Source organism: Stenotrophomonas nitritireducens (assembly GCF_001700965.1).
Lineage (GTDB): Bacteria > Pseudomonadota > Gammaproteobacteria > Xanthomonadales > Xanthomonadaceae > Stenotrophomonas > Stenotrophomonas nitritireducens_A.
Genome location: NZ_CP016756.1, coordinates 3,018,437 through 3,133,779 on the forward strand (window position 1 = coordinate 3,018,437; position 115,343 = coordinate 3,133,779).

At 64.8% G+C, this 115,343-nt stretch carries 84 protein-coding genes, 1 pseudogene and 1 riboswitch (2 of these 86 running past the window's edge); of the genes and pseudogenes, 60 read left to right on the forward strand and 25 right to left on the reverse strand.

Features of this window, described 5'->3' with window-relative positions; all coding sequences use genetic code 11:
• Positions 1–825: the 5' end (the start) of a rhamnan synthesis F family protein gene (locus BCV67_RS12730; protein ID WP_065868121.1), read on the reverse strand. Its footprint begins 2,001 nt before the window's first position; only the first 825 of its 2,826 coding nucleotides appear in the window; the start codon lies at positions 823–825; its stop codon lies off the left edge, out of view.
• 168 nt (positions 826–993) lie between these two features.
• On the opposite strand from BCV67_RS12730, the gene BCV67_RS12735 reads away from it, so the two are divergent.
• On the forward strand, positions 994–1,596 hold the full coding sequence (locus BCV67_RS12735; RefSeq protein ID WP_062169454.1) for an alpha-ketoglutarate-dependent dioxygenase AlkB family protein: 603 nt from the start codon (positions 994–996) through the stop codon (positions 1,594–1,596).
• On the opposite strand, the gene BCV67_RS12740 is transcribed toward BCV67_RS12735, so the two are convergent.
• The 4 genes from BCV67_RS12740 to BCV67_RS12755 are packed head-to-tail and all read right to left on the reverse strand — an operon-like array spanning position 1,550 to position 5,048.
• Positions 1,550–2,197, reverse strand: a complete 648-nt coding sequence (locus BCV67_RS12740) for an ABC-type transport auxiliary lipoprotein family protein (RefSeq protein ID WP_062169452.1) — start codon at positions 2,195–2,197, stop codon at positions 1,550–1,552. The two genes, BCV67_RS12735 and BCV67_RS12740, sit on opposite strands and share 47 nt — an antisense overlap.
• Positions 2,194–3,120: an MlaD family protein gene (locus BCV67_RS12745; protein WP_062169450.1), complete on the reverse strand. Its 927-nt coding sequence runs from the start codon at positions 3,118–3,120 to the stop codon at positions 2,194–2,196. Before BCV67_RS12745 ends, BCV67_RS12740 begins: the two co-directional genes overlap by 4 nt.
• 1 nt (position 3,121) lies before the next feature.
• On the reverse strand, positions 3,122–3,931 hold the full coding sequence (locus BCV67_RS12750; protein ID WP_062169448.1) for an ABC transporter ATP-binding protein: 810 nt from the start codon (positions 3,929–3,931) through the stop codon (positions 3,122–3,124).
• 4 nt (positions 3,932–3,935) lie between these two features.
• The gene (locus BCV67_RS12755) at positions 3,936–5,048 is read right to left on the reverse strand and encodes an ABC transporter permease (protein WP_062171794.1); all 1,113 of its coding nucleotides are present in this window, start codon (positions 5,046–5,048) and stop codon (positions 3,936–3,938) included.
• Positions 5,049–5,131: 83 nt separating this feature from the next.
• On the opposite strand from BCV67_RS12755, the gene BCV67_RS12760 reads away from it, so the two are divergent.
• Positions 5,132–6,403, forward strand: a complete 1,272-nt coding sequence (locus BCV67_RS12760) for a threonine/serine ThrE exporter family protein (protein ID WP_062169445.1) — start codon at positions 5,132–5,134, stop codon at positions 6,401–6,403.
• 339 nt (positions 6,404–6,742) lie between these two features.
• On the opposite strand, the pseudogene BCV67_RS12765 reads toward BCV67_RS12760, so the two are convergent.
• The 3 genes and pseudogenes from BCV67_RS12765 to BCV67_RS12775 form a co-directional block, all read right to left on the reverse strand.
• A pseudogene (locus tag BCV67_RS12765) lies at positions 6,743–7,120 on the reverse strand (H-NS family nucleoid-associated regulatory protein); the annotation flags it as partial.
• 162 nt (positions 7,121–7,282) lie between these two features.
• The gene (locus BCV67_RS12770) at positions 7,283–8,977 is read right to left on the reverse strand and encodes a proline--tRNA ligase (RefSeq protein ID WP_062169441.1); all 1,695 of its coding nucleotides are present in this window, start codon (positions 8,975–8,977) and stop codon (positions 7,283–7,285) included.
• 618 nt (positions 8,978–9,595) lie between these two features.
• A complete protein-coding gene (locus BCV67_RS12775; RefSeq protein ID WP_062169439.1) occupies positions 9,596–9,985 on the reverse strand; it encodes a DUF4124 domain-containing protein in 390 nt (129 codons plus the stop codon).
• Between the two features lie 82 nt (positions 9,986–10,067).
• Here BCV67_RS12775 and pssA point away from each other — a divergent pair, with 82 nt between their 5' ends.
• From pssA to rimI, 3 genes are read left to right on the forward strand one after another with little or no spacing between them, the layout of a single operon-like run.
• Positions 10,068–10,847 (forward strand): CDP-diacylglycerol--serine O-phosphatidyltransferase, encoded by a 780-nt coding sequence (pssA, locus tag BCV67_RS12780; RefSeq protein WP_062169437.1) that lies wholly within the window; start codon positions 10,068–10,070, stop codon positions 10,845–10,847.
• A 56-nt stretch (positions 10,848–10,903) separates the two neighbouring features.
• Positions 10,904–11,326 (forward strand): hypothetical protein, encoded by a 423-nt coding sequence (locus tag BCV67_RS12785; protein ID WP_062171791.1) that lies wholly within the window; start codon positions 10,904–10,906, stop codon positions 11,324–11,326.
• On the forward strand, positions 11,323–11,808 hold the full coding sequence (rimI, locus tag BCV67_RS12790; RefSeq protein WP_062169435.1) for a ribosomal protein S18-alanine N-acetyltransferase: 486 nt from the start codon (positions 11,323–11,325) through the stop codon (positions 11,806–11,808). Before BCV67_RS12785 ends, rimI begins: the two co-directional genes overlap by 4 nt.
• A 23-nt stretch (positions 11,809–11,831) precedes the next feature.
• On the opposite strand, the gene BCV67_RS12795 is transcribed toward rimI, so the two are convergent.
• The 5 genes from BCV67_RS12795 to BCV67_RS12815 form a co-directional block, all read right to left on the reverse strand.
• The gene (locus BCV67_RS12795) at positions 11,832–12,656 is read right to left on the reverse strand and encodes an EamA family transporter (RefSeq protein WP_062169433.1); all 825 of its coding nucleotides are present in this window, start codon (positions 12,654–12,656) and stop codon (positions 11,832–11,834) included.
• Between the two features lie 457 nt (positions 12,657–13,113).
• Positions 13,114–15,939 (reverse strand): valine--tRNA ligase, encoded by a 2,826-nt coding sequence (locus BCV67_RS12800; RefSeq protein WP_062169431.1) that lies wholly within the window; start codon positions 15,937–15,939, stop codon positions 13,114–13,116.
• A 30-nt stretch (positions 15,940–15,969) separates the two neighbouring features.
• Positions 15,970–16,158 carry a YqaE/Pmp3 family membrane protein gene (locus BCV67_RS12805; RefSeq protein WP_057627321.1) on the reverse strand — a complete coding sequence of 63 codons (189 nt, stop codon included), beginning with the start codon at positions 16,156–16,158 and terminating at the stop codon, positions 15,970–15,972.
• A 12-nt stretch (positions 16,159–16,170) separates the two neighbouring features.
• Complete coding sequence (locus BCV67_RS12810; RefSeq protein ID WP_062169429.1) at positions 16,171–16,596, reverse strand: DNA polymerase III subunit chi; 426 nt, start codon at positions 16,594–16,596, stop codon at positions 16,171–16,173.
• A 100-nt stretch (positions 16,597–16,696) separates the two neighbouring features.
• Entirely contained in the window at positions 16,697–18,169 is a 1,473-nt protein-coding gene (locus tag BCV67_RS12815) for a leucyl aminopeptidase (protein ID WP_062169427.1), read from the reverse strand.
• Positions 18,170–18,274: 105 nt separating this feature from the next.
• Between BCV67_RS12815 and lptF the strand changes: the two genes are divergently transcribed.
• Together lptF and lptG are read left to right on the forward strand one after the other, a co-directional pair.
• Complete coding sequence (lptF, locus tag BCV67_RS12820) at positions 18,275–19,360, forward strand: LPS export ABC transporter permease LptF (RefSeq protein WP_062169425.1); 1,086 nt, start codon at positions 18,275–18,277, stop codon at positions 19,358–19,360.
• Positions 19,357–20,463 carry an LPS export ABC transporter permease LptG gene (gene lptG / locus BCV67_RS12825; RefSeq protein ID WP_062169424.1) on the forward strand — a complete coding sequence of 369 codons (1,107 nt, stop codon included), beginning with the start codon at positions 19,357–19,359 and terminating at the stop codon, positions 20,461–20,463. Before lptF ends, lptG begins: the two co-directional genes overlap by 4 nt.
• Positions 20,464–20,658: 195 nt before the next feature.
• On the opposite strand, the gene BCV67_RS12830 is transcribed toward lptG, so the two are convergent.
• The gene (locus tag BCV67_RS12830) at positions 20,659–21,120 is read right to left on the reverse strand and encodes an RDD family protein (protein WP_062169421.1); all 462 of its coding nucleotides are present in this window, start codon (positions 21,118–21,120) and stop codon (positions 20,659–20,661) included.
• A gap of 71 nt (positions 21,121–21,191) precedes the next feature.
• Here BCV67_RS12830 and xerD point away from each other — a divergent pair, with 71 nt between their 5' ends.
• Both xerD and BCV67_RS12840 read left to right on the forward strand, forming a co-directional pair.
• Complete coding sequence (xerD, locus tag BCV67_RS12835; protein ID WP_062169419.1) at positions 21,192–22,169, forward strand: site-specific tyrosine recombinase XerD; 978 nt, start codon at positions 21,192–21,194, stop codon at positions 22,167–22,169.
• A gap of 290 nt (positions 22,170–22,459) precedes the next feature.
• On the forward strand, positions 22,460–23,239 hold the full coding sequence (locus BCV67_RS12840) for a DsbC family protein (RefSeq protein ID WP_062169418.1): 780 nt from the start codon (positions 22,460–22,462) through the stop codon (positions 23,237–23,239).
• A 76-nt stretch (positions 23,240–23,315) separates the two neighbouring features.
• Here the strand turns inward: BCV67_RS12840 and BCV67_RS20630 are convergent, their stop codons facing one another.
• Positions 23,316–25,508 carry a glycosyl hydrolase family 18 protein gene (locus BCV67_RS20630; RefSeq protein ID WP_082746618.1) on the reverse strand — a complete coding sequence of 731 codons (2,193 nt, stop codon included), beginning with the start codon at positions 25,506–25,508 and terminating at the stop codon, positions 23,316–23,318.
• A gap of 309 nt (positions 25,509–25,817) precedes the next feature.
• Here BCV67_RS20630 and purL point away from each other — a divergent pair, with 309 nt between their 5' ends.
• The 30 genes from purL to BCV67_RS12995 all read left to right on the forward strand — a co-directional run bounded on the left by purL (position 25,818) and on the right by BCV67_RS12995 (position 78,295).
• Positions 25,818–29,699, forward strand: a complete 3,882-nt coding sequence (purL, locus tag BCV67_RS12850; protein WP_062169414.1) for a phosphoribosylformylglycinamidine synthase — start codon at positions 25,818–25,820, stop codon at positions 29,697–29,699.
• A 437-nt stretch (positions 29,700–30,136) separates the two neighbouring features.
• Positions 30,137–37,768 carry an ESPR-type extended signal peptide-containing protein gene (locus tag BCV67_RS12855; RefSeq protein ID WP_062169411.1) on the forward strand — a complete coding sequence of 2,544 codons (7,632 nt, stop codon included), beginning with the start codon at positions 30,137–30,139 and terminating at the stop codon, positions 37,766–37,768.
• A gap of 131 nt (positions 37,769–37,899) precedes the next feature.
• Positions 37,900–39,777, forward strand: coding sequence for a S8 family serine peptidase (locus BCV67_RS12860; protein ID WP_065868122.1), 1,878 nt, complete (start codon positions 37,900–37,902; stop codon positions 39,775–39,777).
• A 764-nt stretch (positions 39,778–40,541) separates the two neighbouring features.
• Entirely contained in the window at positions 40,542–48,785 is an 8,244-nt protein-coding gene (locus BCV67_RS12865; RefSeq protein ID WP_062169405.1) for an ESPR-type extended signal peptide-containing protein, read from the forward strand.
• A gap of 156 nt (positions 48,786–48,941) precedes the next feature.
• The gene (locus BCV67_RS12870; RefSeq protein WP_062169403.1) at positions 48,942–50,825 is read left to right on the forward strand and encodes a S8 family serine peptidase; all 1,884 of its coding nucleotides are present in this window, start codon (positions 48,942–48,944) and stop codon (positions 50,823–50,825) included.
• 123 nt (positions 50,826–50,948) lie between these two features.
• Entirely contained in the window at positions 50,949–52,676 is a 1,728-nt protein-coding gene (gspE, locus tag BCV67_RS12875; protein ID WP_062169401.1) for a type II secretion system ATPase GspE, read from the forward strand.
• Positions 52,677–52,707: 31 nt separating this feature from the next.
• Entirely contained in the window at positions 52,708–53,925 is a 1,218-nt protein-coding gene (gene xpsF, locus BCV67_RS12880) for a type II secretion system protein XpsF (protein ID WP_062171788.1), read from the forward strand.
• A 32-nt stretch (positions 53,926–53,957) separates the two neighbouring features.
• Positions 53,958–54,386 (forward strand): type II secretion system major pseudopilin GspG, encoded by a 429-nt coding sequence (gene gspG / locus BCV67_RS12885; protein WP_062169399.1) that lies wholly within the window; start codon positions 53,958–53,960, stop codon positions 54,384–54,386.
• 5 nt (positions 54,387–54,391) lie between these two features.
• A complete protein-coding gene (gene xpsH, locus BCV67_RS12890) occupies positions 54,392–54,904 on the forward strand; it encodes a type II secretion system protein XpsH (RefSeq protein WP_062169397.1) in 513 nt (170 codons plus the stop codon).
• Positions 54,901–55,293 (forward strand): type II secretion system protein XpsI, encoded by a 393-nt coding sequence (gene xpsI, locus BCV67_RS12895; RefSeq protein WP_062169395.1) that lies wholly within the window; start codon positions 54,901–54,903, stop codon positions 55,291–55,293. Before xpsH ends, xpsI begins: the two co-directional genes overlap by 4 nt.
• A complete protein-coding gene (locus BCV67_RS12900; RefSeq protein WP_062169393.1) occupies positions 55,293–55,937 on the forward strand; it encodes a prepilin-type N-terminal cleavage/methylation domain-containing protein in 645 nt (214 codons plus the stop codon). The genes xpsI and BCV67_RS12900 overlap by 1 nt, the downstream gene beginning before the upstream one ends.
• Positions 55,934–56,788, forward strand: coding sequence for a general secretion pathway protein GspK (locus tag BCV67_RS12905; protein WP_062169391.1), 855 nt, complete (start codon positions 55,934–55,936; stop codon positions 56,786–56,788). Before BCV67_RS12900 ends, BCV67_RS12905 begins: the two co-directional genes overlap by 4 nt.
• Positions 56,785–57,912 carry a PilN domain-containing protein gene (locus BCV67_RS12910; RefSeq protein ID WP_062169389.1) on the forward strand — a complete coding sequence of 376 codons (1,128 nt, stop codon included), beginning with the start codon at positions 56,785–56,787 and terminating at the stop codon, positions 57,910–57,912. The genes BCV67_RS12905 and BCV67_RS12910 overlap by 4 nt, the downstream gene beginning before the upstream one ends.
• Positions 57,893–58,495: a type II secretion system protein GspM gene (gene gspM / locus BCV67_RS12915; RefSeq protein WP_428999519.1), complete on the forward strand. Its 603-nt coding sequence runs from the start codon at positions 57,893–57,895 to the stop codon at positions 58,493–58,495. The genes BCV67_RS12910 and gspM overlap by 20 nt, the downstream gene beginning before the upstream one ends.
• On the forward strand, positions 58,485–59,162 hold the full coding sequence (locus BCV67_RS12920; protein ID WP_062169385.1) for a hypothetical protein: 678 nt from the start codon (positions 58,485–58,487) through the stop codon (positions 59,160–59,162). Before gspM ends, BCV67_RS12920 begins: the two co-directional genes overlap by 11 nt.
• Positions 59,163–59,171: 9 nt before the next feature.
• Complete coding sequence (gene gspD, locus BCV67_RS12925) at positions 59,172–61,412, forward strand: type II secretion system secretin GspD (RefSeq protein ID WP_062169383.1); 2,241 nt, start codon at positions 59,172–59,174, stop codon at positions 61,410–61,412.
• A gap of 2 nt (positions 61,413–61,414) precedes the next feature.
• On the forward strand, positions 61,415–62,278 hold the full coding sequence (locus tag BCV67_RS12930) for a glycosyltransferase family 2 protein (RefSeq protein ID WP_062169381.1): 864 nt from the start codon (positions 61,415–61,417) through the stop codon (positions 62,276–62,278).
• Positions 62,275–63,108 carry a glycosyltransferase family 2 protein gene (locus tag BCV67_RS12935; protein ID WP_062169379.1) on the forward strand — a complete coding sequence of 278 codons (834 nt, stop codon included), beginning with the start codon at positions 62,275–62,277 and terminating at the stop codon, positions 63,106–63,108. Before BCV67_RS12930 ends, BCV67_RS12935 begins: the two co-directional genes overlap by 4 nt.
• Before the next feature lie 137 nt (positions 63,109–63,245).
• Positions 63,246–64,415, forward strand: coding sequence for a nicotinate phosphoribosyltransferase (gene pncB, locus BCV67_RS12940; RefSeq protein WP_062169377.1), 1,170 nt, complete (start codon positions 63,246–63,248; stop codon positions 64,413–64,415).
• Positions 64,416–64,771: 356 nt separating this feature from the next.
• Complete coding sequence (locus BCV67_RS12945) at positions 64,772–66,142, forward strand: undecaprenyl-phosphate glucose phosphotransferase (RefSeq protein WP_197430021.1); 1,371 nt, start codon at positions 64,772–64,774, stop codon at positions 66,140–66,142.
• Positions 66,142–67,068, forward strand: a complete 927-nt coding sequence (locus tag BCV67_RS12950; protein ID WP_062169373.1) for a glycosyltransferase family 2 protein — start codon at positions 66,142–66,144, stop codon at positions 67,066–67,068. Before BCV67_RS12945 ends, BCV67_RS12950 begins: the two co-directional genes overlap by 1 nt.
• Complete coding sequence (locus tag BCV67_RS12955; RefSeq protein WP_065868123.1) at positions 67,065–67,850, forward strand: polysaccharide biosynthesis/export family protein; 786 nt, start codon at positions 67,065–67,067, stop codon at positions 67,848–67,850. The genes BCV67_RS12950 and BCV67_RS12955 overlap by 4 nt, the downstream gene beginning before the upstream one ends.
• Positions 67,847–69,829: a GumC family protein gene (locus tag BCV67_RS12960; protein ID WP_062169369.1), complete on the forward strand. Its 1,983-nt coding sequence runs from the start codon at positions 67,847–67,849 to the stop codon at positions 69,827–69,829. Before BCV67_RS12955 ends, BCV67_RS12960 begins: the two co-directional genes overlap by 4 nt.
• Positions 69,830–70,996 (forward strand): glycosyltransferase, encoded by a 1,167-nt coding sequence (locus BCV67_RS12965; RefSeq protein ID WP_062169367.1) that lies wholly within the window; start codon positions 69,830–69,832, stop codon positions 70,994–70,996.
• Entirely contained in the window at positions 70,993–72,342 is a 1,350-nt protein-coding gene (locus tag BCV67_RS12970) for a cellulase family glycosylhydrolase (RefSeq protein WP_062169365.1), read from the forward strand. The genes BCV67_RS12965 and BCV67_RS12970 overlap by 4 nt, the downstream gene beginning before the upstream one ends.
• Positions 72,342–73,544: a glycosyltransferase family 4 protein gene (locus BCV67_RS12975; RefSeq protein WP_197430014.1), complete on the forward strand. Its 1,203-nt coding sequence runs from the start codon at positions 72,342–72,344 to the stop codon at positions 73,542–73,544. Before BCV67_RS12970 ends, BCV67_RS12975 begins: the two co-directional genes overlap by 1 nt.
• Positions 73,535–74,638 (forward strand): glycosyltransferase family 4 protein, encoded by a 1,104-nt coding sequence (locus BCV67_RS12980; RefSeq protein WP_062169363.1) that lies wholly within the window; start codon positions 73,535–73,537, stop codon positions 74,636–74,638. Before BCV67_RS12975 ends, BCV67_RS12980 begins: the two co-directional genes overlap by 10 nt.
• Positions 74,635–76,032 (forward strand): O-antigen ligase family protein, encoded by a 1,398-nt coding sequence (locus BCV67_RS12985; RefSeq protein WP_062171782.1) that lies wholly within the window; start codon positions 74,635–74,637, stop codon positions 76,030–76,032. Before BCV67_RS12980 ends, BCV67_RS12985 begins: the two co-directional genes overlap by 4 nt.
• 20 nt (positions 76,033–76,052) lie before the next feature.
• On the forward strand, positions 76,053–76,850 hold the full coding sequence (locus BCV67_RS12990; protein WP_231732395.1) for an acyltransferase: 798 nt from the start codon (positions 76,053–76,055) through the stop codon (positions 76,848–76,850).
• Positions 76,851–76,852: 2 nt separating this feature from the next.
• Positions 76,853–78,295 (forward strand): lipid II flippase MurJ, encoded by a 1,443-nt coding sequence (locus BCV67_RS12995; RefSeq protein WP_062169359.1) that lies wholly within the window; start codon positions 76,853–76,855, stop codon positions 78,293–78,295.
• Between the two features lie 160 nt (positions 78,296–78,455).
• Here BCV67_RS12995 and BCV67_RS13000 read toward each other — a convergent pair whose 3' ends face one another.
• Entirely contained in the window at positions 78,456–78,821 is a 366-nt protein-coding gene (locus BCV67_RS13000; protein ID WP_062169357.1) for a hypothetical protein, read from the reverse strand.
• A gap of 424 nt (positions 78,822–79,245) precedes the next feature.
• Between BCV67_RS13000 and BCV67_RS13005 the strand changes: the two genes are divergently transcribed.
• The 5 genes from BCV67_RS13005 (at position 79,246) to BCV67_RS13025 (ending at position 85,198) form a co-directional block, all read left to right on the forward strand.
• On the forward strand, positions 79,246–79,785 hold the full coding sequence (locus tag BCV67_RS13005) for a fimbrial protein (protein ID WP_062169355.1): 540 nt from the start codon (positions 79,246–79,248) through the stop codon (positions 79,783–79,785).
• A 66-nt stretch (positions 79,786–79,851) separates the two neighbouring features.
• Positions 79,852–80,571: a fimbrial biogenesis chaperone gene (locus BCV67_RS13010; RefSeq protein WP_065868124.1), complete on the forward strand. Its 720-nt coding sequence runs from the start codon at positions 79,852–79,854 to the stop codon at positions 80,569–80,571.
• A 67-nt stretch (positions 80,572–80,638) separates the two neighbouring features.
• Complete coding sequence (locus BCV67_RS13015; protein ID WP_231732394.1) at positions 80,639–83,260, forward strand: fimbria/pilus outer membrane usher protein; 2,622 nt, start codon at positions 80,639–80,641, stop codon at positions 83,258–83,260.
• Positions 83,251–84,282 (forward strand): fimbrial protein, encoded by a 1,032-nt coding sequence (locus tag BCV67_RS13020; RefSeq protein WP_062169351.1) that lies wholly within the window; start codon positions 83,251–83,253, stop codon positions 84,280–84,282. Before BCV67_RS13015 ends, BCV67_RS13020 begins: the two co-directional genes overlap by 10 nt.
• A 283-nt stretch (positions 84,283–84,565) precedes the next feature.
• Complete coding sequence (locus tag BCV67_RS13025) at positions 84,566–85,198, forward strand: DUF3667 domain-containing protein (protein WP_231732510.1); 633 nt, start codon at positions 84,566–84,568, stop codon at positions 85,196–85,198.
• Positions 85,199–85,220: 22 nt separating this feature from the next.
• Here the strand turns inward: BCV67_RS13025 and BCV67_RS13030 are convergent, their stop codons facing one another.
• Positions 85,221–86,537, reverse strand: a complete 1,317-nt coding sequence (locus BCV67_RS13030) for an NCS2 family permease (protein ID WP_062169347.1) — start codon at positions 86,535–86,537, stop codon at positions 85,221–85,223.
• Between the two features lie 427 nt (positions 86,538–86,964).
• A complete protein-coding gene (gene ettA, locus BCV67_RS13035; RefSeq protein WP_062169345.1) occupies positions 86,965–88,629 on the reverse strand; it encodes an energy-dependent translational throttle protein EttA in 1,665 nt (554 codons plus the stop codon).
• 219 nt (positions 88,630–88,848) lie between these two features.
• On the opposite strand from ettA, the gene BCV67_RS13040 reads away from it, so the two are divergent.
• Positions 88,849–89,322, forward strand: coding sequence for an RcnB family protein (locus tag BCV67_RS13040; protein ID WP_062169343.1), 474 nt, complete (start codon positions 88,849–88,851; stop codon positions 89,320–89,322).
• 72 nt (positions 89,323–89,394) lie between these two features.
• On the opposite strand, the gene BCV67_RS13045 is transcribed toward BCV67_RS13040, so the two are convergent.
• Positions 89,395–94,980, reverse strand: coding sequence for an MBG domain-containing protein (locus tag BCV67_RS13045; RefSeq protein WP_065868125.1), 5,586 nt, complete (start codon positions 94,978–94,980; stop codon positions 89,395–89,397).
• 11 nt (positions 94,981–94,991) lie between these two features.
• A complete protein-coding gene (locus tag BCV67_RS13050) occupies positions 94,992–96,680 on the reverse strand; it encodes a ShlB/FhaC/HecB family hemolysin secretion/activation protein (RefSeq protein WP_065868126.1) in 1,689 nt (562 codons plus the stop codon).
• A 242-nt stretch (positions 96,681–96,922) separates the two neighbouring features.
• On the opposite strand from BCV67_RS13050, the gene glyA reads away from it, so the two are divergent.
• The 5 genes from glyA (at position 96,923) to ribD (ending at position 101,564) form a co-directional block, all read left to right on the forward strand.
• On the forward strand, positions 96,923–98,176 hold the full coding sequence (gene glyA / locus BCV67_RS13055) for a serine hydroxymethyltransferase (RefSeq protein ID WP_062169336.1): 1,254 nt from the start codon (positions 96,923–96,925) through the stop codon (positions 98,174–98,176).
• Positions 98,177–98,331: 155 nt separating this feature from the next.
• On the forward strand, positions 98,332–98,865 hold the full coding sequence (gene nrdR / locus BCV67_RS13060; protein WP_062169334.1) for a transcriptional regulator NrdR: 534 nt from the start codon (positions 98,332–98,334) through the stop codon (positions 98,863–98,865).
• 78 nt (positions 98,866–98,943) lie between these two features.
• Complete coding sequence (locus BCV67_RS13065; RefSeq protein ID WP_156455871.1) at positions 98,944–99,843, forward strand: hypothetical protein; 900 nt, start codon at positions 98,944–98,946, stop codon at positions 99,841–99,843.
• 48 nt (positions 99,844–99,891) lie between these two features.
• Positions 99,892–100,359, forward strand: coding sequence for a GNAT family N-acetyltransferase (locus tag BCV67_RS13070; protein WP_062169329.1), 468 nt, complete (start codon positions 99,892–99,894; stop codon positions 100,357–100,359).
• Between the two features lie 95 nt (positions 100,360–100,454).
• Positions 100,455–101,564, forward strand: a complete 1,110-nt coding sequence (gene ribD, locus BCV67_RS13075) for a bifunctional diaminohydroxyphosphoribosylaminopyrimidine deaminase/5-amino-6-(5-phosphoribosylamino)uracil reductase RibD (RefSeq protein ID WP_062169328.1) — start codon at positions 100,455–100,457, stop codon at positions 101,562–101,564.
• Positions 101,565–101,889: 325 nt separating this feature from the next.
• On the opposite strand, the gene BCV67_RS13080 is transcribed toward ribD, so the two are convergent.
• Positions 101,890–102,513 (reverse strand): hypothetical protein, encoded by a 624-nt coding sequence (locus BCV67_RS13080; RefSeq protein ID WP_062169326.1) that lies wholly within the window; start codon positions 102,511–102,513, stop codon positions 101,890–101,892.
• Between the two features lie 555 nt (positions 102,514–103,068).
• Positions 103,069–103,253, forward strand: a riboswitch (FMN riboswitch).
• A 76-nt stretch (positions 103,254–103,329) separates the two neighbouring features.
• Between BCV67_RS13080 and BCV67_RS13085 the strand changes: the two genes are divergently transcribed.
• The 9 genes from BCV67_RS13085 (at position 103,330) to BCV67_RS13125 (ending at position 109,920) form a co-directional block, all read left to right on the forward strand.
• On the forward strand, positions 103,330–103,932 hold the full coding sequence (locus tag BCV67_RS13085) for a riboflavin synthase (RefSeq protein ID WP_062169323.1): 603 nt from the start codon (positions 103,330–103,332) through the stop codon (positions 103,930–103,932).
• Positions 103,929–105,074, forward strand: coding sequence for a 3,4-dihydroxy-2-butanone-4-phosphate synthase (ribB, locus tag BCV67_RS13090; protein ID WP_062169321.1), 1,146 nt, complete (start codon positions 103,929–103,931; stop codon positions 105,072–105,074). Before BCV67_RS13085 ends, ribB begins: the two co-directional genes overlap by 4 nt.
• 133 nt (positions 105,075–105,207) lie before the next feature.
• Positions 105,208–105,675: a 6,7-dimethyl-8-ribityllumazine synthase gene (gene ribH, locus BCV67_RS13095; RefSeq protein ID WP_057627425.1), complete on the forward strand. Its 468-nt coding sequence runs from the start codon at positions 105,208–105,210 to the stop codon at positions 105,673–105,675.
• Positions 105,672–106,151 carry a transcription antitermination factor NusB gene (gene nusB, locus BCV67_RS13100; RefSeq protein ID WP_057627427.1) on the forward strand — a complete coding sequence of 160 codons (480 nt, stop codon included), beginning with the start codon at positions 105,672–105,674 and terminating at the stop codon, positions 106,149–106,151. Before ribH ends, nusB begins: the two co-directional genes overlap by 4 nt.
• Positions 106,152–106,244: 93 nt before the next feature.
• Positions 106,245–107,237 carry a thiamine-phosphate kinase gene (gene thiL / locus BCV67_RS13105; RefSeq protein ID WP_062169320.1) on the forward strand — a complete coding sequence of 331 codons (993 nt, stop codon included), beginning with the start codon at positions 106,245–106,247 and terminating at the stop codon, positions 107,235–107,237.
• A gap of 158 nt (positions 107,238–107,395) precedes the next feature.
• Positions 107,396–107,815, forward strand: coding sequence for a roadblock/LC7 domain-containing protein (locus tag BCV67_RS13110; RefSeq protein WP_172837745.1), 420 nt, complete (start codon positions 107,396–107,398; stop codon positions 107,813–107,815).
• A gap of 157 nt (positions 107,816–107,972) precedes the next feature.
• Positions 107,973–108,335 (forward strand): hypothetical protein, encoded by a 363-nt coding sequence (locus tag BCV67_RS13115; protein ID WP_062169316.1) that lies wholly within the window; start codon positions 107,973–107,975, stop codon positions 108,333–108,335.
• A 38-nt stretch (positions 108,336–108,373) separates the two neighbouring features.
• Positions 108,374–109,369: a hypothetical protein gene (locus BCV67_RS13120; RefSeq protein ID WP_062169314.1), complete on the forward strand. Its 996-nt coding sequence runs from the start codon at positions 108,374–108,376 to the stop codon at positions 109,367–109,369.
• Positions 109,370–109,374: 5 nt separating this feature from the next.
• Positions 109,375–109,920, forward strand: a complete 546-nt coding sequence (locus tag BCV67_RS13125) for a GTPase (RefSeq protein ID WP_231732393.1) — start codon at positions 109,375–109,377, stop codon at positions 109,918–109,920.
• Between the two features lie 801 nt (positions 109,921–110,721).
• Here the strand turns inward: BCV67_RS13125 and BCV67_RS13130 are convergent.
• From BCV67_RS13130 to BCV67_RS13145, 4 genes are read right to left on the reverse strand one after another with little or no spacing between them, the layout of a single operon-like run.
• Positions 110,722–112,110: an FAD-binding oxidoreductase gene (locus tag BCV67_RS13130; RefSeq protein WP_062169310.1), complete on the reverse strand. Its 1,389-nt coding sequence runs from the start codon at positions 112,108–112,110 to the stop codon at positions 110,722–110,724.
• A complete protein-coding gene (locus BCV67_RS13135) occupies positions 112,107–112,649 on the reverse strand; it encodes a metal-dependent hydrolase (protein WP_062169308.1) in 543 nt (180 codons plus the stop codon). The genes BCV67_RS13130 and BCV67_RS13135 overlap by 4 nt, the downstream gene beginning before the upstream one ends.
• Positions 112,649–113,023 (reverse strand): YraN family protein, encoded by a 375-nt coding sequence (locus tag BCV67_RS13140; RefSeq protein ID WP_062169306.1) that lies wholly within the window; start codon positions 113,021–113,023, stop codon positions 112,649–112,651. Before BCV67_RS13140 ends, BCV67_RS13135 begins: the two co-directional genes overlap by 1 nt.
• A complete protein-coding gene (locus BCV67_RS13145; protein WP_062169304.1) occupies positions 113,013–114,737 on the reverse strand; it encodes a penicillin-binding protein activator in 1,725 nt (574 codons plus the stop codon). Before BCV67_RS13145 ends, BCV67_RS13140 begins: the two co-directional genes overlap by 11 nt.
• Positions 114,738–114,819: 82 nt before the next feature.
• Between BCV67_RS13145 and rsmI the strand changes: the two genes are divergently transcribed.
• A protein-coding gene (gene rsmI / locus BCV67_RS13150) for a 16S rRNA (cytidine(1402)-2'-O)-methyltransferase (RefSeq protein ID WP_062169302.1) crosses the window boundary here: on the forward strand, positions 114,820–115,343 show its 5' portion. The gene runs 313 nt beyond the window's last position; 524 of the gene's 837 nt are visible here — the first part of the coding sequence; its start codon is at positions 114,820–114,822; the stop codon falls past the right edge of the window.

The window sequence follows — 115,343 nt, forward strand, 5'->3', positions numbered from 1 at the left end:
GTCATGCGTTTGCAGGTGCAGATCGAACAAGGGACGCAGAGCGTCCACGCGCGCCCAGAACATCGAGCCGGCGGGATAATCAAGGTAGCGGCCGTGCTCCAAGGCGATCCCCAAACGTGCGGCAAGGGCATCGCATGCGGGGCCGTTGCTGAGGAACGTGTGCCCCCATAGCGGCATTTCTTCGTAGCTTTCTGGGTAAACAAGGCCAAGCGTTGGACTGGCCTGCAACGTTCCGAGTATCCAGGCGACCCGTTCGGTGGAGCCGAACAGTGAGTCCAGCAGGTAGCGGCGCCATCGGCTTTGCTCACCGCCGGTATAAAGCGACTTCTTGGTATGAACGTGACAGATAACATCCAGCGCGAGGACCTCGTCATGGAAGTCCACCAGTAGCGGTGCGATGTCGCGCCCTCGGTTTTCGACGATCTTGACGGAGAGCTGCTGCACGTTCGGCAGTTGCTTCATGCGGGCCTGCACTTGCTCGGCCGCGACAGCGTCGACGACGGACACCAGCAGGGTGAATGGGACAGGGATGTGCTGCAACGACTGCGCGAACTCATCAATGAGATCGGGATAGAAGATGTGTGCCATCACGCCCACACGCAGGTCCAACGCGGCCAGCGGGACCGGAGCGGGTAACGGGGTTTCGTCGAGCGTATCAGCGACCATCGTGCGCACCGCGCTGGCCGAATGCAGCCGATCGACCACGCCGCGGATTCCCATAGCAGCCGTGATCTTCATTGCCCTGCGGATCACCGAGAATAGCCCTCCGACGCCTCCGCCATGCTGTTGGATGGAGCGGCGTGCTGCCTGTAGGTAGCGATTCATGCGCACGATTGTCCGCTGTCCGCATAGGGAAACAAGCTCCGGTAGCGGACGTGGTTGGGTTGTGTGGGCATGTGTCTTCCGGGGAAATCAGGGCTGACGGACGACCATTTTCAGGATTCATGCTGCAACGGGCAAATGCGGAGCGCATTTGAGTGTTAGCGTGCGCCGATGCTGACACTTGCTCCGCCAGAGTTCGACATCCATCACCAATCCGCCTGGCTGCCCGCAGCACAGGCGGATGCCTTGTTGCTGGCCTTGCATACGCAGGTGTCTTGGGAGGTTCACCGCATCCGCATGTTCGGGCGCTGGCTGGATTCGCCGCGGCTGAGCTGCTGGATGGGGGATGCGGATGCGCATTACCGCTATTCGGGGGCGGACTTCATTCCGCACCCTTGGGCGCCGGCTGTGCAGGAAGTGCGTGAGTTGCTTCAGCAGGCCTGTGATACCCGCTTCAACAGCGTGCTGCTGAACCGCTACCGCGATGGCCGCGACAGCATGGGCTGGCATAGCGATGACGAGCCCGAACTGGGGCCGACGCCGCTGATCGCTTCACTGAGCCTGGGCGCTGAGCGCCGCTTTCTACTGCGTCGCCGCGATGATCCCGCACGCAAGCTCGAATACCGGCTCGGCCATGGCGATCTGTTGCTGATGCGCGGGGATTGCCAGCGCGATTACCAGCATGCGCTGCCCAAGACCGCGCGGGTGTCGGGCGAGCGCATCAACCTTACTTTCCGCCAGATCGCTGCTGTGCCGCGTCGCGCTGGCCGTTGAGCAGGGTCCAGCCAATCAGCACGGTGGTGGTCTTGCCCAGTGCCGTTTCAAAGGCGCTGGCGACGCTGCCGATCTCGGTGGAGGTGGCCGGCTCGGTGACGACGAAGGTGCGTGCGGCGACCACGCGCTGGTCCAAGCTGTGGATCAACTTGGCGTTCAGTTCGATGGTAGCCGCCGGCAGCTCGCCGCCGCGGTAGTCCGACTCGAAACGGCGCAGGTCGGTGGTCAGCTTGTAATCGGAGCGGATGCCGGTGGCGATGCGCGCAACCGCATCGATCCGCCCGGAATCCTCAAAGCCGCGCAGAAGAGTGTCTTCCAGGATATCGGTGGCCGGCTGCGACCAGGTGGCACCGCGGTAAACCTCCAGCTCCCCCGGCGTCGGCCGCACGTTGATGCGTGGGCTGTCGATCAGGCGCGCCGCGCTGGGTTTGGCGATGGCCAGCTGCCAGTTGACCTGCGGCCATGCCGGATCGGCCTGTACCCGTACCTGTGGCGCATAAATGGTGGTGGATTGGCGGTCGCCACCGGCCAGCACCGAACAGCCGGCCAGAGCCAGCAGGCAGGCGGGGGCAAGCAGTTTGATCAGGGGGATGCGCTTCATTTGGGTTCGAACTCCTTCGGGGCGTCGCGGCCGAGCAGGTAGCGCGCCGGGTTGTTCTCCAGCCGGTCACTGACCCGGCGCAGGTCGCGGATGAGACCGCGCAGTTCGGTCAGGGTCGGGCCGAGCTGGGCCAGGCCATCGTTGGCAAAACTGTTGATGGCCGCGCGGTTCTCGCCAAGGATGGCGTCGGCGTTGCCGGCGGCCGAGTCCAGCTTGCCAAGGCTGGTGTCGAGCTTGTCCAGGGTGGCCGGCAGCTGCCGCAGTACGTTCTGGTCCAGGTTCTGGATCGCGCCATTGGCGGAGCCGAGGGTGACGTTGAGGTTGCGTGCGGCATCGCGGGCTTCCACCAGCAATGCCTGCGTGCCCTGGTCACGGTCGGCCAGGCCGCTGCTGATGGTTTCCAGATGGGCGAGCGTGGCCGAGATCTTGTTGACGTTGTCGTCGCTGAGCAGCTCGTCCATGCGTTCGACCACGCGGTTGGCAACGTCGGTGATGTTCTGCAGTGCCGAAGGCGTGGTGGCGATGGTCGGCACCGGTTCCTTGCTGACCGCGGTGAGCGCGGCCGCCTGCGGCGTGCCGCCGCTGAGCTGGATGATCGACGGCCCGGTCAGGCTGGTGATGGCCATTTTGGCGCGGGTATCGGTCTTGACCGGGGTGGTGGAATTGAGCCGCAGTTTGGCCACTACCTTGCGCGGGTCGTCCGGGGCCAGGGTCAGCTCGGTGATCGAGCCCACCGCGATGCCGTTGTACTGCACCGGGCTGCCCACCGACAAACCGGTCACTGCTTCGGTGAACACCACCCGGTACTCCTGCCAGGTGCGGTCGGAGGAATATTTGGCGGCCCACAACCCGAACGCCAGCAGGGCAATGCCGGCAAGCAGGGTGAAGGCACCGATCAGGACGTAGTTGGCTTTGGTTTCCATATCAAGCAGGCTCGTGCTGGAGGCCGCGCGCTGCGCGGGCGCGGGGGCCGTGGAAGTACTCGCGTATCCACGGATGGTCGAGTTGTTCGATTTCGGGCAAGGGGGCGTTGGCGATGACCTTGTGGTCAGCCAGCACCGCGACGCGGTCGCAGATGGCGTAGAGCGTGTCCAGATCGTGGGTGATCAGGAAGACGGTCAGGCCCAGTGCTTCCTGCAGGGTCTTGATCAGGCGGTCGAAGGCGGCCGCGCCGATCGGATCGAGCCCGGCGGTGGGCTCATCCAGGAACAGCAAGGGTGGGTCCAGCGCGAGCGCGCGGGCCAGGCCGGCGCGTTTGCGCATGCCGCCGGACAGCTGCGAGGGCAGCTTGTTGATGGCGTCGGCAGGCAGGCCGGCCAGTTTCACTTTCAGCAGGGCCAGTTCGTAATGCCAGCGTTCGCTGAGTTCGGGGTGATGTTCCTTGAGCGGCACCTGCACGTTCTCGCCAACCGTCAGCGAGGAGAACAGGGCGCCGTCCTGGAACAGCACGCCGGTGTTGCGCTCGATGCGCAGGCGGTCGGCCGGATTGCCCGAACGGGCATCCACGCCCAGTACTTCAATCTGCCCGGCATCGGGCGTGCGCAGGCCGAGGATGGAGCGCATCAACACCGATTTACCGGTGCCCGAGCCGCCAACCACGCCGAGGATTTCGCCACGCCGCACGTCCAGGTCCAGGCTGTCGTGCACGGTCTGGCTGCCAAAACGATTCACCAGCCCGCGCACGCGGATGGCCAGTTCGGTGTCTTCAACGGTGGTGGCTTCAGGGGTGTTCATTCGCTCACCAGCCCATGTGCATGAACCACAACGCGGCCAGCGCGTCGAGGATGATGACCAGCGAGATGGTCTGCACCACGCTGGAGGTGGTGCGTTCGCCCACCGATTGTGCGGTGCCTTCCACCTTCAGGCCTTCCAGGCAGCCGATCAACGCGATGATCAACGCGAATACCGGCGCCTTGGACAGGCCGACCAGCATGTGCCGCACCTCGATGGTGTCGTGCATGCGCGCCAGGTACATCTGCGGCGGAATACCCAGATCAAATGCACCGACGGTGACGCCACCGGCCAGGCCGGCGATCATCGCGATGAAGGTAAGCAGGGGCAGCATGATCAGCAGCGCGACCACCCGCGGCAGTACCAGCAGGTCGATCGGGTCCAGGCCCAGGGTCTGGATGGCGTCGATTTCCTCGCGTGCCTTCATCGCACCAATCTGTGCGGTGAAGGCGCTGGCGGTACGCCCGGCCAGCACGATGGCGGTAAGCAGCACCGCGAACTCGCGCAGGAAGGCAATCGAGACCAACTCCACCACATAGATCTCCGCACCGAAGTCGCGCAGGATGGTGGAACCGAGGAAGGCGATCACCGCGCCCACCAGATAGGACAGCAGCGCCACCAGCGGCACAGCGTTCAGGCCAACTTCTTCCATCTGATTGACCGCTGCGGTCAGCCGGAAGCGACGCGGCTGGCGGACCAGGCGTGCCAGCTTGCTCAGGTTTTCGCCGAGGAAGTTGACCAGCACCACAATGTTGCCGGCAATGGCATACACCGAGCGGCCCAGGCGCTCCAGCGCGGCGGCCACGCCGTAATCGCGTTGCGGCTTGGGTCGTTCGTCGGCGACTTCCTCGATGGTGCAGACCAGGGCCTGGTGATCGTCGCGGAACTGCAGCGCTTCATCTGGCAGCCCCAGCTTGTGCGCATAGCGCAGCAACAGCAGTACCCCGGCCGAATCCAACCGGTCGATGGAGCGCGCGTCGATACCGGTCACCTGCCCGGTCTGCGCGTGCAAGACCTCGCCCGAGCGCAGCGCGGTGGACAAGGTCCAGTTGCCGGAAAGCCTGAGCAGGCCATCCGCATCGGGAGGAAGTACGCAATCGGGTGGGGGAATGTCTTTCATGGTGACCATTGACTGCGGAGAATACCCTGTCCGCCCTTCAACCCGGATGAGTATTTCATCCGCTTCAGGTGATACTAGCGGCCATGTCTGCCGAAACCCTTGCCGCTGCCCCGGCCACCGCTTCCAATCGGGCTACCTATGCGCAACGTGTGGCCTTCGTTTCGGAGATGGCCGGGCGCCTGCACAGTTATGGCACGACCGCGCAGCGTCTGGAGGCGGCCGTGGTGGCCTTGGCGCAGCAGTTGGATCTGGATTGTGAGCCGTGGTCGAACCCGACCGGGCTGATTCTGAGTTTCAGCGACCCCACTCGTGCCATCGGCTCCAGCGATATCACCCGCGTCATCCGCCTGGGCCCGGGCGATACCAACCTGCACAAACTTGCAATGGCCGACCAGATCGCCGATGCGGTGGCGGCCGGGCAGATGTCCATTGCCCAAGGGCATACCGCGCTGCGCCAGCTCGACAAGGACGGTGGCATGCGCAGCAAGATCCAGCTGCTGGCCTCGTTCACCCTGGGCTCGGCGGGCGTGGCGGGGTTGTGGCGGCTGCCGTGGCTGGATATCGCCACCGCCGGCATCACCGGCCTGCTGATCGGCCTGATGCTGTTCTACACCGACCGGCGCGTCGCAACGCGAGAGGCCGGTGAGGCATTGGCGGCATTGCTGGCCGGCTTCGTGGCCGTGCTGGTGGCCAGCTTCATCGGCCCCTTGAATCTGAACTCCACCATCATCGCGTCACTGGTGGTGCTGCTGCCGGGTATGGCGCTGACCAATTCGGTCAATGAACTGGCCAGTGGGCATTGGGTATCGGGCACGGCGCGTTTTGCCGGTGCGCTGACCACCATCATGAAGCTCACGGTGGGCGCGATGATCGCCGTCACCATCGCCAATTCCATCGGCCTGGAACCGGTTATCCGTGCCTCGCGGCCGCAATCCAACTGGGTGGAATGGGGCTCGGTGCTGGTGGCCTCGTTTGCCTTCGCCATGTTGTTCCGTGCCAGCAAGCGTGATTACCCCTGGGTGATGGCGGCGTCGGTGGCCGGGTATGCCATTTCCCGTTATGGCGGCCAGTTATGGGGCGCGCCAGCGGGCATCTTTCTCGCCGCAATGGCGGTTACTGCCGCCGGCAATCTGTTCGGGCGCATCGTGCAGCGGCCCGGCGCGATCATCCGCCTGCCGGGCATCATCATGCTGGTGCCCGGCAGCACCAGCCTGCGCGGCGTGCTGAGCCTGATCCAGCAGCAGAACGTGAATGCCGGTGAATCGGCGCTGCTGACCGTGGTCAACGTGGTGATGGCGCTGGTGGCCGGGCTGTTGTTCGGCAACCTGCTGGTACCGGCGCGCAAGAATCTCTGATGCGCGGGTGCACTGCCCGGCGCTGAAGGGCTGATAGCCATTGCTGTTCACGAAAGCACCGCGCTGCGCCGGCAACGTGATCTCGCAGCGATCAAGGTAGCCTGGGTAAGCGCAGCGCACCCGGGGCTGTCTGCGGCCATTGGGAAATATCTGCATATTCCGGCTTTTCCTGCTCCCCGGGTGCGCTGCGCTTACCCGGGCTACGTTGCTTTCAGATAATCCCTGGCGTTTGAGTGCCGGAATCGGCAAATCCAAGGCTCGGCAGCGGACATTAAATCCAGCCAATAAAAAAACGCCGGCAGCTGCCGGCGTTTTGTAATTTCCGTTCCAGATTACTTACTTCTGGATCAGGAAATCTTCGACCTTGCGGCCTGCCTTGGTGTATTCGGCCAGCCAGCGCGGCTGCTTGCCACGGCCGGTCCAGGTTTCAGCGGCATTGGCCGGGTTGCGATACTTCGGCTCAACCTTGGGCAGCTTGCGGCCGGTCTTGGCAGCGCCCTTGCTGGCCTTGGCGCCACGCGGGGCCTTCACTGCAACGGCGGCGCCGGTGCCGAACAGCTCTTCGACGGTATAGCCAGCCTTCTTGGCGGCAGCGGCCACCAGGGCACGGGCCTTGGCAATCGGCTGGCGCTTGGCGACAACGGTCTTGCGCTTCTGTGCGTCGCGGATCAGTACGGCCAGTTCTTTGGCCGACAGCTGGGACAGATCGATACTCATCGAATAACTACTCCGGATAATGGGTTGGGGGTGAATGCCATTCCGTGGCAGCGCAGCAAAGCATACCGGGCCGGTTACGGGAATGACAGATAAATACCGTTTTCCATGTTATCCGCAAATGAAAACGCCGGGAAAATGTCCCGGCGTTTTAAGTGGGCTGATTCAGCCGGTAATCCTGCTGATAGCGGTTGCCTGATCCAGATTCTCCGCTTCGCTGGCGCTGCGTGCGCGGTATTCCACGGTGCCTGCTGCCAGGCCACGTTCGGACACCACGATGCGATGCGGAATGCCGATCAGTTCCATATCGGCAAACATCTGCCCCGGGCGCAGACCACGATCATCCAGTGCGGCGTCCACGCCAGCGGCCTGCAGCTGGGCCAGCAGTGCTTCGGCGGCGGCGGTGACCGCCGGGTCCTGCTTCGGGTTGATCATGCAGACCACCGCCTGCCACGGCGCCATGCTTACCGGCCAGATAATGCCAACCTCGTCATGGTTCTGCTCGATCGCGGCCGCCACGATGCGCGACACGCCAATGCCATAACAGCCCATCGCCATCACCGCAGCCTTGCCGTTCTGGTCCAGCACGGTGGCCTTCAATGCCTGCGCATATTGGCGGCCCAGCTGGAACACGTGGCCCACTTCGATACCGCGGGTAATCTTCAGCTCGCCGCCGTCGCGGGCACGGTCGCCGGCCTTGACGTTGCGGATATCGGCAACTTCCGGCTCGGCCAGGTCACGGCCCCAGTTGACGCCAGCAATATGCAGACCTTTCTCATTGGCGCCGACCACAAAATCAGCCATTGCCGCCACTTCGCGGTCAGCCACCACGCGGATGGGCTTGCGCGGATTCAATGGGCCGAGGAAACCCGGCTCGCTGCCCAGATAATCGGCAATCTCGGCTTCGCTGGCCATGCGGTAATCGTTCAGGCCAGCCACCTTGGCCAATTTGATTTCATTGACCTCGTGGTCACCACGCACCAGTGCCAGCACGAACTGATTATCGGTGGTCATGATCGCGACCGATTTGACCGTGCGCAGCAGGGCGATGCCCATCAGCGCGGCCACGTCTTCGCAGGTCTTCTGGGTGGGGGTGTCGATCTTGCGCAGCGTTTCGCTGGCAGCGGCGCGCGCTGCCGGATCGGCGGCGACGGCGGCTTCCACATTGGCGGCGTAATCCGAGCCCGTGGAGAACACCAGCGCGTCCTCGCCAGAATCGGCGATCACGTGGAATTCCTGCGAGGCGTCGCCACCAATGGCGCCGGAATCGGCCTGCACAGCGCGGAATTCCAGGCCCAGGCGGGTGAAGATGCGGCTATAGGCCGCCTTCATGTTTTCGTATTCGGCGACCAGGCTGGCGTCGTCCAGATGGAAGGAATAGGCATCCTTCATCAAAAACTCGCGCGAACGCATGACGCCGAAACGCGGGCGGATTTCGTCGCGGAACTTGGTCTGCACCTGGTAGAAATTGACCGGCAGCTGCTTGTAGCTGGACAGCTCCTGGCGCGCGAAGTCGGTAATGGCTTCCTCGGCGGTGGGGCTGTAGCAGTATTCCTGCTCCTTGCGGTCCTTGATTTTCAGCAGCTGGCCGCCGAATTTCTGCCAGCGGCCGGTTTCTTCCCACAATTCCTTGGGCTGGATGGTGGGCAGCTGCAGCTCTACCGCGCCGGCGCGGTTCATTTCCTCGCGGACAATGGTTTCCACCTTGCGCAGCACCCGCAGGCCCAGCGGCGACCAGGTGTACAGGCCCGATGCCAGCTTGCGGATCATGCCCGCGCGCAGCATCAGCCGGTGGCTGACCAGCTCGGCGTCGGCAGGGGTTTCCTTGGTGGTGTGCAGGTGGAAACGGGAAAGGCGCATGGCAGGGGGCTTCGCAGAACGGACGATCCGCTATTTTGCCAGCCTTGCAGGCCCCTGCGTACCGCCGCGAGCAGGTCAGGGCAGCGGCGAGGGGGAAACTGGCTGCAGGAGCGGCGTAAGCCGCGAAGCCGGTTAATACAGCAAGGCCTCAAAAGCCAACCCCTCCCCAACCCTCCCCTTGGCCTGCGGCCAAAGGGAGGGAGCAGAGCTGGAGCAGAGCTGGGGCAGAGCTGTAGGAGCGGCGTAAGCCGCGAAGCCGGGAATACAGAAAGGCCTCAAAAGCCGACCCCTCCCCAGTCCCCCCCTTGGCCTGCGGCCAAAGGGAGGGAGCAGAGCTGGAGCAAAGCCATGGGAGCGACGTCAGCCGCGAAGCTGGGAATACAGAAAGGCCTCAAAAGCCACCCCTCCCCAGCCCTCCCCTTGGCCTGCGGCCAAAAGGAGGGGGCAAAGCTGTAGGAGCGGCGTAAGCCGCGAAGCTAGCCGATCCAGGTTGGCGGAAGTGTTGGCAATTGCAGGGATTACGAGCTTCGCGGCTTACGCCGCTCCCACAACCCCTCAACCTTATCGCCGGGCAGGCTTCACAAACGCAAAATCACCGTCCGGCAGTTGCCGCCTCGCTCAATTCTTCGGTGCTGGCTTGCAATAAGCCGCCGCTGCCGCCTCGGCCAGCCGCTTCTGCGCGTCGCGCTGGGCGTCATCCAAGGGCGCATCCGGCTTGCCATCGCCGTCGGTGTCATGCAGCACCGGGCCACTGCCGTTCAGCAGGTCCAGGTTTTTCCGCGCACCCAGGCATTGGGCCGATTCGGCGGCCTCGGCCGGTGCGGCTGGTTCGGCCGTCGATGCGCCGCTGGCGGTGATGCGGCGGGTTTCGTACTGCTTCCCGGCCGGCGGCCGTTCCGAGTACTGGGTGACGCCATTGGCGTCCTTCCACTTGTAGAGATTGCCGGCATGGGCGCTGGCGGCGGCTGTGAGCACGAGCAGGCAGCAGAGGCGGGACAGGGCGAGCATGGCAACTCCAGGCACCGAAACAGGGCAGGGGGCGATTGCAGCACCCGGTGACGTGGCTGGCAAGTCGATTAAACTGGCCGGTATGGACGAATTGAGACCACCACCCCGTTCGCGCAGCATCTACCTGCTCCCGAACCTGTTTACCACCGCCGGGCTGTTTGCCGGCTTCTACGCGATCATCGCCGCCTCCAACGGCCAGTTCGTCAACGCCAGCATTGCTGTGTTCGTGGCGGCGGTGATGGATGGGCTGGATGGCCGGGTTGCGCGTTTGACCGGCACCAGCAGCGAATTCGGCGTGCAATACGACTCCCTGGCCGATCTGGTCAGCTTCGGCATGGCGCCGGCGCTGGTCATGTATCACTGGGCCCTGTCTTCCCTGAAGTTCGACGGTGACGTGCTGGGCCGGGTCGGCTGGTCGGCAGCGTTTTTGTATGCCGCCTGCGCCGCATTGCGGCTGGCCCGCTTCAACACCCAGGTGGGTACGGTTGACAAGCGCTGGTTTGTCGGCCTGGCAAGCCCGGCTGCGGCCGGCTTGATGATGTCCTTCGTCTGGGCCTTCGCTGACGGCCAGCTGGGTTGGAGCGGCGAGCAGCTGCGCTATGTCGCCTTGGGCGTGACCATCGTGTCCGGCCTGCTGATGGTCAGCCGGATCCGCTTCTGGAGCTTCAAGGGTGGCAGCGAAAAAGGCCCGCGCTCGGAGCGCGTGCCGTTCGTGGTGCTGGCGCTGGTGCCGATCGTGATTTCGATCGTGGTGCTGGACCCGGCGCGTACCTTGCTGGTGGTTGGCGTGATCTACGCGCTGTCCGGGCCGGTGATGTGGCTGTTGCAGCGCTGGCGGCAACCGGCTGGCAAGGTGCAGTGATCGGTTTCTCGCCCGAGCCGGTGTGGACCCCGGAGCAGCAGGCGTGGCTGCAGGCGATGGGCTACACCGTTTATCTGGAAGGCGGCGCGCTGGATGCGCCGCCGGTCGCTGCGCCGGTAGCTGAGGCGCCCGCTTTGGCAGCGGAGCCGGCATCGCCGCCGCAGATGGCCGCGCCGGGCAAACCGGTTGCCGCTGCGGCCTCGCGGCAAGCCTCGCAGAAGGCCCCGGATGCGCCGAGTACCGCACCGGCGCCGGCGTTTACCGCAGCCCCGGCCGGCGGCACGCGCCGCAGCGGCGGAGTGCGCATGCCCGATCGCCTGCAGATCGCCTTGCTGCGCGCTTCCGGCTGCAATCCGAACGACCCGCAGACGCGGGCGCTGATGGACAGCTGGCCGCTGGCCGAGCTGCGCGCCAATCCGGCCGCCAAGCGCGCCTTGTGGCCGCAGCTACGCGCATTGCGGCGGAAATCGCGGCAATGAGCGCGTTGGGCACGGTCCTGCGGCCGATGTATGACGCGGATCTGGATGCGGTGATGGAAGTGGAGCTGCGCGCCTATCCGTTCCCGTGGACGCGCGGCATCTTCCAGGATTGTCTGCGTGCCGATTACCCGAGCCGGGTATTGGTGCAGGACGATGGCATCGTCGGCTACGGCGTGCTCAGCCTAGCCGCTGATGAGGCGCATGTGCTCAATGTCTGCGTCGACCCCCTGTGCCAGTCACGCGGCCACGGCCGGCGCCTGTTGCGTGAGCTGGTGCGGGTTGCCCGCCAGCGCCGCGCATTGCGGGTGTTTCTGGAAGTGCGCCCGTCAAATACCTCGGCGATTGCGCTGTACCACAGCGAGGGATTCAACGAGATTGGCCGCCGCCCGCGCTATTACCCCACCGCGAACGGACGCGAGGATGCGCTGGTGATGGCGATGGAACTGGTGGACGACGACATCAGCGTGATGCCGCCGCTGTAAGCCATGCTTTCAAGGCGAGCTTGTCAGGCCAGCCGTAGCAGCATTACCCCGGTGACGATCAGCCCGGCGGCAAGCAGGCGCCGGCGGCTGATGTGTTCTTTCAGCAGCAGCGCCGATATCAGCAGCGCGAACAGGATCGAGGTCTCGCGCAGCGCGGCGATCACCGCCACCGGCGCCAGCGTCATTGCCCACAGCGCGATCGCATACGAGGCGGTGGTGCCGATGCCACCCACCAGGCCGCGTTGCCAGTTGCCGCGCAGATAGCTGCCGAGTTGCGCGCGGCGGGCAAACAGCGCCCACAGCGGCAGCGGCAGGCCGGATAGCAGGAACAGCCACAGCGTGTAGCTCACGGCATTGCCCGACAATCGTGCGCCCTGTGCGTCGACCAGGGTGTAGGTGGCGATGACCACGGCGATGCCCAGCGGCAGGCGAATGTTGCCGCCTTTGCCGCTGCCGGCCATGCACAGGATGCCGCCGCTGATCAGGGCGATCCCTGCCCAGGCAGCGGCGGGCAGGTGTTCGTTGAACAGCCAAGTGCCGGCGATGGCGACCAGCAGCGGCGCGCAGCCGCGCATCAACGGGTAGGACAGGCTCATGTCGGCGCTGTGATAGGCGCGGGCGACAAGCACGTAGTAGCCGGTCTGCAGCACGGCGGAGGCAGCGAGCCAAGGCCAGCTGTGTGTTGCCGGCGCTGGCAGCCAGGGCAGGGCAATGGCGGACAGCACAGCGGCCCAGCCGGTGACCAGGATCGTGGTCAGCAGTTTGTCGCCACCGAGTTTGACGATGGCGTTCCAACTGGCGTGGAGCAGGGCGGCGAACAGGACGGCGCAGAAGATGCCGAGGGACATTGGGGTGGGTGGTTTGGAGGCTTGTTGAGGGTAGCTGGGATTGAGGGCTGTTGGGGTTGTTGGGAGTGAAAGGCAAAAGCCCAAAGCCAAGAACAAAGAGCCCCCTCATCCGCCCTGTCGGGCACCTTCTCCCGCAGGCGGGAGAAGGGAATGCAATGCAACATGCACTTCTGCGGGGTTACTGAGTAATCGGCTTTACGTGCTTTGGCTTTGGCTTTTTTACGTGCTTTGGCCTTGGTTTCGGCTTCGGCTTCGACTCGAGCGTGATAGTGGGGCCACCCATCACAGCGCAAAAATCATTGCAGTCCCTTCTCCCGCGCGCGGGAGAAGGTGCCCGACAGGGCGGATGAGGGGGCTTTTGATTTTTGCTGGTTGGCTTGCAGCTCTTCGCATCCAATACGCACAAAAGAAAACGCCGCCCGAAGGCGGCGTTTTCCACAACAGCAATCAGCAAGCCTTACAGCTTCGCGCGCTGTTCCTGCAGGCCGGCCAGCTGGCTGTTCCAGTCCAGCAGGCGTACACGTTCCTGCTCGACCACTGCCGCCGGCACCTTGTCGGTGAACTTGGACAGCTTGGTTTCGCTCTTTTCCTTCTCCGAGGAAACGCGGGCGATCTCCTTGTCCAGGCGCGCGCGCTCGGCGTCCAGATCCACCAGGCCTTCCAGCGGCACCAGCAGCTTCAGCTCGCCGACAATCGCCGCTGCCGCCGGTGGCGTCACCGCATCTGCCGCCAACCAGTCGATGTTCTCCAGCTTCAACAGGAAGCGCAGCTGCGAGGCAAAGCGTTCGATGCGTGCACGATCAGTGTCCTGGCCGCCCTGCAACAACAGGCGGACCTGCTTGGATGGCGGCACGTTCAACTCGCTGCGCACGCGACGCAGGGCGCTGACCATGACCTTGAACCATTCCACGTCGACTTCGGCCTGCGCGTAATCGCCGGCAAATTCCGCTGCGGTCGGGTAGGCGCGCAGCGACAGCGACGCGTCGGTGATGCCCAGGCGCGGTGCCACCTGCTGCCACAGCTGCTCGGTGACGAACGGGGTCAGCGGGTGCAGCAGGCGCAGTACCGCTTCCAGCACGTACAGCAGGGTGTGGCGGGTGCTGGCGGCGTCTTCGGCGTTGTCGCCGTTGAGCGCAGGCTTGGTCAGTTCCAGGAACCAATCGCAGAACTCGTTCCAGACAAACTCGTACAGCGCCTGCGACAACAGGTCGAAGCGGTAATCGGCGAAGTGCTGCTGCGCTTCGGCCGAGACCTTGGCCAGGCGCGCGAGGATCCACTTTTCGGCATCAGTACGCGGCTGCAGTGCGCCGGTGAAGCTCGCACCCTCAGTGTTCATCAGGGTGAAGCGGCTGGCGTTCCACAGCTTGTTGCAGAAGTTCTTGTAGCCCTCGGCGCGGCTCATGTCGAACTTGATGTCGCGGCCGTGGGTGGCCAGTGCGGCGATGGTGAAGCGCAGCGCATCGGCACCGTGGGCGAGGATGCCGTCCGGGAATTCCTTGCGGGTGGCCTTCTCGATCTTCTCGGCCATCTTCGGCTGCATCAGGCCATGGGTGCGCTTGGCAACCAGGTCGTCGATGCTGATGCCGTCGATGATGTCCAGCGGGTCCAGCACATTGCCCTTGGACTTGGACATCTTCTGGCCCTGGCCGTCGCGGATCAGCCCGGTCATGTAGACGTCCTTGAACGGGATCTGGCCGGTGAAGCTGTCGGTGGCCATGATCATGCGCGCCACCCAGAAGAAGATGATGTCGAAGCCGGTGACCAGCACGTTCGACGGCAGGTAGCGCTCAAAGCCACGCTCGGCCATCGCCGTTTCGTTCGGCCAGCCCAAGGTGGAGAACGGCCATAGTTGCGAGGAGAACCAGGTCTCCAGCACGTCGCTGTCCTGGGTCAGCGCAACGTCGTTACCCAGCCCGGCCTTGGCGCGCGCTTCGGCTTCGTTGCGGCCCACGTAGCAGTTGCCGGCGTCGTCGAACCACGCCGGAATGCGATGGCCCCACCACAGCTGGCGGCTGATGCACCAATCCTGGATGTTCTCCATCCAGTGGCGATAGGTGTTGATCCAGTTGCCTGGCACGAACTTGATCGAGCCGTTCTCAACCAATTCCAGGCCACGCTTGGCCAGCCCGTCCATCTTCACGAACCACTGGTCGGTCAGATAGGGCTCGATCACCTGGCCGGTGCGGTCGCCGCGCGGCACCTGCAGCTTGTGCGCCTTGGTCTCGACCAGCATGCCCAGGTCTTCCAGCTCGGCCAGGATCACCTTGCGCGCTTCGTAACGGTCCAGGCCACGGTACTGTTCCGGGGCGTTCTCGTTGAGCGTGGCGGTGGTGGTGAACAGGTTGATCATCGGCAGGCGGTGGCGCACGCCCACCTGGTAGTCGTTGAAGTCGTGCGCCGGGGTCACCTTGACCACGCCGGTGCCGAACGCCTTGTCGACGTAGTCGTCGCCGATCACCGGCACGCTGCGGCCGGTCAGCGGCAGGGTCACGCTCTTGCCGATCAGGTGCGCGTAGCGGCTGTCTTCCGGGTGCACCATCACCGCGGTGTCGCCCAGCAGGGTTTCCGGGCGGGTGGTGGCCACGACCAGGTAGTTGCGGGTTTCGCGCAGGGTTTCGTTGCCGTCGGCATCCACTTCGACGTGCTCATAGCTGGCACCGTCGTTCAGCGCATAGGCAATCGACCACATGAAGCCGTCTTCTTCCACGCTCTCCACTTCCAGGTCGGAAATGGCGGTCTTCAGCACCGGATCCCAGTTGACCAGGCGCTGGCCACGGTAGATCAGGCCCTGCTCATGCCAGCGGATGAACGATTCGATCACCGCCTCGCTCGGGCCCGGGTCCATGGTGAAGGTGCTGCGCGACCAGTCGGCCGAGGTGCCGAGGCGGCGCATCTGGCCTTCGATCACGTTGCCCGAATGCGCCTTCCACTCCCAGACCTTGCCGATGAAGCCATCGCGGCCCAGCGAATCGCGGGTTTCGCCCTTGCCTTCCAGCGCCAGGTTGCGGCTGACAACCATCTCGGTGGCGATGCCGGCGTGGTCGGTACCCACCTGCCACAGCGTGTCGTAGCCACGCATGCGGTGGTAGCGGATCAGCGCATCCATCAGCGTCTGCTGGAAGGCGTGGCCCATGTGCAGGGTGCCGGTGACGTTCGGCGGCGGCAGCAGAATGGTGTACGGCTCGCCCTTGCCGGACGGCTTGAACAGGCCGGCCTTCTCCCACGACTCATAGAGCGCGGTTTCAAAGGATTTGGGGTCGTAGCTGGAGGCGAGTTGGGTCATGCGGGGGAACCGGTAAAAGCGGGAGGGGGATCAGCGGCCGAGTGCGCGCTGGATCTTTTTGTCGGTGTGGTACTGGCTGACGGCATAGGCAGCCCAGATGGCTGCTGGCAGCCAGCCAATCAAGGTGATCTGCAGGATGAGACAGACAATGCCGGAAATCGGACGGCCGATGGTGAAAAAGGCCAGCCACGGCAGCAGGATGGCAATCAGCAGGCGCATGCGTGTAATCCCTTACATGTCGTATTTGTTGAGCGTGTAATCGGCGGCCTTGTACTGGCGCCAGCGCTCACGCAGCGGTTCGCGCGCGGCCGGATCGGCCGGCACCACTTCCAGTACGCGGTCGCAGCTGCCCAGGTAGGGCTCATCGCGCAGGTTGATGACCAGTGGCCGCTCCGGTGCTTCGGCGCCGGGCGCGGCGATCAGCACGATGGCTTCTTCCTCGTCCACGTCCTCACCGATGATCTGGTGCGGGATATAGGCGTCCGGGTCGAACGACCACAGCAGCTCGTCCAGCTCCTCGGCCTGGGCCTGGTCGCGGGCCAGCACCAGCGTGTACAGACCGCCGTCGTTGGCCTTGCGTGCGAGCTCGCACACCAGCTTCAACGGTTCGGTGAGAAAACGCGGCTTGGCGATCAGGTAGAAGTCGGCGCGCATCAGGTCACTAGGAAGTGGAGGGAAGAGGGTGAAACAGCGGGGTCAGCAGGGGCCTGCGCCGGGTATTGCCCGACGCTGGCCCTGCTTTCGAGCCCGGCTTTGCTCAGGCAACGCGATCCAGCAACCACTGGGTCAGCAGACCGACCGGGCGACCGGTGGCCATGCCACGCTTGCCTTCATCGCTGGCAACGCCGGCGATGTCCAGGTGCGCCCAGCGCTGGCCTTCGGTGAAGCGCGACAGGAAGCAGCCAGCGGTGATGGCGCCGGCCCAGCGGCCGCCGATGTTGTAGACGTCGGCAAAGCTCGAGTCCAGCATGCCCTGGTACTCGTCCCACAGCGGCAGGCGCCAGGCGCGGTCGAACACGTTTTCGCCGGCAGCGGTCAGTTCGTTGGCCAGGTCGTCGTGCTTGCTCATCAGGCCGGCGGTCTGGTGGCCCAGGGCCACCATGCAGGCGCCGGTGAGGGTGGCCACGTCGATCAGTGCGGCCGGCTCGAAGCGCTGCGCATAGGTCAGCGCATCGCATAGGATCAAACGGCCTTCGGCGTCGGTATTGCCCACTTCGATGGTCTTGCCGGACATCGAGGTGATCACGTCCGACGGACGGTAGGCATTGCCGTCGATGGCGTTTTCCACCGCCGGCACCACCACTACCAGGTTCAGTGGCAGCTTGGCCTTGACCGTGGCGACGAAGGTGCCGATGACGTTGGCGCCACCGCACATGTCGTACTTCATTTCCTCGATGCCGCCCTGGGTCTTCAGGTTGACGCCGCCGGTGTCGAAGGTGATGCCCTTGCCGACCAGCACGTAGGGCTTGGCGTCACCGCCGTTGTTCCACTTCAGCACGACCAGCTTGGGGCGGTTGGCCGAACCACGGGCCACGGCCAGCAGCGAGCCCATGCCCAGCGCTTCCATCTGCGCCTCGTCCAGGATCTCGGCTTCGGCGCCGTCGTGTTCGGCGGCGAACTTGACCGAGGATTCGGCCAGGTAGGCCGGGGTGCAGTAGTTCGGCGGCAGGTTGCCCAGCTCGCGGGCGTATTCCACGCCGGCGGCGATGGCCTGGCCCTGCAGCAGCGCGGTTTCATCGTTGCTGGCGATGGCCAGCGACTCCAGGCCCGGGGCTTCGGGCTTCTTCTTGCCCAAGGTGGCGGTGTAGCGGTAGCTGGCGTGGTTGGCGGTGATCACCGCCTGACGCACCTTCCAGGCGCTGTCGCGGCCGCTGACATCCAATTCGTTCAGGGTGAACAGCGCGCTGCGGGTGTTGCCGCTCTTCAGGGCGCGGGCGGCGTCGCCGGCGGCCTTCAGGTACTGCACCACGCCGAACTTGGCCGGGTCGCCCAGGCCAACCACCAGCACGCGCGCGGCGCTGACGCCGGCCAGATCGTGCAGCAAGGTGGTGTTGCCGGTCTTGCCGCCGACATCGCCGCGTTCGATCAGCGCCGCCAAACGGCCGCCAGAGGCCGTATCCAGGGCCTTTGCGGCCGGTGACAGCGTCTTGTCAGAGAAGGCGCCAACAATGACGCAATCCACCTCGGCAGAGGCGGGGGCGGCGTGGTTCAGGGTGAATTCCAGAGACATTGATCAGATTCCGTTGCCAAATCCGTACAATCGCAGGCTGTATACGCGGGGCCATCGAGGCCGGGCGTTCTGCGGACTAAACCGAGAGTTTAAACCACCGACCCTATGGCGAAGCTTGACCGCTACCTTCTGAGCGACTTCCTCCAGAGCTTTCTGGCCACTTTGACCGTACTTCTGGTAGTCAGCATGGGCGGTGTGCTGGTCGACATCCTCGGCCGGATCGCCGACGGGCGCATTCCCGCCGGGCTGATGCTGTCCCAGCTGGGGCTGCAGTTCATCGTCTACCTGCCCATCATCCTGCCGCTGGCACTGATGCTGGGGCTGGCCCTGTCCATTGCCCGCCTGTACCGAGATTCAGAAATGGCGGTGCTGACCGGCGTGGGCGTCGGCCCCAAACGCCTGCTCAGGCCGATCATGCTGCTGACCGTACCGGTGGTGGGGCTGGTTGCGGCCTGCTCGCTGTGGCTGGGCCCCTGGGCCGACCGCAATGCCGAGCAGATGCTGCAGGACGCCAGCCGCAGCATGGTGGTGGCCGGGCTGGAACCGGGCCAGTTCACCCCGCTGGCCGGTGGTGGCGTGGTCTATCTGTCATCCCTGGCCGGTGATGGCACCAGGATGGGCAAGGTGTTCATGCAACGGCAGAAGGAAGGTCGCATCGACGTGGTTTCGGCCAACAGCGGTGCGATGTTCTTTGAAGGCGAGCGTCAGCGCTACCTGCGGCTGGAAGATGGCTACCGGGTCGAGGGCCCGGAAAACGGCGCGCTGGACTACCGGCTGATGCGCTACGCGCGCAATGAAGTGGCCCTGCCGGACCGCGATGAAGTGCGTGACCAGAACGATCCGGAAATGCTGCCCACCAGCCAGTTGCTGGGTGATGCGCGGCCCGAGGCCAAGGCCCAGTTGCATTGGCGGCTCACCCCGCCACTGCTGGCGCTGGCGTTTGCCCTGCTGACCTTGCCGCTTGCCCGCAGCGCACCGCGACAGCAGCGCTACGGCCGCATCATGGTCGCCTTCCTGGCTTATACGGTGGGCGTGAGCCTGAGCATTCTTGGCCGGCAGTGGCTGGCGTCGGGCAAGCTGCCGGTGGAGGTTGGAATGTGGTGGTTGACCTTGCCCTTGCTGATCCTGGCGGTGTGGCTGTACTTCCGTGATGGGCGCCTGAGTCGCCGCCGTGTGGGGGCCAAGGCATGAGGCTGCTGCCGCGGATTCATGACATCTATGTAGGCCGTACCGTGTTGTTCACGGTGCTGGTGGTGTGGATGGTGTTGCTGGGCCTGGACGCGATCATGGCCTTGTCCGGTGAAGCCGGGAAAATCGGCCAGGGCCATTACAGCTTTGGCCATGCGCTGGCCTGGGTGGCCTATACGCTGCCGCGCCGTGCCTACACCATGTTCCCGATGGCGGCGGTGATCGGTGCGCTGATGGGTCTGGGCCAATTGGCTGCCACCTCGGAACTGACCGCCTTGCGTGCAGTTGGCCTGTCGCGCCGGCGCATTGCCATCTCGGTGGCGGTCTCGTTGTCGCTGCTGACCGTGCTGATGGTGGCCAACGGCGAAACCCTGGCGCCGTGGGCACAGAACCGCGCTGATGCGCTCAAGACCAGCGCCCGTTACAACACCGATATCGCCACGGCCCGCTATTCGGGCCTGTGGGCGCGCGAGGGCGATACCTTCCTCAACGCGCAGACGGGCGAGGAGCAGGTCAGTGCCGACGGTCAGTCAACCCTGCTGCTGCATGACGTGCGCCTGTACCAGTTGGGTAAAGACGGGCGCCTGTTGAGCCTGACCTACGCCCAGACCGCCCGCCACGATCATCAGGGCTGGGTGCTGGAAACGGTGCGCCGTGACACCTTCGCCGAGCGTTCGGTCAGCCGGCAGGAACTGCCCAGCGAGAAATGGGCGTCCAAGCTGGACGCGGCAGCGCTGGCCTCCGGCCTGGCCAAACCACGCAACCTCAGTGCAGGTGAGCTGAAAACCAGCATCGACTACCGCAAGCGCAATGGCCTGGACGCGCGGGAATACGAAGACACCTACTGGGGTCGCTGGTTCTACCCGCTGAACGTGCTGGCGCTGTGTCTGGCGGCGGTGCCGTTTGCGTTTGGTTCGCTGCGCAGTGGCGGTATGGGCAAGCGCCTGTTCCTGGGCATGCTGTTCGCGCTGGGCTTCCTGCTGCTGCAGATGTTCTTCGGGCGCATGGCCGGTGCGCTGAAGTTTGATTACCGCATCGCCTACGCATTGCCGCCGATCATGATGCTGGGCATCTCCGCCTGGCTGTCACGACGGCGAGTAGGCTGATAGCAAGGCTGTTGTAGGAGCGGCGTAAGCCGCGAAGCCGGTGACAATGAAATCACCGGCATCCCTGCAATCATGGGGATCTGCAGCTTCGCGGCTTACGCCGCTCCTACAAAGGCTGCGTGGAGGGCGTCTGCCGAGCATGGCTCGGCATTAGGCGGCAATATTGGCAATGCCCCTGCCGAGCATGGCTCGGCACTACAGTTTCTGCAGGCGGGTGCCGCTCAGGCGGTCGTGCAGGGTCAGGCGTTCGCGGTCGACCAGTGCCCAGAAAAAACCCAGCCCGGCCAGCAGCAGCGACAGGCTGCCCAGCGCATAGCGTTTCCACAGCAGCGCCCGGCTTGGCGACTGCCCGTCCACGGTCTGCAGGCGCAAGCGCCATGGCCGCATGCCCAGGGTCTGCCCGCCACGCTTCCAGCTTTCGGTGGCGTAGAGCCCGGCAATCAGCCAGCAGCTCAGCCACAGCAGCCACTGCAGGGCACTGAACGGGTGGATGTTCTCGCGGCTGGCGTGTCCGGCCAGCGCGTAGCCGACGGTGAACAGTGCCGAGACCAGCATCCACAAGGCCAGTACCGGCCACAGGTCATAGAACAGCGCGGCCAGGCGGCGCAGCAACAACGCGGAAGGACGGGGCGTCTGGGCGAGGGCAGGTGTGCTCATGCGCCGAGCATACGATTTGTGGCTGTCGGCGTGCATGGGCAGGCGAGGGCGCAGCGCTTATCCTTGCGCCGATGTCTGCCGCACTTACTCCCGCCGAACGCCGCCAGCTGGTACAGCAGTTGCCGCCCCTGCGCGCTGCCGATGAGCGCCTGATCCAACGTTTCCTGGATGCGATCTGGGCCGAGCACGGCCTGGCCCGAGCCTCGCTGGACAGCTATCGGCGTGACCTGGAAGGCCTCTCGCGCTGGCGCGATGGCGCCAATGACGGCCTGGCCGGGATCGACCGCGCTGGCCTGTTTGATTACCTGGCCTGGCGTACCCGACACGGTTGGACCGCGCGCAGCAACGCGCGTCTGCTGTCGGTGCTGCGGGCCTTTTTTGCCCAGGCGCTCAAGCGCGGCGAGCGCAGCGAAGACCCCGCCGCGTTGCTGGAATCGCCCAAGCTGCCGCGCTCCTTGCCCAAGGCGCTGGCAGAAAGCCAGATCGAGGCCTTGTTGAAGGCGCCGGATGTGGAGACCCCGACCGGGCTGCGTGACCGCGCCATGCTGGAGCTGATGTACGCCGCCGGCCTGCGGGTCAGCGAGCTGGTCAATCTGCCGGCAAATGCAGTCAATCTGCGCCAGGGCGTGCTGCGGGTGACCGGCAAGGGCAGCAAGGAGCGGCTGGTGCCGTTGGGCGAAGAGTCGCAGTACTGGCTGGAGCGCTACCTCGCCACCGCGCGCCCGCTGCTTGCCGGCGGCAAGCCGGTCGCGGCGACCCCGAGCGGCCAGGTGCCGCTGTTCGTGGACGTGGACCGTACTCCGCTAACCCGCCAGCAGTTCTGGGCCTTGGTGAAGACCAGTGCCGCGGTGGCCGGCATCGATCCCGGCAAGATCAGCCCGCACGGGCTGCGGCACAGTTTTGCCACCCACCTGCTCAATCACGGCGCCGACCTGCGCGCGCTGCAGATGTTGCTTGGCCACAGTTCCCTGTCCACCACCCAGATCTATACCTTGGTGGCCCGCGAACACCTGCAGAAGCTGCACCGCAAACACCATCCGCGCGGCTGAGCCTACGTTGGCCGCCGTGTGCTTTTGCAGGAGCGGCGTAAGCCGCGAAGCCGGTAAAGCCGGAAATGCCTTGTAGAGCCGAACCATGCCGGCTGGGGCACTACCGGTAAAGCGCCTGCCGAGCACGGCTCGGCACTACAGACTGGCTGCCGGTTCAGCTGCTTTCGCGGCTGACGCCGCTCCTACAGGCCTGCCTTCTTACGCGCTCTACACGGCCGATGACCTGCCAGTTGCGGAGCTGTGCACGGCGGGTGTGCGAGAATCGCCCCGTTCTCTTTCGATGGGTCGCCATGTTCCGATTTGCCATTGCCGCGCTGTTTGGAGCGCTGAGCCTTACCGCCTGCGCGCAACAGCCCGCAGCCTCCAGGACCGCTGCCACAGCCGCTGTCCCGGCCACCGATGCGGCGGTCGAGAAGCGCGTGCGCGATGCGCTCAAGGAACTGGATCCGAACTTCAAGCCCGATTACATCGGCGCGGCACCGTTCGCCGGTTTCCGCGAGGTGATCGTGTCCGGCCAGGTGCTGTACGTCACCGACGACGGCCGCTACCTGCTGCAGACCACCCCGTATGACATCGCCAACAAGACCCAGGCCACCAGCCCGGGCCTGCTGGCCTACCGTCGTGGCTTGCTGGAAACCCTGCCGCATTCGGACCGCATCGTGTTTGCGCCGCCCAATGCCAAGCACACCATCAGCGTGTTCACGGATATCGAGTGCGGCTACTGCCGCAAGCTGCATCAGGACATTGCCGAGCTGAACCGCAATGGCATCGCCGTGGAATACCTGGCGTTCCCGCGCATGGGCTTGGCCAGCAAGGACGCCACCGACATGATCTCGGTGTGGTGCGCCAGCGACCGCAAGGCCGCACTGACCTCGGCCAAGACCGGCCAGCCGGTTCCGGCAAAGAACTGCACCAACCCGGTGGCCATGCAGTACAACCTGGGCCAGCAGTTGGGCATCAATGGCACGCCGGCGATTTTTGCCGCCGATGGTACCCAGCTGGGTGGCTACCTGCCGCCGGCGCAGCTGAAGGCAACGCTGGACCGCATGGAAGGCAGCGGCAGCCGCTGATAGCACCGCCGGCCAATGCATGAACAGGCAACGCCCCTCCCGGCAACGAGAGGGGCGTTTTGGTTTTGGCTGAGGCTTATTTCAGGCCCTTGCCGATGCTGTTGACCAGGGTGCCCTGGGCGTCATCGCCGCTGAACTCCCAGAAGAAGGCACCGCCCAGGCCCTGCGCTTTGACGTAGGCCATCTTGCGGCCCAGCATTTCCGGCGTGTCCACGCTCCAGAACGTGCTGCCGTTGTACAGCCAGGTGGCCTGTGCGGCCGCGTCGGTATACACCGGCCAACCGAGGTTCTTGAGCACTTTCCAGTCCTCGATGCCCGCCTCGAACCTGCCGTTTGCCGGCCGCCCGCTCTGGTACAGGCCGTTGTTGGTCGCGGCCACATTGGTCCAGCCACGGCCGTAGAAGCCCACGCCCAGGTTCAACTTGGCGGCCGGCACGCCGCGCTGCAGGTAGGCCTCGATGGCGTCGTTGCTGTTGTAAAGAGCGGTGTCACCACGTGACGGATCGGCCGGCGAGTGGAACAGGGCGGTGTGGTGGTTGGTGGTGCCGGCCCAGGCGCCATGGAAGTCATAGGTCATCACATTGATGAAATCCAGGTAGCGGTGGTAGGCCGCCGGATCGGTCTGGCGGATCTTGTCGATGCCGGCGCCGACCGCCACGGTCAGCAGCAGCCCGGGACGCACCGCATCCAACTGGCGGCGAAACTCGGCCAGCAGCGCGGTGAAGTTGTCGCGGTCGGCCGGGGTGCCACAGCTCAGGCCACAGGCGGCCGGATATTCCCAGTCGATGTCGATGCCATCGAACACGCCTGCGGCGACGCCCTTGCCACCGGCGTTGTCGGTGAACGGCAGGTTGCCCTTGATATACGCATCAATGCAGGAGGCGACAAAGGCCTGGCGGTTCTCCGGGCGCGCTGCGCTGGAGAAGCCGCGTGACCAGGTCCATCCGCCCAACGAGATCAGGGTCTTCAGCTGCGGGTGCTTGGCCTTGAGCTGCTTGAGCTGGTTCCAGTTGCCGCGCAGCGGCTGGTTCCATCGGTCAGCGACACCGCTGACGCTCTCGCTGCCGCCAAAGCTGCGGGTGTAATCGGCATAGGCATCGCCACCGGCACCACTGGCCGGGTTGGCGGCCTGGGTAACGCCGACTTCGCAGCGGTTGTTGCGGACGTTGCCGAAGGCGTAGTTGATGTGGGTCAGCTGCGCCGCCGAGCCGCTGCTGTCGATGTTCTTGACCCGGTAATTGCGGCCATAGATGCCCCACTGGGTGAAATTGCCGATGACCCGCTTGCCGGTTGTGGCCGACGTGCCCGGATCGCCGGGATCGGGGTTTGGCTTGGGATCGGGATTCGGGTTGGGATTCACGGGATCACCGCCACCGGTGTCCTCGGCCAGGGTACTGGCGCTGATGGCTGTACTGATCGCCGAGGCGTTGCCCGCCTTGTCACGCGCACTGACCGCATAGCGGTAGGCGGTGGCCGCGCTCAGGCCGGTGTCGGTGAAACCGGTGGTGCCCAGTGAGGCGATCTGCCGGCCGTCGCGGTACAGGATATAAGCGGCCACGCCGCTGCCGCCGGGGTTGTCGCTGGCGGCATTCCACTGCAGGGCGATGCTGTTTGCGCTACGCGAGGCCACGGCCAGCCCGGTGGGAATGGAGGGCGGGATGATGTCCTTGTCGGGCGCAGTGACCACCACCTTGACCGTTGCGGAGTTGGTGCTGGCGTTGCGGTCGTCGGTAGCTACCGCCATCAGTACGTAGCTACCTGCCGCCGCACCCCGCCAGACAAGGCTGTAAGGCGCGTTGCCGACGCTGCCGACGGAGATGCCATCGCGGAAAAACTCGACCTTGCGGATGCTGCCATCACTGTCGCGGGCGTCAGCGGTGACGGTGATGGCGCTGCCGACGCTGAAGCGGCTGCCCGCGGCGGGCGAGGTCAGGCGAACCTGCGGGGGCGTGTTGGCAGCCGGCGGGCCGGCGTCGCAACGGCCCAGATTGTCGTAGTAGCGCCGACCGGCCGGGTGATCGGGCGGGGCGTTCCAGATGGTTTGGCGAACCCGGTACTGCACGCCTGCTTTCTGCAGGTGGTCGCCGGGTTGGTAGATGGTGGTGCCCAGCCAGGGTTTGATCCCCGTACAGTCCGCCGCGTGGGCGGCGGGCAGCACGCCGGCCGTGGCCGTGGCCAGTGCGAGCACCACGCGCAGGCGCAAGCGCGCGCTGGGCGGGCGGGCGCGGATGAATGAGGGCAGACAGGGCTGCCGGGAATGTTCCGTCATGGTGGGGCTCCTTCTGATGGTTGGGGTGCGCACGGACACGCCTTCGGCATGCCGGGCAAGCTGCTGCCTGGCCTGAAGAAGCTGCTTTGGGAAGCGCGATGCGCCCGGATCCGAGCCCGTGGGCCGGCAAGCTGCTGCCGGCCGATTGAGGATAACGATGTCAAAATCGGCGGCGCGTTTTGCCCATCCCTGCCTGCTGTCGGTGTGATCCGCGTCATTGCTGAGGACTTCCGGTAGCCAGCAGGCTGAGGCTTGGGGCGGCCGAGTCCGGTACAATCGCGGGCCGATTCCCACCATGGTCTCCCGGACATGATCGTCCTCGAGGGCGCAGCTGCCCTTTCGCCGTTCCGCCGCGAACGTCTTGAATCCCGCCTGCAGTCCATTGCCGCCGATCTGCGCATCACCGGTGCCTGGCACGTCTATTTCACCCAGGCCGCCGATGCCGGCGCGGTCGACCAGACCACGCTGGGCCGCATCCTACAGGGTCAGCCACAGGCCGCCGAACGCGCCGAAGGCGCGGTTTCCCGCTTCGTGGTGCCACGCCTGGGCACGCTGTCGCCCTGGTCGAGCAAGGCCACCGAGCTGGTGCGCGGTGCCGGCCTGCCGATCCAGCGGGTGGAACGCGGTACCCGCATTGATCTGAGCGGTTGGCCGGCCGATCCAGCCCAGCAGGCGGCGGTTGCCAAGCTGCTGCACGACCCGATGACCCAGTCGCTGCTGGCCGATATAGGCCAAGCACAGGCGCTGTTCAACAATGTGGGCCGCGGCACCCTGGAGCGGATTGCGCTGGATGACCTGGAAGGGGCCAACAAGCGCCTCGGCCTGGCCCTGGCCGACGACGAAATCGATTACCTGCGCCAGCGCTACAGCGAACTCGGCCGTGACCCGTCCGACGTCGAACTGATGATGTTCGCGCAGGCCAATTCCGAACACTGCCGGCACAAGATCTTCAATGCCAGCTGGACCATCGACGGCAACGAGCAGGACCGCTCGCTGTTCAAGATGATCAAGAACACCCACCAGCAGACCCCGCAGCACACGCTCAGCGCGTACAGCGACAATGCCGCGGTGATTGAAGGTGAACCGGCCGCGCGTTATCGCCCGGACCCGGCCACCGGCAAGTACCGCAGCGAAGCGGTGGTGCCCAGTGCGTTCCAGATCAAGGTGGAAACGCATAACCACCCGACCGCGATTGCGCCGTTCCCCGGTGCCGCGACCGGCGCCGGCGGCGAAATCCGCGACGAAGGTGCCACCGGCCGTGGCGGCAAGCCCAAGGCCGGCCTGACCGGCTTCTCGGTCTCGCACCTGCGCATCCCGACCCTGCCGCAGCCGTGGGAAGCGCCGCGCGCGCTGAACCCGCGCATGGCGCCGGCGCTGGACATCATGCTTGACGGCCCGCTCGGCGGCGCCGCGTTCAACAACGAATTCGGCCGGCCGAACCTGCTGGGCTATTTCCGCAGCTTCGAGCTGCCGGAAGACGGCATCACCCGCGCCTACGACAAGCCGATCATGTTGGCCGGCGGCCTGGGCGCGATTGACCGCGTGCAGGTCGACAAGCTGCAGCTGCAGGCCGGTGACGCGGTGATCGTGCTCGGCGGCCCGGCCATGTTGATCGGCCTGGGCGGCGGTGCGGCCTCGTCGGTGGCTTCGGGCGAAAGTGCCGAAGACCTCGACTTCGCCAGCGTGCAGCGCGACAACCCGGAAATGGAACGCCGCTGCCAGGAAGTGATCGACCGTTGCGTGGCCATGGGTACGAACAACCCGATCAAATTCTTCCACGACGTCGGCGCCGGTGGCCTGTCAAACGCCATCCCCGAACTGCTGCACGACTCCAACGTTGGCGGCGTGATCGACCTGGGCAAGGTGCCCACCGACGATCCCTCGCTGTCGCCGCTGGAACTGTGGTGCAACGAGTCGCAGGAACGTTATGTGCTTGGCGTGGCGCCGGAGCGCCTGGCCGAGTTCGCCGCCATCTGCGCACGCGAGCGCTGCCCGTTTGCCGCCGTTGGCGTCGCCACCAGCGAAGAGCATCTGGTCGTGGCCTATGGGGCGACCCCGGGCAATACCCCGGCCGATGCGCCGATCGATCTGCCGATGGATGTCCTGTTCGGCAAGGCGCCGAAGATGCACCGCGATGCCGTGCATCCGCCGGCACCGCGTTGGCCGTCGCTGAAGACCGCTGGCATCGATCTGCATGACGCTGGCCTGCGTGTGCTTGCACACCCGACCGTTGCCTCCAAGAGCTTCCTGGTCACCATCGGTGACCGTAGCGTCGGCGGCCTGACCGCGCGCGAGCAGATGATCGGCCCGTGGCAGTTGCCGATGGCCGATGTGGCCATCACCCTTGCCGGCTTTGATGCCTATGCCGGCGAAGCGATGTCGCTGGGCGAACGCACCCCGCTGGCCTTGTTGAATGCAGCCGCGTCGGCACGGATGGCGGTGGGCGAAGCCATCACCAACCTGTGTGCCGCACCGGTGACCGCGTTGGATACGGTCAAGCTGTCCGCCAACTGGATGGCCGCCTGCGGTCACAACGGCGAAGACGCGCTGCTGTACGACGCGGTAAAGGCCGTGGGCATGGAACTGTGCCCGCAGCTGGATATCAGCATCCCGGTGGGCAAGGACTCGCTGTCGATGCAGGCGCAGTGGCAGGCCGATGGCCAGGCCGAGAAGTCGGTCTCGCCGGTGTCGCTGGTGATCACCGCGTTCGCCCCGGTCAGCGATGCCCGCCAGCAGCTCACGCCGCTGCTCGACCGCGAGACCGAAAGCGAGTTGTGGCTGATTGGTCTGGGCGCTGGCAAGCAGCGCCTGGGTGGCTCAATCCTGGCGCAGACCCAGGCCGATCACAGCGCGCTGCCGGCGTTCGCCGGTGAAGTGCCGGACCTGGATGACCCGCAGCGCCTGCGTGCGTTCTTCGAGTTGATCTGCGATGCACGTGAGTCCGGCCTGTTGCTGGCGTACCACGACCGCAGCGACGGTGGCGCCTTCGCCGCCCTGTGCGAAATGGCCTTCGCCTCGCGCATGGGCCTGGACATCGTGCTCGATGCCTGGGGCGATGATCCGTTCCGCAGCCTGTTCAACGAAGAACTCGGCGCCGTGGTGCAGATCGCCAAGGAAGACCGCGCCGCGTTTGCCGACCTGGTCGAACGCCATGCCCTGACCGAGTGCGCACAGCGCATCGCCCGCCCCAGCACCGCACCTGCCGTACGCGTGCAACTGGGCAGCGACACGCTGGTGGAATGGCGTTGGGAAGAACTGTTCGATGCCTGGTGGTCGGTGACCCACGCCATGCAGAAGCTGCGTGACAACCCGGACGCAGCCGATCAGGAACGCGCCATTGCCCGCAATTTCAACGCTCCGGGGCTGAAGCCGAAGCTGGCATTCGACCCGGCCGAGGACGTGGCGGCACCGTTCATCGCCACCGGCGCACGGCCGAAGGTAGCGATCCTGCGCGAGCAGGGCGTCAACGGCCAGATTGAAATGGCCAACATCTTCGAGCGTGTCGGCTTTGATGCCTACGACGTGCACATGAGCGACCTGATCGAAGGCCGCGTGCAGTTGTCCGACTTCCGCGGCATCGCCGCCTGTGGCGGCTTCAGCTACGGCGACGTGCTCGGCGCTGGTCGCGGCTGGGCAACCTCCATCCTGGAACGCCCGGCGCTGCGTGAGGCCTTTGCGGCCTTCTTTGCACGCCCGGATACCTTCGCGCTGGGCGTGTGCAACGGTTGCCAGATGATGAGCCAGCTCAAGGACATCATCCCCGGTGCCGAGCACTGGCCCAAGTTCCTGCGCAATGCCAGCGAGCAGTTCGAAGCACGCACGGCGTTGTTGGAAGTGGTGGAATCGCCGTCCATCCTGCTGCGTGGCATGGCCGGCTCGCGCCTGCCGGTGGCGGTGGCACACGGCGAAGGCCGTGCCGAGTTCGACAGCGCGGTGGACCAGGCAGCGGCCAGCGTCGCGCTGCGTTACGTCGATGGCGACGGCCGCGTGGCCAGCCAGTACCCGCTCAATCCGAATGGCTCGCCTGACGGCATCACCGGCCTGACCAGCAGTGATGGCCGCGTCACCATCCTGATGCCGCACCCGGAACGCACCCCGCGTAGCGTCAACCTGAGCTGGGCACCGAGCAGCTGGGGCGAAGATTCGCCGTGGCTGCGGATGTTCCGCAACGCAAGAGTATGGTGCGGCTGAACAGGCATAAACGCCGAAAGATAGTTTCAGTACATACGAAAACCAAGAAGCCCGCAGGCCAACGCCTGCGGGCTTTTTCCGTTCTGGAATGTGGATTTCCGTCTGGTCCGTGCACTGTGTCCGCATGTGTGCAGACAGAGTTGTTTGTCAAAAAAAATTCATGACGGGCTTCGCCAAACAGCGTGTTTTCGCCGCTGTAACCGCTGTTTTCAAGGGTCAGCGGGAAACTTGACGTTCAAAACACTGCGCTCTGAAACTCGCGCCGCTCTACAGGTACGGCTGCATCTCGCAGCGTATTGCCGGCGACGGGCGTGAGCCCGAGGCATGCGAGCAGCACGGGGAAAGACAGCAGCACACGTCAACGCAATCAGTCGTCGATGCCGCATCAGCCAGCACGCCTGCGGCGAAAAACTCAGTCCACTTCAGGAGCAGTTTCGATGAATCGGATTTATCGCAAGGTGTGGAACAAAGCGCTGGGGCAGTTGGTGGTGGCATCGGAATTGGCCAGCTGCGGCGGCGCAGGTGCTGTGGTGGACGAGCGCACAACGGTGGCTCATCGATTGCAGTTGCTGGTGATCGCGATTGCCCTGGGACTCGGGGTAGGGGCGCAGGTTGCACCACTGCACGCACAGTCAGTGGCCGTGGGTGGAAGCGCCAAATGCATCGTGTTGGGCAGTGCCAATCTGGCTGATTGCGCGGTGCAGGCCGATGCCACCGCCGCTGGCAGCAATGCCGTTGCCATCGGCGCGCAGAGCGTGGCCTCGGCCGAGGGCAGCGTGGCACTGGGCAATGCTGCCGTTGCACAAGGCCGCAACAGTGTCGCCCTGGGCGCGCATGCGGTGGCTGCACGCGACAACGTGGTGTCGGTTGGCGATGTCGGCAATGAGCGGCAGATCAGCAATGTTGCCGCCGGCACCGAAGACACTGACGCGGTCAATCTCGCCCAGCTCAACGCCGTTGCCGAAGAAGCGACGCAGACCAGTCGCTACTTCAGCGCCAATGGCGCCAATGATGGCAGCGATGACGCGCAGGCCAGTGGCGTGGGCGCGACCGCAGCCGGCGTCGGCGCGGTCGCCAGCGGTGCGGAAAGCGTGGCGGTTGGCAGCTATAGCAGTGCCAGCGGCGATTACGCGAGTGCGCTTGGCTACGTGAATACCGCAACCGGGGGGAACAGTTCGGCGGTCGGCAACTTCAACCAGGTTGATGGTGAAAACAGCAGCGCGTTCGGCTTCGCCAATTTTGTCGAAGGCGAGAATGCGGTTGCCATAGGCAACAGTTCGGTTGCTCTCGGCGATAGCAGCATGGCAGCCGGAGATGCTGCGCTAGCTTCCGGGCCAAGTTCATTGGCCCTTGGTTCCGGCGCTCAAGCCACAGCTGTCAACAGCATCGCGTTGGGAACACGATCATCCGCCTCCGGAGACGATTCTACGGCGCTTGGGTATGGAGCGGCAGCTAGTGGGAGGATCAGTACGGCAATTGGCTTGCTGGCTGATGCATCGGGCACAGGTGCGATGGCTTTGGGAGCTGGAGCGAGAGCTGCAGGTGAACAAGCGATTGGACTTGGGACGGGGTCAATTGCGTTGGGGCAATCGGCTGTCGCAATAGGTGGCGGCTATGTGTTTGCGGAGGAGGATTCGGAAGGATCGTTTGGTACGGCGGCAACCGGACGCTACAGCGTCGCACTTGGGGCTGGCGCCTCAGCTGACGGGGAGAATTCCATTTCGATAGGTGTGATTTCTACAAGCACCAGGGCAAACACCATCGCTGTTGGGCAAAGCGCGTTTGCGGGGGCGGACCGAGCGATCGCATTTGGAATAAAAGCCAGAGCTTTGCATCAGGACAGCGTTGCAATAGGTTCTGGGGCAAAGACGGATCGTGATCTCAGCGTCTCTGTAGGGGCGCAAGGCATGCAGCGGCAGATAACCAATGTAGCTGCAGGTACCGAAGCTACGGATGCGGTCAACAAGGCGCAGCTGGATGAGGTGGCCTCGGTTGCACAACACACCGGCAAGTACTTCGCTGCTACGGGTAGTGCTGACAGCGATGCCGGTGCCTATGCCGAGGGTGACGCCGCGACTGCATCGGGTGAGGCGTCCAATGCGGTGGGTGGCGGCGCATCTGCCTATGGTGCGGGTGCGTCTGCATTCGGCCAGGATGCTACCGCCATTGGTGTTGATGCAACGGCCAGCAACATTGATGCCTTGGCTGTGGGCCATGCCAGCACTGCCAGCGGTAATAGCGCCACAGCTATCGGTTGGGCTGCTACTGCAAGTGGTGACCACGACATAGCGTTGGGTTCCCTGGCCTCGGCGACGGGTGGGCAATCGGTTGCAGCCGGGGCCGAGGCCACGACCAGTGGATTTGGCGCGATTGCCATGGGCACCTATGCGGAAGCGTCAACTGACCATGCAACTGCGGTGGGCAGCTACGCCTTGGCGAGCGGCGAGCAGGCGACGGCGGTCGGCGGTTTGGCCTTGGACACTTTCGTTACGCAAGCTACTGGATTTGGTTCGGCTGCGTTCGGCAACGGTGCTTGGGCGACGGCAGACTTAAGTACATCGGTTGGATTCAACAGCATGGCGGATGGGGAAGGTGCAACGGCGCTCGGTCAGCGTGCTTTCGCCAGGGCGAGTAACAGCGTTGCGCTGGGTTCCAATTCAGTCGCTGAACGCGCCGATACGATATCCGTTGGTGATGCGGGGGCGGAGCGGCAGATCACAAATGTCGCGGCGGGCACTGAAAAGACCGACGCGGTGAATAAATCGCAGCTTGATGATGCAGTGGATGTATTGGCCACGAATGAAGCCAGAACCAGTCGCTACTTCAAGGCAGAGGGTGCCAACGATGGTAGTGATGATGCGCAAGCGGCAGGGATCGGAGCGACTGCAGCCGGTGTGGGGTCGATCGCCAGCGGTGCCGAAAGCACCGCGGTGGGTAGCTACAACATTGCCGCGGGTAACTACAGCAGTGCGCTTGGGTACGTGAATACCGCCAATGGCGCAAGCAGCTCGGCGGTGGGCAACTTCAACCAGGTAAATGGCGACAACAGCAGCGCGTTCGGGTTCAGCAATCTGGTAGATGGCGAAAATGCTACTGCAATAGGCAGCAACTCGATTGCGATTGGCGAGCGCAGCTTGGCGCTGGGAGACGGAGTGGTTGCTTCCGGTGAGCAGTCATTGGCTGCGGGTGCCGGTGCGCGGGCTACAGCGGTGAACAGCATGGCGCTGGGGGCTGGGGCGTCGGCCATTGAAGGGAGTTCCGCCGCGTTTGGTTTGGGTGCCTTGGCGAGCGGGCGGAGCAGCATTGCTTTTGGCGAGGGATCTAGGGCGACGGCGTCAGGCGCCTTGGCCATTGGAACCAGGGCGTTCGCTATCGCTGAAGACGCGGTGGCGATCGGGGAGAGGTCAGATGCGCGAGGGGTGGGCTCAGTTGCCATTGGCGGCACCTACTTGTTGCGCGATGGTGATTCCAGGGATCTAGTTCGCGCAAGGACCTATGGGCCTTACGGTTTGGCGTTGGGTGCGGGGGCGGGGGCCCTTGGTGAAAACGCCATTGCGGTTGGCGTGATGGCCACCAGCAACGCCGACGCTATCGCTGTTGGGCAAGGTGCTATCGCGCGGTCGGACAGGGCGATGGCGCTTGGCTATGCCGCTTATACGGAGTTCGAGAACAGCGTGGCAATAGGCGCCTGGTCACTTACGAACCGTGAAATGAGCGTGTCCGTGGGCGATGTAGATATGGAGCGTCAGATCACTAACGTGGCGGCAGGTACCGAGGCAACGGATGCGGTCAACAAGGCGCAGCTGGATGAGGTAGCTTCGGTTGCACAGCACACCAGCAAGTACTTCGCTGCTACGGGCAGTGCTGACAGCGATGCCGGTGCCTACGCTGAGGGCGACGCTGCAACCGCTTCGGGGGAGGCGTCCAATGCGGTCGGTGACGGCGCTTCTGCCTATGGCGCAGGTGCGTCTGCGTTTGGTCAGGATGCTACCGCCGTTGGTGTCGATGCAACGGCCAGCAATATCGATACCTTGGCTGTGGGCCATGCCAGTACTGCCAGCGGCGATAGCGCCACCGCTATTGGCTGGGCCGCAACCGCAAGTGGCGCCCATGACATAGCACTGGGTTCGCTGGCCTTGGCGATGGGGAGGCAGTCGATTGCAGTCGGCGTTAAGGCGATGACCAGTGGCTTGGATGCAATTGCGATGGGCGCTTTCGCAGAAGCGTCAGCTGATCATGCAACTGCAGTGGGTAGCTACGCGCTGGCGAGCGGCGAGCAGGCCACAGCGGTGGGTGGGTTGGCCTTGGATACTTTCGTTACGCAAGCCACTGGAGCGGGGTCGGCTGCGTTCGGCAACGGTGCATGGGCGACGGCTGACTTCAGTACATCGGTCGGATTCAACAGCATGGCGGATGGGGAGGGTGCAACGGCACTCGGTCAGCGTGCTTTCGCCAGGGCGAACAACAGCGTTGCGCTGGGTGCAAATTCAGTTGCCGAACGCGCCGACACGGTATCCGTTGGTGATGCAGGGGCGGAGCGACAGATTACGAATGTCGCTGCGGGTACTGAAAGTACCGACGCGGTCAACAAGTCGCAGCTCGATGAGGTTGCCGGCGTCGCAGCGACAACCGACAAATACTTCAAGGCGGCCGGTATGGTCGATAGCGATCTTGGCGCCACTGCCGCTGCCGAAGGCTCGGTTGCAGCGGGCGAAGCTGCGATTGCCGCAGGTACCTACGGCGTGGCGGTGGGCGCTGAGGCGGCCGCATCCGGGCAAAGCAGCGTCGCAATTGGTGGCGCAGCAATGTTGGCGGCAGATGCCGCTGACCGAGTGTCCACCAGTGCCAGCGGCGATGCCGCCACTGCCATCGGTGCAGGTGCGGATGCGGCGGGGCACTTCTCACTGGCTGCGGGTGCCCTGAGCGAGGCGCTCGGTGCTGAAGCCACCGCGATTGGCTACCGGGCGCGCGCGTCGCGTCTTGATGGCACCGCGATAGGTGCCGCCAGTTGGGCGGCAGGTGCCGACAGTACCGCGTTGGGGCATGGCAGTATCAGCCGCGGAAAAGGGGCTACGGCGTTGGGTAGCAATGCCGAAGCCATCGCCGCAAACAGCGTGGCACTTGGTTCTAACTCACTGGCCGACCGCGTCAACAGCATATCGGTGGGGGCTGAAGGTGAGGAGCGGCAGATCACCAACGTCGCGGCGGGGACTGAAGGTACCGACGCGGTTAACAAATCGCAGCTTGATGATGCAGTGGATGTGCTTGCCACGAACGAGGCCAAGACCAGCCGCTACTTCAAGGCCGGCGGTGCCAACGACGGCAGCGATGATGCGCTGATCAGCGGCGATGCCGCCATCGCGGTCGGCGCTTCATCAGAAGCGATAGCCGCGTCCAGCACTGCGCTGGGCAGTTCAGCAATCGCCTCTGCATTGAATAGTGTTGCCTTGGGTGCAGGCTCGGTGGCGGACCGTGACAACGCGGTGTCTGTTGGCAGCGCCGGCGCCGAGCGCCAGATCACCAATCTTGCTGCAGGCACTGTGGGCACCGATGCGGTCAACCTGGATCAGCTTGCGGCCGTGGCCCAAGCAGGACAGCATACCAGTCGCTACTTCGCCGCCAATGGTGCCGATGATGGTAGTGACGATGCGCAAGCAAGCGGCAGCGGTGCGACTGCCGCAGGCGTCGGCTCGATTGCCAGCGGTGCCGAGAGTACGGCGGTGGGCAGCTACAACGTCGCCGCTGGCGACTACAGCAGCGCATTGGGTTATGTGAACTCGGCTTCGGGAACCAACAGCACCGCCGCAGGCAATTTCAACCAGGTCAATGGAAACGATAGCAGCGCGTTCGGCTTTGCCAACTTCGTGGATGGCAACAGCGCGACGGCTATCGGCAGCAACAGCTTTGCGGGCGGTGATGAAAGTTTTGCCGCAGGCCAGGGGGCCATTGCCGGTGGTTACGCGACGGTGGCAATGGGCAGTGCCAGTGAATCCTCGGGCGAGCGTTCGATTGCGATAGGTGCGGGTGCGGCAGCTCGCGGACAGGACGCATTGGCATTGGGTTCGCAAAGCACAGCGTCCGGCAGTGGCGCGGCAGCGGTAGGTCCGCAGGCGCAGGCCAGTGCGGATGCCACTACCGCAGTGGGTGGAGGCGCTCAGGCCAGCGCACAGAACAGCACTGCGCTGGGCCACTCCGCTGTCGCCTCTGCAGTGAACAGTGTTGCCCTGGGGGCCGGCTCGGTCGCCGACCGTGACAACGCGGTATCGGTGGGCAGTGCAGGTGCGGAGCGGCAGGTCACCAATGTTGCCGCCGGTAGCGAGGATACCGATGCGGTCAATAAGTCGCAGCTGGATGCGGTGGCCGGTGTCGCCAGCACCAACAGCAAGTACTTCCAGGCCAGCGGAACAGCCGCAGCCACGGCAAGTGGCGGCAACGCCGTCGCGGCCGGGTCGGGCGCAGTTGCCAGTGCCGAGCGTGCGGGTGCTTTCGGCGCTGCCAGCGTCGCCAACGCGGTGGGTGCCACTGCCCTGGGTGCTGACGCCTCGGCGCGGGCAGGTAACAGCCTGGCTGTGGGTCGGCAGGCGGCAACGACGGCGGTCAATGGCATTGCCATCGGTTACGCGTCCTTTGCCAGCAACGGTGCAAACAGCGTTGCCATCGGCGCGTCGGCGGGAGCGTCGGGGGCCAATTCGGTCGCGCTGGGCGCCGGCGCGCGTGCGACCGAAGCCAACGTCATCTCGGTCGGTGGTGGCAATGGCAGCAATGGTCCGGCGACGCGGCGCATCATCAACGTCGCTGCTGGGCGGATTGTCGAGAGCGGTACCGATGCGGTCAACGGTGGTCAGCTGTACAGCACCAACCAGCGTGTGGGTGCGGTAGAGACGCGGGTGAATGATATCGACGACAGGATCGGCGATGTCGAGTCGGTTACTGCCAACATCGTGAGTTATGACGATGGCGAGCGCAGCAAGGTAACGCTTGCCGGCATCCAGGGCACCACTCTGGATAACGTGGCGGCAGGCAATATCGCCCTGGACAGCATGCAGGCGATCAACGGTGGGCAACTGTACCAATCGCTGAGTTCCATCGCCGGAATCCTCGGTGGCGGTGCGGCGCTTGGCATGCAGGGTCTGTTTGTCGCACCCAGCTACATGGTGCAGGGGGCCAACTACAGCAATGTGGGAGACGCGTTGGCCGCCCTCGATACGCAGATCACAACCATCCACGCCAACAAGGGAAATCCCACTGGCGGCGGCAGCGGTGGAGTTGTGGGCGAGAACGGCAGTGGAGGCGTGGTGCTTGGCGACAAAGCCAAGGCTCCGGATGTGGCGGGCACAGGTATCGGTCACGGTGCCCATGCGGCGGGCTTGAATGACACCGCGCTCGGTAGCCATTCTCGCGTTGAGGCCGATGGCAGTACCGCCGTTGGTGCCAACTCTGCGGTCTCTGTCAGCGCGGTCAACGCGGTGGCAGTGGGAGAGGGGGCCAGCGTCAATGCTGTCGCCGGTACCGCCATCGGTCAGGGAGCGGTGGTCAGTGCCGGTGCCGGCACGGCGATCGGGCAGGGTGCCAGCGTGCGCGCCGAGGGTGCGGTGGCAATCGGCCAGGGCTCGGTTGCTGATCGCGCCAATACGGTGTCCATGGGCAGCGCTGGCAATGACCGCCAGATCACCCATGTTGCCGAAGGAACCCAGGCCGCTGACGCGGTCAACAAGGCGCAGCTTGACCGTAGCGCGGCTTCGGCAAATGCCTATACCGATGGCAAGTTTGGTGCGATGGCCGACAGCTTCGAGGTACTTCGCAGCGATATGGGCAGGCGCTTGCAGAACATTGACGAGCGCATCGATCGGCAGGGCGCGATGAGTGCGGCCATGTTGAACATGGCGACCAGTGCCGCAGGGGTACGCACCGAGAACCGCGTCGGCGTCGGCGTTGGCTTCCAGGGTGGTGAGTCGGCGCTGTCGGTGGGTTACCAGCGGGCCTTTGGTGATCGCGCGACGGTCACTCTGGGCGGTGCTTTCAGCAGCGATGACAGCTCGGTGGGTATTGGCGCTGGCTTTGGTTGGTGAGCACCACGGCAGGCCCGGTCGCCTGACGCGGGCCTGCCGCCACCGATTTCACTGGCAGCCGGGTTGAGAGACCACCGCTCGGGTTCCAGTGCAGCAGGTCTTCTTTCCTTCAACCAGAAGAGATATTCGACATGAAGAAACTCACGCAGCTTGGTGTAGCAGTTGCTGGCGCAGTATTGATGGGGTCGGCTGGGATTCCGCTGGTGTATGCCGCCGAGGGAATCGCTTCCTCGCAGAATCTGCTCATGAAAGAACTGGCCCCGCTCAGTGGCGGACAGCGCTTCGTGATCAAGTACCGTGCTGGAACGTCAGAATTGAGCAGCACGACCATGCTTAATCAAGGCTTGTCCGCAGCGGTTTCACGGGCGGCGCTGGATCGACCTGTGGCATCGACCGCGCGCTCTGCTGCGCGTGCACCGGTGAAAGCCGGGTTGTTGCGGCGCACTGCGTTGCCCGGTTGGCGGGTTGTTTCCACCACCCGCATGCTGGATGCGCAGGAGGCAGAAAGCTTTCTACGCGAACTGAAGGCCAATCCCGCTGTGGAGGACGCCAGGGCGGAACGGATTTACCACCACATGGGTGTGGCTGCTCGGGCGATGACGCCGCAGGATCCCGACTACCCCAGGCTGCAATGGAATTTTTCCAACGCCGTCTCTGGTGTCAAGGCACCGCAGGCGTGGGAGATATCACAAGGGGAAGGTGTAGTGGTTGCTGTACTGGATTCCGGCATCATCGAGGCAACCCCCGACCTGCAGGCCAACGTGATTCCTGGCTATGACATGATCTCCGACAAGCGGTCGTCACGCCGTGATACTGACGACCGCGTCCCCGGTGGCTGGGACGTAGGGAACTGGGTTGAGGAGAACTATTGCACCGGTTGGGCTACCTCCCGTCCTCATCGTGCAGATACCACCACCTGGCACGGTACGCATGTTGCGGGCACGATCGCCCAGGAAACCAACAACGCCGTTGGCGTGGCCGGTTTGGCGCATAAGGCCAAAGTGATGCCCTTGCGCGTGCTGGGCTCCTGCGGCGGCTGGGATGGTGATATAGCCGACGCGGTGGTGTGGGCGGTGGGTGGCGAGGTGCCTGGACTACCGATAAACCCAAATCCGGCGGAAGTGATCAACCTCAGCCTCGGCAGTAGCGAGGAGAGCGAGTGTTCGCCGATGTTGCAGGATGCCTTTGACTTTGCCGTCGGCAAAGGCAGTGTCGTCGTCGTCGCAGCGGGCAACGACAGCGGTGATGCGGGCCGTTACACGATGTCATCCTGCAGCAACGTGATCAGCGTTGCTGCCACTGGGGTGAACGGAGGCAGGGCAACCCGATACTCCAACTACGGCAAACGGGTGGATATTTCAGCGCCAGGCGGTAATGCCGAAAACAACGCTCAAGGTTGGATCTGGCAGATGTACAACGGGGGGACGGAACGGCCAACCTCGGAATGGTATGTGGAAGGCCTCGTAGGTACCTCGATGGCATCGCCCCATGTAGCTGCTGCCGCAGCGATGGTTCAAAGCGTGGTTAAGACGCCGCTGAACTGGCTGCAGATGCGCGATCTGCTGATGCAGACTGCCACGCCGTTCCCTGTTGCTGTCCCCGCTTCAACTCCGATGGGGGCCGGCATCCTCAACGTTGAGGCAGCGTTGGTGAAGGTAACGACGCCTCCTTGCGATCCTGCACAGCAGCAATGCGCTCCAGATGCCACTCCGCTTGCAAACAAGGTCGCCAGGGAAGGCCTGAGTGGCGGGAAGGGCAGCGTCAAGATCTTCAGCTTCGAAGCACAGGCAGGCCAGGTGCTGAGTTTTATCTCTTTCGGCGGCACAGGTGATGTTTCTCTGTACGCGAGCTTGAACAAGGAGCCGCAGCCAACCCAGTCGGACGCTTTTTCGGTGCGTGCCGGCAACAACGAAACTGTGCGCTTTACGGCACCGAAGCGGGGCACCTACTACTTGAAGTTGGTTGGGGTAAGTGCTTATGACGGGGTTAGTTTGACTGCGCGTCAATAACAGCTTCAATTTCCATCGAGGGCAGGAGAGAAACCCTGGCGTGGCCAGGGTTTCTTTTTTTTTGCCGATAACCAGTGGAGCCAGGCCGGAACGGGCAGCCGCGCACGCCGCAATGATTGACCGTATGTGCGGCTAATCGGCCACCGCTTTAGATGTCCGCACACTGCAACGCCCTTGGCAAACAGGCACATGCCACGAGCATTCGGCTTGGCTCTTGTGCCATCAATTTGACGCTTTTGGCGAAATACTTGGCGTGGCTGGCGGGAGGGGGCGCCAGCCAGCGCACTCGGCTTTGCTGCAACGCAACTGTTGCGCCTGTCGCCCTGGAGATGATCGAACCGCCCTAAAAATTTTCTGAAAAACCTTGGGAAGCCCGCGCCGCAACGTCCGTGGGCTTTTTTTGTTTGCTTCGGCGGTGCCTGTCCTGCCGGGGTGTCCGGCAGTGCCGAGAGGCCTAGGCAACTGTTTCAGAAGAAAATTTTTTCAAGATCTCAGTTATTTGAGAGATTTGTGAAGTTCCTCTCAAAACATAGCTTTTGAGACAAAAATTTGACGAATCATGAATCGTCGATTAAGACTCACTCCATCCCGTAGTCGCCCGACAGGTATGGATTCAGGGGGGTAGACCACGACAGGCGTGAGCCTCACGTGCCCAGCTGTACCGGGACCGGGACCACAACTCCACAGGGGGATCGTTGGGCGTCATGCCCTGCGATGGCGCGTTTATGCAAGGAAAAAACCCGTCCACTTGAGGAGCAGCAGCGATGAACCGGATCTACCGCAAGGTATGGAACAAGGCATTGGGGCAGTTGGTGGTGGCGTCGGAGTTGGCATCGTCCAGCTCGGCCGGTGTGGTCATGGATGAACGGCATAGCGCCGGTTTACGCCTGCAAGCCTTGTCGGTTGCCGTTGCGTTGGGTCTAGGGGCAAGCGGCTGGATAAGCACTGCCCAGGCACAGTCGGTGGAAGTGGGCGGTAACGCGCAATGTCTGGTGGTCGGCAGCGCGACCCTGGTGGATTGCGCCATCGCCAACAGTGCCGATGCATCGGGCAACAATGCCGTTGCCATCGGTGCCGGTACTGTGGCCTCAGCAAGTGGCAGCGTGGCACTGGGCGCAGGCTCGGTGGCGGATCGCGCCAACACCGTGTCCGTCGGGTCGGCCGGCAACGAACGGCAGATCAGCAACGTCGCCGCCGGTACCGCCGGCACCGACGCGGTGAACCTGGATCAGCTCAATGCAGCGGCGGATGGCGCATTGCTGGCCGGCCGCTATTTCAAGGCAAATGGCGCTGCTGACGGCAGTGATGACGCGGTGGCCAGTGGTGCCGGCGCGATGGCGGCAGGCGTCGGTTCGCAGGCAAGCGGCGTCGAAAGCACAGCCGTGGGCAGCTACAACGTTGCCGCCGGTGACTATTCCAGCGCGGTTGGCTACGTAAACACCGCCAATGGTGAGAGCAGTTCGGCAGTCGGTAATTTCAACCAGGTCGATGGCAGCAACAGCAGCGCTTTCGGCTCGGGCAACTTGGTGGATGTCGCCAATGCCATCGCGCTGGGCAGCAACAGCATCGCCAGTGGCGATGGCAGCGTGGTGATTGGTGACGGCGCCTATGCCGCGGCCGACGACGCGACTGCGGTGGGTTCAGGCAGCGTCGCCAGCGAACTGGGCAGCACGGCGGTGGGCAGCGGTGCTGATGCATCGGGCGCGTATGCCACCGCCCAGGGCAGCCAATCGCAGGCCGCCGGCCAGCAGGCAACCGCCAATGGTTTCCGTGCCGATGCCAGCGGCCGGGGCACCACCGCCGTGGGCAGCTACAGCGCCGCCTCCGGTGACCTGGCCTCGGCCTTCGGTTATGGCGCTGATGCCAGTGGCGACTACGGCATCGCAATGGGCCTAGGCGCGTCCGCTTCCGGTGTCAGCACCACCGCAGTGGGTGAATCCGCGATTGCCTCGGGTGAGGAATCCACCGCTGTCGGTGGCACCACCTTTGGCGGTTTCATCAGCACCGAAGCGGCGGGTACCGGCGCGTCGGCGTTCGGCAACGGCGCCTGGGCGCTGGGCGAATATGCCACCGCGATTGGCTTCAACAGCTGGGCCGATGCCGACAATTCCACCGCATTGGGGCAAAGCGCCACCGCTGCGGCTGCCAACAGTGTCGCCATCGGTGCGAACTCCTGGAACGATCGCGAAAACACCGTGTCGGTCGGTGATGTGGGCAGCGAACGGCAGATCACCAATGTCGCTGCCGGCACCGAAGACACCGATGCGGTGAACAAGGCGCAGCTGGATGCGGTGGCTAGCGTCGCCGAAAACACCAGCAGGTATTTCCAGGCCACCGGCAGCGCTGACAGCGATGCGGGCGCATATGCCGAGGGCGATGCGGCAACTTCCGCAGGCGAGGCCAGCAATGCGATTGGCAATGGCGCATCCGCTTACGGCAATGGTGCCAACGCACTGGCCAACGGCGCTACTGCGGTAGGCCAGAATGCGCTGGCGACCGGCCAGAACAGTGCGGCCTTCGGCCAGAACGCCGAAGCTACTGGCCCGGCGGCCGTAGCCGTGGGTGGCAATGCGGTGGATGAGAATGGCAATGCATTGATCACCTTCGGCGGCCAGCCGGTCACCACCGGTGCCACCAGCGCCGGCGTCGGCGGCACTGCCGTTGGTGCCAGTGCCAGTGCCGAAGGCTTCGCGGCCACGGCCGCCGGCGTGGGGGCCTTCGCGCAGGGAGCGCAGTCGTCGGCGTTTGGTGCGGTGGCCAATGCCACCGGCGATTACAGCACCTCGGTGGGCACGCAGAGTGCGGCATCGGGCACCAGCAGCGTGGCGGTCGGTGGCCCGGCTGACCTGATCCCGGGCTTGGGTTTCTTCGTAGATACGCAGGCCAGTGGCGAGGTGTCCACCGCAGTCGGTGCAGGCGCGATTGCCTCGGGTGACTACTCACTGGCCTCTGGTGCCTTGAGTGAAGCGTCGGGCAGTGAAGCCACCGCCGTCGGCTACTTCGCCTATGCGCCGGGCAACAATGCCAGCGCGCTGGGCGCGGAAAGCTGGGCCAGCGGCGCCAACAGCACGGCAGTGGGTTTCTACAGCACCAGTCGCGGCGCCGACAGCACCGCGTTGGGTGCAGGTGCAACTGCGGTGGCCGCCAACAGCGTCGCCTTGGGCGCGGATTCTCTGGCCAACCGTGCCGATACCGTGTCGGTTGGCGCGCAGGGCGCCGAGCGCCAGATCACCAATGTCGCCGCCGGCACTGAAGGTACCGATGCGGTCAACCGGAACCAGCTGGATGAAGTGGCAGCGGTAGCCGCCACCACCAGCAAGTACTTCACCGCCACCGGCAGTGACGACAGCGATGCCGGTGCCTTGGCCGATGGCAACAACGCCACGGCGGCAGGCGAGGCGGCAAATGCGATCGGCAACGGGGCAACCGCGTTCGGCAGCGGCGCCAATGCCGTTGCAGAGGGTGCCACGGCTGTCGGCTTGAACGCCTTGGCCAGTGGTCAGAACGCCGCTGCTTTCGGCCAGAACGCACAGGCCATGGGCCCGGGCGCGGTCGCTGTGGGTGGCAATGCAGTGGACGCCAATGGCGATCCGCTGATCACCGTCGGGGGTGAGCCGGTGCAGACCGGTGCCACCAGTGCCGGCGTCGGCGGCACCGCGTTGGGTGCCAGTGCCAATGCCGACGGTTTTGCCGCCACGGCTGCCGGTGTAGGTGCGCTGGCACGAGGGGATCAGTCCACCGCCACGGGCGCGGTCGCCAATGCGCTCGGGAACTACAGCACCGCGACCGGCTCGCAGAGCTATGCCGAAGGTGTGGGCACCACCGCGGTGGGCTTCAATGCCGCCGCTTACGAAGACGGCAATGTGGCCGTCGGTCGCAATGCCTCGGCGCTGGGTGAAGGCAGCCTGGCGATTGGTGACGGTGCCGAGACCGGCTTTGGTTTATTCGGCATCGGCGCGACCAATGCGGTGGCGATCGGCAGCGGCAGCTGGGCCTTCGGTGACGACGCAACCGCGGTAGGTGCCAACGCGTGGGCATTCGGTCAACAGTCCACCGCCATCGGCACCGGTGCCGAAGCAGGGGCTTCCAATTCGGTGGCACTGGGTGCCGGCTCGGTGGCCAGCCGTGACGACAGCGTGTCTGTCGGTGACGTGGGAGCGGAACGGCAGATCACCAATGTCGCCGCCGGCACCGAAGCCACCGACGCGGTCAACAAGTCGCAGCTGGATGAAGTGACCGGCTCGACCAAATACTTCGCCGCCACCGGCAGTGCCGACAGTGACGCTGGTGCCTATGCCGAAGGGGACAGCGCCACGGCATCGGGTGAAGCAACCAATGCCATCGGCAATGGTGCATCCGCTTACGGCAGCGGGGCCAACGCGCTGGCCGACAACGCCACCGCGCTGGGCAGCAATGCGCTGGCTACCGGTGAGGGCAGCATTGCGTTGGGCTTGAACGCCAATGCCGCCAACCCGGACAACATCGCCATCGGTTCCAATGCGGCCACCGCGCAGGGCGGCTTGCTTGCCATCGGCGCCGATGCCAGCGCGCAGGGCCTGTTCGCCGCAGCCATTGGTGCCGATGCGCAGGCTGCTGGGCTGGCGGCGACGGCCATCGGCAACTCGGCCTGGGCAACCGGACGTGAGTCCACCGCGGTGGGTTTTGCAGCCACCGCCGATGCCTGGCAAGCCGTTGCCGTGGGCAGTGGTGCGTACGCGACGTTCTTTGGCACCGCCGTAGGTACCTCGGCACAGGCCGCGGAAGTGGCTACCGCCATGGGCCAGAACGCCATCGCCGGAATAGCAGGCGCGGCCTTCGGTGTGCAGACGCGGGCGGGCGAAGGCGGTGTGGCGGTAGGCAACAACGCCACCACCGGCCAGATGGGCGTGGCGGTCGGCACGAACGCACTGGCCGGCCAGGACTTCTACAGCGTTACCGCAGGCAACAACACTACGGCGCTGGGTGCCGAAGCCTGGGCAACCGAGGATGGCGCCACGGTGGTGGGCTACAACAGTTACGCGCAGGCACTGAATGCAACCGTGCTGGGTTCCAACGCCTGGACCAGCAAGGACGCCGAGAACAGCGTGGCATTGGGTGCGGGCTCCTTCGCTGATCGCGCCAACACCGTGTCGGTCGGCGCCGCTCAGGAGTGGACGGATGCGGCGGGTGTTACCCATGCCGCGAATGATCGCCAGATCACCAACGTCGCTGCGGGCACCGAAGGCACCGATGCGGTCAACGTGGACCAGCTAAATGCCGCTGCCGAAGGCGCATTGCTTGCAGGGCGTTATTTCAAGGCCAACGGCGCTGGCGATGGCAGTGATGACGCGGTAGCCAGCGGCGATGGCGCCACGGCAGCCGGCGTGGGTTCGCAGGCGAGCGGGGCGCAGAGCACGGCGGTGGGCAGTTACAACGTGGCCGCCGGGGATTACTCCAGCGCGGTCGGTTACGTGAACACCGCCAATGGCAGCAACAGCTCGGCGTTCGGCAACTTCAACCAGGTCGACGGCGAGAACAGCAGCGCATTCGGCATGGCCAACCTGGTGGATGGCGCCAACGCCATCGCATTGGGCAGCAACAGCGTGGCCAGCGGCGACGGCAGTGTGGTGATCGGCGATGCCGCACTGGCCGCTGCCGATGACGCTGTCGCGGTGGGTTCGGGCAGCACCGCCAGCGGCGACAGCAGTACCGCCGTGGGTGCGGGCGCCGAAGCCTCCGGTGCGTTTGCGACCGCGCAGGGTGCACAGGCAGTGGCATCCGGCCAGCAGGCGCTGGCCAACGGCTTCCGTGCCGAAGCCAGCGGTCGCGGCACCACCGCCGTGGGCAGCTACAGCGTGGCCTCCGGTGACCTGGCCTCGGCGGTGGGGTATGGCGCCGAAGCGAGCGGTGACTACGGTGTTGCAATGGGCCTGGCAGCGTCGGCATCCGGCGCCAGCACCACTGCGGTGGGTGAGTCGGCCATTGCGTCGGGCGATGAGGCAACCGCAGTGGGTGGGACCACGTTCGGTGGGCTGATCAGCACCGAAGCCTCCGGCACCGGCGCATCGGCCTTCGGCAATGGTGCATGGGCGCTGGGTGAGTACGCCACGGCAATCGGCTTCAACAGCTGGGCCGATGCGGATGATTCCACCGCGCTGGGCCAGAGTGCGGTGGCCGCTGCTGCCAACAGCGTTGCCTTGGGTGCCAACTCCTGGGCGGACCGTGACAACACGGTGTCGGTCGGTGATGTAGGCGCCGAGCGGCAGATCACCAACGTAGCCGCAGGCACCGAAGGGACCGACGCGGTCAACAAGAACCAGCTGGATGAAGTGGCGGCGGTAGCCACCACCACCAGCAAGTACTTCACCGCCACCGGCAGTGACGACAGCGATGCAGGGGCCTATGTCGAAGGTGACAACGCCACGGCTGCCGGCGAGGCAAGCAATGCCATCGGCAACGGCGCGTCGGCGTATGGCAGTGGAGCCAACGCCATCGCGGACGGCGCAACTGCCGTCGGCATGAACGCCTTGGCCGCCGGCCAGAACGCGGCTGCATTCGGCCAGAACGCACAGGCCATTGGCCCGGGCGCGGTGGCGGTGGGTGGCAACGCGGTGGATGCGAATGGCGATCCGCTGATCACCGTCGGGGGTGAGCCGGTGCAGACCGGTGCCACCAGTGCCGGCGTCGGCGGCACCGCGTTGGGTGCCAGTGCCAATGCCGAAGGTTTTGCGGCTACCGCCAGCGGTGTGGGCGCCTATGCCAAGGGCGATCAATCCACGGCAAGTGGCGCAGTTGCCAATGCATTGGGCAACTACAGCACTGCGACCGGCTCACAGAGCTACGCCGAAGGCGCGGGTACCACTGCGGTGGGCTTCAACGCCGCGGCCTATGAAGACGGCAATGTCGCCGTCGGTCGCAATGCATCTGCACTGGGCGAAGGCAGCCTGGCGATTGGTGATGGCGCCGAAACCGGCTTTGGCCTGTTCGGCATCGGTGCCACCAATGCGGTGGCGATCGGCAGCGGCAGCTGGGCCTTCGGTGACGATGCGACCGCGGTAGGTGCCAATGCGTGGGCGTTCGGACAACAATCCACCGCCATCGGCACCGGTGCAGAAGCCGGGTCAACCAATTCGGTGGCCCTGGGTGCCGGCTCGGTGGCCAGCCGCGCCAATAGCGTTTCGGTGGGCGATGTCGGTGCGGAGCGGCAGATCACCAACGTTGCCGACGGCACCGAAGCCACCGATGCGGTCAACAAGTCGCAGCTGGATGCCGTGGCTACCGTCGCAGGGGAAACCAACAAGTACTTCCAGGCAAGCGGAGATGGTGTGGCCAGCGCCAGCGGCAGCAATGCCGTGGCCTCGGGTTCGGCGGCGGTTGCCAGTGCCGAGCGCAGTACCGCCTTGGGTGCGGCAAGTACCGCAAATGCGACCGGTGCGACTGCGGTGGGTGCCGATGCATCGGCACGCGCAGCCAACAGCACCGCACTCGGTCGGCAGACCTCGATCACCGCTACCAACGGTGTGGCCATCGGCTACGGTGCCTTCGCCAACAATGGGATCAACAGCGTGGCCATCGGTGCCGGTGCCGGTGTATCCGGTGCCAACTCAGTGGCTTTGGGTGCGGGCTCGCGCGCGGTGGAGGCGAACGTGGTGTCTGTCGGTGGTGGCAATGGCACCAACGGACCGGCGACGCGGCGCATCGTCAATGTGGGGGCAGGGCGGGTTGCCGAGGGCAGCACCGATGCGGTGACCGGCGGCCAGCTGCATGTCACCAACCAACGGGTCGGTGCGGTTGAAACCCGCGTCACCGATATCGATGGCCGCATCGGCAGCATCGAAGGTGTTGCCGCCAACGCGCTGACCTACGACGACGCCGGCCGCGACAGCTTGACCCTGGCCGGTGCGCAGGGAACCACGGTGGGCAATGTGGCCGCTGGTGCCATCGCCGCAGGCAGCATGCAGGCGATCAACGGCGGCCAGCTGTTCCAGTCGCTGGGCAACATGGCCAGCTTCCTTGGCGGCGGTGCCGGTATCGGCATGCAGGGCATGTTCGTCGCCCCGACCTATGTGATCCAGGGAGCCAGTTACAACAATGTGGGTGCTGCGTTGACGGCGCTGGACGGGCAGGTCACGTCCATCAACAACCGCCTTGCCAGCAATGGAAACGGCAATGGAAACGGAAACGGAAACGGCAATGGCAATGGCAATGGCAATGGCAATGGCAACGGCAACGGCAACGGCAACGGCAATGGACCCCGTACTCAGAGCACAGCAGCTGTTGCCAGTACCAATGGCGTAGCACTGGGCGACCAGGCCAAGGCCAATAATGTTGCCGGTAGCGCTGTTGGCAATGGAAGCTATGCACATGGCCCCAATGACACCGCCATCGGCAGCAATTCCCGTGTCGATGCCGACGGCAGCACTGCGGTGGGTGCCAATACGCATATCGCGGCAGTGGCCACCAATGCTGTGGCAATGGGTGAGGGCGCAACGGTCAGCGTTGCTTCGGGCACCGCGATTGGTCAGGGCTCCAGCGTCACCGCAAATGGTGCGGTTGCCCTGGGTCAGGGCTCGGTGGCCGACCGTGCCAACACCGTATCGGTGGGCAGCGTGGGTGCCGAGCGCCAGATCACCAGTGTCGCTGCCGGTACCCAGGCAACCGATGCGGTCAACAAGGGCCAACTGGACAGTGGTATCACCTCGGCCAACAGCTATACCGATACCAAGTTCCGCAGCATGGCCGACAGCTTCGACGTGTTCCGCGGCGATATCGACAAGCGGCTGCGTCATGTCGATCGCCGCCTCGATCGGCAGGGTGCGATGAGCGCGGCCATGTTGAACATGGCGACCAGCGCCGCCGGCGTGCGCACACAGAACCGGGTCGGTGTGGGTGTCGGCTACCAGGGCGGTGAATCGGCGTTGTCGCTGGGTTACCAGCGGGCAATCAGCGACCGTGCCACCGTCACCCTGGGCGGTGCGTTCACCAGCGACGACAGCTCGGTGGGCGTGGGTGCCGGCTTCGGCTGGTAAGCGGGTTGTTAGACGCCCCCGCCTGCTGCGGCGGGGGCGGCCAGGTTCATGCTCAGTGACTGTGCTGCCCCCGCAGCACAGCCGTTGCGAGCCAGGACGGCGAAGCAATGCAGCGTTGAGGTTCCATCCCTGTTCTATCAAGACGAGAGATCCGACATGAAGAAGAAAACCCAGCTTGGTTTGGCGATTGCAGGTGCCGTACTGGTGGCTTCCATCGGCGTACCTGCCGCGTCTGCTGCAGGAATTGGGCCTGCAAAGGTCGTTGGCATGAGTTCTTCAGCAGTGGATAACAGCGGCGCTTACCGCTTCGTGGTCAAGTACCGTGCCGGCGCAAGCGAGCTGCGCGATGCCGCCGCCGCCAACCGTGGCCTGGGTGCAGCGGCATCGCGCGCCGGCCTGGACCGTGCCGTCGCCAAGAGCGCCCGCGCTGCCGCGCAGCCCGCCGCACAGGCGTCACTGCTGCGCCGCATGGGCACGCCGGGTTGGAGCGTGGTCAAGACCTCGCGTGCGCTCAACGCGCAGGAAGCTGCCGATTTCGTCCGCGAGCTGAAGGCCAATCCCGCGGTGGAGAGCGCCAGCATCGATCGCATGTACCAGCGCATGGTCGACGTTGCGCCATCGATGACCCCGACCGATCCGAACTATGCGCAGTACCAATGGAACTTCTTCAATGCGACCTCCGGTGTGCGTGCGCCGCAAGCCTGGGATCTGTCGCAGGGTGAGGGCGTGGTGGTGGCGGTGATTGATACCGGCATCGTGCAGGACAACCCGGATCTGCAGAACAACGTCATTCCCGGTTACGACATGATCAGCGACAAGCGCGTCTCGCGCCGCGCCACCGACGACCGGGTTGCCGGCGGCTGGGATCTGGGTGACTGGATCGAAGCCAATTACTGCACCGGCTGGGCAACCAGTGACCCGCATCCGGCCGACGTCAGCTCCTGGCACGGCAGCCACGTGTCCGGCACCGTCGCCCAGGAGACCAACAACGGCAAGGGCCTGGCAGGCCTGGCCTACAAGGCCAAGGTGATGCCGATCCGCGTGCTCGGTTCCTGCGGCGGCTTTGGTAGCGACATCTCCGACGGCATCGTCTGGGCCGCAGGCGGTGAAGTGCCGGGGCTGCCGCTCAACACCAATCCAGCCGAAGTGATCAACATGAGTCTGGGCAGTGGCTCCCCTTCGAGCTGCCCGACCGAGTACCAGGAAGCCATTGACCTGGCCAACAGCAAGGGTGCCATCGTGGTGGTGGCGGCGGGCAACGACAACGCCAATGCGGCCACGTACACCATGTCATCGTGCAACAACGTGATCAGCGTTGGCGCCACCGGCATCGCCGGTGGCCGTGCTTATTACTCCAACTATGGCGCGCGTGTGGACCTGTCTGCGCCGGGCGGTGGTGGCGCCGGTGATGGCAACCCGAACGGCTATATCTGGCAGGTGATCAATGGCGCCGACCAGAGCCCGGAAGCGGGCAACTGGATCCTGGGCGGCATGGGTGGCACATCGATGGCATCGCCGCATGTGGCGGCGGCAGTGGCGATGGTGCAGAGCGTGGTGGATACGCCGCTGACCCTGAACCAGATGCGCGACCTGCTCAAGAGCACCGCCACGCCGTTCCCGGTGGCGATCCCGGCCTCCACCCCGATCGGCGCCGGCATCCTCAACATCAACGCCGCGTTGGTGAAGGCAACCGAGCCGCCGTGCGATCCGAATGTCGAACAATGCGGCCCGGATGCCACACCGCTGGTCAACAAGGTGGCGGTGACCGGCCTGGCGGGCAGTGGCGGCAGCGAAGTGGTCTACAGCTTCGACGCCGAGGCCGGCAAGGTGCTGACCTTCATGACCTACGGTGGCAGCGGTGACGTCTCGATGTACGTCAGTTTCAACGCGGTGCCGAGCGCCAGCCAGTCCGATGCCAAGTCCACCCGCGCCGGCAACAGCGAGACGGTGCGCTTCAACAAGGCGCAGGCCGGCACCTACTACGTCACCTTGGTGGGAGCCAGCTCCTACAGCGGCGTGAGTCTGGTCGCACGCCAGTAAATCTGACCGTTGCATCATCCTGGAACCCCGGCAGTGCCGGGGTTCTTTTTGCATGGAATGCGCGTTCATGTGCACGACCTGACAGCATGAACTGTTAAAGTTCGGCCAACACAGGAGGATTGCGTGAACGCGGTAGCCCACGACACCCAACTTGCGCCATCCCCTGCTGAGCTTGTCATCAACGAGCTGCTGGCCCAAGGGCGGCTGAAAGAGGCCGACCTGCAGCGCGCCCGCCAGTTGCAGCGCGAATCCGGCGGTGACCTGCTGGTGTTGTTGGCGCGGCTTGGGCTGGTCTCCGAACGCGATCACGCCGAGACCTGCGCCAAGGTGCTGGGGCTGCGCCTGCTGGCTGCCCGCGAGTTGCCCGAGCATCCGCCCGAGCTGGTGGAAGGCGTCGAACCGGTGCCGCTGCGTTTCCTCAAGCAGTTCCTGGTGGTACCGCTGGGCGAGCAGCGCGGCCGTATCCAACTGTGGATGGCCGACCCGCAGGATGACTATGCGCGCGATGCGATCCGCCTGGCCACCGGCTGCGATGTCACCCCGCTGGTGGGAGTGCGCAGTGAAGTGGACGAGCTGATCGAGCGCTGGTACGGGCAGGGCCGCAGTGCGATGGGCACCATCCTGGAAACCGCCGATGGTGAGCTGGCACCGGTCGACGACATCGAACACCTGCGCGACCAGGCATCCGAAGCGCCGGTCATCCGCCTGGTCAACCTGTTGATCCAACGCGCGGTGGAGCTGCGTGCATCGGACATCCATGTCGAGCCGTTCGAAAGCCGCCTGAAGGTGCGTTACCGCATCGATGGCGTGCTGGTCGATGGCGAAAGCCCGCCGGTCAATCTCACCGCGGCGGTGATCAGCCGCATCAAGATCATGGCCAAGCTCAACATCGCCGAGCGTCGCCTGCCGCAGGACGGCCGCATCATGCTGCGCGTGCAGGGCAAGGAGCTGGATCTGCGCGTAAGCAGCATGCCCACCGCGCACGGCGAAAGCGTGGTGATGCGTCTGCTGGACCGCGAAGCGGTGGTGTTTGATTTCCAGCGGCTGGGTTTCGACGACGCGTTCCTCCCGCAATTCCGCAAGGTGCTGGAACAGCCGCACGGCATCCTGCTGGTGACAGGCCCCACCGGTTCGGGCAAGACCACCACGCTGTACACCGCGTTGAGCCAGCTCAACACCGACAAGGTCAAGATCATCACCGTTGAAGACCCGGTGGAATACCAGCTCGAAGGCATCAACCAGATCCAGGCCAAGCCGCAGATCGGGCTGGATTTCGCCAACGCCCTGCGCAGCATCGTCCGCCAGGACCCGGACATCATCATGATCGGCGAAATGCGCGATCTGGAAACCGCGCGCATCGCCATCCAGTCCGCGCTGACCGGTCACCTGGTGCTGTCCACCCTGCATACCAACAACGCTGCCGGCGGCATCACCCGCCTGCTCGACATGGGCGTGGAAGACTACCTGCTCACCTCCACCATCAACGGCATCCTTGCCCAACGCCTGGTGCGCAGGCTGGAGCCTACGCATGCAGTGCGTTACCGCGCATCGGATGAGGAAGTGGAGCGCTTCGGCCTGCGCCGTTTCCAACCGCAGGGCGATATCCATCTTTACCGCGCGCAGCCATCGGCGCAGGCACCTACCGGTTACCTTGGCCGCACCACCATCGTTGAATTCCTGGTGATGGATGACACCCTGCGCAACGCAGTGATGCGCAAGGCCGGCATGGGCGAGATCGAACAGCTGGCCCGCAAGGCCGGCATGCGCACCATGTACGAAGACGGCATCGCCAAGGCGCTGCGCGGGCAGACAACACTGGAAGAAGTGTTGCGGGTGACGGAGGACGCATGAGCCATCGCCTTCGACTGGACAGGTGCTGTTGATGGCGCGCTACCGTTACAAGGCACTGGATGCCCGTGGCGAGCTGTTGGAAGGGCAGATGGACGCGGCCAGCGAGGCCGAGGTGATCACCCGCCTGCAGGAGCAGGGGCATCTTCCCGTCGAGGCGCGCCCGGCCACAGGTTCCGCGTTCGAAGGCGGCAGTTGGAAGCAATGGCGGCAACGCCCGTTCGCCGGTGCCACCCTGGTCCAGTTCACCCAGCAGCTGGCGACCCTGCTCGGTGCCGGTCAGCCCTTGGACCGGGCGTTGTCGATCCTGATGGAGACGCCCGAAGACGCCCGTTCGCAACGGGTGATTGCCGATATCCGCGACAGCGTGCGCGGCGGTGCACCGCTGTCGCAGGCGCTTGAGCGCCAGCATGGTCTGTTCTCGCGCCTGTACGTGAACATGGTGCGTGCCGGTGAGGCCGGCGGCAGCCTGCATGAAACCCTGCAGCGCCTGGCCGATTACCTGGAGCGCAGCCAGGAATTGAAGGGCAGGGTGATCAACGCCCTGATCTACCCGGCCATCCTGCTGGTGGTGGTGGGTCTGGCCCTGCTGTTCCTGCTTGGCTACGTGGTGCCGCAGTTCGCCTTGATGTACCAGAGCCTGGACGTCACCTTGCCGTGGTTTACCCGGCTGGTGCTGGAAGCAGGCCTGCTGGTGCGCAAGGGCTGGCTGGTATTCATCGTGGTGCCGGCCTTGCTGCTGCTGTGGGGCGAGCGCAAACGCCGCGATCCGGTGTTCCGGCTCGGCTTTGATACCTGGTTGTTGAAGCGGCCGATGGCCGGTGCGCTGGTGGCCAAGCTCGAAACCGCGCGCCTGGCGCGTACCCTGGGCACCTTGCTGCGCAACGGCGTGCCGCTGTTGTCTGGCCTGGGCATCGCCCGCAACGTGCTGGGCAACCGCGCCTTGATTGGTGATGTCGGCGAAGCTGCCGAGGCGGTCAAGAATGGCGCCGGGCTGGCCTCGTCGCTGGGGCGCGGTGGTCGCTTCCCACGGCTGGCGCTGCAGATGATCCAGGTGGGTGAGGAATCCGGCACGCTGGAAACCATGCTGCTGAAGACCGCCGATACTTTCGAGCAGGAAAGCGCCCGTGCCATCGACCGGATGTTGGCGGCGCTGGTGCCGGTGATCACATTGTTGTTGGCGTCGGTGGTGGGCATGGTCATCGTTGCGGTGTTGGTGCCCCTGTATGACCTGACCAACGCCATTGGTTAACCCATAACTGTTGCAGACAAGGAAACAAAGCAATGAGGCGGACCCTGAAACAACCGGTATCACGCGCGCGCCAGGCAGGCATGAGCTTGCTGGAAATCATCATCGTCATCGTGCTGATCGGCGCGGTGCTCACCCTGGTAGGCAGCCGCGTGCTGGGTGGCGCCGACCGTGGCAAGGCCAACCTGGGCAAGACCCAGATCCAGACCCTGGCCAGCAAGGTGGAGAACTACAAGCTCGATACCGGTCGCCTGCCGGCCAAGCTGGAAGATCTTTCCAGCCAGCCCAGCGGCGTGGCCGGCTGGCTCGGGCCGTATGCCAAGCCGGCGGAGTTCAACGATCCCTGGGGCAACCCGGTGCAGTACCGCGTGCCGGGTGAAGGGCGTCCGTTCGACCTGCTCAGTCTGGGCGCCGACGGCCAGCCCGGTGGCGAAAGCTACAACGCCGACATCCGTTACGAATAGGCCTGATGCTGCTGTCGCGCCTCCCGTTTCCGTTCCATTCCACGCGTGTTGTACCTGCACGACGTAAGGCCATGCGCGGCATGTCGCTGCTGGAAATGGTGCTGGTGCTGGCACTGGTGGCCGCACTGGCGATGATGGCAGCGATGGCGATGAACGGCGGCATGGACGGCGTGCGCCTGCGTTCGGCCGGCAAAACCTTGGCGGCCGAATTGCGTTTCGCGCGCACCCGTGCAATCAGTACGGGCGTTGCCCAGCAGTTTCATATCAACCCTGGCAGCGGCAGCTGGCAGGGCGCCGACGGTCACCATGGTGAGTTGCCGGAAAACATCAAGGTGCAGTTCACCGGTGCCGGGCAACTGCAGCGCCGCCGCGACGAGGGCGTCGTACGTTTCTTCGAGGATGGTGCGTCCAGCGGCGGGCGCATCGAGCTGCGCGCGGGCAAGGCGGTTTGGCGGATTGATGTGGCGTGGATCACCGGCGAAGTAAAAGCCGGTCCGCCGCGTGAGAACGCCGGATGAAGCGCCAGCGCGGTTATTCCCTGATCGAAGTAATCGTCGCTTTTGCGTTGCTGGCATTGGCGATGACCCTGCTGCTGGGCAGCCTGTCCGGTGCCGCACGTCAGGTCAGCCTGGCTGACGGTTACGGCCGTGCTGCGCTCCATGCACAGTCGTTGTTGGCCGTTGCCGGCGTGGAAGCGCCGCTGCGTGCAGGCCGTCAGCAGGGCGAATGGGAGCAGGGCCGCTATCAGTGGAACCTGCAGGTTTCGCCTTACATGGAGCCGCGCCAACAACAGGCACGGCTGTGGCTGCTGGATCTGCAGGTGCGCTGGGGTGATAGCGCGCAGGAGCAGTTGCGCTGGCGCACGCTGCGCTTGCGGGCCAATGCGCCGCTGGAGGCCACACCATGATGGGTCCAGCGCGGCTGCGCGGTTTCACCCTGATCGAAGTATTGCTGGCCACCGTATTGCTGGCCGCCGGCATGGCGCTGGCGTTTGCAGCGGTGCGCTCGACACTGGCCATCAGCAGCCGCGGCGAAGCCATTGCCAGCGGCAATGAGCGCATGCGCGCGGTCGAGGGCTTTCTGCGCCGGCGGCTGGTGTCGGCCATGCCCTTGCCGCTGCAACGCGATGCACCGGCCGGCGTTGCCGCAGTGTTCACCGGCAGCCCGCAGCAGATGCGCTTTGTCGCCAATGTGCCCGACTACCTAGGCCGCGGTGGCCCGTACCTGCATACGCTGGACGTCAGCGGCAGCGGCAGCGGCGACGGCCAACAGCTGCGGCTGGGCTTGACCCTGCTGCAGGGTGGGCAGTTGCTGGAAGAAAACCCGCCGCGTGGCAGCGAGCTACTGGCCGATGATCTCAAGCAGATAAAACTGCGCTATCGCGGCATCGACCCGAACAGTGGCGCGATGGGGCGTTGGCAGGACAACTGGGATGCACCTGGGCGGATGCCGGCGCTGGTCGCCATCGAAATCACCCCGGCGCATGGCGCTGCATGGCCGCCGCTGGTGGTCGCCTTGCCGCAGTCCGCCGCTGCAGGAAGTTGGCGATGAGGCCGCGTGGCGCAGCGCTGGTGCTTGTCTTGTGGGTGGTGGCGTTGCTGGCCACCACCATTGCCGCGTTCGCGATGACCGCGCGGGTGGAACACCTGCAGGGCAGGGTGACCGGCGACCTGGCCGGCGGCGAACAGATTGCCCATGCCGGTATCGACTATGCGCTCTCGCGGATGCGCGCCACCCCCACCCAGCCCAGTTGGCGTGCCGACGGGCGGCCGTACCGCTGGCAGTTCGATGGCCGCGTGGTGGAACTGCGCATCGTCGACGAAACCGGCAAGGTCGACTTGAACAAGGCCGACCTGAACCTGCTGCAGGCCTTGCTGCGCGGGCTGGAACTGGCGCCGGACAAGGCCGCACGGCTGGCGGGCGCCATTGTCGATTGGCGTGACCCCGACGAACTGCTGCAGGTAGCCGGTGGCGCGGAGAGCGCCGACTATCAGGCCGCCGGGCTGCCCTACGGTGCCAAGAACGCGCCGTTCGACAGCGTCAGCGAGCTGCAGCGCGTCCTTGGCATGGATACGGCGCTTTATGCACAGCTGGCGCCGCTGCTGACGGTGTACGGTAGCGGCCGGCCCAATCCGCGTTTTGCCCCCGCAGCCGTGCTGACCGCGATGGGCATGGATGCAGCCTTGATCATGGCCCAGCGTGAGCGGGAAGACCGCACCCCGGGAATGGGTGAAACTTCGGCTGGCGGTGGCGACAGTGGCACTTATAGTGTGGCCAGCAGTGTGCAGCTGGTGGCCGAGCGGCAAGCAGTAACGCGCGCGGTGGTGCGTCTGAATCCCGGTGGTGTGGCCGGTGCACCGTATACGGTGCTGCAGTGGGAACAGGGAGCGATGACGAGATGACGGGGTTGCGTGAACGACTGGGGCAGGCAGGTGCGCGCATCATGCCGGGCGCTGGCGGCTTCTGGGCCTGGTGGAGCCAAGCGCTGCTGGCGTGGCTGCCTGCGCGCTGGCAGGCCTTGCTGGGTGTGTCCGATGCACGCCTGCTGCTGCAGGTGGTGGATGGGCAGCTGACGGTATCGCTGCAGCACAACGGCCAGCGCCAACTGCTGCAGGCCTTGCCCCGCGATTGCACGCCGGCTGCGCTGGACGCGGCCTTGCCAGCGCGTGTGGCCAGCCTGCCGCGCTTCGGGCTGCTGCCGGCCAGTGCGGCCCTGCGCAAGCCATTGCGCATGCCGACTGCGGCCGAGGCGCGCCTGCGTGAAGTACTGGGTTTCGAAATAGATCGGCAGACACCGTTCACCGCCGCGCAGGTGTACTACGACGTGCGCCTGCTGCAGCGCCGTGGCGATGGCCAGCTGGATACCGAACTGGTGGTGGCGCCGCGCCAGCAGATCGACACCTTGTTGCAGCCGGTCGACGCCTGGCAGCAACAGTTGGATGGTGTGGATGTGCTCGGCGCCGATGCACGGCCGTTGGGGGTGAACCTGCTGCCGGCCACGCTGCGCCGGCAGCGGCGCGATCCGATGCGCCGGCTCAACCGCATCCTGTTGGTGGCAGGGCTGGTGATGCTGGTGTTGGCTGCCTGGCAGTTGTTGGACAACCGCCGGGCCGCCGCCGCGCAGCTGTCGGCGCGGGTGGATGCCGCTGCGGCGCGCGCGCGGGTTGTGGCGGCGCAGCGACAGCAGTTGCAGGATCTGGTGGATGGCCAGCAGTTCTTTGCCGAACAACGTGCCGCGCAGCCCTCGGCGACGCAGGTCATCAACGAACTCAGTCAGCGCCTGGATGACGCCACCTCGTTGGAGAAACTGTCGATCGAGGCAGGGCGGATGCAGTTGATCGGCATGAGCAGCAGCGCGTCGTCGCTGGTATCCACGCTGGAAGGCTCCAGCTTGTGGAAAACGCCGTCGCTGACCGGCGTGCTGCAGACCGGCAACGGTGGCAGCCGCGAACGTTTCACCTTGACTGCAGAACTGCGTGCACCCACCCAGGAGGCTGCCGATGGCAATGCACCCCGCACGCCGTGATCGCTGGTTGGCACTGGGCCTGTTGCTGGCCGTGCAGGGTGTGGTCTATCTGTTGCTGGTGCAGCCGTTGTGGACTGCGCCGATGCAGGCGGTGGACGCCGAGATCGCGGCCTTGCAGGAGCGCGAACAGCGCATCGACATGCAGTTGCGGCAAGCGCCGCAGGTTGCACAGCGGTTGCAGCAGGCACAACAGGTGCTCGCCGATCAGCCGGGCTTCATGGCCGAAGGTTCGGTTGAACTGGCTACTTCCAAGCTGGTCCAGCGGCTGGAGGAAGCGGCACGCCTGGCCAGCCCCGATCAACGCAGCTGCGCCATCAGTGACCGCTCACCGTTGCCGGCTGACAGCAGCGGCCGGTTTGTGCGGGTCGCGGTACAGGCGCGGCTGCGCTGCGGCATGAACGAGTGGATGAGCGTATTGCAGACCCTGGAAACCGGCGCGCCGCAGCTGCGCGTGGACCGCCTGGACATTCTTGCTGCAGGCATGGGCGAAGGCGGCGGTGGCCTGGATGTGAGTTTCGAACTCAGCGGCTACCTGCGGCCGGGTGTTGTTCCACCCGCTACGGAGGTGGGCAATGCGCAATGACGTCGCAGGGCTGAGGACCTGGCTGCTGGCCACCTTTGCCGGCTGGGCGCTGCTGGTCTGGGCGGCGTGCCTGTTCGGCCTGGGCAGCCGCATCGGCAACAGCTCCGCCAGCCTGGAGGTGCCGGCCCTGCCAGCGGTGCCGCAGGTCACGCAGCTGGCTGTTGCCGACAATACCGAGGCCCTGAACCGGCCACTGTTCGCCAGTGACCGGCGCCCGCACCCGTTCTTCATCGGTGAGGCCGGCGAGCCCGCTGCCGCCAGTGTGCGTTTGACCGGCGTATTGATGACGCCGGGGCTGGACATGGCCACGCTTACCACCGAGCAGGGCAAATCGCTGCGCCTGCGCCTGGGTGGCGAGCCGCAGGACGGTTGGCAGCTGCTGTCGCTGCAGCCGCGCAGCGCCGTGGTCAGTGGCCCGTCCGGCACGCTCAATCTGGAACTGCAGGTGTTCAGTGGCGGGCCCAAGCCGCCGCTGGACCCGGCCGCCGCGCCGGGCAACATGCCAACGCAGGCGGCTGCCAGCGTGCCGGCGCCACCACCGCTGCCGGCCGCGGACCCCGCAGGGCCATCGGCCGATCAGATCAAGGCGATCCGTGATCGCATCCAGGCCCGCCGTCGGCAGGCACAACAGAATCAGAACGGCCGCTCCGGCAGCCAGAACCCGTAGAGTGAACGTATGACGTCACGCATAGTTGCAGCCACCCTGCTGATCGGCGCCCTGAGCAGCTGCGCTACCACGCCGCCGCCGGAAGTTCGCCGCAACGCGGCCCCCGACACCCGTGCGCCAGCCCCCGGCGAGCCCGCCCGTCCCAGCGCCTTGAGTACCGAGGAAGCCCCCAGGGCCGACGACAGCCAGGGCCGGGCGGTGATCCGCCGCGGCAACGGCACGGTGATCAATCGCGCAGCGGCGTCGGCTCCTGCGCCGGCCTTGAGCGCGGCGGGCAATGGCACGGCGGTATTCAATTTCGAGGGCGAATCGGTACAGGCCGTCACCAAGGCGATCCTTGGCGACATGCTCGGCCAGAACTACGTGATCGCACCGACCGTGCAGGGCACGGTGACCCTGGCCACGCCCAAGCCGGTGTCGCCGGCGCAGGCGCTGAACCTGCTGGAGATGGTGCTGGGCTGGAACAACGCCCGCCTGATCTACAGCGGCGGCCGTTACAACGTGGTGCCGGCCGACCAGTCGCTGGCCGGCACGGTCGCGCCCAGCACCGCCCCGGCCGCTGCCGCGCGCGGTTACGAGGTGAGGGTGGTGCCGTTGCAGTACATCTCGGCGGCCGAGATGAAGAAGGTGCTCGAACCCTACGCGCGGCCCAATGCCATCGTCGGCGTTGACGGTTCGCGCAACGTCATCACCTTGGGCGGCACCCGCACCGAGCTGGAGAATTACCTGCGCACGGTCGAGATCTTCGACGTGGATTGGCTGTCGGGCATGTCGGTGGGGGTGTTCCCGATCCAGTCCGGGCGTGCCTCGCAGGTGGCCAACGATCTTGAAAAGGTGTTCGGCGAAAACAGCAAGACGCCCAGTGCCGGCATGTTCCGTTTCATGCCGCTGGACAACGCCAACGCGGTGCTGGTGATCACCCCGCAGGCCCGCTACCTGGACCAGATCCAGCAATGGCTGGACCGCATCGACAGCGCTGGCGGCAATGCCCGCTTGTTCTCCTATGAACTGAAGTACATCAAGGCCAAGGATCTGGCCGACCGCCTGGCCGAGGTGTTTGGCAGCAGCGGCTCGCGCAGCCAGGGTGACAGTGGCACCTCGCTGGCACCGGGCGCCAGCCCGGTGACGCTGGGCGGGCGCGGGCAGGACGGCGGCTATGGCCAGAACGATGGGCTCAAAGGCAGCGACATCGGCTCGGCCGGCGGTGCGGGTTCGGGCCTTTCCGGCAGCAGCGGTGGTGGCATGGGCGAGAGCCTGCAGCTGCCGCAGCAGACCTCGGGCAACGGCAGCGTCACCCTGGAAGTGGAAGGCGACCGCGTTGGTGTTTCGGCGGTGGAGGAAACCAATACCTTGCTGGTGCGCTCCACCCCGCAGGCCTGGCGTTCGATCCAGGAAGTGGTTGAAAAACTCGACGTGATGCCGTTGCAGGTGCATATCGAAGCGCAGGTGGCCGAAGTCGCCTTGGACGGCAAGCTCAGCTATGGCGTGAACTGGTTCTTCGAGCAGGCGGTGAATGGCGCGCCTGGCGACAGTCCCGGCAATATCGGCATGTCCGGCGCTGGCCTGCCCAGCGCATTGGGTCGCGGCATCTGGGGTGACATCGCTGGCAAGGTCACCGGCAGCGGCATGGCCTGGACCTTCCTCGGCAAAAACGCCGCCGCCATCATCACCGCGCTGGATTCAGTCACCAACGTACGGCTGCTGCAGACGCCATCGTTGTTCGTGCGCAACAACGCGGTGGCAACGCTCAATGTGGGCAGCCGCATCCCGGTCAATTCGACCTCGATCTCGACCATTGGCGATAACGCCTATTCCACCGTGCAGTACCTGGAAACCGGCAACATCCTCAAGGTGCGCCCGCGCGTGACCCGCGACGGCATGGTGTTCCTGGACATCGTGCAGGAGATCAGCGCGCCGGAAGGTGAGCCGGACAAGAACGGCAACTACCGCATCAATACCCGCCGCATGCAGACCGAGGCAGCGGTGAGCGCCGGTGACACGGTGATGCTGGCCGGGTTGATCGATGACAGCAGCACCGATGGTTCGTCGGGCCTGCCGTTCCTGAGCCGGTTGCCGGTGGTCGGCGGCCTGTTCGGGCAGAAGACCCAGAACCACCGCCGCAATGAAGTGATCGTGCTGATCACGCCCACCATCGTCCGCAACCCGCAGGAAGCGCGCAACCTCACCGACGAGTACGGCAGCCGCTTCCGCGCGCTGGACCCGATCGACAAGCCCAAGGCAGGCCGTTAAGCATGGCACTGCCGGTCATTCTGTTGCCGGTGGGCGTGGATGATGCGGCGCTTGATGCCTGCCTTGCCGCATTGGAACGGCACACGCCGGCCGGCACGCCGGTGTGGTTGGCCGATGATGGCCAGAGCGGGCCGCGCGGACAGGCGGTGATCGAACATTGGCTGGCCAGCACCCGGCTGCAGGCCGAATACACGCGGCGGCCGCGCGCGCTGGGCGAAGCGGCGCATCTGGATCAGATGCTGCAGGCCTGCGGCGACGCCGATGTGGCAGTGCTGGCACCCGATGCACTGCCGATGGCAGGCTGGCTGCAGCAGCTCAGCGACTGCCTGGCACGCGACGCGTCCATCGCCACCGCCACGCCCTGGAGCAACGCCGGCGAAGCCGTGTCGTGGCCGCGCGCAGGCGAACTCAATCCCATGCCTGCAGATCCGGCGCGCTTGGCGCAGGCATTGGCGGCAATGCCGCTGCTGCAACCGGAGCTGCCGTCCGCGGTGACCCACGCGGTATTGATACGCGGCAGTGCGCGACGCCGCGCCGGCGGCCTGGATATCCACAGTTATGGCTCGTGGTATGCGGCGCTGGTGGACCTGAGCCTGCGCATGAGCGGCCTGGGCTGGCGTAACGTGCTGTGTGACAACGCCTTCGTCGGCCGCCAGAGCGAAGGTCGCCCGGCCGAAGGCGATATGGAAGTGCTGGCCAATCGCTGGCCGGTATGGACCGCGCGGCTGGCCGCATTCCTGATGGATGACCCGCTGCGCGCGCACCGCCAGCAGCTGCAGCAGTTGTGCGAGCAGGCGATAATGCCGCAAGCCCAGCCCGACCTGTTCGACGCCTGTGGTTCCCTTCCAGGCGCGGAGCCGGTGTGAGCGATTCGATTGCGGTGGTGGTGGTCAGTTGTCAGAGTGCGAGCACCTTGGATGAGTGCCTGCAGCGCCTGCGTGCGGCGCAGGACGTCACCGAGATCCGCGTGGTCGACAACGAATCGCGCGATGGCTCGCTGGCAATCGCGCAGCGTCATGCGCTGGCCGACAACCGCGTGCGTTTCATCGCCAATCCGGACAATCCGGGCTTCGCGACCGCCTGCAACCAGGGCGCGCGCGAATGCCATGCGCCGTGGCTGGCCTTCGTCAACCCGGACTTGATGGTGGAGCCGCAGACGTTGGCGCAACTCCGTGATCTGGGCCGGCCTCTAGGCGATTGCCTGCTGGGCGTGGAGCAGGTGGACGAGGACGGCATCGCCGACCCGGCGGTACGCCGCCGTGATCCGGATTTCGCGGCCATGCTGCGCAGGCCCGGTGCCGGTTCGCGTCTGGCCGTGGCGGCAGACCCAGGCATGCCGCTGCAGCAGGTACAGGCTTTGTCCGGCGCCTTGTTGCTGATGCCGCGCGGCTTGTTTGATCGCCTGCATGGCTGGGACGAGGGGTACCGCCTGCATGCCGAAGACCTGGACCTGTGCCGGCGCGCGCGCCAGACCGGCGCGGTGGTGGCTATCGCCAATGACCTGAAGGTGCTGCATGTGCGCGGTGTGTCCAGCCGTTCGCGGCCATTCTTCGTGGAATGGCACAAGCATCGCGGCCTGTGGCGTTACTTCCGCAAGTTCGAAGCGCAGCAGCGCGGCATGTTGGTGCGGGCAGGGGTGTGGTGCGCGATCTGGGCACATGCGCTGCTGCAGGTGCCGCGTTTGCTGCTCAAGTAAAGCGCAGCTTGGGGAGAGGGGCTTCCAGCATCATCCCGGAACCCCCGGCAGCCCTAACCGCTGCGTCTGCGACAGGCCATGAACAAGCGTCCGCCGCTGGCAGGAACGCAGCCGCCTGCCAGCGCATAATGCGGGGCATGATCATTCAATCCCTGCTCGACACCGACCTCTACAAGTTCACGATGATGCAGGCGGTACTGCACCAGTATCCCGGTGCCACCGTCCAGTACCGGTTCAAATGCCGCACGCCGGGGATTGATCTGGCCGCCCATCTGGACGAGATCAACGCCGAAATCGATCATCTGTGCAGCCTGCGCTTCACCGCCGAGGAGCTGGACTACATGCGCCGGCTGCGCTTCGTGAAGCCGGATTTCGCCGACTTCCTCGGGCTGTTCCACCTGGACCGCAAGTACATCAGCCTGCAGGCATCGGCTACCGTGCCGGGCGAGATCGAGTTGGATATTACCGGCCCGTGGCTGCACACCATCATGTTCGAAGTGCCGCTGCTGGCGATCATCAACGAGGTGTGGTTCCGCAACACCACCGCGGCTGATTTCGCCGAAGGCGAGCGCCGCCTGCAGGCCAAGACCGCGTTGCTGCGGGACACGCCCGGATTCGAAAACTGCCGCATCGCCGACTATGGCTCGCGCCGCCGCTATTCGCGCAAGTGGCACGGCATGATGCTGCCGATGCTGCGTGATGCGCTGGGCTCGCAATTTGTCGGCACCAGCAACGTGCACTTCGCGCGCATGTACGGCATGACCCCGCACGGCACGATGGCGCATGAGTACCTGCAGGCCTTCCAGGCATTGGGCCCGCGGCTGCGTGATTCGCAGGTGGCGGCACTGGAATCGTGGGCGCGCGAGTACCGCGGCGACCTGGGCATTGCCTTGTCCGACGTGGTCGGGCTGGAGGCCTTCCTGCGCGATTTCGACATGTATTTTTGCAAGCTGTTTGACGGCGTGCGCCACGACTCCGGCGACCCGGTTGCCTGGGGGGATCGCATGCTTGCCCACTTCAAGGCCAACCGCGTCGACCCGACAAACAAGGTGCTGGTGTTCAGCGATGGCCTGAACATCGAAAAGGTGATGCAGCTTTACGACTACTTCCGTGGCCGCTGCCAGGTAGCGTTCGGCGTGGGCACGCATCTGACCAACGACCTGGGCCCCAAGCCGCTGAACATCGTCATCAAGATGGTCCGCTGCAATGGCCAGCCGGTCGCCAAGCTCAGCGATTCGCCCGGCAAGAGCATGTGCGATGACCCCGGTTACCTGTCCTATCTGCGGCAGGTTTTCGAGCTTCAGTAAGCGTCAAATCCCTGTCACTTCGTCTTGACAACTGCAATTGTTTCCTTAACGAAGCTGATCGTCGCGCCTGTACCCCTATAAACGTGAGTGCTGTCACGTTATTGTAGCGGCCATGGAACAGATGGCCAGGTACACCGTGCTCGTCGTTTGATGCGCCGGACGGTTGTCTGCAGGGGGGCAGGTGGCTCACAGGATCAAGCCGGCGGCATCGCTTTGAATGCGTTTCCGCCAGGTTTTGAAGGTGTGCGCCTGCTTGGTTTTGATCAGCACAGGTGTCTGACGTCGTAATGCGCTTACCGTTCTCAGATGCGTTGTTTGCAAATACACGTCCGATAGTGATGCGCTGGTCGCGTCTGATGGCACGTATTTTCCACTTCTGTGCGGCGGTTTCGCCCGCAGCGCTGGTGCTGTTGCTGATGGGCGTGCATGACGGCGCCTTGATACGCACCTATGGCGTGTTGGCCCTGCTGGCAGGCCTGCTGACCCTGCTGGTGTTCACTGCCTTCGGCATGTACGGGCGGGAGATGTTCAGCAACCGGGTACTGATCCGCTCGACGATCGTGGCCTGGTCGGCAAGCTTCGGCCTGGTGCTGATGCTGCATACGGTGTTCCGGGTGATTGCCTATCTGCCGGTGAAGATGGCGCTGCTCTGGTACCTGACGACCCTGTTGCTGCTGGTGCTGGGGCGGCTGTTGATGCTGGCGTTCTTCCAGCGTCGCATCCGCGCGGGCCACTTTGTGGGGCGCTCGGTGATTCTGGGCGCAACGGAGAACGGCGGCCGGCTCGCGCAGCACATGCAGCAGAACGTGGATATCGCCAGTGGCCTGCTGGGGTTCATCGACGACCGCAGCCCGGAGCGGATCAGCTCGCACCTCCGCCCACAGCTGATTGGCAACTTCACCTTGCTTGAGCAGCTGATCCGCAACAACGAGGTGGACCAGGTGCTGATGGCGCTGCCAGCGGTGGCGGAAGGGCGCAACCACCATTATGTGGAGCTGCTCAGGAAGATGCCGGTGCAGGTCTTCCTGGTGCCGGAAATGCAGGCCTTCAATTTCGCCTTGCCGCGCGTGGCTGACATTTCCGATGTTCCGATGCTGGTGGTGTCCGAGCCGCCGTTGAAGGGTTGGGCGCCTGCCTATAAAAGGGCCGAGGACATCATTCTCGCCAGCCTGGCGCTGTTGCTGCTGTCACCGCTGATGGGCTTGGTGGCGGTTGCGATCAAGCTCGATTCACGCGGCCCGGTTCTGTTCCGGCAGCGGCGCTATGGCTACAACCACCAGCTGATCGAGGTCTACAAGTTCCGCTCCATGTTTCACGATCAGCGTGACATGGATGCGCAGACCCAGACCCGCGCCGGCGATCCGCGCGTCACCCGGGTCGGCCGCTTCATCCGCAAGAGCAGCATCGACGAGTTGCCGCAGCTGTTCAATGTACTGGCCGGCAGCATGTCGATGGTGGGCCCGCGCCCGCACGCCACGGCGACCAAGGCCGCAGACGTGTTGTTCGAGGAGGCCGTGGCCAACTATGTGGCCCGGCACAAGGTGAAGCCCGGCATCACCGGCCTTGCGCAGGTACATGGTTACCGTGGTGAGACCGATACCGTCGAGAAGCTGCAGAAACGTGTCGAATATGATCTTGCCTACATCGAGAACTGGTCGCTTGGCCTGGATGCCTTCATCCTGCTGCGCACCTTGCCGGCGGTGCTGTCGATGAAGGCGGCCTATTGATGGCCCGGCCACGTGTTGCCCTGATCATTCCCGTGCGCAACGGTGAGCCGCATATGGCGCGGATGCTGCCGGCGCTGCGTGCACAATCGCTGCAGCCGGACGAGTTGCTGATCATCGACAGCGCCTCCAGTGACGGCAGCGTCGCCCGTTGGCGCGAATACGGGGCGCGGGTGGTGGAGATCGATCCGCGCGACTTCAACCATGGCGGTACACGCCGCCTCGCAGCCGGACTGGTCGACGCTGATGTGCTGATCTACATGACCCAGGACGCCATACCGGTGCCGCCGAACGCGCTGCAGGCGCTGGTGGACGGTGTGCATGCCGCCGAAGATGTGGGCGTGGCCTATGGGCGCCAGCTGCCGCACCCGGAGGCCGGTGTTCTGGCGCGGCATGCACGTGCCTTCAACTATCCGCCGCAGGGCCGCATCAAGCGCCGCAGTGACGCTGCCGAACTGGGTATCAAGACCTGTTTCAGCTCCGACGCGTTCTGCGCCTACCGCGCCGATCTGCTGGCCGCTATTGGTGGCTTCCCGCAGGATGTGATCGGCACCGAGGACACGCATGTCGCGGCGCGGATGCTGCTGGCCGGCCACGCGGTCAATTACGTGGCTGCGGCCGAGGCCTGGCACTCGCACGATTACACCATCGTGGAGGAGCTCAGGCGCTACTTCGACATCGGCGTGTTCTATTCACGCGAACGCTGGATACGGCAGAACTTTGGCGGGGCAGGCGACGAGGGCGGGCGTTTTGTCCGTTCCGAACTGCAGGCGCTGCGCCACGCCGGCGTACTGGCCGCCGTACCGGGCGCGCTGCTGCGCACCGCTGCAAAATTCATCGGCTATCGTCTTGGGCATATGGAGCGGCATCTGCCGCTGCGCCTGAAGCGACGCATCGGAATGTTTACCGGCTATTGGAGCAAATCATGAAATCCCTGCGATTGGTGCTGCCGGCGCTGCTTACTCTTTTGGCGACGTCGTGTGCGATGTCCAATGTTGTGCAACTGCCCGCCAGCAAGGTCATCGGTGAGCGCCAGATCAGCAATTTCAGCCCGGAGCAGCTGCCCAAGCCGATGCTCAAGGTGCATGTCGGTGACGTGCTGCGGATCGTGCGTGATGCACAGACACCTGCGGAGAAGGACGAGGCGACGCTGTACCGGGTCCGGCCCGACGGCACTTTCGCCTATCCCTTCATCGGCATCGTCAAAGCCGGTGGGCGCAGCCCCGAGGCGATCGGCGAGGAAGTCAGCCAGCGGCTGGATGCGATCTACCGTGAGCCACGGGTGACCATCAATATCGCAGAGGCTCCCGGCAGCCGGGTATATGTGGGTGGCGCGGTGCGCAACCCGGGAGCGTTCGACCTGATGTCGGCGGTGACCGTGCCGCAGGCCATCACCGCCACCGGTGGCGTGCTGCCAACCGCCGACAGTCACCACGTGGCGCTGGTCCGCCAGGACGACGACGGCGTGCAGCAGGTGTACTTCTTCGACTATGCGCAGCTGCTGAGCCCGGCCACCAACGGCAAGGCAGGGGTGCAGCTGCAGCACGGTGACCTGGTGTTCGTGCCCAGCTCGCGGATCGGCAATGCGATCCAGCGGGTGGACATGTATGTGGGCCAGCTGCTGATGTTCCGCGGCTTTGGCGCATCGGCGAACTATCAGATAAACGAGCCGTCCTATCGGATCAACAACCCAAATGGGAGCGTGCCGTGATCGAGGTCCGTAGTCTTCGCGACGCGCTGCGTCTTCTTTTCATCTTCGCGCGCGAGTTCCGGCTGACCTTGCTGGTCACCATCGCGGTGGTGGTTGCTGGTGCCTTCCTGCTGCCCAACCGCTACGTTTCCGACGCACGCCTGCTGGTCAAGCCCACCCAGAGTGCCAGCGTGCAGCTGCCGGTGCAGCCGGGCCCGGAGTCGGGCTTCGTGCAGCAGAGCCCGCAGCGTGATCCGCTGCTGGATGAGGAAAAAATGGCGACCAGTGCGCCAGTCATGCTGAAAGTTGCCAAGGCCTATCTGGCCATGTCGTCGGTGCCGCCGCAGGGTGGCTGGGCGCGTTTCAAGTTCCAGCTTGGAAAGGCGGCCGCCTGGTGCAAGGAACTGGTCCGCGACGTGTTCGTGGGGGTGGGCCTGATGGACAAGGCGCCGCCGGAGGACCGTCTGGCAGCGCGCCTGGCAAAGCGGCTGGCGGTAAGCCATGACCCGGGCTCGAACGTGATGGAGATGCGTGTGACCTGGGGCGATCCGCAGGTGGCACAGGGCATCTCGCGGGCCTGGGTGGATGCGTATTTCGACGAGCGCGCCAATGCCGCCGGCGGCGATGCCCTGTTTGATTTCTACCAGCAGCAGAACACCGAGCTCAACGACACCATCATCAAGCTGAAGCAGCAGTTGCGTGATCGGCTGCGGGTCATCGATGCCACCAGTGTCGAACAGCGTATCGAAGATGTGACCGATCAGCTGCAGAAGCTCTATCGCCAGCGCCGCGAGCTGCAGGCCGAGCGCGAAGCGCTGCGGGGGATACTCGGTGCGGCCGGGCGGCAGTTGCCGGCGGTGGCCGGTGAAGTGATGACCGAGCGCGAGATCAGCCTCAATCCCGCCCGCGAAGACCTGAAGCTGAAGTTGAATGGCTTGAAGCAGCAGCGCCTGGATCTGCTGCGCAATTTCAAGGAAGGCGCGCCGCCGGTGCGGGCGCTGGATGAAAGTATTGCCGGCCTGGAAGCGGAGATCGCCGCGGTCAATGACAACGTGGTGCGTTCGCGCAACATGGCCCCCAATACCCTGGGCACCCGCCTGCGCCAGGACATGCAGGACGCACGCATCAATGTTGCCAAGATCGACGCCAACATCGCCGAGATCGACGAACAGCTCAAGCAGCTGCAGGCCGCACGCGAGGAAGTGATGTCGGCCGAGCCGTCATTGTCGCGGCTCAGCCTGGAACTGGGTTCGGCCGAGAAGACCTTCGCCCAGTATTCGGACTACCTGCTGCGGGCGCGTGTGATCCGTGATCTGAACCGCAACCGGCTCAGCAATGTGGCGCTGGTCGGTGAGTCGAGCTTCACCCCGTCGCGGGTTTTCCCCAAGAGCATGTTGATGTTGCTGCTTACCCTGCCGGTGGCGTTGGCCGTGGCATTGGTGGTGGTGTTCGTGCTGTATCTGCTGGACCAGCGCATCCACGACGGCGGCCGCATCGAGAAAACCTTCAATGTGCCGCTGTTGGCCACGGTGCCGGAAATTGAACGCGACCAGGATGGCTCGCAAGCACTGCGCGCGGCGCTGTATCGCATCTATTGCCGGCTGCCGTTGGAGCAGATTGCCGAGCGCGGGCTGTCGCTGGGTTTGACGTCAAGCCGTTCCGGCGAGGGCGTCAGCTTCATCGCCTCGCGCCTGGCCATCGTGCTCAGGCAGCAGGGCTATACGGTGCGCGAGGGCGCACTGCCGGCCCAGCCCGGCGAGATGGTCATCGTGCAGGCGCCGCCATTGAGCGACGAGCATGCGCTGATAGCGTTGCGCGGCTGCGACCGTATCGTCCTGGTCGTGCAGGCACGCAGCACTACCGTTCCCGCGGTGGAAAGTGCTTTGGCGCTGCTGCGCGACGCGCTGGGCCGGGTTGATGGCATCGTGCTCAACCGGCGCGTGTTCGAGATTCCTGCCAGGTTCTGGAAGCCCATCAGTCGCTGGCTTGGGGCGTACTGAGTGAAAGTCGCCCTGCTCGCGCCACTGCCGCCGTTGCAGAACGGTATTGCCGACTATGCCCAGGCGTGGATGCAGGCGCTGCGCGGCGTGGGCGTGGACGTGCAGGTGCCACCGCACCGCGACGGCGCGGGCTGGGATACCCACGACGCGGATTTCTGGCAGGGCGTGGACATCGTCCATGCACAGCTGGGCGGCGGCCGTGGGCCGGAGTTCGTCGCGCTCGAGCAGCTGCGTGCGCGCTGGCCGCAGCTGGCCAGCAGCGCGACCGTGCATGATCCGGAACGTTTGGTATGGCGTTCGCCGGACCCTGCGCGCGGCGTTCTGCGCCGCGTGGCGACGTGGCCGCGACCGCTGCCGCAGCTGCTGGCGTTGGCACAGGACCGCAGCACGCTCGCGCGCGAACGCAAGCTGGCAGCAGGCCTTGATGCAATGGTGGCCTTGACCCGCACCGGCGCTACCTGCCTGCGCGAGCGGATGCGGAGCGCACCGGACAAGGTTCACTTCATCGCACATGGCAATCCACTGTTCTCCCCGGCGGAGCTGCCCTCGGACGACGTCGTACGGTTGCTGTATTTCGGCTTCATCTACCCAGGCAAGGGCATCGAAGATCTGTTCGAAGCTGTGGCCGAGGTTTTCCGCATCCGGCCACAGGCGCGGCTGGTGTTGACCATGGCCGGTGGCTCGTCACCCGAGCTGGCCTTTGGCAGCCGTGGCAACTATCTGACACAGCTGCGCGAACTCGCCGGCGGGCTGGGCATCGCGGAGCGGATCGTGTGGCAGCTCGACCTGCCAGCCGAGGGAATACCCGCTTGCGTGCAGGCGCACCACGCGATGGTGTTGCCGTATCGTGATTCGCGCAAGCTGGCGCTGCTCGGCAGGATGCGCGGCACCAGTGGTGCGCTGTCGTGGGCCAATGCGTGCGGGCGTGGAGTGATAGCGTCCGACGCGCGCGCCTTTGCCGAAGAAGTTTCGTACGACAACGGGGTGGTCTTTGCCCAGGGCCAGAGCCAGGCCCTGGCGCAGCGGATTGTTGCATTGCTGGATGCGCCATTGCTGGCCCGCGAATGGGCGGTGGCGGCATCGGCGCTGGGCAGGCAACGTCAGTGGTCGACGATTGCAGATGAATTTGCGGCGCTGTTCGCATCGGTAGTGGAGCGTAAGCGATGAAAGAGCCGGGCGTGTTCAAGATGCGGCTGACGCGGGTACTGGGCGCGGTGTTGCTGGCTGGCACGCTGCTGTGGGGCGTCAGCGCCTGCGCCAAAGGCGAGCGGGCCGGACCGGAACTGGTGCCGCCGCGGCCGGTGGTGTGGGCGGACTATCTGGGCGTCAATGCGCATTTCCTGTGGTTCGAGCCGGCCCGCTACCGCAAGCAGATGGATCAGTTGCAGGCCTTGGGCCTGCAGTGGGTGCGGGTGGATCTGCATTGGGACACCATCGAACCGCGGCAAGGACAGTTCCGCTGGGATGTGCTTGATCCGCTGATGGCGGAAATGGAGCGGCGCGGCCTGCAGGCCGAGGTGTATCTGGTCGGCTCGGCACCGCATGCCACCTCGGCACCGGCGGGCAGCCCCAATCCTGACCAGTACCCGCCGAAGGATCCTGCACTGTATGCGCGCGCCATGGTGCAGCTGGCTCAGCGTTACCCGAAGGTGGTGGCCTGGCAGGTGTGGAACGAACCCAACCTGCCCGCATTCTGGCAACCCCGCGAGGATCCTGCCGCTTACGGCCAGTTGCTGCTGACCACCGTGCAGGCAATGCGCCGCGAAGCCCCGGGCCGGAAGATCGTCCTGGGCGGCATGGGCTATTTCAGCCAGATGCCTACCCGTAACGGCGCCTTGATGGTGGAAGCGCTTGCCAAGGGCGGGCTGTTTTCGCTGAACGTGATCACCGCCTACCACCCGTACTCGCTGTATCCGGAGGGCGATGATGCGCACGCGATGGACTTCGTGCAGCGCGCCCGCCAAGGCAATGCATCACTGCGCGCCGCCGGTGCGGGCGAGATATGGGCCGACGAATGGGGTTGGTCAAGCTATGCCGGGCCCAAGGAAGAGCAGCCCATCATCGGTGCGCAGGGGCAGGCCGACTTCGTTACCCGGCGTCTGGCGTTGATGAGTGCGCTGGATTACGACAAGATTTTCCTGTTTGCCCTGAGTGACTTGGACAAGCGTGCAGGCGCGCGCGACCGCCGCTATGGTCTGCTCGACGAAGCCGGCGACGCCAAGCCGGTATACAGCGCGGTGCAGCGGCTGCTGCAGATCACCGGGCCGCGCCTGGTGCCGGGCAAGGCACCGGCATTCAATGGCGCAGCGCCGGGGTTGATCAGCATTGGCTGGCAGCGCCCGGACGGCCGCCGGCTGTGGTTGTTCTGGGCGGCGCAACCCGGGCAGGTCCAGGTTGATGGGCTCAGCCAGGCGGTGCTGCACGACGTGCTGACGGGGGCGCGCAAGCAACTGGGCAGTGGCGATGCGGTGCAGGTGCCGGTGTCGACCTCGCTGTCGGTACTGGAGTGGTGATGCGGCCGCTGCACATCCTGTGGATCCTGCCGTATCTGCCGTGGCCGACTACCAGCGGCGGCAAACTGCGCCAGTACCATCTGCTGCGCTGCCTGGCCGCGCGTGGGCATCGCATTACCTTGCTGGTGCAAAGCAAAGTGCCGCTGGATGCCGCGACCCAGGCACAGCTGGAACCGCTGCTGGAACGGCTGGTGGTGCTTGAGCGGCGGCCGCTGCGCTCAATGAAAACCATGCTCGCCGGGCTGCTGTCGCCGGCACCGCTGCTGGCCTCGGTCAACGGCTACGCGCCAGCCTTCAGCCGTACGCTGGAGCAGTTGCTGCAGCAACCCTGGGATGTCGTGCAGTTGGAACACTCCTATATGTTCGAGCCGTGCCGCGGCCCACTGCGCAAGCATCAAGGCGGTTTCCTGCTCAGCGAACACAATGTCGAATCCACGCTGGCAGAGGTGACCTACAGTCGTCTGCCGGCGGTGTTCAGGCCATTGGCGCGGCTGGACCGTTGGCGTTACCAGCGTTGGGAGCGCCGGGTTGTTGCCGCCGCGCGCAAGGTGGTGGCGATGACCGAGGACGATGCCCGGGTGCTGGCGGCTTACAGCCGCCAACCGGTCGCGGTGGTGGTCAACGGCACCGATACCGGGGCGTTCTCGGAGGTGATGGCTGATCATGCCGCACGGCGGATTTTGTTCGTCGGCAACTTCGAGTACGCGCCCAATATCGATGCGGTGGAGTGGCTGCTGGACGAGATCATGCCGGCGATATGGGCGGCGGAACCGCAGGTACGTCTATGCCTCTGCGGCTACGCATTGCCGGCGCAATGGGCCGAGCGTTGGCCGGATCAGCGTATCGAGTGGCTTGGGTTCGTGCCCAGCCTGCAGCCGGTGCAGGCCAGCAGCAGCCTGTTCCTGGCTGCGCTGCGCGATGGTGGCGGTTCCAAGCTCAAGGTGCTGGAGGCGATGGCGGCGGGCTTGCCGGTGGTCGCTACGCCGCAGGCAGTGTCCGGCCTGGATGTGCAGCGTGGCACGCATTACCAGGGCGGGGTGGACACGGAGGCGCTGGTTGCTGCGGCCTTGCAGTTGTTGGCCAATGCACCGCTGGCGCACAGCACCGGTGAGGCGGGCCGTGACCATGTACGCGCGCAACACGATTGGCAGCGTTCCGCAGATCAGCTGGAGGCGGTGTACGCCGGGCTGACATGCGCATAGGCATCGATTACCGGCCGGTCACCGCCGCACCGCATTCGGGTATTGCCCGGCAGGTGCTGGCCCTTGAGCAGGCGCTGTTGGCCGAAGGCTGCGAGCTGCTGCGTTTCAGCATGGCGCCGGAAGGGCATCCGCACCGGCAGCTGGCCATCTGCCCGCCTGCGACGCCGGCCAGCGCCGGCCTGCATCGCCCGCGTTCGCGGCTGGCCTTCGAGCTCGGCTTCCTTCCGGGCGCACTGCGGCAGCACGGCGTCGATCTGTATATCGCCACCGCCAACAGTGGTTTGCCGCTGCGCCGCCCGCCTACATTGCGCAGGCAGGTACTGTTGCTGCACGACGTGTTCCAGCTGACCTTGCCCGGCCGTCATGCCAGCTGGTTGCACGGGCGTGTCTATGGCGCCATGGATCGTTTTCTTATTGGGCACGCGGTGCGCGGCGCCGACGCGATCTGGACACCTTCGCAGTTCAGCGCCGCTGCGCTTGCACGGCTGTATCCGCGTGCTGCCCAGCGCACCTCGGTGCTGTCCAATGCGGTACTGCCGCTGGCGGCACCCAGTCCCACGCCCGATCCGGCGTTGCCCGCGCGCTACTGGCTGGTGGTGGGCACCCGCGAGCCACGCAAGAACATCCCGTTCCTGTTGCAGCAGTGGAACGCGCTGCGCGTCGACGGCCACGCGCTCCCGGATCTTGTACTTATCGGTGACCCTGCCGATGTCCCTGCACAACTGGCGGCGCTGTCTGGCCTGCACTGGCGCAGCGGCCTGAGCGACGCGCAGCTGTCGCGGCTGTATCACGACGCCGGACGCCTGCTGCACCCGGCAACCGCCGAAGGATTTGGTTTGCCGGTGATCGAGGCATTGAGTTGCGGCACGCCGGTCGCGGTCGCCACCGGCAGTGCGCTGGATGAGATCACGCCGGCACAGGCGCTGCGGTTTGATCCGCAGGACGCGGCCGCGCTGCGCCGCGCGCTGCTGGCTGCGGCAGCGGGGCGCGCCGAGCAGGAATCCACTGGCGCCCTGATGTTGGCCGCACAGCGCTACAGCGCCGGCCCCTATCAACAACGGGTGGCGCAGCTGTTGCAGGAGGCATGGCGATGAGGCTGGGCACCACTGTCGCCGTGCTGTGCGGCCTGCTGTTCGGCAGCCTGCTGCTGTTCCTGCCGCCGTCGAAGTTTTTCGTGGTGTTGGCGGGGCTGCCGGCCGCCTTGGTGGTGCTGCGTTGGCCGATGGTGGGACTGTCGCTGTTCGCGCTGGTGGCCACCTTCATGCCGTTCAGCACGTTGCAGGTGGGTTTCCGCTTCACCCTGGCCGAGGCGATGCTTGGGCTGACCTGGGCGGGGGTGGCGCTGCAGTTGTTCTTCCAGCGGCTGGAGCGGCCGCAGTGGGGTAGCGTCGAGCGTGGCTTGCTGTTGTTGATGGTGTTCAGTGTGCTGCCGTTCCTGGTTGGCCAGGTGATGGTGGTGGCCGATGGCAATGGCCCGGTCAACTGGGTGCGCTGGTTGGCCAACCTGTCGCTGCTGTTGCTGGCACCGCTGATGCTGTCGCAGGAAAAGCAGCGCGAACAACTGATGGTGATGCTGCTGTTGGGCAACCTGGCCATGTTGCTGCTGTCGCTGGGGATGTTCGTCAAATCACGCAGCGCGCTGGACATGATTCCAGTGCTGGAGAAGATGCACTACGCGCACCCGGAGGCGTTGCTGGATATTTTCAGTGCCGAGAACGCGCGCCTGGGCTCGCCTTGGGTTCACCCCAACCTGACCGGCGGTGCGATGGCGATGTTCGTGCCACTGGCGGCCTTCTACGGCCTCTACCAGCACGGCTGGCGGCGCGCATTGGGCGCGACAGTGGCCGTGCTCGGCTGTGCGGCCCTGCTGTTGAGCAGTTCGCGTGGCGCCATTCTGGCCATCGGCCTGGTGCTGCTTTGGCTGTCCTGGCTGCGGGTTCCCTATGCGCGTGCGATGGTCATGGCCGGCATCATCCTCGGCGGGGTGCTGGCGCTGACCTATGCGCCGCTGCAGGACCGTCTGGCAACGATGTTCTCATCGGACAATGCCAGTACCGAGGTGCGTGTGGATGAGTACAAGCGTTTCCCGGAGGCGGTGGCGCGCTATCCCTTGGGTATCGGCTTCCGCACCGAACCGCCGGTGCCGGGCAGTGGCCTGCTCGGCATCTCCAATCTGTGGCTGTACTACATGTACAAGCTGGGAGTGCTGGGCATGCTGCTGTATTGCGTGGTGACCTGGCGCTGGTGGCGACAGGTACGGCCGCGCGGCAAGGTGGTCACGGTGGATGGACGCAACGGGCTGTGGATGGGCTGCACCACCGGCCTGGTAGCGGCCTTGCTGACCGGGCTGATCGATCACTATTACAGTTTCACCATGGTGCTGGTGGCCTTGTTCTGGCTGCTGATGGGTCTTGGCCTGCAGAGTGCGGCCTCGGTGCCCTCCGGTACCCCTGGCCAGCCTTTGTCGAGTTTGAGGAAGCAGCAATGAGACACCGGATTTTTCATTCCATGGATCTGCGTGCACGGCTGGGCGACTATGCGGCCCGCATGCAGGTAACGCCGGCTGCGTTGGCCGAGGCCTACGATTGGTTGTTGGCCAACGAGGGCGCATTCGAGGAAGCCAGCGGTGATCAGGTGCGGGTATCGATCTGCTCGGTGGATATCGAATCGCAGCTGCAGCATCCACTGGGCAAGCAGCTCTACCACGTGCTGAAGACCGAGGTTCCTGCGCAGCTGGTGCCGCGCTATGGCATCAACTGGCCGACCTTCAAGGACCGCTGCCTGCGCCTGTGGGAGCAGGTCTACAACATCGCCATCAACAAGGTGCCGTTCCATTGGGTGCGGCTGACCTGGCTGCGCATCGGCGGCGCGAAGATCGGTGAGGGTTCCACGATATGGCGCAACACCGAAGTACTGGGCGTCAACAATCTGGTGATAGGCAAGGACAGCGTGATTGCCTGGCATTGCCAGATCGATGCCCGCGCCGGCCTGCGCATCGGTGACCATGTTGCCATCGCTTCGCACGTGCTGATCATTGCCGGCTCACACGATCTGACCGCACCGGAGTTCTGGTCGGTTTCCGCGCCCATCATCATCGAAGACTACGTGTGGATTGCCAGCCGCGCGCTCGTCGCGCATGGCGCGCACCTTGGCCGTGGCTGCGTGATCACCGCCAATACCGTGGTGGCCAAGGACGTGCCGCCCTACAAAATCATCGGCGGCACCGGGGCCAAGCCAATGGGTGAGAGGCCGCACAACCTGTCCTACCGGGTGGGTGGCAAGAACATCCTGACGCTGCTGCACTGAGCATGTTCCGCACCACGCTCTGGTTGACGGTGGTGACGGTAGCCGGGCTTGCGCTCGGCTTCGGCCGCGAGTGGCTGCTGGTTGATGCCTGGGGCGCAGGTGCACGTACCGATGGTTTTCTGGTGGCGCTGTTCCTGCCCGAAGCCATCCGCATGACCTTGGCCGCGGGCCTGTTGTCGTCGGCCGCGCTGCCGCTGTATCAACAGCTGGATGTGGAGCGCCGCAGCGGGTGGGTTTCCACCCAGGTGGCGAGCGTGTTGTTGACCGGTGTGCTGATCAGCCTGGTACTGGCAGTGGCTGCAGGCCTGTGGGTCAGGTTGATCGGTCCGGGGCTGGCGCCTGCGGCGCAGCACACTGCGCAATCCAGTCTGCTGGTGCTGTCCTGCGTGATACCGATGCTGCTGCTGCATGCATTGGCAGCGGCGGTGGGCCAGGCCCAGCAACGTTTTCTGGTGGCCGGTCTCGGCTCGTTTCTCTACAACCTGCCGCCGGTGCTGTTGTTGCTGCAGCAACGTGGGGCAAGCGATGAGCGCAGCCTGTCGTGGGCATTCGTTGCTGGTGCCGCACTGATGCTGTTGTCGGTGTTGCCACTGCTGTGGCGTGGTGGCTGGCGGCCGTGGCGCTGGAATTGGCGGCGGCGCGACGCTATCGATCTGTATGCCCGGCTGGGGCCACTGCTTGCCAGCGCCGGTGCCAGCCAGGGGCTCGTGCTTGTGGAGCGCATCTGCGCTTCTTTCCTCGGCGAAGGTGCCATCACCCTGGTCAACCTGGCGCGCAAGCTGGTCAACCTGCCTTTGGTCGCACTGATGAGTCTCAACCAGGTTGTGTTGGCGCGCATGGCGCAGTTGGATGAAGACCTCGCCGCGCGGCGCGCTGCTTTGCGCTTTGGTCTGCTGCTGACGGCGGCAATGACCATTCCTGCTGCAGCCGGCATGATTGGCAGTGCGCCGTCACTGGTCGAAGTTCTGCTGCCTTCCGGCATGCAGCACGGGCCGTTGCCGATGTTGCTGGCGTGGTTTGCATGCGTGATTGTTTTCGGCGCATGGAATGCCTTGCTCGCGCGTTACGCCTACGCCATCGGTAACACGGTCTTGCCGATGCGCTATGAGTTGGCGGGCAGCGCGGTCAACGCCTTGGCACTGGCGTTGGTGCCGGCAGTGACGGGCATTGCCGGTATTGCCTGGGCTGCGTTGGCCGGATGTCTGGTGACTGCCCTGCTGTTCCTGCGGCGCTACGCGCTGCTGGGTGATCCATTGATGCGGCGATTGCCGGTACTGGCGATGCTGGCGTTGGCCGGGGCGGTGCCGCTGTTCTGGCTTTCAACGGGAGTGTGGCTGCAGATTTCCGCCGCTGCGCTGTACGCGCTGGCATGGCTGCTGTTGCTGGGAAGTTGGTGCCTACGCGTCGCGCGTGCGCCGACGGTTGTTCCGGCGAAGTTGACTTGAGTGGGCGGCTTGAACAGCCGACATTGACGCTCATGCAACGCGTTTGAACCGCGCGTTCTGCATGCCCATTCGACTGTGCCTGGCAACGCTGCGCAGTTTCAATGGGCCACCGACAACAGCCACGGTGTGCTCAGCGCCGTGGCTGTTCTGAAGTGGACGGTTACAGATAAGTGATCTGTACCAGATAACCACTGCTGCTCGTTGACTGTGCAGCCAACCGGTACTGGATCGAGAACAGCCGTTGCTGGGCCTGTGGCAGCGGCGCCATCAAGGTGGTCGCGGCATACGGATCGGCAGCAGAGCCGACCGGTATGTTGCTGCCCGTGTCCAGGGTTTCCACACGGATGGCCGCGCCCTGGGTTGCACGCGGGCAGTCATCCAGGCGCAGCTGCTGTGCCTCCACTTCAAGTGTGGTCGCGCAGCCCGGGCTGGTTATCCGGCCGCTGAACTGCACCGTGCCACCACTGGCATGCGCCGGTGCGCTGATCGCAACTAGTACAACGCCAAGCAGGAAAGAACGGTTCATGGCGGCGCTCCGCGTTGGGGCCTTCAGTAAGCGCCCGCCCATCGCAATGCAGAAGACGCAAAGTGCCGTTCTGCTGGAGGCGATCACGCAGCGAAGGTGATTTTCATCAAGGCGCGTTTTTCCAATTGATGACAGGTGTTTTTTTCAGACGCTGTTCGGCGGTTTCAAGGGGCCAGGTGGTGAAACTGGGCAGCTCTATCCCATCGATCGATATGCGGAAGTTGCTGGCTTCCACGTCTAAGCAGCGGCGGCAAGTCAATTCGCAATTTTTGTGGAGGTCGTCACACTATTAATTGCTAACGTTCGCTCCCGGACCTGACAGGCGATCGCTGCGTTCTCACCACGGTGCAAACCGGTGAGGTACCGCTCCGGATCGCTTGTTTCCCTCCGCACTCTCTCCAATCACCAGGGCAAGGTAAACGCAATGCGCACTGTCACTCTCTGTGTAGCTTTCGTACTCGCGGCTGTTCCGTTCGCGTCACGCGCGGTCGATGGCACCATCACGTTCAACGGTGAAATCACCGACAAGACCTGCACCATCGTGACGCCGCAAGGTACCGATTTCACCGTTACCTTGCCGACCGTATCCAGCAGTACGCTCGCAGCGGCTGGCCAGGTTGCAGGGCGCACGCCGTTTTCGATCAATATTTCCGATTGCAATCCAGGCGAGGTGGCTACTTACTTCGAGCCTGGTGCGACCGTGGATCTTGGGTCCGGGCGTTTGAACAACGCGGCGACCACCGCTGCCGCGACGAAGGTCCAGTTGCAGTTGTTGGGCGCCAACAATCTGTTCCTGCCGGTGGTCAGTGCAGGTGCGGGCAGTACGCAGGCCAACTCGCAGTGGGTAACGGTCAATGCCGGCGGCTCGGCGGACCTGAACTACTTCGTCGAGTACTACGCCACCGGTCCTTCCACGCCGGGTGAAGTTACCAGCAGCGTCAAGTACACGATCATCTACAACTGATCCCCGGCATATTCGCTTGCCGGCGAGCGCAGGTTCGGCCGGCGGTGTTCCTTCAGGGGGCTGGCTGTGACGATTTTCCTATCGAGAGTGCTGCTCGCCGGCCTGGCGTCCGTTTGCCCGCTGCAGGCGCTGGCAGGCGTAGTGATCAACGGTACGCGTGTGATCTACCCGGCCCAGGCCAGGGAAGTGACGGTGCAGGTGGACAACGTCGGGGAGTCTCCTTCGCTGGTGCAGGCCTGGGTCGACAGTGGCGACCAGAGCCAGACTGCGGAAAACAGCGACGCGCCCTTCATGCTGACGCCGCCCATCAGCCGGGTTGAACCCGGGCGCAGCCAGGCGTTGCGCCTGGTCTTCACCGGAGCGGACCTGCCAGCAGACCGCGAATCGGTGTTCTGGCTCAACGTATTGGATGTGCCGCCGTCGCCGCAGGCTGGCGGTGACGAGCAGAACTATCTGCAGGTGGCATTCCGCTCGCGGATAAAACTTTTCTACCGGCCGCGAGGCTTGCCAGGCACTGCCAATGAGGCGCCGCTTGCACTGCGCTGGCGTCATGAAGGTGACGTGCTGCGCGTAAGCAATTCGACGCCCTACAACGTGACATTGGCTGAGGTGCAGGTGCTCGATGGTGGTGCACAGCGCAGCGTGGAGCAGCAGGGAAAAATGATCGGACCGCACCAGGACCTGCAGTTGAGTGTGAGTGGCAGGGTCGAGCGCGTGCGATTCATCAGTATCAATGACTACGGTGGACGGGCCGAGCATACCGTCAGCGTCGACGCGGGCGGCTGAGCCGGGGCACGAGTGCCAAGCAGGCCGTGGATAAGTTGTCGCGCAATCGTCCTGAAGGAACGTAGGCGTGATTGAGAGCAGATCGGGAGTGACCATCCAGCGCATCATCGCGCGCTGTCAGCCGCCATTGGCGCCGTATGTGTACTGGATCGCAGTGGCGGTGTACCCGGCTGCGCTGTCTGCTGCGCCGGCACCAGCATCGGCAAATCTGGGCGAGCAGGCCTTGCTGGCTGCTGCCGCGCCAGCGCCGGCGCGCGCGGAGTTCGATTCGGATTTTCTCTCCGGTCACGGCCCAAAGGTGGATCTGTCCGCTTTCAGCAATGGCAATCCGATGGTGGCCGGCAGTTATCGCGTGGATATCTACGTCAATGGCAGCTGGCAGGGCCGGCGCGACCTGCAGTTCAAGGCCGGTGCGGATGGTGTTGTCAAGGCCTGTCTGGGGATGCCCTTGCTGGAGGAAATCGGGGTGGACACCACACAGCTGCCAGCTGCAGAACCAGCGGTGCCGCTGACCGGCGCCGATGACTGTGTGCAGATCGCACAGCGCATGGCCAATGGATCCGGCCGGTACGACAGTGCCAATCTGCGCTATGACCTGAGCATCCCGCAGGCCTTTCTACGCCGCGAAGCACGTGGTTACGTGAACCCCGCACTGTGGGACCGCGGTATCAATGCCGCCTTCCTCGGCTACAGTTTCAATGCGATTGACAGCGATGTGCGCTTGCCCGGGGGGCGTCGCAATCGCACGGCATACCTGGGCTTGAACATGGGGTTGAACGTAGCGGGTTGGCAGCTGCGCCAGGATGCGAATCTGACCTGGAACGACGCGCACGGCAATGGCGCACATTGGCAGCGTATCGCCACCTACGCACAGCGCGGCATTCCGCAGGTGCGTGGCATGTTGACCATCGGTGAGGCGTTCAGCAACGGCGAGTTGTTCGACTCGACTGGCTATCGTGGCATCAGCTTGGCCAGCGATGATCGGATGCTGCCTGATTCGCTGCGCGGTTATGCGCCGGTGGTACGCGGCATCGCTGAAACCAACGCACGGGTGGAGATTCGGCAGAATGAGCAGCTCATCTATTCGGCAAGCGTATCGCCGGGCAACTTTGTCATCGAGGATCTGTATCCAACGGGTTATGGCGGCGACCTGGAGGTGACTGTCATCGAGGCGGACGGACGCCAGCGTGCCTTCAAGGTGCCGTTCGGCTCCGTGCCACAGATGCTGCGCCCGGGCGTGTCGCGTTATGCGCTGACAGCGGGGCAGGTGCGCAACGAACGCCTGCTGGATGAGCCTTGGCTGCTGCAGGGCACTTATCAACGCGGTATGGGCAATCGGCTGACGCTGTATGCCGGCAGCGCGTTGAGCGAGGGCTATACCTCCGTACTGTACGGCGCTGGTGTGGCGACGCCGCTGGGTGCATTTGCCGCGGACGTGACGCATGCGCGTACCCGCTTGCCGGCAGCCGGTAGCAGGCAGGGCGCGAGCGTTCGTTTGAGCTACAGCACCTTGTTGGGTGATACCGGCACCGATCTGACGTTGGCTGCCTACCGCTACTCCACCCGTGGGTTCTACAGCCTGCAGGATGCCTTGTATACGCGTGATGCCATTGACCGTGGCGTCAGCACCTTGCCCATTGGACGCCAGCGCAGCCAGCTGCAGTTGACCTTGAACCAGCCATTGGGTCAACGCCTCGGCGCCGTGTACCTGACCGGCGCGGTGCGTGATTTCTATGATCTTCCCGGGACCAGCACGCAGTACCAGCTGGGCTACAACACGGCGTGGCGCTCACTCAACATTGGTTTTTCGGCCCTGCATACCGAGGACGGTCAGTTCGACCGCAAGGACACCCAGTATCTGCTCAGTGTGAGCATGCCGCTGGGCCGCAAGGGGCGCCCATTGTCACTGACGACCGATCTTGGCATGCGCGAGCATGGCGGCTACGACAGCAGCCGCGTCGGCATCACCGGCAGTGCTGGCGTCGACAACAACTTCAACTACGGCGTGGCCTTGTCGGATAGCCGCGATGGCGGCACCAGTGGCATTGCCAACGCCAACTACCAAGGCCGCTATACAGCACTCAATGCTTCCTATGGCTATTCCAGCGACTTCCGCCAGGTCTCGCTGGGAGCGAGCGGTTCACTTGTTGCCCATGCCGGTGGTGTGACCCTGACGCCGCAGCGGGGTGACACCATGGTTGTGGTGCAGGCCGAGGGCGCACGTGATGCACGGCTGACCAATGCGGCGGGTTTGCGCATAGATGGGCGCGGCTACGCGGTTGTGCCGTATGCATCGCCTTACCGGCTTACCACCGTTACGTTGGACCCGCAGGACATGTCGCGGGAGGTTGAGCTGGAAAGCAGCAGTCAATCCGTAGCGCCATATGCGGGGGCAATCAGTTTCCTGCGATTCGAGACCCGCAGGGGGCGTGCTGTGCTGGTGCAGGTGCGCACGGTGGATGGCCAGCTGCTGCCGTTCGGTGCGCAGGCCAAGGATGCGCAGGGCCAACCGGTTGGTATGGTCGGACAGGCAGGGCGGCTGTACCTGCGCAGTGAGCAGGATCACGGTCACCTGCAGCTTGCCTGGGGTGAAGGAGCTGACCAGCAATGCGGAGTTGACTATCAGTTGCCAGCGGCGCTCGCAACGGAACCGATGGGGTTCATCAGGGTGGAGGCGACATGTCGTTGATCAGTGGCCTGTGGCGCAATCGTCGCCTGTTTGCCTGCGCACTCGGTGGGATGTTGCTGGCGCCGGGAGTGCAGGCCCGGTGTGCACTCAACCCGGGGCCATTCGTGCCGCAGGATGTGCAGATGGACATGGGGCAGGTGATCATCCTGCCGGGCCTGCCGGTAGGCGGGCTGATCAAGGAACTGGTGGTGGTTATCAACGAGCGTGCGGGGGCGGCGCAATGCAGCACCGCTGGCAGTGCCATCGGCATCTTCAACAACGCGGCGCAACGCGTTCCCGTGCCGGGTTTCAGCAATGTGTTTGCAACGGATGTTGTTGGTGTTGGCATCCGCGTCTACCGTGATTCGGGTGACATCAAAGCGTTCTACCCGCATACGTTGCTGCTGCCCAGCAGCAACAGCGTGCGTCTGGCAGGTGGCACATTCCGTGTGGAGCTGATCAAGACGGCGGCGGTAACGGGTTCAGGCCTGATTGCTCCGGCCGGCAGATTCACCACCTATTACTTCGATGGTGATGGGCCCACCAAACCCGTGCTTGTTTCGACTTTCAAGGGCTCGGGCACGACAGTGGTCAATCCAACCTGTTCGGTGCAGGCGGGTAGCCGCAACATCGTGGTGGAGTTTGGTTCGGTGCCGGCCAGCACCTTCAGCGGTGTGGGCAGCCGGGCTGCTGACCGTGATTTCGACATCCGCCTGGCGTGCCAAGGCAGCAATGTCGCACAGTTCCAGAGCAGGATCGGTATTCGCCTGGACGCTGCCCAGGACAGCTCCAACCTGCCTGGGGTGCTGCCACTGACCGCGGCTACGAATGCGGCAACAGGTATTGCCATTGAGTTGGTGCAGCGTGCCGGCACTGCCGAGCGGCAGGTGCGCTTTGCCCAGAACATCGACCTGGGCCTTAGCGTACCCGGGCCGAGCACCATGAGCCTGCCGTTGCGCGCGCGCTACATCCAGACCCGTGCCGGCAGGGTGACGCCGGGCAAGGCCAATGGCACGGCAACCTTTACCATCCAGTACAACTAGAGGACCAGCATCACCATGCAGTGCCGGACCACTACTCCGGTTGTGAAGACTCCAGCCTGACTCCGCACGCCCGTGGCGGAACCCGTCTGCCCCGTTCTAGAATGCTGCCTTGCCATCAAGGGGGCAGTGCATGGGGATGCACGCGGATACCAGCTGTATCAATTGTGGTCGCGGGGCCGGCGGTCCCGATCAGAAGTATTGTCCGAACTGCGGTCAGCCGACCCCGGCACATCGCATCGACTGGCATTTCCTGGGCCATGAGCTGGAGCACAGCGTGCTGCACATGGACCGCGGCATCCTGTACTCGCTCAAGCAGCTGATGGGCCGGCCGGGTCGCCTGCTGCGTGATTACATCGAAGGGCGGCGCGGCAACCAGGTCAAGCCACTGCTGCTGATCACGATGATGTCGGCGCTGGTGCTGCTGTTGAATCGTTTGGTTACCGGCAACAGCATCTTGGACAGCGGTGCACCCGAGGTAATGTTTGCCGGCCAGGCGTTGCCGGCGGAGGTGCTGCGGTTCGTGGCCGCATCGCGCACGGTTGCTGCCTGGATCGAGTCACACTTCGCTGCATTCACGCTGCTGTTGCTACCGATCGAAGCGCTGGCGTTCCGGTTGGTCTTCAGCCGTTACAGCAAGCTGAATTATCCCGAGTGGCTGGTGATGACCACGTTGCTCACGGTGCAGGCCTTTGTCATCTGGTCGCTGCTTGTATTGCTGCACCGCTGGGTGCCGAATACCCAGCTGCTGGCCGGCATGCTGGGCATGATCTACAGCGTGGTTTCGCTGGTGCAGTTCTTCCAGCATCGGCCGACATGGTCGACCGTGTGGCGCAGCCTGTTGGCACTGGGCTTGTTTTCGGTGGTCAGCGCGATGCTGATATTCGCTGCCACCATCACGGTGATGGCGCTTGGTTGACCCGCCAGCGCTGGCGCTTCAATCACTCCAGCGCATAGCGCAATACGAACAGCCCAGCCACCAGCCACACGGCCGGATGGACTTCACGCCAGCGGCCGGTGCCGGCCTTCAATGCCGCGTAGGCAATGAAGCCGAAGGCCAGGCCATTGGCAATGGAGTAGGTGAAGGGCATCGCCAGCGCACACAACGCGGCGGGTACGGATTCGGTCAGGTCATCCCACTTCACTTCCACCAGCTCGCGCAGCATCAGCCCGGCGACGAACAACAATGCCGGCGCGGTGGCATAGGACGGCACCATTGCCGCCAGTGGCGAGAACAGCAAGGCGGCCAGGAACAACGCGGCGACCACCAGTGCGGTCAGCCCGGTGCGGCCGCCAACCTGCACGCCGGAAGCGCTTTCGGCGAAGGCGGTGGTGGAGCTGGTGCCCAGCAGCGAGCCGGCAACGATCGCGCTGCTGTCGGCGAGCAGGGCGCGGCTGAAGCGCTTCTTGCCGTCTTCCAGTTTCAGCAGGCCGGCGCGGCCGAGTACGCCGTACAAGGTGCCGGTGGCATCGAATACTTCCACCAGCACGAATACCAGCACCACCTGCAGCAACACCGCCAGCGGTGCGCCACCGTCGTGGTGCAGCAGGCCGGGCAGATCCAGCTGCAGGAAGGTCGGGGCCAGGCTGGGGGGCAGCGAGACAATGCCCTGGTACTGCACTGAGCCAATCGCCCAGCCCACGCCGGTGACGGCCAGGATGCCGATCAGAATGGCGCCACGCACCTTGCGTGCCTCGAGGACGGCGATCAGCAGGAAGCCGCCCAGCGCCAGTAGCGGCGGCGCGGTATTGAGCGGCCCCAGGGTCAGCATGGTGTCTTCGTTGGCGACGATCACGTTCGATTTCTGCAACGCGATGATGGCCAGGAACAGGCCGATGCCGGCCACGATGGCCGAACGCAGCGAGGCGGGAATGCCGGCCACCAGCCAGGCGCGGATGCCGGTCAGCGACAGCACCCAGAACACCACGCCGGAAATGAAGACAGCCGCCAATGCCTGCTGCCAGGGCAGGCCGGCGGCGCCAACCACGGTAAAGGCGAAGAACGCATTCAAGCCCATGCCCGGTGCCATGCCGACCGGGTAGTTGGCAGCCAGCGCCATCACCGCCGAACCTATCGCCGCTGCCAGGCAGGTCGCCACGAACACCGCGCCCGGGTCCATGCCGGTGGTGCCGAGGATTTCCGGGTTGACGAAGACGATGTAGGACATCGTCAGGAAGGTGGTGATGCCGGCCAGCACCTCGGTGCGGACGCTGGTGCCGTGGTGTTGCAGCTTGAAGATGCGGTCGAGCAGGGACATGGGGGAATTCCGTGGATTGCAGGCTGTTCCTCTCGCTGGGTGGGGGAGGATGCCGGAGGCAGTTGCAGTTGCAGTTGCAGGAGCTGGTGCAGCTTGAATGCGGTGGTGCTTGCCATCCCTTCTCCCGCGCGCGGGGTTAAGAACGGGCGTTTACGAGCCAAAGGCTCGTGACTGTTCGTACGCACCGCGTGCTGCGCGGGGCAGGGGCGCGGAGCGAGGTGCCCCGAAGGGGCGGATGAGGGCCGCTCCATCCGCTCTTCAGTTTTCTGACTTTGACAACGCGGGCGGTGCAGGTCTTTAGCGAAGAGCTTGCCCTCACCCCAACCCCTCTCTCCCGCAGGCGGGAGAGGGCTTCAAAGCAAAGGGCGCGCTGTCCTGCGCCGCCGCCAAAAGCAGACGGCCGCACTGGGCGGCCGTCTGTCGGGTATTACTTCAGTGCCTTGAAACGCAGGCGCTTGGGACCGGCGTCATCGCCCAGGCGACGCTTCTTGTCCTCTTCGTACTCGCGGTAGTTGCCCTGGAAGAACTCCACGTGCGAGTCGCCTTCGAAGGCGATGATGTGCGTGGCGATGCGATCCAGGAACCAGCGATCATGCGAAATGACGAAGGTGTTGCCCGGGAACTCCAGCAGCGCATCTTCCAGCGCACGCAGGGTTTCGATGTCCAGATCGTTGGACGGTTCGTCGAGCAGCAGCACGTTGCCACCCTGCAGCAGGGTCTTGGCCATGTGCAGGCGGCCACGCTCACCACCGGACAGCGAACCCACCATCTTCTGCTGGTCCTGGCCCTTGAAGTTGAAGCGGCCGATGTAGGCACGCGACTGGATCTCGACACCGTTGATGTTGAGGATGTCCAGGCCGCCAGCAATTTCCTGGAACACGTTGTGGTTGCCCACCAGCGCGTCGCGGCTCTGGTCCACGTAGGACAGCTGCACGGTCGGGCCGGTCACGATCTCGCCGGAATCCGGCTTCTCAAGACCGGTGATCATCTTGAACAGGGTCGACTTACCGGCACCGTTCGGGCCGATGATGCCGACGATGGCACCCGGCGGGATGATCATCGACAGGTTGTCGATCAGCAGGCGGTCGCCGAACTTCTTGGAGACGTTCTTGAACTCCATCACCGAGTTGCCAAGGCGCTCACCCGGTGGGATGAACAGCTCGTTGGTCTCGTTGCGGCGCTGGTAATCAACGCTCTGCAGTTCGTCCAGGCGGGCCAGACGCGCCTTGCCCTTGGTGCGGCCACCCTTGGCATTCTGGCGCGACCATTCCAGTTCCTTCTGGATCGCCTTCTGGCGAGCCTTTTCCTGGTTGTCTTCCTGCTTCAGGCGCTCGTCCTTCTGCTCCAACCACTGGGTGTAGTTGCCCTTCCACGGAATACCGCGGCCGCGGTCAAGTTCCAGGATCCACTCGGCGGCGTTGTCCAGGAAGTAGCGATCATGGGTAACGGCGACCACGGTGCCGGTATAGCGGTGCAGGAACTGCTCCAGCCATTCGACGGACTCGGCGTCCAGGTGGTTGGTTGGTTCGTCGAGCAGCAGCATGTCCGGCTTCTGCAGCAGCAGGCGGCACAGTGCCACGCGGCGCTTTTCACCACCGGACAGGTTGCCGATCACGGCCTCCCATGGCGGCAGGCGCAGTGCATCGGCAGCGATGTCCAGCTGCTGTTCCACGGTGTGTGCGTCACCGGCGGCCAGAATGGCCTCCAGGCGCTCCTGTTCCTTGGCCAGCGCGTCGAAATCGGCGCCTTCTTCAGCGTAGGCGGCGTACACGGCTTCCAGCGCGGCCTGTGCCTGCAGCACGTCGCCCACGCCTTCTTCCACGGCCTGGCGCACGGTGTGCTCCGGGTTCAATTCCGGCTCCTGGGCCAGGTAGCCGACCTTGATTCCGGCCTGCGGGCGGGCTTCGCCCTCGAAATCGGTGTCCACGCCGGCCATGATCTTCAGCACGGTGGACTTGCCGGAGCCGTTCAGGCCCAGCAGGCCGATCTTGGCACCGGGGAAGAACGACAGCGAGATGTCCTTGATGATCTGCCGCTTGGGCGGGACCACCTTGCTGACGCGGTTCATGGTGTAGATGTATTGCGAGGACATGACGTCTCCGTAGCGCACGCCTGCGCCCGGTCCGGAAGCGGACTGGGCCCAGGACAAAAGGGAATCATCCATTATAACAGGGACCCCGCCATGCCCGGCTGACCGCCAGCTGCCCTTGCCGGTTTATGAATGGGAAAGCCCGTAACCGTTTCCAGCCGGAATTCGTTCAGGCGAAGTGAGCATTATGGGAACTGTCCACCAACCCAGTGAGGGCCACCCATGAAGATGAACCGCTTAGCTGTCGCAGCGATGACCACCCTGCTGGCATTTGGTGCCACCGCCCCGGCCTTTGCGGCAGGTGACCGCGATGACCACGACCGTGGCCGCCATGGCTGGGATGACCGTGGCCGTGGCCATGACCGCGGCAGGGGGCACGGGCATGACCGCCACGACCGCCGTGATGACCGCCGCCATTACAGCAACGGCTACCGCGAGGGCTACCGCGACGCCCGCTACAACGACCGCCGCTATTACGCCCCGCCGCCGCGCGTGGTCTATCGCCCCTATGGTTTCGAGCGTGGTCACCGCTACAGCAACTACTACGGCGGCCCGGTCTACGTGGTCAACGACTACGACCGTTACCACGTGCGTCGTCCGCCACACGGCCACCGCTGGATCCGCGATGACCGCGGCAACATGCTGATGGTGGCCATCGCCACCGGCATCATTGCCGATGTCGTGTTCAACCGTTGAGCAGTAGCCGGCGGTAGCTGAAAAGAAAAGGCGCATCTTCGGATGCGCCTTTTCGGTTTCAAGGGGCCGGGATCACTCCGGTTGCAGACTCAAGCAGCCCATTCCCCTTGCCTGTGTGCAGCTGCCCTCCGGCAACAGGATGCTGGTGCCACTGGAGGATGCGGCAGGCAGCAACGGTGGCAGGAGGTTGGGTAGCGACACCGGCGCTGCATCATTGCGGCTGGCAACCACGGCGCGGGCCATTTCAGCGGCGGTCTCCGCCGATACCCCTACCACCTGCAGGCTGCCGTCCTGGTAGCTGATGTCGTAGTTGCCCAGGCGGGCGCCCTGCGCATCACCGGCGAGGATGGCGTACATGCCGGGCTGCGCGTTGGCGTTGTTGCCGGCGCTGGACAGCGAAACACTGTCGATGCTGTCGCCGTTGAGCAGCCCGTTGCTGCGGAAATCATCCAGGGCCAGCACCTGGCCGATGCGCTTGCTGGTGTTGTTGGCGGTGATGACCAACCCGGCCTTGCCGATCGACAGGCTGCCATCGACGTAGCGGATGTCGTAATTGGACAGGCCGGTACCAACGGCATTGCTCGCGGTGATGCTGTAGTTGCCAACGTTGGCCATCGCTGCGCTGCCGTTGCTGCTCAGGTCCAGGCCGGAAATGCTGTCGTTGTTGAGCAGACCAGTGCCGCTGAAGCCATTGAAGCCACCGCTCTGACCATATGTCTTGCCGCCATTGCCTGCGGTGATGGTCAGGCCGGCCTTGCCGATCGACAGGCTGCCATCTACGTAACGGATGTCGTAATTGGACAGGCCGGTACCAACGGCATTGCTGGCGCTGATCGCATAGTTGCCAACATTGGCGGTGGCTGGGTTGCCAAGGCTGGTCAGGTCCACACCGGTGAGAGTATCGAAGTTGACCAGGCCAAAAGCGTTGAAGCCGTTGAAGCCACCAATCTGACCGTAGATCTTGCCGCCGTTGTTGGCAGTGATGGTCAGTGACCTCGGGTCAACCTGCAGCGTGCCATGCACGAATGCAAGCGCATAGTCGCTGGAACCGGCATCCAGTGAGCCTGCGCTGATGTCGATGTTGTACGGTGCTGCGGAGACACCTGCCATTGCTGCTGCGCCCGTTGAACTCAGCAGCGGCGCGCCGGAAAGCAGATTGCTCACCGAATCAGCCAGGTATGCCCCGCTGACTCCAGCCATCGCGCCTTCAACGGTGAACGCACTTCGCAGGTCGAGATCGTCGCCATAGATCTTGCGCAGGTTGTTGGCGCGGATGGTCAGTGTCGGCTGCCAGGCAAACACATAGCGGTTGCCGCTGTTGGTCGGGGCGGTGAACGCGGGTGTATTCCACAACGCGGTGTTGCCGCTGTCGAGCGCGCCGAAGACATGGCCCTGGAAGGGTGAAAGCAGGTTGACACGCCAGTGGCCGTTGGGTGAAACGGAGATCGCGTTGCTGCCGACACGGTTGTCGAAGATGCCAGCCGTGGCGAGGTCGACATTGCCGGCGTTGATCAGTCCGCCCAGGCGCAGGCCTGCGTCGGCGCTTACGCGCAGATCACCGGTGGTGGTGATGGTTCCCAGGTGCAGTGCATCGGCGCTGGCAATACGAGCGCTGCCCGCATCGATGTCCAGGCGACCACCAAAGTGGTTTCCTGATTGCTCCAGGTTGATGGCGCCGCCTGCATGTAGTTGGCTGTTGCCATCGATCAGCACAGCTGCGTTTTGCCGGATGTCGCCCGTGGTGGCGCGCAGGTTCAGCGAGCCGCGTGCACGCACGTCCGCCAGTTGCAGGCCGCCGGCGCTGACGAGGGTAATGTCGTTGCCATCGACCGCGATGCTGCCGAGGAAACGGTTGCCGCTGTCGGTCAGCGCGATGTCGCCGTCGGCATCGAAGCGGCTGTTGCGGACCACGTCCAGCGCGCCGGTCTGGGTGATGGTGCTGCTGCTGTCCACCGTCAGGTCACGACTGAGGGTGCCGCCCCGCAGGTGCACGCCGTTGCCGGCAAGGCTTGCATCGCGGGCCAGCAGTTGGGCGATGTCCAGCGCGCCTGTGCTGGTCAGCGTCACGTCGCGGCCAATGGCACGCAGGCCGCTGCCGAACTGGTTGCCGGTGTTGCCCAGCACGATGTCATTGCTGGCGCTGAGTGTGCTGTTGGCGCCGAACGCCAGCGTGCCGCTGCCCTGGCTGATGTTGCCGGTGCGCGTGGTAGCGGTGAGTACGCCGCTGATGTTGGCGTTGTTGAACAGCAGCGCATCGGCGTCGAGGCTGGCGTTGCCGAGGACAGTGGCGTTGGCCAGCGACAACGAGCCGTTGCCGTAGGCCGTCAGCTGGGTGAGGTTGACGCTGTCCAGTGCCAGCGACGATTGCGCGCGGAGAGTGGCCTGGTTGCCCTGCAGCGCCACCTTGCCACCGAAGCTGTTGGCGGCATTGTCGAGCACCAGATTGCCACCGTTGCCAGCACTGAAGACGGCATCGCCGCCCACCGTCAGCGCGCCGCCCTGGGCGAACCCCGCGGCACTGCCGATATCGAGCTTGCCGCGGGTCTGCAGTGCCCGTGCTGCGACGCTGGTACCGCGCAGCGTCAGATCGTTCAGGCGCTCCCCGTTGCCGGTACCGGCGTTGCCCTGCAGGTCCAACGCGCCAGCGGCACGCAGGCTAAGCGAGCTCTCGCCATCGGCCGTACCGTTGATCGCACCGCCTATACGCACATCGCCGGCGCTGCTGGCAATGCTGTAGTCGCGCGTCGACAACAGCGACAGGCCGCCCAATGCGATCGTGCCGCTGCTGCTGATGTCGCCGCCAAGACGCGTAGTGGACACTCCGCTCGTGTCGAGGCTGGCCAGTGCAGTGCTGCCCCCGAGGGTGCTGTTGAATATCACATCTAGTGCACGCTCGATGGTGAATGCATGGGCGCCATCGATGCTGCCATTGAAGAAGATCTGGCCGACATCGCTGGCCAGGCGGGTATCGCCCAGCAGCGTGACCGCGCCGTCGTAGCGCTGCAGGCCCAGCGTGCTGACCGCAGTGGGCAGGTGCAGGCGGGGGGCCGTCGCCTGCAGGCTGGTCGCCTTGATGCTGGAGAACGCCAGCAGATCGTTGGCCTGGATCTGTACCTCCTTTCCGCTTACCGACACGCTGCCGCCGAAGTGGTTGCTGTTGCCGTTCAAGGTGATCGCATCGCCGGCAATCAGGGTGGTGATGCCATCCACGCCCAGTACAGTGTTGGCCGCCTGGCTGAGCGACCCATCAAGTTCCAGCCGCAGCGCGCCACCGAGCCGTACGTTGCCCAGCTGCAGATCATCTGCATTCACTCTGGCATTCACGCCATCCAGGGAGACGGCGCCGCCAAAGCGGTTGCCTGGGTTGGTGAGTTGGATGTCGCCGATGGAACCAAAGGTGGCGGTGCCCCCGACAAGGTAAGCGCCACCCTGGATCAGCGGCAGCGCGCTGACGATGCGCAGCGCGCCCTTGCTGGTGATGCCCAAGCCGCTGAAGAGCAGCGTATCGATGTCGATGTTGCGTGCGGCGATGCTTCCCCTGAGCAGGAGGGTGCTTTGCGCTTTCAGCCCCAGGTCGTAGCCATCGGGGTTGCTTGGGGAAGTGCCGCTGCTGATGCCGCCGCTGCTGATGGCGCCGCCACTGCTGTGCAGGCGCGCGTTGCCGGTCAGGTGCACCGACCCGTCGAGCCCGATGTTGCCGCTGCTGCTGATGTCATTGCCCAGTTCAATCACGCCGGCGTTGGCCTGCAGCGACTTCAGTGCCGAGGTCGCGCCCAGCGGCCCGCCGAGCGCGATCCCTGTGAACGCAGACAGGGTCAGCGCGCGGTTGGCCCCGTTGCTGTCGACGGCACCATTGAGGCTGACTTTGCCATTGGTGCTGGTCACGCCGATGTCGGCATCCAGCCGCAGCGGACCGCTGAAAACGATGTCGTTGGCTGCGCGCACGTTGCCGGCCAGCAGGGTGCCGCCACCGGCAGCGACATTGAGTGCCTGCAGCGGTGTGATCGAGCCGATCGCCCCTGCGAATGTGGTGGCCTGCGAGGTAATAACGTTGAGCTGATAGGCACCATCGACGCTGCCGGCGAAATGGCTGTTGGCGGCGGTCACGCTGCTGTTAGCGACCAGCCTCAGCGGCGCGCGATACAGCTGGTCAGCCGAGGTCAGCAGGTTGCCGCTGAGCGTGACGGCGGCGCCGTTCGCATCCAGGCTGCGACCATCGATGCCGCCCAGTGCCAGGGTGCCGCTGGTATCGAGCACGATGTCGTTGCCCGTTGCGAAGAGCGGGCCACCAAAGCTGTTGCCGGTGTTTCCCAGGGTGATGTCCTTGCGCGTGGCGCCGTCGAGCGCGGTCAAGCTGGCGCTGCCGACGACCTGCAGCGCGCCGTTGTTGGACAACGCGCTGCGGGTGAACAGGGTCAGGTCACCGCCGACGGTGCCGGCGACTGCGCCGATGCGGTTGTCGACGCCGCTGAGGTTGGCTGCACCCTGTACGTCCAGCCGCACGGCCCCCTGCAAGGAGCCGCTGCTGCCTTGGCTGACCGTGGCAGCGGTCAGCTCGATCATGTCGGCCTCCACTGTCCCGCCCACGTTGACGTTGCCGGTGTTGGCGATCAGCTGCGCGGCGTTGGCGGTGATGCTGCCACCGGTGATATCGACGCTGGAACCGACGATGGCGGCCGTATCGGCGGTGATCGTTGCGCTGCTCAGTATCGGCGCGGTGCTGCGGATGGTCAGTACGCCGTCGCCGGCATCGATCGCATTGGCGATGATGGTGCCACCGGTGTTGATGCCATGGCTGGCCAGCCCGGGGCCGACCATCGCGTTCATGCCGATGCTGCGGGCGGTCAACGTGCCGGTATTGATGACGCCGATGGCGGCGGCGGTGCTGGCGGAAGTACCGGCGAACGCCAACCGGACGTTGCCGGCCGATGAGGCCTCGCGGGTGACCAGGACGCCGCCTGCGGCGACCAGATCGATGTTGCCGTTGACGGCGTTGATCAGGCCGCTGTTGCTCACCGCGCCACCGACCAGGCTGATGCCACCATCGCTGGCGGTGAGGGTGCCGCCATTGTTGCTGATCGTCGCGCCAGTCCCTCCTCCGGTCAGTTGGAACATCGGTGGCAAGGGGCCGCCGTCGACGGGCAGCGATGGCGTGCCGACATTCAACGTGCTCGCCAGCAGGCCGCCAACGTTGACGCTGGCACCGCTGGTGAAAGCGATGCCCGACGGATTGAGCAGGAATACCTGGCCGTTGGACCACATCTGGCCGGCAATGATGCTGGCCGTGCCACCGGTGACCTGGTTGATCGATACTGACTGTGAGCTGGGCAGGTTGAAGTTGACCTGGTTACCCGCGCCGATGTTGAAGTTCTGCCACTGGATCAGCGCACTCTGCGTGCTCTGGCTGACGTTCAGCACGTTGCCGCTGGAGTTGATCGATGCGCTGCCGGCGATGATCTGGCCGTTCTGCGGCAGCGACTGCGCGGCGGCCTGCAGGCAGGTAGCCAGCAGCAGTGCGCCTGCCAGCGGTGCCAGCCGCACGGTGCGCTGTGAGGTGGCCAAGCTGCTGCGGCCGCGGCCCGCGCTGGCACCGATTTCCGAGGCTACCTGCATCAGGCCCAGGGCGTGGTTGTACACAAGGCGATAAATGCGATTCATGGTTGGATTCCTCAGAAAGTGCTGCTGATGCGCGCCCAGTACTGGGTGCTGCGTTGGTCACTGCCGCTGTAGCTGCCGGTGGGCTTGGCCGCGCTCATCTCCAGGCGCAGCTCCGGCTTCCATGGCAGCCGCAGGCCAAGGCCTACACCGGCGCCTTCCAGGGTGATCGGCAGCACTCCGAGGCGGCGGTTGTCCGGCGCCGGCGAAGTGCGGCCCCAGTCGTAGAACAGATTTATATCGACCAGGTCGCCCCAACGCCGGCCATCGAAGGGCGAGGGCGTGTCGGCGAAGCCCGGTGCGCTGACCTGGTATTCGAACGTGGCCTGCACGCCGCGGTCACCCAGTGCATTGGACAGCGGATAGGCACGCACGCTGGTAGGCCCGCCAACGCTGAACTGCTCCAGCGGGGTCAGCGCATCTTCGGTGAACTGCGCGCTGCTGCGCAGCAGAAGACGCTGGTTGCCGGGCAAGGCCTGCAATCGCGCCACGCTCGTACGCGCTACCCAGAAGTACGGTGCGTGCGCGGTGTACAACCAGTTGAACGGCGAGGATTCGTCGTTGACCGACTTGCGCAGCGATACCTGTGCCAGGTTCATGCCGCGCCATCGGCGGTCGGTGTGACGCAGGCTGATGCCGGCATCGAGTACATCGAAGCTGTGCCGCGACAGCAGCATGCCCAGCCCTTCCAGTTCGGATTCCTCGTGGATCCAGCGTGCCGATGCCTGCACCTGCAGGTCGTTGCGTTGGATGAACTTCCAGTCACCGCCGGCGTAGAACAGGGTGGTCGGGCCGGTCAGGCGCATCGCCGCGAACGGCCCGCTGTTGATCTCCATCTCGCTGCGGCTGATGCCGGCAATCGCGCTCAGGCCATCTACCTGCGCGGACGGCACGCTCAGCGACAGCGCCGCTTGCCAGCTGTCGGCCGGGTCCAGCCCGTAACCGAGGCTGGCGGCCAGCACATCGCCTGCACCAAGCGCATTGAACGCACTCACCGCGACTTCGGCGCGGTACTTGCCGGTGCTGTCGGTGCCGTAATTGTTCAACCCGGCGGTGATCTCGTACGGATGAGCGCTGTCTTTGGCGACCAGCACGATGTCGGTCTCGCCTTCGTTCTGGCCGGGCTGCAGTACCGAGGTGACCGACACGCCGGGCAGGTCGCGGGCGTAGAGCAGGGCGCGTTCCAGCTCGGCCTGGCGCAGCGGTCGGCCAATCAGGCCCAGACTGCTGGCATTGAGCTGGTCGTCGCGGTAGCGCTGGCTGCCCTGCACCAGCACCCGGCCGACCCGGCCTTCGATGACCTTCAGGGTCAGGGTCTGGCTGTCGCCGATCTGCTGCGGCGGGATATAGGCCACCGACACCAGGAAGCCGGCATCCCGGTAGGCCTGGGTGACGCGGGCGGTGATCTGCTCGATCTGCGGGAAGCTCAGTGCCGCCGGCAGGGTCGGACTGATCTCATGCAGGGCCTGGTTGGCAACGGCCTCGATCGAGTCGCGGCTGATGCTGCTGGCCGGGTGTTCGCCAACCCCTTCCACGCTGACTTTTGCGACCTGCACGGTGGCGACGGCCGCTGAAGCGGGTTCGGCGGCCGTAGCGGGTGCTGCCTGTGCCAGGACCAGCGCCAGTGCGCAGGAGAGCAGGGCGGCGCTTGCGCACAGGGAACGGGCGGGACGAGGGCAGGTGTGGCGGCCAGGGCGGTGCATCAGATGGGTATTCCTTACGGTTCAACGGGAGGGCTGGCGGCTGGAAAAGCAACTAGCTCACTCTGTTAACCGTAAGAACCGTGGCGGTACGATCACTGAAATCAGGTAACAGATTTAATTTGTGACTTACGTCACGGGTTGATCTGTGCTGGCCGCTGCGCGTTCATGCCGATGAACAGACGGTCTTGCGGCCGGAACGGGCTACAATCGGAAGCTCCCTCGCCCCCGTACCAGGAGCTGTGATGTTCCCGCGTGAAGCCCGTATCGAGTCCTACGATCCCGAGTTGGCCAAGGCCATTGCCGATGAGTGCCAGCGTCAGGAAGACCATGTCGAGCTGATTGCCAGCGAGAACTACGCCAGCCCGATGGTGATGGAGGCGCAGGGCAGCCAGCTGACCAACAAGTACGCCGAGGGCTACCCGGGCAAGCGCTACTACGGTGGCTGCGAGTACGTGGACATCGCTGAGAAGCTGGCCCTGGACCGCCTCAAGCAGCTGTTCGGCGCCGATTACGCCAACGTGCAGCCGCACAGCGGCTCGCAGGCCAACCAGGCCGTGTATTTCGCGCTGCTGCAGCCGGGCGACACCATTCTGGGCATGAGCCTGGCCCACGGCGGTCACCTGACCCACGGCGCCAAGGTCAATGCTTCGGGCAAGATCTTCAACGCCATCCAGTACGGCGTGGACGAAGCCGGCCTGATCGACTATGACGAAGTCGAGCGCCTGGCGCTGGAACACAAGCCGAAGATGGTGGTGGCTGGTTTCTCCGCCTATTCGCAGATTGTCGACTGGGCGCGCTTCCGCGCCATCGCCGACAAGGTCGGTGCCTATCTGTTCGTGGACATGGCGCACGTCGCCGGTCTGGTCGCCGCTGGCGTCTACCCGAGCCCGATTGATCACGCCCACGTGGTGACCTCGACCACCCACAAGACCCTGCGCGGTCCGCGTGGCGGCATCATCATCGCCAAGGGCGCTGGCGAAGAGATCGAGAAGAAGCTGCAGTCGATCGTGTTCCCGGGCATCCAGGGCGGTCCGCTGATGCACGTCATCGCCGCCAAGGCCGTGGCCTTCAAGGAAGCGTTGGAGCCGGAATTCAAGGCCTACCAGCAGCAGGTGGTGAAGAACGCGCAGGCAATGGCGACCACCCTGATCGCGCGCGGTTACAAGATCGTCTCCGGCGGCACCCAGAACCATCTGATGCTGGTGGACATGATCGGCAAGGACGTGTCCGGCAAGGATGCAGAAGCCGCACTCGGCAAGGCCCACATCACCGTCAACAAGAACTCGGTGCCGAACGACCCGCGTTCGCCGTTCGTGACCTCGGGCCTGCGCCTGGGCACCCCGGCCATCACCACCCGCGGTTACCAGGAAGCCGATTGCGTGGCGCTGGCGGGCTGGATTGCCGACGTGCTGGACGCTCCGGCCGACGAAGCCGTCATCGCCCGCGTGCGTGATGCGGTCAGCGAGCAGTGCCGCAAGTACCCGGTTTATGGCTGATCGGTGGCGGGTGCCAGCGTATTGCGGCGCCCGTTCCAGCCTGAGCTGACCGCATTACCCCGGGTTGGGCGCTTGCCCCGGCCCGGGGTTTGTTGTATCTGCGTTACAGGTTTTCCACGTCGCATGCGCGGCGCCTGATGTCCAAGGCTTGAAACATGCATTGCCCGTTCTGCCAGCACACCGATACCCGCGTGATCGACTCACGTGTTTCCGAAGATGGCGCCACCATCCGCCGCCGGCGTGGCTGCGAAGCCTGTGGCGAGCGTTTCAGCACGCTGGAAACCATCGAACTAAAGCTGCCGGTGATCGTCAAGAGTGACGGTGGCCGCGAGGCCTTCGATGCGCGCAAGCTGCGGGTGGGCTTTGACCGCGCGCTGCAGAAGCGACCGGTATCGGAAGAGCGCATCGAGGCGGCGGTACGCGCCGTGGTGCACCAGCTGCGCATGTGCGGCGAGCGCGAAGTGCCCTCGATCAAGGTCGGCGGCTTCGTGATGGACGAGCTGCGCAAACTCGACCATGTCGGCTATGTACGCTTTGCCTCGGTCTACCGCAGCTTCGAGGATGTGGCGGATTTCCGCGACGAGATCGAAAAGCTGGAGCGTGATCATTCCAATGATGAGGGTCAGCTACCGCTGCTGGACCGTGCGCGGGTGGAAGAGGCGCGGGCAGGCAAGAACGGCAAGCGCTGACCTGTGCGTTGGCTCGGTATGGATGCCGAAACGACGATGCGATCAACGGGAAAGCGGTTTTCACGCAATGGACTGTTTGTGGCCGCGTTGTGTCTGACATTGACTGCACAGGCGCAGACGCAGGACCAGGAGCAGCAGTTGTCCAAGCTGTTGGATGTGGCTGAGCGTGCCCGGCAGGCTGCGCAGGAGGCCGCCGACGCTGTTTCCACGCTGGATCAAGCTCGGCGCATGCCATCTTCCTGTGTGGGAGAGACCTGTACGCCAGAGGCGCTGGCAGGTCGCTATCGCATCGTCGAAGAGGGATTTGCAGGCTCGGTTCTGGAGTTGGGCCGCGAGGGGAACTATGCGCTGCAGTTGGCCATGTCTCCCTTGCCGCGCAGCTCGAAAGGGCAATGGTCGCTGGAGGACGGCATGTTGTTGCTGCATCCGCGCGATGATCTCGCCGACGCCGTGCAGCTGGTTCCTTATGAAGCCAGGTCGGCCGAGCGCGCGCAGTTGCAGCAGCTGCTTGCCGACCTGCAACAGGCGCATCCGGACCCGGCTGAAAGCAGCGATCACGACGCGCTCGAGGAATTGCAGGCGCAACTTGCAGACACGCACGTAGCGGGCAGGCCGCTATACGTTGATCTGCTCGATCCAATGAGCGGCGTGGCCAGCGACGGCGTGCAGGTTGTGTTGGAGCTGGCCCAGGGCGAGCTGGCCGCTGAAGGCAAGTTGTCTGGGGGAAACGCCTATCGCTTCCCATCACCGGCACCGGGGCAGGTGGTGACTGGCCTGCGCTTGCACTTCCCAGGCATGGATGCGCCCCTGCGCCTGCCTTTGCAACCGCCGCTGCGGCCTGGCTACCAGGTGCTGTTTGACGGTTGCGCGGTGGGTATGTGCGAATCGGCAACGATGGGCTTGCTGTTGGAGCAGGCGGAGGGTGGCGTGCGTTTTGATGCCTTGGGCATTGGCGTGTTCCAGCGCGTGAACGACTAGGTTTTTGAATAGGCAGACCACCGAACGTGGCTGCGTGAGTTGAATTCGATGAAGATCATCAATCTGCAGGACCGGCGCGAACTGCTGCCGGCAATCGCCCTTGCCCACGTGCAGGCCTTCGGCACGCTGCTGCCCAACTGGACGCTGGCCCAAGCCGAAGCCGAGCTGCGTGCGCAGCAGCGCGACGGCATTCCCTGTACCTGGCTGGCCGAAGATGACAGCGGCTGGCTGGGCTCGGTCAGCCTGTTGCATGACGATCACGAGCAGATACGGGGCTGGTCGCCGTGGTTGGCGTCGCTGTATGTGGACGAAGCCGCGCGTGGCAAAGGCGTCGGCGCAGCGCTGGTAGCGCACTGCGTGGCGCAGGCGGCGGCGCTGGGCGTGGCCGTGCTGTACCTGTATTGCGAAACACCGATGGTGGCGTGGTATCGCAGCCTGGGTTGGCGTGTGCATGCCGAGCTGCAATTGGGTCCGTTGGCGATCACGGTGATGGCAATGGAGACCGGTTCCCGCTGATCTGGCGGGAAATGCAGGTGCCGGCGGCGGTGCGCATACACTTGGCGCACTACTACTGCCCAAACCGGCAGCGCATTCGCAATGAGGTTTTACCGATGAGTCAGTTCACCGCCACCGATCACCTGCTGATGGCCCGCGCGCTGCGCCTGGCCGAACGCGCGGCCTGGACCACCCGCCCGAATCCGATGGTGGGCTGTGTCATTGCCCACGGCGATGAAGTGGTGGGCGAGGGCTGGCATCAGCGCGCTGGCGGCCCGCATGCCGAAGTGTTTGCGTTGCGCCAGGCCGGTGAGCACGCGCGCGGTGCTACTGCTTACGTCACTTTGGAACCCTGCGCGCACTACGGCCGCACGCCGCCCTGCGCGCTGGCGCTGATCGATGCTGGTGTGGGCCGGGTGGTGGCGGCGATGGCCGATCCCTTCCCTGACGTGGATGGCGGCGGCTTCGCGCTGCTGCGCCAGGCTGGCATCCACGTCGAGGTGGGTTTGATGGCGGCGCAGGCGCGTGAGCTCAATCATGGGTTTCTATCGCGCATCGAGCGTGCCCGCCCGTTTGTGCGGGTGAAACTGGCCAGCAGCCTGGATGGACGCACGGCAATGGCCAACGGCGAATCCAAGTGGATCACGGGTGAGGCGGCACGTGCCGACGTGCAGCAGTGGCGTGCCCGCGCGGGCGCGATCCTGACCGGCGCGGCAACGGTGTTGGCGGACGATCCGCTGCTGACCGCACGCCCGCAGGCCGGCGAATTTCTACCGCCATTGCGGGTAGTGCTGGACGCACGGCTGCGCACCTTGGACTGCAAACGTGTGCGCGAAGGCGAGGCGGCCACCTTGTATCTGCATGATCCGTCGGTGCCGGTGCCCGCGCTGGAGGATGCCGAATTCGCCGGCGTGGGTGTGCAGGGCGATGGCCGGCTTGATCTGGCCGAGGTGATGGCGATGCTGGCCACGCGCGGGATCAACGAGGTGCATGTCGAAGCGGGGCCAACCCTGTGCGGCGCTTTGCTCAAGGCCGGATTGGTTGACGAACTGTTGCTGTACATAGCGCCCTTGTTGATGGGCGATGGCGCGCGGCCGTTGTTGGCGGGCCTGGGCATTGAGCATATGGCCCAAGCCCTGCCGCTGGAGGTGCATGACACACGCATGCTCGGCAAAGACCTGCGTCTGCTGCTGCGGCCCTCATTAGGGACGGCGTCGCCCCGCTGAGCGCAGCGCACCCGTAGTGCCGAGCCATGCTCGGCAGGGGCTTTACCGGGAACGCCTTGCCGAGCATGGCTCGGCACTACACGGATGACGCCCCGCAACGCAGCCGGAAAGCACCGCTCCTGTAAGGGCCAATGTCTGCAGCTGCAGCCGTCAGTGGGGACGGCCAGCGCACCAGTAGTGCCGAGCCATGCTCGGCAGGGGCTTTACCGGGAACGCCTTGCCGAGCATGGCTCGGCACTACATGAATCACGCACGCTGGCTGCAATCCGAAAAATAAAAACGGGGGCCTTTCGGCCCCCGCTGCATTAAACCCGGTATGGCCGGATCAGAAGCTGGCGCGTACGCCGACCGAGTACTGGGCGAAGTCACCCATCCACTGGCCTTCAGCAACCACGCCCCAGGTCTTGTTGAACTTGACCTGGCCGCCCAGCACGCCGACGAACTCGGTGTCCATGTCGCTGCCATCAAGGGCGCCGCCCTTGATCCACGCTTCGGTACGTGCCGACGGCTTGCCGCGCAGGCCGACGGTCACGCGACCGGCGTTGACGTGGCTCTTGTAGGTGCCGTTGTCTTCGCCAGCACCGCTCAGCTTTTCGTCAAGGCTCAGGCGCAACCAGGCGATGTCGGCGGTGAAGTCGACGCGCTCGCTCATGTTCATGTGGTAACCGGCGCCCAGCTCCGGCTGGCCCAGCTTGACCTTCGAGCGTACGCCGTTGCCCCAGTTGATCGACTTGCGGACCTGCGAGTAACCGGCGAACAGGTTGACCTTGTCGGCGATATCAAACGAACCGCGCAGGTAGGCGCCGTCCAGGTTCGGGTCATCGAGGTCGTTGCTGTTGATCTGGACCTGGGTCCAGCCGGCTTCGGCGTAGGTGTAGCTGAGCTCGTCAGCGGAGGCGACAACAGGTGCGGCTGCCAGCATGGCGGCCAGAATCAGGGTCTTGCGCATGGAATCCTCTTGGATGTGATGTCCGTGTCAACCGACCCCTTGCGGGCCGGAACCGTAACGTCTTGTGACGGTGCGCGGATTCTAACGAAAAATTCACATGTGACAAGTGGTGTGAAGATGCCGACTGCATAGTCACGGATCCGTTCGGATATAGGACTTTTGCGCGGTATGGCGTTATTTCTCGGAACTTTATCGTCCAATTGACTGAATTCCGAATTTTTGCCGCGTGCTCGCCGATGGCGGAGCAGGGCGATACTTCCAGAGCAATCCCATTAATTTGGCTGCAGGTTCTGCTCCAGTAGCGTCCCTTTTCAGGGTAGGTAACGTGGGTTGTTGCAGGTAACCCTTTGGCTACCTGCATGTAACCTCAGGCGCCGTGGCACCTCAGCCAGGCGCGGCAGCAGTACGTGCGGAGCTCCATGCCGCAAAGTCCTGGCGGCGAAAACGGCCGCTCCGCCGCCCCGTTCCACCGATGGGAAGCACTTGTTCAGCCGGGCCCGGGCCTTGCTGGGACCAGCGCTGCTACAATCGCTGGGCCGGTTCGCCGGCACTCACAAACGTCTTCAGGGCGGGGTGCAACTCCCCACCGGCGGTAGGTGCAACGCTCCCGATGGGGTCGCTGCATAAGCCCGCGAGCGCTCCAGCAAGGCCCGCACAGCAGTGCGGTTACCGGTCGGAGGTCAGCAGATCCGGTCAGATGCCGGAGCCGACGGTCATAGTCCGGATGAAAGAAGACGGTGTTTCGGTCCCCTTGCAGGGGCCGTGCGCCTGTTTGCCTTGCGGCGTTTTTCGCTCACTGTATTGCGGAGAACGTTAGTGTTTACTGGAATCATCGAAGGCGTCGGCCGTCTGGCCGCACGCGAACCCATCGGCGGCGATGTCCGCTTCACCTTCGCCGTCGGCAGCCTGCCGTTCGAGCAGGTGCAGATGGGCGAGAGTATCGCCGTCAACGGCGTCTGCCTGACCGTCATCGAGTTCGACGGCAGCAGTTTCAAGGCCGATGCCTCCACCGAAACCCTGGATCTGACCACGCTCGGCGGCCTGGCCGAGGGCGCGGTGATCAATCTCGAACGCGCCATGCGCCCGACCGACCGCCTCGGTGGTCATCTGGTCAGCGGCCATGTCGATGGCCTGGGCAAGGTGCTGTCCATCCACGAGGATGCGCGCGCGCTGCGTTGGCGCTTTGCCGCACCCAAGCCGCTGCTCAAGTACATCGCCAAGAAAGGCTCGATCTGCGTGGATGGCGTCAGCCTCACCGTCAACGAAGCCGATGACGAAGGCTTTGAAGTCGCGCTGATCCCGCACACCGTCGCCAATACCGCCTTCTCCACCACCGGCGTGGGCAGTGCGGTCAATCTGGAAATCGATCTGGTCGCCCGCTATGTCGAGCGCCTGCTGGGCCAAGGAGCCGCACAATGAATTTCGCCCCCGTTCCCGAACTGCTGGAAGAGATCCGCGCCGGTCGCATGGTGGTCATCGTCGATGACGAAGACCGCGAGAACGAAGGCGATCTGATCATGGCGGCGGAGTTGGTCAAGCCGTCGGACATCAACTTCATGGTCACCCATGGCCGCGGCCTGGTATGCCTGCCGCTCACCCGCAGCCGTGCTGCCGATCTTGGTCTGGCGCCGATGGTGCAGGCCAATACCGCACAGTTCCAGACCAATTTCACGGTCAGTATTGAAGCGGCCGAAGGCGTGACCACCGGCATTTCCGCGCATGACCGTGCACATACCATCCGCACGGCGGTGAAGGCCAACGCCAAGCCGTCCGACCTGCACCAGCCTGGCCACATCTTCCCGTTGATCGCCCAGCCCGGTGGTGTGCTGACCCGCGCCGGTCACACCGAAGCCGGCGTTGATCTGGCGATGCTGGCCGGTCTGGAGCCGGCCGGCGTGCTGGTGGAAATCCTCAACCCCGACGGCAGCATGGCGCGCCGCCCGGAACTGGAAGTGTTTGCCCGCGAGCACGGCCTGAAGATGGGCTCCATCGCCGACCTGATCGCCTACCGGCTGGCCACCGAACATACCGTTGAGCGCGTCGACGAGCGCGAAATCGCCACCGAGTTCGGTGTTTTCAACCTTGTCACCTACCGCGACCGCATCGCCAACGACCTGCATTTCGCGCTGGTCCGGGGCACCCCGGACAAGGACACGCCCACCTTGGTGCGGGTGCAGGTGGAAAACCCGCTGGCCGACCTGCTGCATTGGCGCCGGGATGATTTTGGCGTGGCCAATACCGATGCGCTGCGGGCCATCGACGCCGCCGGTGCCGGAGTGATGGTGGTGCTGTCGGCACCGCGCGACACCAATTCATTGCTGGCCCGCCTGCGCCAGCAGCCGGCGCCGGTCATCCCGGGCAAGGACAAGGACGTGGGCCAGTGGCGCCGCAACGGTGCCGGCGCGCAGATCCTGTCGGATCTGGGCCTGGGCAAGCTGCGCGTGCTGGGCACCCCGCGCCGGCAGATCGGCCTGGCCGGTTACGGCCTGGAAATCGTCGAAACCCTGAAGCCGGAAACCAGTGACGAGGAACCAGCAACTAGTTTTGAGGTCAGGAACTAGTGGTCAGGAACGAGAAACCAGTAAAGGTTGGGCGGTTTGGCTGTTCACTCGTTTCTCGTTCCTACACCCCCAAGTTTCTGCTTCAAGAGCCGCGCACGTTAAACTTACCCACCCTCAGGAACCCCACGCCCCCATGAGCCACTACGAAGGCGACCTCCGCCCGGCCGGATCGGCCCGTTTTGCCATCATTGCCAGCCGCTGGAATGCCCGGATCACCGATATCCTGGTCACCGGCGCCCGCAAGAGCCTGGCCGGCAACGGTATCGGCGAGGACGCCATCGACGTGGTCCGTGTGCCCGGTGCCTGGGAAATCCCCCTGGTTGCCGCGCGTCTGGCTGCAGCCGGGCAGCACGCTGCGATCATCGCCCTGGGCTGCGTGATCCGTGGCGAAACCCGCCATTACGAACACGTTGCCGACCGCTGTGCCGAAGGCCTGATGCGCGCCCAGCTGGATTTTGGCGTGCCGGTGCTCAATGGCGTGCTGGCGGTGGAGCGGGTGGAGGATGCCGATGCCCGTGCGGGCGGCAACCATGGCAACAAGGGTGAGGAAGCCGCATTGTCGGCATTGGAAATGGTCAATCTTCTGGAACAGCTGCCATGAACAACAAGAACAACGGCAAGCCTGCCGGAAAGCCGGTCCGTCGCGATGGCGTCGACCCGGTACTGCGCTCGCGCGCGCGTCGCCGTGCCCTGCAGGCAATCTATGCCTGGCAGATATCCGGCGGCAACGCCGAGTCGCTGCTGGCCCAGTTCGCCCACGAACAGGCCCACGAAATCGCCGACCTGGTGTACTTCGAAAGCCTGCTGCGCGGCGTGCTGGACAACCGCCGTGATCTGGACGAGGCGCTGGCCCCGTTCGTCGACCGTGCGGTCGAAGAAGTGGATGCCATCGAGCGTGCGGTACTGCGCGTGGCGGCCTTCGAACTGCGTTACCGCCAGGATGTGCCGTACCGCGTGGTGATCAACGAAGCCATCGAAACCGCCAAGCGGTTTGGCTCCGAGCACGGCCATACCTATGTCAATGGCGTGCTTGACCGCGCCGCGCTAGAGTGGCGCAAGACTGAATCCAACCAATAACCGACGGCGGCGGCTTCGCCACCAACGGGGTTTGCTGCAGCGCCGGGCCGGCATCATCGGCGCCGGCGTTGTTGTTTTTTAGGGAGCGCGATCATGAGCCTTGACGAGTTTGGACTGATCGAGCGGATACGTCGGCGTACCGCTGCGCGCGACGATATCGTGCTGGGCATTGGCGATGATGCGGCGTTGCTACAGCCGGCGCCGGGCCAGCAACTGGTGGTGACCACCGACACACTCAATATCGGCGTGCACTTTCCGCCAGAAACGCCCGTGGCCGATATAGGCTGGAAAGCCTTGGCGGTGAACCTCTCCGATCTTGCCGCGATGGGCGCAACGCCGGCCTGGTGCAGCTTGTCGTTGTCACTGCCCGATGCCAGTGCGCAATGGGTGGACGCATTTGCGCAGGGGTTCTTCGCACTTGCCGATCTGCACGGCATCGCCCTGATTGGTGGCGATACCACCCGTGGCCCGCTGTCGATTTCAATCACTGCGATGGGCCAGGTGCCTGCAGGGCAGGCGTTGCGTCGCGACGGCGCGCAGCCCGGTGATGACATCTGGGTCAGTGGCGTGCCCGGCGAAGCGGGGCTGGCCTTGGCGCTGTGGCAGCAGAACGCGTTGGACGTAAGCCGGATTGCCGACGATTCCGCGCGTGAGCACCTGCGCCTGCGTCTGGCCCGGCCCACACCGCGGGTTGAACTGGGTCGCGCGCTGCGCGGCGTGGCGACCGCCGCGGTGGATGTTTCCGATGGGCTTCTGGCCGACCTCGGGCACATCTGCACACGCAGTGGCGTAGCCGCCGATGTGCTTGAAAACGCGCTGCCCGCCTCGCCGGCGGCACAGCAATGCGCGCTTTCGGGCGCCTTCAATGCATTGCGTACGGGCGCTGGCGATGACTACGAATTGTGTTTTACCGCCCCTCGGGCGCAGCGGCAGGCGGTGCACGAAACCATGGCTTCCGTAGCAGTTCCGCTTACCCGGATTGGCTATATTCGAGCCGGGACCGGGCTGCAGGTGATCAACCAGGAGGGGGATGTGCTGGTGGCGTCGAAGCAGGGCTACAACCACTTTTCGGGCACTGGGGAATAGGGGAACCCCGCCATACGTACGACAAATCTGCCGCGTTCACGCGGTGTCCACGTATTCATATTTAACATCGCGACTGTGATGGAAGTCGCATTTTGATGCAGCGCACTGGCTGCATCCAGCGACCGCAAACAGGGGATGGGGTAGTGGAAACAGCAACATTGGAAAAGCTCAGGGCCAAGGTGAGTGATGCAGCGTCACCTTCGTCCAGCGTGGATGGCGCGGCGCTCGAAACCGAACTCGACAAGGTCATCGAGCGCAGCACCGGCATTTCCATGCTGCTGGTATCCACGGCCGATGGCCGCGCGATCGCTCACCGTTCGTTGAACAAGCTTGATCCTCGCCGCTTGTCGGCGATGAGCAACTCGTTTCTTACGCTCGGTGAAACCCTCTCGCGCGAGCTTGGCCTCAGCACCGCGGATTACGTGACCATGTCCACCTCGCAGGGCAGCATGGTGCTGGTGCGCGTTGCCGCGGACCGGCCTTACACGTTGGCTGCGCTGGGGCATGCCGATACATCGCTCGCCATCCTGTTGTATGCCGCCCGCGATGCCGCGGCGCGGATCAAGCAGTTGCTGTAACTCACCCGTTGCAGAGCATCCGTGCTGCAGTTCGCCTGGCGTGCCGGGAAACCTGCGCGGCTGATCGATACGGGCTGCAGAAACACGGGTGTCGCCGGGCATGCGCCTGACCGCACCACACCTCATAGACAACATTCGCTCAGGAACGGAGAACACCATGGCTGGAAACGTCAAGCTGGACAAGTTGAATGAAATCGCAGGTTTCGTCGGCGCTGCACTGGTCGACAGTGACAGTGGCATGGCGTTGGGCATGCTGGGCGGTGGCCCGATCAATCTGGAAGTTGCGGCCGCAGGCAACACCGAAGTGGTGCGCGCCAAGCGCCGCGTCGCTGCCTCGCTGGGCATCACCGATGCGATTGAAGACATCCTGATCACCCTGACCAGGCAGTACCACCTGATCCGTCCGCTGGAAAGCAACGCGGACCTGTTCCTGTACGTGGTGCTTGACCGTTCGCGCGCCAACCTGGCGCTGGCCCGCCATGAGCTGAAGTCGTTCGAACAGACGCTCGATTTCAAGTGATGCAACGCCGAGCCGCTGCTCCGTGACGGAGCAGCGGCATGGCAGCCAAGCATCGACCCACAGGCCTGATCGACACGATGAGTGCACCCGCCCGCAAGATTTCCACCGCAGTGATCGGATGCAAGGGCCTGGATGTCCTGCACATGATGCGGTTGAAAGTGGCCAGTTCGTTGCTGATGGCCGAGTACATCCAGGCAGAGGTGCAGGAGTGGAATCACCAGTCGGTGGATCTGCTGGTGGCCTGCATCGACGACAGCAATGGCCAGCAGGCGCTGCGCGATGCCAATCTCAGGGGACTGCCGGTGTTGGCGGTCACCCGCAAGCTGCTCTCCGGGCTGTCTGTGCCGGGTGTGGCCTACGGCGCCAGCGTGCGCGATATCTTCCAGCAGTTGCGCCAGCTGTTGCTGGCCTCGGACGGCGGTGGCGAGCGCTTCCAGCCGCGTACCTTGTTCCGCAGCCTTGGTGATACCCAGGGCAAACCCAGCGTGCTGCATATGGGCCTGGTCAAGGTGATGGTCGATGCGGCGCGCGCGCGGGTCACCCTGCTGCGTGATCTGCCGTACGAAAACTGCCTCAATGCGGCGGCCGAGCCCGGCTGGACGCTGTCGCTGCTGGCAGGCGCGCCGGCGCTGGAAGAGGCGATGGCCGATGCGGTCAGCACGCATGCATTCGAGGATTTCTGCTGGCAGGCGGCGGCGTTATCCTCGGCGCCGCTGCTGGAGCAGGAAACCACCGGCCTGTGCCAGCTGCGCGGCTGGCCCGAGGTGGAAACCGGCAAGTTGCCGCTGGCGTGGTTGCTGCCGATGGCGGCGATGATGCTGCGGCCGTGGCAACCGGGGCAGCTGGCGCTTGCCACTGACACGTCACTGGATGACATTGCCCGTATCATTGCGGCGGCGGCATGTACCGGGCTGCTGGATGCCAGTGGTAGCCAGACGACAGGTGATCGGCCTTCGGACAACAAGGTCTCAGGCTTCTTCACGCGTATCGCCAAGCGATTCGGGCTCAATTTCTCCAAGGGGCTTCAGGTCTGACGGATATGGCAACCAAGTTGGTTTTTGTCGGTGAAATGGGTGCGGGTAAAACGACTGCGATCCGGTCGATCTCGGACATGGAACCGATCAGCACGGAAATGCCGATCAGCGACGACGCCGCATTGGCAGCATTCGAGGACAAGTCGCATACGACCGTGGCGCTGGATTACAGCTCCATTGAACTGGGCGATGGTGAGCTGTTGCATGTCTACGGCGTGCCGGGCCAGGCTTATCTGGATTTCATGTGGCCGATCGTCGCCGAAGGCGCAATCGGCGTGATCGTACTTGTGAGCGCACTCAACCCGCGCGCGCTGCCAAGTACGTTGACTCTGCTGGAGCGCTTCCGTGGCCTAGCACCGGAAGCCTGTTTCGCCGTGGGCGTGACCTGCCAGGACCGCGAACCCGATTTCAGTTTCGCCCAGTTCCGCAACGCACTGGCCAGCGAAGGCCATCGCCTGCCAGTGATGTGGGTAGACGCACGCGAAACCAGCCAGGTCGATTTCCTGATCAAGGCGCTGCTGTCCTGCCGCTACGCCGAATCGATCGCCTGATACGCAGTCGCAGCGGCTGCTTTGCTGCGGTTGCAGGAGCGGCGTAGGCCGCGAAGCCACGAAAACATCAGATTACAGTTTTGCCTGGCACTGAACTGCCGCCAGCCTCGCGGCTGACGCCGCTCCCACAAACATACATACACACAAATGCATGCCCAGCGTTGCTGCGGGAAGCTGCTTTGCTGTTTTTGTGGGAGTGGCGTCAGCCACGAAGCCACTGCAGCATCAGATTGCGGTTCTGCTTAGCACTGACCTACTGCCAGCTTCGCGGCTGACGCCGATCCCACAAACAGACATCCATGCCCAGCGTTGCTGCTGGAGCTGCTTTACTGCGGTTGTAGGAGCGGCGTAAGCCGCGAAGCCACGACAACATCAGATTGCAGTTTTGCCCGGCACTGAACTGCCGCCAGCTTCGCGGCTGACGCCGCTCCTAGACATACAAATGCATGCGCAGCGCTGCTGGAGCTGCTTTACTGCGGTTGTAGGAGCGGCATACGCCGCGAAGCTACTGCAGCATCAGATTGCAGTTTTTGCCGGCACCGTTCTGCTGCCAGCTTCGCGGCTGACGCCGCTCCTACACATACAAATGCATGCGCAGCGCTGTCGTGCGAGAACTGCTTCGCTCTGGCTGTGGGAGCGGCATAAGCCGCGAAGCTACTGAAGCATCAGATTGCAGTATTACTGGGACCGACCTGCTGCCAGCTTCGCGGCTTACGCCGCTCCCACAGATACGCACACAAATGCATGCCCGACGGTGCTGCCGGTGTGCCGCGCCCACTTGCCCCTCAAAACCTACAAGGCCTATGGGCCCTCTTGCTCCGGCAACACCTTGCCGGGATTTAGGATCCCATCCGGGTCCAGCGCCTGCTTGATGGCGCGCATTGTCGCCAGGGTGCCTGCCGAAAATGCCTGGGTCATGAAGTCGCGTTTGGCCAAGCCGATGCCGTGTTCGCCGGACAACGTGCCGCCCAGTTGCAGGGCCAGTTCAAATACCTTTGGCAGTGCCGCATGCGCGCGCTCGTTCTCGCTGGCATCGTCCGGGTGATAGAGGATGTTGACGTGCAGGTTGCCGTTGCCGGCATGGCCAAAGGTGACGATCGGCAGCTGCGTCTGCGCCGACAGCTGTTGCACGCCTTCCACCAGTGCTGGAATCTGCGATACCGGCACCACCACGTCTTCGTTGATCTTGCCTGGCGCGATGGTTTTCAACGCCGGCGACAAGGCGCGCCGTGCCGCCCACAGCTTGTCGCGCGCGCTGCCATCGGTGGCCACGTCCAGCGCCAGCATGCCATCGCCCTCGGCGGCTTCTGCCAGCGCATTGAGCAGATAGGGCAGGGTGTCGTCGTCGCCATCGGCATCGATCAATAGCATCGCGCCGGCTTCGGGTACCTGCGCGCCGTTGTGGCGCAGCAGCTGCAGGCTGCGTGCGTCCATGAATTCCAGGGTGGTGGGCGTTACCGGCTGCGCCATCACCCGCGATACCGCCGCCGCTGCCGCTTCCGCATCGCGGTACAGCACGCGCAGGCCGGCCTGGCTGCGCGGGCGCGGGGTCAGCTTGAGCGTGGCCTCGACGATCAGCGCCAGCGTACCTTCACTGCCAACCAGCAGATGGGTGAGGTCGTAGCCGGTGGAATCCTTGGTGTACGGGCCGCCGCATTGAATCAATTCGCCGGTGCCGGTGACCGCCACCAGCCCAAGCACGTTGTCGCGGCTGGTGCCGTATTTCACCGCGCGCGGCCCCCCGGCATTGCAGGCCAGGTTGCCGCCGATGCTGCAGATGTCTGCGCTGGAGGGGTCCGGCGGCCAGAACAGGCCGTGCGGCATCAATGCCTGCTGCAGGTCGCCGTTGAGTACGCCGGGTTCGACCACCGCACAGCGATCGCCAGGGAGGATGGCGACGATGCGGTTCATATGCGCGAACGACAGCACGATGCCGCCGGCAGTCGGCACGGCGGCGCCGGTGGTGCCGGTGCCGGTGCCGCGGCCCACCAGCGGCACGCCGTGCTGGCGGCAGGCGCGGACGATGGCCTGCACCTGTTCGCGGCTGCGTGGCATCGCCACGCCCTGCGGCAGCGCATGCCGCCAGGAGTTGTCCTGGGCATGCGCCTGCAGGCTGCCGGGGTCGGTGTGCCAGTCATCGCCAAGCAGCTGTGACAGGGTGTGTTCGAAAGCAGCGGGCAATGGGGTCATGGCGGTGTCGATGAGGCGGGGGTGCGGTGCTGGATCAGGCGCCAACCGGCGACGCCGATCAGCAGCGGCAGCCACACCCAGCGCAGTTCCGAAAGGACGGTCTGCAGGCCGCGTGCGCTGAAGAAATTATTGGCAAACGGCGAGACGCGGATGGGCCGCCACGGCGCGAACAGGCGCTGATCGCTCCACGGCCACCACAGCGCGACGCCCAGGCCGCCGGAGGTCAGCGCATCCAGCAAGGGATGCGACACGGCGCAGATGAACACGAAGGCCGCTGCCTGGATGCGGCTTGCCTGCAAGGCCCTGGCAAAGGGAAGGGCCAAGGCCGCCAGCAACATGGCGAACAGCAATGAGTGGCTGGCACCGCGGTGACCAAAACCGTCGGCGTAGGGAATGTGCAGCGCAAAGGCCAGCACATCGGCATCGGGCAGCATCGCCGCAATCACGCCGGCGCCAAGCAGGCGCGTGGAAATGCGGCCGCGCTCGCTGGCGCACCACAGCGCCAGCGGAATTGCAGCATGGGTAAATACGCTAGGCATCAGCAGTCGTCGGCGCGGAAGGCGTCACGGATCCAGTTCAGGCGCGGCGGTTCGCCGCTGGCTTCAACCACGTCGAAACGGCAGGGGCTGTTGGCCAGGCTGGGATGTTGGCTCAGGTACAACTGTGCGGCACGGACCAGCTTGCGACGTTTGCCCAAGTCAACCGAGGCCGCGCCGCCGCCGAACAGCGCCGAGCGGCGATAGCGCACTTCGACAAACACCAGGCTGGCGGCGGTGGGGTCGTGCATCACCAGGTCCAGCTCGCCACCGCGAAAACGTACATTGCCGGCGCGCCAGCGCAGCCCGGCGTTCTCAAGCAGCACGCGGGCAGCGGCTTCCACCGCTGCGCCGCGTTGGTGCTGCTCAGCGGCCATCACCAATGGCGACCGGGCGGCCGGCGCTGAAGGTGGACCATGCTGGCGTACGCAGCACATTGCCGAAGCCGTCCAGATGCAGCGTACCGGTGGCGCCGCTGAGGCCGCTGCCGGTGCTGGTGGCCAGCTTCTCCATATAGGCGGTGATCTTCCAGGCGTCATAGCCGAAGGCGAACAGACGCCCGGCGCCGCCGCGTGCGGTCGGCAGGGTGGTAGCGACCGCAGCTGCGGCCGGCAGACCGGCAACGCCACGGCTGCTCCAGGCCTCGGTCGGGAACGCGATGCCATCGAGCGCTGCATCTTCTTCGGCCTTGCCGGTGCCTGCGGTCAGCTGCGAGGTGCCGACGCGGCTGACTGCGCTGAGCCCGGCCAGGGCAAGCTGCGGCGCCAAGGCGCGTGCCTGGTTGCCTTTGACGGCGAGCAGGATGGCATCGACGCTGCCGGCCTGGCGCAGTTGTGCGGTGATATCGGCAGGCGCTTCGCTGACAGAGATGGTGGCGGCAACCTTACCGCCGCGCTCGCTGAAGCGTTCCTTGAAGGCGTTGCTGGAGCGCCGGCCGGCATCGTCATTGCTGGCGATCACCAGCACATTGCGGCGTTCGCGGCTGAGCAGGTATTCGGCGGCCATCAGGCCGTCGTCTTCCGGTGCCAGCGAGAAAGCGGCATTGCCCGGCGGCGGTGCATCCTTGCCGCGGTTCAAGGCCAGCAGGGGCACCGGCAGCTCGCTGCGGTGGAACAGGGCATCCACTTCATCGCGACCCAGCGGGCCGACGATGAAATCCACGCCGCTGGCGACGGCCTTGTCATAGGCCGCACCGGCGCCACTGGCATTGCCCTTGGTATCGATGAAGTCGATAGACGGGCGGCGGCGGCTTTCACCGTAGTAACCGGCCAGCAGGCCGTCACGGACCGAGGCACCTGCGGCGGCAAGATTGCCGCTGAGCGGCAGCAGTACTGCCATCTTCACCGGCGGGCGGTAGCCATCGGCATCGGCGGCCGGGCGCTTGCTGGTGTCCAGCTGCGCGGCGGTATCGCGGTCGAACGGGCGCGGCAGCGGCAGGCCGCGGCCGATCATGGCGCGCCCGGCATGGTTGTAAAGCGGATCGCCAACCGGCAGGGCGGCGGCGCGGCTGCTGAGGGTGGCGTCATTCAAACCGGCCAGCAGGCGGGTGATGGTGCGCTGGTTGTCATTGCGCTCGCTGCCGCTGAGCAGGGTGCCGGCGCGGGCGCGCTCGGCAGCGGCGCTGAAGGCATCGCCGGTGGCTTCCAGCGCCTGTGCGCGGGCCAGGTACCAGCGCGCCTGCAGCGGCGCCGGCAGCGTGCCCGGGTTTTCGGTCAGCACCTGCAATACGTTGGCCGGCTGCTTGTCGCTGAGTGCCAGCTCGGCCTGCAGCAGGTTGAAGCGCAGTCGGGTGGCGCCGGACAGCTGGCGCGGCTGTACCTGTGCCATCAGCATGCGCGCACGGGCGCTGTCACCGGCTTCGTGCCAGGCAAAGGCAGCATCGGCCAGCAGCAGGCTTTTGCCGGCACCGCGCGCCAACGCGGCCTGGGCTTCCAGTTGCTGCGCGGCTTCGCGCGGTTTGCCCTGTTCAAGCAGGGTGATGGCCGCCTGCTGGGCGGGTGAGCTGGTCGGAGCAACGCTGGTGGTGGCGCAGCCGACGAACAGCAGCATCGACAATGACAGGGCGGAAATCCGTGCGACTGGCTTGTTCATTTGAGGTCCGTTCGACAGGGCGCGGCAGTGCCGGGCGGGGGAAACGGTAGGATTCTACCCTTGGCCCACGGAAATACCGATGATGAGTACTGCTGCTGCCACCTTGTATGTCGTTGCCACGCCGATCGGCAACCTCGCCGATCTGAGCCCGCGTGCGCAGGAGGTGCTGCGTTCTGTGGCCGCCATCTGTGCCGAAGACACCCGTCATACCGGTCAGTTGCTGTCGCATTTCGGCATCAGCAAACCGCTGGTCGCCCTGCATGACCACAACGAGGAAGCCATGGCCGAGCGCGTGGTGGCGCGCCTGCTGGGCGGTGAGTCGCTGGCGGTGGTCAGTGACGCTGGCACGCCGTTGGTCAGTGATCCGGGGTTTCGTCTGGTGCGTGCTGCGCGTGCGGCGGGGGTCAAAGTCAGCCCAATCCCAGGCGCGTGCGCGGCAATTGCCGCCTTGAGCGTGGCTGGTTTGCCCAGTGATCGCTTCGTGTTCGAAGGTTTCCTGCCGGCCAAGGGCGCGGCCCGGCGCGAGCGCCTGAACAAGCTGGCCGCCGAAACCGGCACTTTGGTGTTCTACGAATCCTCGCACCGCATTGCCGAGTCGCTGGCCGA

Coding starts and splice junctions, on each gene's coding strand:
- BCV67_RS12980 (WP_062169363.1), top strand. CDS start 73,535: ATGCGCATAGGCATCGATTACCGGCCGGTCACCGCCGCACCGCATTCG.
- BCV67_RS13005 (WP_062169355.1), top strand. CDS start 79,246: ATGCGCACTGTCACTCTCTGTGTAGCTTTCGTACTCGCGGCTGTTCCG.
- BCV67_RS12985 (WP_062171782.1), top strand. CDS start 74,635: ATGAGGCTGGGCACCACTGTCGCCGTGCTGTGCGGCCTGCTGTTCGGC.
- BCV67_RS12910 (WP_062169389.1), top strand. CDS start 56,785: ATGACGGGGTTGCGTGAACGACTGGGGCAGGCAGGTGCGCGCATCATG.
- BCV67_RS13120 (WP_062169314.1), top strand. CDS start 108,374: ATGGCAGCCAAGCATCGACCCACAGGCCTGATCGACACGATGAGTGCA.
- gspM (WP_428999519.1), top strand. CDS start 57,893: ATGCACCCCGCACGCCGTGATCGCTGGTTGGCACTGGGCCTGTTGCTG.
- BCV67_RS12800 (WP_062169431.1), bottom strand. CDS start 15,939: ATGACCCAACTCGCCTCCAGCTACGACCCCAAATCCTTTGAAACCGCG.
- BCV67_RS13050 (WP_065868126.1), bottom strand. CDS start 96,680: ATGCACCGCCCTGGCCGCCACACCTGCCCTCGTCCCGCCCGTTCCCTG.
- BCV67_RS12920 (WP_062169385.1), top strand. CDS start 58,485: ATGCGCAATGACGTCGCAGGGCTGAGGACCTGGCTGCTGGCCACCTTT.
- BCV67_RS12995 (WP_062169359.1), top strand. CDS start 76,853: ATGTTCCGCACCACGCTCTGGTTGACGGTGGTGACGGTAGCCGGGCTT.
- ettA (WP_062169345.1), bottom strand. CDS start 88,629: ATGTCCTCGCAATACATCTACACCATGAACCGCGTCAGCAAGGTGGTC.
- BCV67_RS12840 (WP_062169418.1), top strand. CDS start 22,460: ATGTTCCGATTTGCCATTGCCGCGCTGTTTGGAGCGCTGAGCCTTACC.
- gspD (WP_062169383.1), top strand. CDS start 59,172: ATGACGTCACGCATAGTTGCAGCCACCCTGCTGATCGGCGCCCTGAGC.
- BCV67_RS13115 (WP_062169316.1), top strand. CDS start 107,973: ATGGCTGGAAACGTCAAGCTGGACAAGTTGAATGAAATCGCAGGTTTC.
- BCV67_RS12770 (WP_062169441.1), bottom strand. CDS start 8,977: ATGCGCCTTTCCCGTTTCCACCTGCACACCACCAAGGAAACCCCTGCC.
- BCV67_RS13130 (WP_062169310.1), bottom strand. CDS start 112,110: ATGACCCCATTGCCCGCTGCTTTCGAACACACCCTGTCACAGCTGCTT.
- nusB (WP_057627427.1), top strand. CDS start 105,672: ATGAACAACAAGAACAACGGCAAGCCTGCCGGAAAGCCGGTCCGTCGC.
- BCV67_RS12955 (WP_065868123.1), top strand. CDS start 67,065: ATGAAATCCCTGCGATTGGTGCTGCCGGCGCTGCTTACTCTTTTGGCG.
- BCV67_RS12760 (WP_062169445.1), top strand. CDS start 5,132: ATGTCTGCCGAAACCCTTGCCGCTGCCCCGGCCACCGCTTCCAATCGG.
- BCV67_RS13145 (WP_062169304.1), bottom strand. CDS start 114,737: ATGAACAAGCCAGTCGCACGGATTTCCGCCCTGTCATTGTCGATGCTG.
- ribD (WP_062169328.1), top strand. CDS start 100,455: ATGAGTCAGTTCACCGCCACCGATCACCTGCTGATGGCCCGCGCGCTG.
- nrdR (WP_062169334.1), top strand. CDS start 98,332: ATGCATTGCCCGTTCTGCCAGCACACCGATACCCGCGTGATCGACTCA.
- BCV67_RS13030 (WP_062169347.1), bottom strand. CDS start 86,537: ATGTCCCTGCTCGACCGCATCTTCAAGCTGCAACACCACGGCACCAGC.
- xerD (WP_062169419.1), top strand. CDS start 21,192: ATGTCTGCCGCACTTACTCCCGCCGAACGCCGCCAGCTGGTACAGCAG.
- BCV67_RS13125 (WP_231732393.1), top strand. CDS start 109,375: ATGGCAACCAAGTTGGTTTTTGTCGGTGAAATGGGTGCGGGTAAAACG.
- BCV67_RS20630 (WP_082746618.1), bottom strand. CDS start 25,508: ATGACGGAACATTCCCGGCAGCCCTGTCTGCCCTCATTCATCCGCGCC.
- BCV67_RS12755 (WP_062171794.1), bottom strand. CDS start 5,048: ATGAAAGACATTCCCCCACCCGATTGCGTACTTCCTCCCGATGCGGAT.
- rimI (WP_062169435.1), top strand. CDS start 11,323: ATGAGCGCGTTGGGCACGGTCCTGCGGCCGATGTATGACGCGGATCTG.
- BCV67_RS12905 (WP_062169391.1), top strand. CDS start 55,934: ATGAGGCCGCGTGGCGCAGCGCTGGTGCTTGTCTTGTGGGTGGTGGCG.
- BCV67_RS13080 (WP_062169326.1), bottom strand. CDS start 102,513: ATGCGCAAGACCCTGATTCTGGCCGCCATGCTGGCAGCCGCACCTGTT.
- BCV67_RS12860 (WP_065868122.1), top strand. CDS start 37,900: ATGAAGAAACTCACGCAGCTTGGTGTAGCAGTTGCTGGCGCAGTATTG.
- BCV67_RS12745 (WP_062169450.1), bottom strand. CDS start 3,120: ATGGAAACCAAAGCCAACTACGTCCTGATCGGTGCCTTCACCCTGCTT.
- BCV67_RS12900 (WP_062169393.1), top strand. CDS start 55,293: ATGGGTCCAGCGCGGCTGCGCGGTTTCACCCTGATCGAAGTATTGCTG.
- lptG (WP_062169424.1), top strand. CDS start 19,357: ATGAGGCTGCTGCCGCGGATTCATGACATCTATGTAGGCCGTACCGTG.
- BCV67_RS12975 (WP_197430014.1), top strand. CDS start 72,342: ATGCGGCCGCTGCACATCCTGTGGATCCTGCCGTATCTGCCGTGGCCG.
- pncB (WP_062169377.1), top strand. CDS start 63,246: ATGATCATTCAATCCCTGCTCGACACCGACCTCTACAAGTTCACGATG.
- ribB (WP_062169321.1), top strand. CDS start 103,929: ATGAATTTCGCCCCCGTTCCCGAACTGCTGGAAGAGATCCGCGCCGGT.
- BCV67_RS12740 (WP_062169452.1), bottom strand. CDS start 2,197: ATGAAGCGCATCCCCCTGATCAAACTGCTTGCCCCCGCCTGCCTGCTG.
- BCV67_RS12855 (WP_062169411.1), top strand. CDS start 30,137: ATGAATCGGATTTATCGCAAGGTGTGGAACAAAGCGCTGGGGCAGTTG.
- BCV67_RS13140 (WP_062169306.1), bottom strand. CDS start 113,023: ATGGCCGCTGAGCAGCACCAACGCGGCGCAGCGGTGGAAGCCGCTGCC.
- BCV67_RS13070 (WP_062169329.1), top strand. CDS start 99,892: ATGAAGATCATCAATCTGCAGGACCGGCGCGAACTGCTGCCGGCAATC.
- BCV67_RS12945 (WP_197430021.1), top strand. CDS start 64,772: ATGGCACGTATTTTCCACTTCTGTGCGGCGGTTTCGCCCGCAGCGCTG.
- xpsF (WP_062171788.1), top strand. CDS start 52,708: ATGGCGCGCTACCGTTACAAGGCACTGGATGCCCGTGGCGAGCTGTTG.
- BCV67_RS12870 (WP_062169403.1), top strand. CDS start 48,942: ATGAAGAAGAAAACCCAGCTTGGTTTGGCGATTGCAGGTGCCGTACTG.
- BCV67_RS12750 (WP_062169448.1), bottom strand. CDS start 3,931: ATGAACACCCCTGAAGCCACCACCGTTGAAGACACCGAACTGGCCATC.
- ribH (WP_057627425.1), top strand. CDS start 105,208: ATGAGCCACTACGAAGGCGACCTCCGCCCGGCCGGATCGGCCCGTTTT.
- BCV67_RS12815 (WP_062169427.1), bottom strand. CDS start 18,169: ATGTCTCTGGAATTCACCCTGAACCACGCCGCCCCCGCCTCTGCCGAG.
- BCV67_RS13020 (WP_062169351.1), top strand. CDS start 83,251: ATGTCGTTGATCAGTGGCCTGTGGCGCAATCGTCGCCTGTTTGCCTGC.
- glyA (WP_062169336.1), top strand. CDS start 96,923: ATGTTCCCGCGTGAAGCCCGTATCGAGTCCTACGATCCCGAGTTGGCC.
- xpsI (WP_062169395.1), top strand. CDS start 54,901: ATGAAGCGCCAGCGCGGTTATTCCCTGATCGAAGTAATCGTCGCTTTT.
- BCV67_RS12950 (WP_062169373.1), top strand. CDS start 66,142: ATGGCCCGGCCACGTGTTGCCCTGATCATTCCCGTGCGCAACGGTGAG.
- BCV67_RS12775 (WP_062169439.1), bottom strand. CDS start 9,985: ATGCTCGCCCTGTCCCGCCTCTGCTGCCTGCTCGTGCTCACAGCCGCC.
- BCV67_RS12865 (WP_062169405.1), top strand. CDS start 40,542: ATGAACCGGATCTACCGCAAGGTATGGAACAAGGCATTGGGGCAGTTG.
- BCV67_RS13135 (WP_062169308.1), bottom strand. CDS start 112,649: ATGCCTAGCGTATTTACCCATGCTGCAATTCCGCTGGCGCTGTGGTGC.
- BCV67_RS13000 (WP_062169357.1), bottom strand. CDS start 78,821: ATGAACCGTTCTTTCCTGCTTGGCGTTGTACTAGTTGCGATCAGCGCA.
- BCV67_RS12805 (WP_057627321.1), bottom strand. CDS start 16,158: ATGCGCCTGCTGATTGCCATCCTGCTGCCGTGGCTGGCCTTTTTCACC.
- BCV67_RS13025 (WP_231732510.1), top strand. CDS start 84,566: ATGGACCGCGGCATCCTGTACTCGCTCAAGCAGCTGATGGGCCGGCCG.
- pssA (WP_062169437.1), top strand. CDS start 10,068: ATGGACGAATTGAGACCACCACCCCGTTCGCGCAGCATCTACCTGCTC.
- xpsH (WP_062169397.1), top strand. CDS start 54,392: ATGCTGCTGTCGCGCCTCCCGTTTCCGTTCCATTCCACGCGTGTTGTA.
- BCV67_RS12830 (WP_062169421.1), bottom strand. CDS start 21,120: ATGAGCACACCTGCCCTCGCCCAGACGCCCCGTCCTTCCGCGTTGTTG.
- BCV67_RS13045 (WP_065868125.1), bottom strand. CDS start 94,980: ATGAATCGCATTTATCGCCTTGTGTACAACCACGCCCTGGGCCTGATG.
- BCV67_RS12735 (WP_062169454.1), top strand. CDS start 994: ATGCTGACACTTGCTCCGCCAGAGTTCGACATCCATCACCAATCCGCC.
- BCV67_RS13040 (WP_062169343.1), top strand. CDS start 88,849: ATGAAGATGAACCGCTTAGCTGTCGCAGCGATGACCACCCTGCTGGCA.
- BCV67_RS12970 (WP_062169365.1), top strand. CDS start 70,993: ATGAAAGAGCCGGGCGTGTTCAAGATGCGGCTGACGCGGGTACTGGGC.
- BCV67_RS12990 (WP_231732395.1), top strand. CDS start 76,053: ATGGATCTGCGTGCACGGCTGGGCGACTATGCGGCCCGCATGCAGGTA.
- purL (WP_062169414.1), top strand. CDS start 25,818: ATGATCGTCCTCGAGGGCGCAGCTGCCCTTTCGCCGTTCCGCCGCGAA.
- BCV67_RS12930 (WP_062169381.1), top strand. CDS start 61,415: ATGGCACTGCCGGTCATTCTGTTGCCGGTGGGCGTGGATGATGCGGCG.
- gspG (WP_062169399.1), top strand. CDS start 53,958: ATGAGGCGGACCCTGAAACAACCGGTATCACGCGCGCGCCAGGCAGGC.
- lptF (WP_062169425.1), top strand. CDS start 18,275: ATGGCGAAGCTTGACCGCTACCTTCTGAGCGACTTCCTCCAGAGCTTT.
- thiL (WP_062169320.1), top strand. CDS start 106,245: ATGAGCCTTGACGAGTTTGGACTGATCGAGCGGATACGTCGGCGTACC.
- BCV67_RS12785 (WP_062171791.1), top strand. CDS start 10,904: ATGGGCTACACCGTTTATCTGGAAGGCGGCGCGCTGGATGCGCCGCCG.
- BCV67_RS12795 (WP_062169433.1), bottom strand. CDS start 12,656: ATGTCCCTCGGCATCTTCTGCGCCGTCCTGTTCGCCGCCCTGCTCCAC.